Genomic DNA, 112,873 nt, shown 5'->3' with positions numbered 1-112,873 from the left:
GGTCACAAAGACCGACCGGCCAAGCAGCGGCAAAAGCCCCTCGGTTACCCGCCGGGATTTGGGGAAATCGGCAGGCCGTTCATCCAGCACCCGCCGCACCAGCGCCGGGTCGTTGCACAGATAGCTGCGAAAGAACGGCGTCCGGAACTCGGCCATCCACGCGCGATAAAGCCGCGCCGGCTGCGCCGACAGGATGTCCCGCCGAAACAGCCGCAGATAGGCCAGCAACGACACCCGGTCTGCCCGGGGCTCGGGCTTGGGCGGGGTCATGCCACGCCCCGATGCGGGTTGACCGCAACGGTGATCCGGCTGGCTGACGGTTGCCGCCCCCGAAACCGCCGGGCCAGTGTCATCGGACCCGCAGTGATGCGGAAATAGTCATAATCGGCTTCCCGCCCGGGCAGGTTGTCAAAGGCGCAGAGATACTGAAAGTGCAGCCGGAAGAACCGCCAGCGCAGCGCCTTCCAGCGTTCAGGTGTCAACGTCTGGGAAAACGCGGCCGAGATGACCAGCGGCCAAAGCTGCCCCTCAGGCGCTACACCGCTGACCGCCACCGGATCGCACAGCGCAAAGCTGCAGCCATCGCCAGGTGCGGTCACATCGACCCAGGTCAGTTCCGGCCGCGCGGAAAGATAGGCCAGATCGCCCCGCAACCGCCCCGCCCCCGGCAGGAAGGATGCCATCGGCACCACCTGCCCCAGCGACAGGAACCCCAGCGCCGGGCGACTCTGCGGCACCCCCTCGCGGATCAGATCAGCCAGCACCGTGACGGCCAGATGCACGCCCGAGGAATGGCCGACCACCAGCACCTCATCCACCCCGCTGTCCAGCGCGGCCCGGACACGGCCCCGAAACGCGGCCAGACGCGCCTCAAGCGCAGCCGGATAGGCCCCGCCTTCGCTGGCGGTATAGGCATAGTCATGCATCAGGTAGTAGACGAACAGCCGACGATCCAGACGCCGAAACACCAGCAGCGCCCCCCAGACTGTGGCGAAGGCCAAAAGCCATTTCAGCCCCAAGGGCAACGCCGCCGCCAACCACAGCGCCAGCAGCCCAAGGCCAAGCGCCACCAGCCCCTGCGCCACCAGCAGAACCGCCGGATACAGCGCCGCAATCATCGGCCCCTTGCGCAGACGGATCAGCCGCCCAAGCGCGCCAGATGCGCCATAAAGCCAAGCCGTCCGGGCCAAAAGCCAATAGGTCCCGACAATGCCCTGCGTCATCGACTGCCGCACCAGATCGGACCAGACCAGAACCTCAACCTCGGCCTCTGTGGGCTGGTTCATCAAGGACACGACGCTCCAGCCATAAGGGCCAGCCTTGCCCTTGGGATTGGGGCGCAGCGTCAGGTCATAGCCGCTGATCGCCGCCTGCGACGCCCCTTCGCTCCGGTAAAGCTCGCGGTAGCGGCGGGGGGGAAAGGGGTCATATCCCGGGATATACAGGACCTTGCGCCGGAACACCGCTGCCGGACCTGCGCTTGCCGCCAGGACGGTTTCCGTGGTGTCGGTCATGTCGGTCTTGGCCACGCGCATCCTGCAAGTCTGACCGCCTCAGCTTAGCGACTGGTGTGGCGGAAGAAAGGCTTTGGCCAATCAGCCCGGCAGTGGCAACCCCAACACCTCGTAGGTTTCCAGCATCCAATAGCTGAAATCGGTAAACGCCCCGGTCACCAACGCAAGGCCAACAACCAGAAGAAGCGCGCCCATCACCTTTTCGATCACCCGCATGTGCCGCTTCAGCCGAGTCATCAGCGTCATCGACCGTTCCACAAAGATCGCAGCCAGCAGGAACGGCAGGCCAAGCCCCAGCGCATAGACGCCCAGCAGCAACGTCCCGCGCTGGGTGCTGCCCTCCTGCGCCGCAAGGCTCAGGATCGCGCCCAGCTGCGGGCCGATGCAGGGCGTCCACCCAAAGGCGAAAGCCAGCCCCAGCACATAGGCCCCCATCGCCGACCCACCCCGGTCGCCCGCATCCATCCGCATTTCCCGGTCCAGAATGCCGATGCGGAAGACACCCACAAAATGCAGCCCGAAGATGATGATGATGATCCCGGAAATCCGCGCCAGTAGCAGTTGGTTCTGCAAGACGAAACTTCCGAAGGCCGAGGCGGTAAAGCCCAGAAGCAGGAAGATCGTCGAAAGCCCCATGACAAAGAACAGCGCCGGCAGGATCACCCGACGCCGCGCCTGACCACCGGCCGTCATCTCACCCATCGAAATCCCGCCCATATAGGCCAGATAGGGCGGCACGATCGGCAAAACGCAAGGTGAAAGGAACGACAGGACACCCGCCAGCAGCGAGACAGCCATCGCGGGCAGCAAGGCAGCGTCGATGATCTCGATTCCGAACATGCGGGGCCCCCTTCAGCCTCAGATAGCGGCTTTCCATCCCCGCGTCACCCAGACAGCCCGTCACATCACCGTGGCCAGCCTGTAACCTTGCCCGCAACCGCCCATGCCGCTACATGGCCCCTATGGCCGACTGGGATGACATGGTGGATTGCGAGGGGCTCCTGTGCCCCCTGCCGGTGCTACGCGCGCGCAAACGCCTGCTGTCGCTGGCACCCGGGACGGTGCTGTGCATCCGGGCCACCGATGCGATGGCGCTGATCGACCTACCGCATTTCTGCGCCGAGGCGGGCCATGCCTACCTCGGCGCGCGGGCAGAGGGTGCCGTCACCCTCCACCTGATCCGCAGGGCTTAGCGCCCCAGCGACCACCAGCCCTTGCGCTTGGGCTTGGCCGGATCATCAGCGACCGCCGCCCCTTCGGCAGGATCGGCCACGACGGTCTCGACCGTCGGCTCCATCCCCGGATCGGGGGCAAGGGCCGGGGCGGGTTCAACAACCGCTTCAGCCACTGGCTCCGCGACCGCCTTGGCAGGCGCCTTCTCGGCCGCCTTGGCCCGTGGCGCCCGGCTACGCGCAGGCTTGGCCGGAGCGGCCTCAGGGGCAGGAGCCTCCGCGACAGGTTCGGCCACAGCTTCCGCAACCGGTTCAGGTGCAGCTTCAGTAACAGCAGCCTTCCCACGAGGCGCACGCTTGCGCGCCGCAGGCTTTGCCGGAGCAGCCTCAACCGCCGCCGCCTCAGCCGGCGCAGACTCCGCCTCCGCCACCGTTTCCACCACACCCTCAGGCGCCGCTTCAACCACGCGCGCAGCATCACCCTTCCGGGCACGCGGCTTGCGGGTCCGCTTGCGTGGCCCAGCCTTGTCCTCACCCTCAGCGACCGGCTCGGCCGTCACGACAGCCTCGTCACCGTCGCCATCGCCTTCGCCGTCCTCGTCGCCGTCATCCTCGCCCGCGGCACCGTTCGCCACGGCCTCGCCATCCCGCGCGCCGCCGCGCCGACGCCGACGCCGACGGCGCTTTTTCTTCCCGGGGGCACCATTGTCGCCCTCAGCCGCCGCAGCCCGTGCCACCGGCTCGGCTGCTTCGACACCCTCGGCCGCTTCCTCTTCGATCAGGTCATCGACCAGATCTTCATCCTCATCCTCGTCCACCGCCGCGCCCATCAGCCCGGCATGGCCGGAAATGACCGGAGTCTCCGGCACAACGCGCAGCGCCGTTTTGAACTTCTCAATGCTGTAATCGGGGCTGACCAGCATCGGGTCCGCCTCGATCCGCACGCTCATCCCATAGCGCGCCTCGATCAGCGCGATATGTTCGCGCTTGCCGTTGATCAGATAGTTCACGATGCCAATCGGCGCCTTCAGCAGCACCTCTTTCGACCGCTTCCGCGTGCCTTCTTCCTCCAGCGCGCGCAGGACCTGCAGCGCCATGCTGTCGTCAGACCGGATCAACCCCGTGCCATGGCAATGCGGGCAAGGCTGCGTGGTGCTTTCCAGCATCCCCGGACGCAAACGCTGACGGCTCATCTCCATCAGGCCAAAGCCGGAAATCCGGCCGACCTGAATCCGCGCGCGGTCGGTTTTCAGCTTGTCTTTCAACCGCTTCTCGACCGCAGCGTTGTTCTTGCGCTCTTCCATGTCGATAAAGTCGATGACGATCAGCCCGGCAAGGTCGCGCAAGCGCAACTGCCGTGCCACCTCATCCGACGCCTCAAGGTTGGTCTTGAGAGCGGTTTCCTCAATCGACCCTTCCTTCGTGGCCCGGCCAGAGTTCACGTCGATCGCCACCAGCGCCTCGGTCACGCCAATCACGATGTAACCACCGGATTTCAGCTGGACGACCGGGTTGAACATCCCGCCCAGATAGCTTTCGACCTGATACTTCGCGAACAACGGCACCGGGTCGGCATGACGCACCACCTGCTTGGCGTGGCTTGGCATGATCATCCGCATGAAGTCCTTGGCGGTGCGATAGCCGCCCTCGCCTTCGACGATCACCTCGTCAATCTCGCGGCTGTAAAGATCGCGGATCGACCGTTTGATCAGGTCGCCTTCCTCATAGATCTTGGCGGGCGCGATGGATTTCAGCGTCAACTCGCGGATCTGTTCCCAAAGGCGCATCAGATATTCATAGTCGCGCTTGATCTCGGGCTTGGTCCGCTTGGCACCCGCCGTACGGATGATCAGCCCGGCACCTTCCGGCACCTCGATCTCTTGCGCGATCTCTTTCAGCTTCTTCCGGTCAGCCGCCTGCGTGATCTTGCGGGAAATCCCGCCGCCCCGCGCGGTGTTCGGCATCAGAACGCAGTAGCGACCGGCAAGCGACAGATAGGTGGTCAGCGCAGCGCCCTTGTTGCCGCGTTCTTCCTTGACGACCTGCACCAGCATGATCTGCCGGACCTTGACGACTTCCTGAATCTTGTAGCGCCGGGCGCGCGGTGTGCGGCGCGGTGCGGCGATTTCTTCGGACACGTCCTCTTCGGCGATGGATTCGATCTCGTCATCCGTCTCGCTGGCGTGGTCCATAGCGCGATAGGGACGCTCGCCCTCGCTTGCTTCTTCAGAAGGTGCGGCGTTGCGGTCCTGGTCATGATCGTGCGCATGATCGTGATCATGGTCATGGCTCGGCGCGGCTTCGGGCGCGGCGGCGGCAGCGACAACGGGCACATCGCCCTCGTCATCGTCCAGATCGACCACGTCCATGCCCGTCGGGCCTTCTGTGACGGCATCCGAGGTCTTGACCTTTTCGGCCCGCTCTTGCGACCGCGCGGGGCGGCGACGGGTCCGACGGTTGTCTTCTTCCTCTTCGGCGCGCGCCAGCTGGCGCTCTTCCTCGATCAGCGCCTTACGGTCGGCGACCGGGATCTGGTAATAATCGGGGTGAATTTCGGCAAAGGCCAGAAATCCGTGCCGGTTGCCGCCATATTCGACAAAGGCCGCCTGAAGCGAAGGCTCCACCCGGGTTACTTTGGCAAGGTATATGTTTCCGGCAAGTTGGCGTTTGTTGACGGTCTCGAAGTCGAACTCTTCAACCTTGTTTCCATCCACCACCACAACCCGAGTTTCCTCGGCATGGGTGGCGTCGATCAGCATCTTTTTGGCCATGATGTTCCAATGCGCCCGGCCTGCCAAAAGCTCCGCCCGGGGATGGCCCGGGCGGCGGATTGACAGGGAAAAGGCGGCTTGTTCGGGCGAACCTGCGCAACTCAAAGCGGCGGGCCGTGCCCGGTGGGCACCCCTCGCCAGTCTTTGCCAATGTCGCACACGTCATCGCGTTTCACTTCGGACAGCCCTTCGGCCATCCACCTGTTAAATCCCGCATCGTCAATGACTTAGCGGGAAATGCCACAGCCTTGCGGCCGATCCGATTGCCCTGTCGGCGGCACGCATCGGGTGCCAGTCCTGCACGGCAAAGAATTCCTGCGCGAAAGCACAGCCCCCGCGTACCGTGACCCTAACGGGAAAGCGGACGAAATGACAATGGCCTTTCGTCGGGCAGCGCCCGGCACCGGGTCCGGTATCTCGCACCGCGGTCAGACCCGGCCCCTGCGCCCGCTCCCGCGACGGGCAAGGTCAGGCTCGCCCGGCCTGCCCGCCTGCTGGGGCAAAAGTTAACGAATGGTTGATTCGAGCCTGTAAGCTCTTGATTTTCTTGGGCGGGCCAGCTGTCCCTGCCCGGGACAGCCCCTGTCAGACATAGTCCCCCGGGTCAGCCCATACTTGGCCATCTTCTCGTTCAGGGTCCGGCGCGGCAGGCAAAGCTCTTCCATCACCGCCACGATCGACCCCTTGTGCCGCCGCATCGTATTGTCGATCAGCATCCGCTCGAAGGCTTCGACATAGTCCTTGAGCGGCTTGCCCTCGGTCGTCAGCGCCGGCCCCGCCGCCTCGTTGTCGGCCATGAGGAGCGAGGCAATCGACCCCGACCCCCGCCGGTTCTGCAACACCGCCCGCTCCGCGATGTTGACCAGCTGCCGCACGTTCCCCGGCCACGGCGCCTGCAGCAGCTGTGCAGCTTCCTGCGCCGTCACCTGCGGGGCATCGCAGCCGTATTCCTCGGCGAACTGTTCCGACAGGCGGGTGAACAGCTGCAGGATATCCTCTCCCCGCGTCCGCAAGGGCGGCAACAGGATCGTCATCGCCCCCAGCCGGTAGAACAGATCCGGCCGCAGCACCGCCTCAAGCGTGGTGTCGGGCGCATGCTGGTTGCAGATCGCGATGATCCGGGTTTCCGGAGGGGTACCCTGATCGTTGATGACCGTCAGCAGCCGCGACTGAAGCGGGTGGCTCAGCGCCTCGATATCCTCAAGGCACAAGGTGCCGCCCCGGGCTTCCTCGATCAGCGGCGGCGCCCCGTCTTCGGCCGGGCCGAACAGCCGCGCGGCAAGCTGGTCCTCGCCCCAAGCGGCGCAGGAGATGGCGACGAACTTCTTCGACGCCCGCGGCCCCACGGCATGCAGCGCATGGGCGACAAGGGTCTTGCCGGTCCCCGTCTCACCGTCGATCAGGACGTGGCTGTCGGCCTGCCCCAGATCAAGGATATCCTCGCGCAGCCGGTCCATCGCGGGGGAGGACCCGATCAGCTTCTTGATGATCGTGGACCCGTCCGACAGCTCCTTGCGCAGGGCCCGGTTGTCCAGCGTCATCCGCCGCGACTGGGTGGCGCGCTTGGCGAGTTCGGTCATCCGGTCCGGGTTGAAGGGCTTTTCCAGAAAATCGAACGCGCCCACCCGCATCGCCTCGACCGCCATGGGCACGTCGCCGTGGCCGGTGATCATGATCACGGGCAGGCCGCTGTCCTGCCCCATCAGCCGCTTGAGGAACGCCATTCCGTCCATCCCGGGCATCTTGATGTCGCTGACCACGACCCCCTGGAAATCCGGGCCGATGACCTTCAGCGCCTCTTCGGCGCTGGCGTAGGTTTCGGTGTCAAAGCCGGACAGGGCCAGCCACTGGCTGATCGACTGCCGCATGTCGGCCTCGTCATCGACGATCGCCACTTTCATTGCGCGGGCCATTGGGACCTCATCATTCTGCTGCTTCCTGTTTGTTGCCGAGGATCGGCAATTGCATCTCGAACACCGCCCCGCCGCCATCGCCGTTCCGCGCGGTCAGTCTGCCACCCAGATCGGTGACGATGCCCGAGGAGATGGCGAGGCCGAGCCCCACCCCTTCGCCGGGTTTCTTGGTGGTGTAGAAGGGTTCGAATAGGTTCTCGAGATCGGTGATCCCGTGGCCATTGTCCCGCACGCTGAGCGTCGCGGTTTCACCTGCCGACAGCAGGATATCGATCTGCGGCGTGCGGGTGTCCTTGGTCGCATCCAAAGCGTTGCGGAGGAGGTTGATGATCACCTGTTCCAGCCGGATACGGTCAGCCAATACCATCACCGGCTGGCGCGGCAGGCCCCGGCTGATCTTGACGACGCGGGCCTTCAACTGGGGTTCCATCATCGAAAGCGCCGATGACACGCAGGCGCGCAGGTCCACCTCTTCAAAGGCTTCGCCACCCTTGCGGGCGTAAGATTTCAGCTGCCGGGTAATCGCCCCCATGCGTTCGATCAGGTCGTCGATCCGCTGGAAGGAGGACAGCGCCTCTTCCGGTCGCTTGCGCTGCAGCAGCAGACGCGCGCCGGCAAGGTAGGTTTTCATCGCCGCAAGGGGCTGGTTCAGCTCGTGGCTGACGGCGGCAGACATCTCGCCCAGGGCGGCCAGTTTTGACGACTGCGCCAAGGTCAGTTCTGCAACCTCAAGGTCTTTCTGGACCTTTTCGCGTTCCGCAATCTCGCGCTGGAGGCGGACGTTCAGGGCGCGCAGTTCTGCAGATTCCCGCTGGAAAGACAGCGATCTTGACCAGGCCCGCCGCGACAGGATGTAGAAGGTGATGGCCATCAGGATGGCGAACCCCATGATCTGCAGCGCCAGAATCCCGTTCACCTGTTCGCGTACCGACCCGTAGGCGGTGAAGGTCTGGATCCGCCACCCCCGGAAAGGCACCCGCGCCTCGGTGCGCATCACGGCTTCGCCGCGCACATAGGCATCGGGCGGGTCTTGCGCCCAGTCGGCCGTGGCACGCAGCGCACGGGCAATGGCCGAGGGCGCATCGCGCAGCGCCAGCGCCTCATCAACCAGAAGGCCGCGCCAGCGTGATTCCGTGGCAAGGATCACCGTGCCCGAACTGTCGGTCACCAGAACCGCATCCTGCAGGCCGGACCACGCGCGTTCGTATTTCATCAGATCGACGGACACGACGATCACACCCAAAGTGCGGGCATCGGCCTGGACCGACCGCGAATAGACGAAATCGAACCCGCCCGAATCACGCTTTACGGCGGTGAAGATCGTTTCGTTCGTGCGTTGGGCATCGACGAAATAGGTGTCGTTGCGGTTGTTGGTGCCCAGAATGTTGCGGTTGGTCGCCCCGACCACACGCCCGTCATTGGCCAGAAGCCGGATCGAAGCGACGCCGATCTGCCCCTGCAGGGCGATCAGCTTTGCCGAGGTGGACGAAAAATTCCCGTCGCGCAGGGCCATCACCAGTTCCGGGTCGCGCGAGAGCAGCAGCGGCACGACCGATGTCCGCTGCAGTTCCGACATCAGGTTGCCGGTGTAGAGCGCCAGCCGCAGCTCGGCCCGGTTGCGGGTGTCGGCGGTGTAGCGGTCGGTCAGCAGGCGGTTCGACACCAGCACAACCACGACGGCCAGAATCACCAGCAGGCCAACGGCAAGCTTGACGCGCCAGGGCAGACCCTGGGCCGTGGTTGGAGACATGGATTGGTCAGCGCTGGACATGGCCGGCAGAGTAGGGCCGGGCTGATCGCGTCTCAAGCGGGGGGGCGTCAGGCCAGCGCCATCCCGCCCATCAGCGCAGCAAAGAGCGCGCGCCCGTCATCGCCGCCCAAAGTCGCCTCGGTGGCGCGTTCGGGATGGGGCATCATCCCCAGCACGCGGCGGTTCTCGGACAGGACCCCGGCGATGTCGGCCATGCTGCCATTCGGGTTGTCGCAATAGGTGAAGGCGATGCGGTCATCGCCTTGCAGACGGTCAAGCCCATCGGCGTCGATCGTGTAGTTTCCGTCATGATGCGCGATCGGAACCTGAATCTTCTGGCCCAGCACATAGGCCGAGGTATAGGCCGTGTCGGTGCTGGCCACCCGCAGCGTGACGGTCTTGCAGACGAACTTGAGGCCCGCGTTGCGCATCAGGGCACCGGGCAGCAGGCCCATTTCGGTCAGGACCTGAAAACCGTTGCAGATGCCAAGGACATAGCCCCCCGCCTCGGCATGGGCGCGGATGGCGGTGCTGATCGGCGATTGCGCGGCGATGGCGCCGCAGCGCAGGTAATCCCCGAAGGAAAACCCGCCCGGAACGCCGACCACATCGACGCCGCGCGGCAGGTCGGTGTCCTTGTGCCAGACGCGGGTGACGTCGAAGCCCGCGCCCTCAAAGGCGGTGGCAAGGTCACGGTCGCAGTTGGACCCCGGGAAGGTGATGACGGCGGCTTTCATGGGCGACTCCCCCGGTGGGTGCGAATGTCCGCCTCTTAGCGCAAGGCAGTGCAAAGGGCCACCCCTTGGCGCTGCGGTGCAGGCAGGCTAGGGTCGGCCCATGCTGACCGATCCCGCCCTTGCCGAATTGCGCGCCGTTTTTGCGGGGCGGCTGTCGGTTTCGCCGGCGGTGCTGGCAGAGCATGGGCAAAGCGAAAGCCTTGTGGCCGCTGGGGTGCCCGATGCCGTGATCTTCCCCGCATCGACCGCTGAGGTCGCAGCGCTGGCGGTCTGGTCGTCGCGCCACCTTGTCCCGCTGATCGGCTGGGGGGCGGGGACGTCACTGGAAGGCCACGCGCTTGCCATTGCCGGGGGGGTGGCGGTGGATTTCCGCGACATGGCGGCGGTGCTGGAGGTCCGGCCCGATGACCGGCTGGTCCGCGTCCAGCCCGGCATCACGCGTGAGGCGCTGAACCGCGAATTGCGCGCCACGGGGCTGATGTTTCCGGTCGATCCCGGGGCGAATGCCAGCCTTGGCGGGATGGCGGCGACACGCGCCTCGGGCACGACGGCAGTGCGCTATGGCACGATGCGCGACAATGTCCGGGGGCTGGAGGTGGTGCTGGCCGATGGCCGGGTGATCCGCACCGGGACCGGCGCGCCGAAAACGGCGGCGGGATATGATCTGACGGCGCTGATGGTCGGGTCCGAGGGGACCCTGGGCCTGATCACCGAACTGACCCTGCGCCTGCATGGCCAGCCCGAGACGGTGATGACGGCCGTCGCGGCCTTTCCGGGCGTGGGTCAAGCCGTGGATTGCGTGATGGCAACCATGCAGATGGGGTTGGTGCCGGCGCGGATCGAGTTTCTGGATGTGGAAACGGTGCTGGCCTGCAATGCGTTTTCCGGCCTGAGCCTGCCCCCAGCCCCGCAGCTGCTGGTCGAATTCCACGGACACCCGGAAGGCGTGGCCGAAGACACCCGCCGCTTCCGTGACATCGCCGAAGGCTTTGGGGCCGAAGGCCTGCAATGGGCCGAACGTCAGGAGGACCGCAGCCGCCTGTGGGCCGCGCGGCACAGCGCCTATCGCGCGATCCTTGCCTCGCGCCCCGGGGCGAAGGCGGTGGTGACGGATGTCTGTGTGCCGATCTCGCGCCTGTCGCAGGCGGTTGGGGAGACGCGGGCGGACATCGCCACCTCGGGCATCCCCGGACCGATCCTTGGCCATGTCGGCGATGGCAATTTCCACGCGATCCTGATGGTCAACCCCGCCGACCCGGGTGAAGTTGCCATCGCCAAGGCCCTTGCCGCCCGGATGGCCGACCGCGCCTTGCGGCTGGGTGGCACGATCACCGGTGAACATGGGATCGGTTTTGGCAAGCTGGGCCACATGGCCGCCGAACATGGCGAGGCTTGGGCCGTCATGGGCGCGCTGAAGCAGGCGCTGGACCCCTTGGGTATGATGAACCCCGGCAAGGTTGTGCCGGGTTAGCCCTGCTTAGAGGTCAAAGCTCGACCGGCGGAACAGGCCGTTGTCCACTTCGCGCTGGCGGCGTTCCAGATCAATGCGCGAGACCGAGGCGTTCAGATAGTCCCGCTCCAGTTCGGCAAGCGACGGGAAGTTGCGCAGGGACTTCAGTGATTTGAAGATATTGAGCATGGCAGTCATCCTTTGTTCTTGGACAAAACATAGGACGCCGCACTGCAGCATTACAGGCCGAAGTTGGGAAAGCCGTCATGCACAAGGCGCATAGCTATGTGCAATTGTGCCGCAACTGGCGGCAAAGTGCCTAACCTTGCAGCAACGCGCGGGCAGCGGCACGCGCGGCCTCGGTCACCGTATCGCCCGCGAGCATCCGGGCAATCTCTTCGATCCGTTCCGCGTCACTCAAGGCGGTGACCGTGGACAGCGTCTGATCCGCGACCACCCGCTTTTCCACCCGCCAATGCCGCGCCCCGAAGGCCGCGACCTGCGGCGAATGCGTGACGACCAGCACCTGCGCGCCACGGGCAAGGGCCTGCAGGCGGCGGCCCACGGCATCAGCGGTGGCCCCACCCACGCCACGGTCAATCTCGTCAAAGATCAGGGTCTGGCCGGGGGTATCGCCCGTAAGGCAGACCTTCAACGCCAGCAGAAACCGGCTCAGCTCGCCCCCGGACGCTATACGGTTCAAGGGCCCGGAGGGTGCGCCGGGGTTCGTCGCGACCGTGAAGGTCACGGCATCCACACCTTCGGGCCCGGGTTCACCAGCTGCAAACTCGGTGACGAAGACCGCGCGTTCCATCTTGAGCGGGGCGAGTTCGGCGGCCATGGCCGTGTCCAGCCTCGCCGCCGCCCCCTGTCTTGCCGCCGTGACCCGGCCCGCTTCGGCAGCATAGGACGCTTCCGCCGAAGCCACGGCTGTCTGCAACCGGGCGATTCCAGCTGCCCCGCCGTCAATTGCCGCAAGACGCGCGCGCAGGCCTTCGGCGAAACCGCCCAGATCGTCCGGCAACTGTCCATGTTTGCGGGCCAAAGCCCGGATTGCGAACAGCCGTTCCTCGGTCCGCTCCAATTCCCCCGGGTCGAAGTCCAGCGCATCAAGCGCCCCTTCGACGCCCGACTGCGCCTCGCCCAGTTCGATCAAGGCGCGGTTCAGGGCGGCAAGCGCGCCCTCCAGCCGGCCTTCGGCCTTGTCGGCAGCGCCTTCCAGCCAGCGCAGCGCATCGCGCATCCGCCCCTCGGCGCCGTCATCCGACAGGGCCGCCAAGGCCTTGGCCACATCTTCGCGGATCCGGGCGGCGCCCTGCATCAGGCGGCGGCGCGCATCCAACGTGGCATCCTCACCCGGTTCGGGGTTCAGCTTGTCCAGTTCGGCCACGGCATGGCGCAGGAATTCTTCCTCGGCCGCCGCGCGGGACAGGGTTGCCTCCGCCTCGGCCAGAGTGGCGCGGGCGGTGCGTTGCGCGGCCCAGGCGGCGCGCAGCGGGGCAAGGTCAAGACCGGCATAAGCATCCAGCAGCGCGCGGTGGCCACGCGGGTTCAGCAGGCCCCGGTCATCGTGCTGGCCGTGCAGTTCCACCAGATGATCCGACAGGTCGCGCAGCACATCGCCGGACACCCGACGGTCATTGACCCAGGCGGTCTTGCGGCCATCAGCGGTGTTGACGCGCCGCAGGATCAGCTCGCCGTCGGCCTCGATCCCGGCTTCGGCCAGCACGGCATGCGCGGCATGGCCGGGGGACAGGTCAAAGACCGCCGTCACCTCGCCCTGCGCGGCCCCTTGGCGGACCAGTTCCGCCCTGCCCCGCCAGCCCAGCACAAAGCCAAGCGCATCGAGCAGGATCGATTTGCCCGCCCCCGTTTCACCCGTCAGCACGTTCAGGCCCGGACCAAGGTCAAGGCTAAGCCGATCGATGATCAGGACATCGCGGATTTCAAGCGATAGCAGCATCACGGGCCCGCAGGATGGGCGATGCGCCCATCCGGGTCACAACCACTCGCCCCGGACCATCTGCCGATAGACCGACCGCAACCAGCTGTCCCCCTTGGCTTCCGGCGACAGGCCCCGGCCCTTCAGCAGGCGGAAACTGTCGTCATAGAAGGGCGAGGCCTGATAGTTGAAGCCCAGGATGGCGGCGGCCGTCTGCGCTTCTGCCTCAAGACCAAGGGCAAGATAGCTTTCCACCAACCGGTGCAGCGCTTCGGCGGTGTGGCTTGTGGTCTGGAAATCCTGCACCACGATGCGGAACCGGTTGATCGCGGCAGTGTAGTGCCCCCGCTTGAGGTAGTAGCGGCCAACCTCCATCTCTTTCGCGGCCAACTGGTCGAAGGCGAGGTCGAACTTCAGGATGGCAGAGCGGGCATATTCGCTGTCGGGGTAGGTTTCGATCACGTCGCGCATGCCGCGCAGGGCCTGGAACGTGATGCCCTGGTCGCGACCGACATCGTCGATCTGGTCATAGTAAGACAGCGCCATGAGGTAGAGCGCATAGGGCGCATCTTCGTCACCCGGGTAGAAATCAAGGAACCGCTGCGCGGCGTCGCGGGCTTCGGGGTATTTCTTGGCCTTGTGCAGAGTGAAGGCCTGCATGATCAGGGCGCGCTTGGCAAATTCGGTATAGGGATACAGCCGTTCGACTTCCTGGAAGTAGACGAGCGCGTCTTCGGGGTTGCGCGCCGTCTCAAGCTCCAGCTCGCCGCGCTTGTATATCTGTTCGGCGGTGAAAGTATCCAATGCGGGTCCGCGCGACCCGCCAGCACAGCCGGCAAGCACCGCCACCAGAAGCGCCGTCTTTAGAATCCCTGCGCCGGGCCTGTTGCCTGACATGTTCCGCCTATCCAAACCTGCTGCCCCCGTTCGGTGCTCGTATCTGGAGCCCCTGTCGGGACCTGTCGCCCGGGCGATTTGCCCAAACTTTGCCTCGTCCTAGCACAGAAAAATCCGGGGCGCAAAACGCCTTTCGTGACTTTCGCGCAAAGGAAATTTCTCAGATGCGTGAGGGCAGGTCGCCGACATGCACGCCAACACCGGGCAGCTTGCCCAGCGTCTGGGGCCCGCAGTCCACAAGGCGGTAGGCATCCGCATCCGCAAACAGCGCGCGCAGCAAGCGGTTTGTCAGCGCATGACCCGCCCGTTCGCCGGTATAGCGGCCCAGGATCGGGCCCCCGGCCAAAGCAAGATCGCCAACCGCGTCCAGCATCTTGTGGCGCACAGGTTCATCAGCGTAGCGCAGCCCGCCGGGCGAAAGCACCCGCGCGCCTTCAAAGACCACAGCGTTTTCCAGCGTGCCGCCAAGCGCAAGCCCCGCTTCGCGCATCGCATCGACATCCGACTGGCGGCAGAACGTCCGGCTGTCGGACAGTTCGCGCACGAAGGCCCCGTTGGCCATGTTCAGCCGCCGGGTCTGGGTGCCAATCGCGGCATCCTGGAACGAGATGCGGAAGTCGATCTCAAGCATGTCGGCGGGGTCAAGCCGGGCGATCGCATCACCGTCGCGGACTTCGACGGGCTTCAGCACCCGCACGGCGCGGACCGGGGCGTCCAGTTCGTCAAGACCAGCCGCAAGGAAGCCCTTCACGAAAGGCACGGCTGACCCGTCAAGAATCGGAACTTCGGGACCATCGATGTCAATCAGGGCATTGTGGATGCCGCTGCCAGCCAGGGCTGCCATCACATGTTCGATGGTGGAGACCGACACACCGTCCGCGTTTTCCACGACGGTACACAGACGCGACGGAGTCACGACATCCCAGCGGGCGGGAACCATGGAGTCGCGGCCGACCACGTCCGTGCGGCGGAACCAGACCCCGTGATCTGCAGCCGCCGGGCGCACGACCATCCGCACCGGCGCACCGGAGTGAAGGCCGAACCCGGTGAAGGTGGCTGGGGATATCAGACTATTCTGCACGTCTTGTTCGCCTCATGTGGCACGGGGCTTAGGGCCCGCGTCCGGTTAACCTTAGCTAGTCGCGCGGATGATGAAGCTCAACTCACTCTTTATGTCGGTTTGTGACAGGAAGATTTCAACGGCAACTCATTGATTCAAATAGAAAAGGCCCGGAACCCCGGGCCTTTTCCTGCAAAGATCTGCTGCCGTGTTTCAGTTCGCCTGACGGCGCAGGAAGGCCGGAATCTCGATCCGGTCCTGATCGGTTCCCATGTCGTGATCGTCTTCATAGGCCGTGACCGGCGGCTGTGCCCGGCCCGAGGCGGGGATGGGGCGCTCGCTTGCGGCTTCCAGATGACCGGCCATCCGGTTGATCAGCGACCCGATGCCAAAGCGCGGCTTGCCCGCGGCAGGGGCTGCGGCTGCGGGGGCTGGCTGCGCTGCAGGCACTGGTGCCGGACGGCCCGCAAACTTGGGTGCCCCACCAGCGGCAGGGCGCGCCACGGCGGCTTGCAGGCGGGCAAGCGCCTCGGGCGAGGGTTGACCGGCAGCGCGTGGACGGGGTGCCACGAAGACCGAGGGATCCTCCTCGATCGCGGCGGGGGCAGACCGGATCATCGACGGCTGCGGCGCGGCCTGCGGACGATAGACGGGCGGAGGCAGATCATCGGCAGGCATAGCCTCTGCCTCGATCTCGGCTTCGGTGGCCGCCGGATCGAAAAGCCCGGCTACGGTGGTTTCGACATCGTCTTCCATCGGCTGCCGCGCCACGGAAGCAGCCATCGCCGCAACCGGCTGCGGCATCGGGCGGGCCGCTTCGGGCTGATGGGCTGGGGTCAGCGTCAAGGGTGCGGCCATCGACCGGCGCGCGACAGGAACCTCAAGCTTGGCAGCCGAGGCGTCGATGCCCGTGGCCACGACCGACACACGGATGCGGCCTTCCATCGACGTGTCCAGGGTCGAGCCAACGATGATGTTGGCGTCGGGGTCCACCTTTTCACGGATGATGTTCGCGGCCTCGTCCAGCTCGAACAGGGTCAGGTCATGGCCGCCGGTGATATTGATCAACACACCCTTGGCGCCATGCAGGCTGATTTCATCCAGAAGCGGGTTGGCAATTGCCTTTTCCGCCGCCTGCACCGCGCGGTCTTCACCGCTGGCTTCGCCGGTGCCCATCATCGCCTTGCCCATCTCGTCCATCACGGCGCGCACGTCGGCAAAGTCGAGGTTGATCAGGCCGGGGCGGACCATCAGGTCCGTCACACCCTTGACGCCCTGATAGAGCACGTCGTCAGCCATCGCGAAGGCTTCGGTAAAGGTCGTGCGTTCGTTGGCCAGCCGGAACAGGTTCTGGTTCGGGATGATGATCAGCGTATCCACGACCTTCTGCAGGGCTTCGATCCCGTCCTCGGCCTGCCGCATCCGCTTGTTGCCTTCGAACTGGAAGGGCTTGGTCACGACGCCAACGGTCAGCACGCCCAGCTCGCGCGCGGCTTGCGCGATGATCGGGGCCGCACCCGTGCCCGTGCCACCACCCATCCCGGCAGTGATGAAGCACATATGCGCGCCGGCAAGGTGATCGACGATTTCCTCGATGGTCTCTTCCGCGGCAGCTGCACCGACGGTCGGTCGCGCGCCTGCGCCCAGACCCTCGGTCACTTTGACACCCATCTGAATGCGCGCATGGGCCCGGCTTTGCTGCAAGGCCTGTGCGTCGGTGTTGGCCACGACAAACTCGACCCCCTCAAGGGCCTGGTCGATCATGTTGTTCACCGCGTTGCCGCCTGCCCCGCCCACACCGAAGACGGTGATGCGCGGCTTAAGCTCTTCCCTTTCGGGGGTCATCGTCAGATTGAGTGCCATGGGTTTGCCCGTCCGTTTCTTGTCTGCCGCCTGTTTCTTTTCCGGCCCTGACTGCACCTGTCCCGCGTGCATCTGACCGACTTATCCCCGAATCTATCCACAACCCGGTAAAAGGTCACGAAAAAAAGATTGGAATACCGCAAAATCTGGGGGATTGCCTCCAGAATTCAGCGGTATTTCGCCCGGAGAGCTGGATATAGTGGTCACCAGTTGTCCTTGAACCATTTGACCGCCCGCCGCAGCGACCGTGCCGGGTAGCGTTCGGCGGGGATTTCGAAATCCCACCATTCGTCCTGCGGATGCGCCGCGAACAGGCACAGGCCCACCGCGCTGGCAAACGGCGCCCCCGTGGCGGCCTGCGGCAGGCCCTGCACGCGCAAGGGTCGGCCCAGCCGCACACGCTGGCCAAGGATGCGGGTCGCAAGGCCATCCAGCCCCGGGATCTGGCTGCCTCCGCCGGTCAGCACGATCTGCTGGCTGGGCAGGCTGTCAAAGCCGGCGGCATCCAGCGTGCCGCGCACTTCCTCAAGGATTTCCTCGACGCGGGGCCGCATGATGCCGATCAGTTCCGTGCGGCTGATCTGGCGGCGGTCCTTTTCCCAGTCGCCACTGTCGCCGCCAATGTCGATCATCTCGCGGTCATCCATGCCGGTGGCGTAAAGACCGCCGTGGCGGGTCTTGATCCGCTCGGCCACCGCCATCGGGACTTGCAGACCCTTGGAGATGTCGGAGGTCACATGGTCGCCGCCCATCCGCACAGAATCGGCATAGATCATGTGCTTTTTCATGAAGATCGACAGGCCCGTCGCCCCGCCGCCCATGTCGATGCAGGCCGCACCCAGTTCCTGTTCATCCTCCACCAGCGAGGAAATCCCCGAGACATAGGCAGACGACGCCAGCCCGGCGAGTTCAAGGTCGCAGCGCTTGATGCAGTACAGCAGGTTCTGCACCACATCGCCGTCGACTGACAGAAGGTGCATGTCGCAGGCCAGCCGGTGCCCGATCTGCCCGCGCGGATCGCCTAGGCCGGACCGGTGGTCCAGCGCAAAGTTGACCGGCTGAGCATGCAGCACTTCGCGGCCCTGCCCTAGGTCGGGCACGTCACAGGCGGCCAGCACGCGGCTGACGTCCTGTTCGGTCACGACGCTGTCTTGCAGGTCCAGATCGCCCGCAAGGCCATAGCTGCGCGGTTCGGCACCGGAGAAGCAGGCGATGACGTGGTCGACCCGCACGTTCGCCATCTTCTGCGCTGCCTGCACGGCGGTGCGAATGGCGCGCTCGGTTTCATTCATCACGGCGATTTCGCCAAAGCGCACCCCGCGTGACCGCGTGGTGGCCGCCCCGATCACCCGGAACTGGCTTTGCCCGGCCATGGGCCTGACGCCATCCTGTTCGCGCAGCCGGTCGGGACCGTCAAAGCGCAGGATCAGGCAGGCGATTTTCGATGTGCCCACATCCAGAATGGCAATCACGCCGCGCTGCATGGCAGCTTTCCGCATGTTCCGCATGGCACGTTGCGAGGTATAGAGATCGGTCACAGTTCGTTCTCCACGGTTTCGATGCCTTGAGCACGGCGCATCTCGGCAAGGGCGTTGGGGGTAAGGCGAAGGGTGGGTCGGTGGTCTGACCGCAGATCGACGGTCAGGATGTCGCGGTTCATGATGTCCTGGACATGGTCCAGCGCCAGCAGACGCTCCAGCGCCTGCACGGGGTTCTTCTCGGGCAGCAGCACACGCTGTTCACGGTCCAGCACGATGTCCCAGCGCCGTTCGCCCATGCGGACAAGGCCACGGATGCGGGGGGACAGCGGCCCCGCGGCGGCGATCAGGTCCAGCGCTTCGGGCGTGGCAAGGTCGGCCCCGTCGCCTGCGATCAGCGGCAGGTCCGGGCGGTCGCTGCGCGCGACAAGGCCTGCGACGCGGTGGCCGGTGTCATCGACCAGCGTCAGCCCGGTTTCCGTGCGCCAGATGGCCACGGGCACGCGTTCGGTGATCATCACCTGCAGCACGCCCCCCGACCGCACGCGCAGATCGGCCCGGCTGACAGCATCCAGCGCCTCGATCCGGGCGCGGACTTCATCAAGGTTGATGTCAAAGGACGACATCGGCAAGGTCAGCCCCAGCCGCGCACGCACGGCCTCGGCCAGATCGTCCGACGCCCCTTCGACACGGGCAAGCGAGACGCGGAATTCCGGCCGCGCTTCGAAATCGGCGCGCAGGTCGGCAAGTGTGGTGACAACCGCTTGCCTGCGGGTTTCATCCGACAGCCAGATCGTCACGCCGCCAATCAGCACCAGCATCGGCAACCCGGTGCGCAGAAACATCCGCACATAGGGCGTCAGCAGCATCCGCTGCGCGCGGTAGGCCCATTTCGACGGGGCCGGGTCGCGACGGACCGGGCGGGCCCCGGTGGGGCCGGAAGGACGGCGGGCGATCAGCGGTTGCATGACGCGTCCTTCACCATCCAGTCGCAGAACTGGGCAAAGCTCATCCCCTGCATCGCCGCCTGTTCTGGGGCAAGCGAGGTGGGCGTCATCCCCGGCTGGGTGTTGGTCTCCAACAGGATCAGCCCGGCCAGACCGCGGCTTTCGTCCCAGCGAAAGTCGGTGCGGCTGACGCCCCGGCATCTCAACGCCCGATGCGCGCGCAGGGCATAGTCAAGGCAGGCATCGGCAATGTCCTTGGGCACATTCGCGGGGCATTCATGGCGGCTGCCGCCGGGCTTGTATTTCGCGTCATAGTCATACCAGCCGTCGGTGATGATATCCGTCACCCCCAGCGCCCGGTCGCCCATCACGGTTGTGGTCAGTTCGCGCCCCGGCGCGTAGGTTTCCACCATCACCTGCGCGGGCATCGTCGACGCAAGCCGGGGCGCGTTCGACCCCGGATGCACGATATAGACCCCGACGGAGGACCCTTCGTTGTTCGGCTTCACCACATAGGGCGGCGGCAGGACATGGCCCGCCTCAACCGCCTCTTTCGTGGCGAGCACGCTGTTGACCACCGGAAGACCGGCCGCCGCGTAAACCTCTTTGGTCTTGGCCTTGTCCATCGCAAGCGCCGAGGCCAGCACGCCAGAGTGGGTATAGGGGATCGCCATCCATTCCAGCAGGCCCTGCACACAGCCATCTTCACCCCAGCGACCATGCAAGGCGTTGAAACAGACGTCAGGTTTGATGTCAGACAGGCGCAAGGCGAGGTCGGGGCCGCAATCGACCTCAACCACGTCATATCCAGCCTCCCGGAGGGCCACGGCGCATTCGCGCCCTGAAACGAGAGAGACCTCCCGCTCAGCGGAAAGCCCACCCATCAAAACCGCCACTCTGGGGGACATCCTGCTCGATGCGCCCGCCATTTACTGCCTCATCCGGGTCTTATGTGACCCGTGATATTGTTAGTCCTGCAGGAATTCTCCGACCCGCATGATTTCCCACTCTAACGTGATACCGCTTGATAGGAAAACCTTTTTTCGCACGTCCTCGCCCAGATTTTCCAGATCGGCGGCAGTTGCGCCACCGGCGTTGATCAGGAAGTTGGAATGCATGGGCGACATCTGCGCCCCGCCCAGCCTTGCGCCGCGCATCCCGGCGTCGTCGATGACTTTCCAGGCCTTCAGCTCATGCGTGTCATCGGCGGTCCCGGTGCTGCTGCGACCCAAGGGGTTGCGGAAGGTGCTGCCAGCGGACCTATCCTTGGTAGGCTGGCTGGCATCCCGCTTGGCAATCTGGTCGGCCATCCGCGCCTCAAGTTCCGCGGGGTCGCCCGGGGCTGCGCGGAAGGTGGCCGACAGAACCACCGCGCCTTCGGGCAGGTCACTTTGGCGATACCGCAGGTTCAGGGCGGCTGCGGGCACGGTCTGAACCTCACCAATCCGGGTGACTAGGCGGATTTCGACCAAGGCATCCGAGACATAGCTGCCATAGCAGCCCGCATTCATCCGCACCGCCCCGCCGATGGACCCGGGGATGGTGCGCAGGAAGGTCAGGTCCAGCCCGGCCTCAGCCGCGCGCTTTGCGACATGCGCATCCAGCGCCGCTGCCCCCGCAGTGACAAGGTCACCCTCGACCACGATCCCGTTGAACCCCCGCCCCAGCCGGATCACCACAGCCCGGATGCCGCCATCGCGCACGATCAGGTTCGACCCGACACCGATGGGAAAGACCGGAACGGCAGGGTCCAGCGCGGCAAGGAACGTGGCAAGGTCCGCCTCATCCGCTGGCTGGAACAGCCAGTCTGCAGGCCCGCCGACCCGAAGCCAGGTCAGATCGGAGAGCGGGCGGTTTGGCGTCAGGGCGCCGCGCGGGGTGGGAAGCGGTGTCATGCTGCGGGGATAGCCGGGTTGGCTGGTCGGCTGCAAGGGAAAGCCTGCCAAAGGCGGGGTCTAGCGCCCACGACGGCTGGCAAGCACGATGCCCAGCAATGCTCCAACCAGCGTCGGTGCCGCAAAGACAACCGCCGCTGCGACCAGACCAAGTCCGTCGTGAAAGTTCATCGACCGTGAACGCCACAGGATCATGGCCAGCGCGATCACGGCAAGCAGCGGCACCACCAGCGCCCGCTGCCAGCCATAGCGCCGGGCCATCCCCCAGCCGATCAGCCCTGCCACCAGTGCCGCGCCAAGACCCATGGCTACCAGATGCAAGTACATCGCGCGTCAGCCCAGTTGTCGGCGCAGCCAGCGCCAGAAATAGACCACCGGCCAGCGCAGGATCGACACCCCGGCGGCCAAGACCAGCATCCCCACGATCGGCCCGCCCTCATAGGTGATCCAGCCCAGCAGCGGCACGCCAATGGCGATCAGCACATAGGCCGCGCGCCAGTGATAATCGCGCGACGGAAACATCGCGATCACATTCGCCGCAATCAGCCAGATCAGGCACATCGCCAGGGGCAGGATCATTTCTCCAACTCCTTCGGCAGGGGCGCAGGCAGACCAAGCGCGCGGCGCAGGAAATACCGCAGCGGGTTGCGGAACATCGACAGGAAGGCAAAAAGCCCGACCGCCAGCCAGACCCAGCCATGCACCCAGCCGATCCAGACCAAAAGGACCGGCGCCGCGATCAGAAGCGCCACGCCCGGCACCATCTGCTGCCGCATCGGCAGCATGGCCACGATGGCCGAGGCAAGGACCCAAAGGCAGCCAAGGATCAGCGGCACGCTCATGCAGTTGGAACCGGTTGGGGAAGGGGACCAAAGGCCTTCGGCGGAACGGACAGGACCACGGGACCGGTCGCGCCCGTCATGCCGCGGCACCCATCAGCTTTGCCGGCAAGGCGTTGGCCCAGGCGCTGATCGTGCCTGCGCCAAGGCAGACCACCATGTCACCCGGCCGCGCCTGTTCGCGGACCAGCCGGGCAAGATCAGCCTCATCCAGCAGCGCGCGGGCGTGGCGGTGACCATGGGCGATCAGCCCCGCCACCAGATCATCCCGCGAGGCGCCGGGGATCGGGTCTTCCCCCGCCGCATAGACATCGGCAATGGCGACCACATCGGCATCGTTGAAGCAGGTGCAGAAATCGTCAAACAGGCTGGACAGGCGGGTAAAGCGGTGCGGCTGGTGGACCGCGATGATCCGGCCCTTTGTCGCCTGCCGCGCGGCCTTCAGCACAGCGGCGATTTCCACCGGGTGGTGGCCATAGTCGTCGATGATCGTGACACCATTCACCTCGGCCACCTTGGTGAACCGGCGGTTCACCCCGGCAAAGCCGGCCAGAGCCTCACGGATCTCGTCCTTCTTCATCCCCAGATGCCGGGCCACGGCCACGGCTGACAGGGCGTTGGAGACGTTGTGATCCCCCGGCATCGGCAGGGTGCAGCCCTCGATCACAATCCCCTCGGCCTGCAGAGCAATATCGAAATGCGCCACGCCATTTTCATAGGTCAGGTTCTGCGCCCGCACGTCGGCCTGGGCGTTGAATCCGAAGGTCACCACGCGGCGGTCGGTCACCTTGCCGACCAAAGCCTGCACTTCCGGATGGTCGGTGCAGCACACCGCAAGGCCATAGAACGGGATGTTCGACACGAAATCGAGGAACCCCTTGCGCAACGCGTCGAAGGTCCCCCAATGCTCCATGTGCTCCGGGTCGATATTGGTCACGATGGCAATCGTCGCGGGCAGGCGGTTGAAGCTACCGTCGCTTTCGTCGGCCTCCACCACCATCCATTCGCCAGCGCCAGCGCGGGCGTTCGACCCATAGGCGTGGATCACGCCCCCGTTGATGACCGTCGGATCAAAGCCGCCCTTGTCCAGCAGCGTCGCCACCATCGTCGTCGTCGTCGTCTTGCCATGCGTCCCGGCGATGGCGATGTTCGACCGCATCCGCATCAGTTCCGCCAGCATTTCCGCCCGGCGCACGACGGGAAGTTTGCGCCGCCGCGCCTCTTCCAGTTCGGGATTGCCCTTCTTGATCGCGCTCGAGATGACGACAACCGCCGCTTCGCCGATGTTCTCGGCCCGCTGGCCCTCATGGAACACGGCCCCCAGCTTGACCAGCCGGTCGGTGATCTTGGACGCCTTGGCATCCGACCCCTGCACCCGGTAGCCCAGCGTCATCAGCACCTCGGCGATGCCGGACATGCCGATGCCGCCGATGCCCACGAAATGGATCGGGCCAAGTTCCAGCGGCAGCTTGGTTGCGGCTGCGTTCATGATGCATCTCCTGCCAGGTCTTCGACCAGTGCCACCAGACGGGCAGTGGCGTCGGGCTTGCCCTCGCCCAGGGCACTCCGCGCCATGGCCTCGGCCGTGGCGGGGTCTTCCAAGATCGCGGCGATGTGGCCTGCAAGCATTGCCGCGTCAAGCGCCTTTTCCTGAATCACGACCGCTGCCTTCGCGTCAACCAGCCCGCGCGCGTTGGCCGTCTGGTGGTCGCCCGTCGCCGCCGCATAGGGGATCAGGATCGCAGGCCGCCCGATCACGCTGACATCGGCAACCGAGGATGCACCCGACCGCGAGATGACCAGCTGCGCCTCGGACAGGCGGCGCGGGATGTCGTCGAAGAAGGGGGCAATCTCGGCCCGCACACCTGCCGCCTCATAGGCTTCGGCGGCGCGGGTCGCATCCTCGTCGCGGGCCTGATGCGCCACGCGCAGGTTGGCGCGCAGGCTTTCCGGCAGCAGCGCCACAGCGGCAGGCACGACGTCCGACAAGACCCGCGCCCCCTGGCTGCCGCCGATCACGACCAGTGCCATCGGATAGTCCCCCGGCGCGATATAGGGCGCCGCCGCCCGGTCCAGCACGGCCTGACGCACCGGATTGCCGGTGGGCTCTCCACTCACGCCGGCAGGCAGATCGGTCGGCCAAGTCCCGCAGGCCACCTTGTCGACCCGCCGCGCGAATACCTGATTGACGCGCCCCAGCACCCCGTTCTGCTCATGAATCATCCGCGGCCGCCGCAAGACCCATGCCGCCGTCAGCGCCGGGATCGACGGATAGCCGCCGAACCCCACCACGACGGTCGGACGGTCGCGCAGTTGCGACCAGATCGCCCCCAGCACCCCGCCCGCAATCCGCAGCGGCGCCATAAGCTTGGCCGCCACCCCGCCCCGGGCAAAGGTGGCCGACGCGACCCGCTCCACCACCACATCAGCCGGAAAGCCGCCCGCATAGCGCGCGCCCCGGTCATCGGTGGACAGCTTTACCCGCCAGCCGCGCGCCAGCATCGCCTCGGCCAAGGCTTGGGCGGGGAACATGTGGCCCCCCGTGCCTCCGGCGGCGATGAGAAGCAGCTTGGCCATCAGCGCCCCCGCCGGAAGACATCGCTCATCTGCCCACGCGGCCGGGCGCGGGTCAGGGCCAGAAGCATTCCCATCGTGATCCCCGCCGCAATGACCGACGACCCGCCATAGCTGACGAATGGCAAGGTCATCCCCTTGGCGGGCAGCAGGCGCACCGCGACGCCCATGTTGATCATCGCCTGCACGCCGAAGATGCAGGCCAGACCCGCGCCCGCCAGCCGGGCAAAGGGGTCACGCTCATGCAGCAGGCGGCTCAGCGACCGGACCACGATGACGCCGTACAGCGCCAGAATGATCAGCACCAGGATCAGCCCGTATTCTTCCGCCGCCACCGCGATGATGAAATCGGTATGCGCGTCGGGCAGCGACCATTTCACCTGCCCCTCGCCCACGCCCACGCCGAAGAACCCGCCTTCCTGAATGGCGTTCGCCGCATAGCCAAGCTGCGTGCGCGGGTCCACGTCCGGCGACAGGAACCCGTCGATCCGGCGGGCGAAGTGTTCGCTCGATTCGTAGAACACCAGCCCGGTCAGCCCCACGATCCCGCCCACGACCACGATCAGCGTCATCGGAGCCCCGCCGACAAAGTAGATCACGCCCCAGGCGAAGATGATCAGCGCCGACTGGCCAAAGTCCGGCTGCATGGCAAGAAAGGCGACAACGACCAGCGTCAGCGCGAAGGATATCGTCTTGCCCGGCGGCCCGGCCAGATCCTGCGCCGAAGCGATCAGCCAGGCCACGACGATCACAAAGCCGGGTTTCAGGAACTCGGACGGCTGGACCGACGCGAAACCCAGCGAAAACCACCGGACCGCGCCTTTGCCGAAATCGGTGCCGAACAGCGGCAACAGCATCAGCGCGACCATCGACACCGCAAAGCCCAGGACGCCGATCCGCCGCACCATCGCAGGCGACATCATGGAAATGGCGATCATCACGACCAGCGCCACGCCGCCAAAGAAGGCCTGTCGCTGGACATAGTAGAACGGCTCCAGCCCGTTGCGCGTGGCAAGGGGGACCGAGGCGGCAAGCCCCAGCAACAACCCGATGCCAAACAGGACAAAGACCGAGGTCAGCGTCCATTTGTCGATCGTGCGCCACCAGCGTGGCAACACCGGTTCCGTGACCCTAATGGGATTGGAACCATAGACCATCTCAGTCATGGGAAAACCGCCCGAATACGCCTGCTCTGCCTTCACGCCCGGATGTGTCCCCCGGGTCTGCGGGAAAGAGTAGCGAAGATCACCCCTTCTGACCAGTCAGAAAGAGGGCTCGCCGCTGCCGAAGCCGCAGACAAGTCCCATTTTCCACCCGTGCCACGATCGTCAGGGCAGCATTGTTGCTTGCCGGGTCCGTTGATCGCTGCCGTCCGCCTTGGGACAGGCAAGCGCTGCCCCTTTCCTCGCCGGCTTGTCCACTTTTTGCGCAGGACCAGCAATCTTGCCTTTCTTACCGAATCGTTATATAAGGGTTTAGTTATTAATTGGAGTGCAGACATGCCCCGTCGCCCGGCAAAACCAACTACGCCGCGCCACCTCCCCAGCTCTGGGCACGGTCGCCCCGCGATTGACCGCCGCAGCGCGACCGTCGACCCGCAGGCCCTGCCGGATGGCTGGCGCATCCCCCAACCGCAGATCCGGGCACCCGAATGACCCAGCTTGACGCCGCTTTCGCCGCCCTGTCCGACCCCACCCGTCGCGCCATCCTTGCCCGTCTGGCGCAGGGTGAGGCGACGGTGCAGGACCTTGCCCGCCCCTTCCCGATCAGCCAGCCCGCCATCTCGCGCCATCTGAAGGTGCTGGAGGATGCCGGCCTGATCGAAACCCGCATTGACGGCACCTCTCGCCCCCGCCGCCTGAACCCCGAGGCGGTTGCCCAGCTTTGGGACTGGCTGGGCCAGTACCGCGCCCTGTGGGAAGCCCGCTATGCCCGGCTGGACGATGTGCTGGCCGACCTTCAGCAAAAGGACCAGCCATGACCGCCCCCCAGACATCCCCCCCGCTCAAACTCGTCACCGATGGCGACACGCGCATCATCGTCACCCGCCACCTCGCCGCCCCGCCAGCGCTGGTCTTCCGTGCCCATACCGAAGCTGACCTGATCCGGCGGTGGATGCTGGGCCCGGATGGCTGGACGATGCCCGTCTGCCACTCTGACCCCCGCCCGGGGGGCACGTTCCGCTTTGAATGGTCGAACGGCGCAGGGCACAGCTTTCATGCAACCGGCGAATATCTTGAGGTCACACCAACCCGCATCGTCCATGTCGAGCGGATGTTCCTGCCGGACCCCACCCCCGACAACCACGTCGAAACCCGCTTTGACCCTGCGGCAGGCGGCACCCTGCTGACGATGACGATGACCCTGCAATCCGCCGAAGACCGCGCCGCGATCCTCGCCTCTGGCATGTCTGATGGGTTGGAGGTCAGCTACGCCCGCCTTGAAACCATTCTGGAAGGGGCCTGACATGTCCGCCACCCTGCAACTGTCCATGGTGGGCGAAACGGACCTTGTCCTGACAAGGACCTTCAACGCCTCACCCGCCCTTTTGTGGCGCGCGCTGACCGATCCGGCGATCCTGCCCCGCTGGCAATGGGCGCAGGACTGGCCCATGGTCCAATGCGACATGGACCTACGCGAAGGCGGCGCGTTCCGCTGGGTCTGGCGCACCGCACCTGACCGCCTGATGAAGGTCCAAGGTCGTTTCCTGACCGTCAAGGCGCCACTCCGGCTGGTCCATACCGAGGTGTTTGACGACGATTGGACCGGCGGGGAAACCACCGTCACCCAGACCCTGACCGAAATCGCCCCCCAGACAACACGCCTGTCGATGACCGTCCGCTACCCCAAGCCCGAAGCCCGCGCGGCGGCAGCGGCTGGCGGCATGATCCCCGGCATGGAAGAGGCCTATGCCAAGCTTGATGCGCTGTTCCCCCGGCTGCTGGGGGAACTTCGCGGTACCGACTTCCGCCTTGTCGCCACGGGTGACCGCCAGATCACCGTCACCCGCAGCTTCGCCGCCCGAAAGGCCGCCGTCCTGCGCGCCCATACCGACCCCGCCCTTCTGCGGCGCTGGATGGGCAGCCCCGACATGCCGCTTGCGGTCTGTGAGATGGACGCCCGACCCGGCGGCGGCTTTCGCTATGTCTGGGTGATGCAGGATGGCACTCGCATTGCCCTGACGGGCACCATCCTCACCCTGACTGACAGCAGCATCACCCATACCGAGGTGTTTGATCCCGACTGGACCGGGGGCCCGACCACCGTAGTCACCACCTTCACCGAACAGGCTGGCCGAACCGCCGTGCGGGTGGACATCACCTATGCCACCACCCCGGCGCGCGATCAGGTCCTTGCCTCGGGCATGGGCGAAGGCATGGCCGGGTCCTACGATCTGCTGGAAGGCCTGCTGGCAGCCGGATCATCGGCCCAGGACTGACAGCCCTTGCCGTTCCGCCCCTGTTGCCGCAGCCTTCCTGCAGGACAACAACAGGAGCACCCCATGAAGGTCGGCATCATCGGCTCCGGCATGGTTGGCAGTTCGGCGGGCTTTGCGCTTGCCCTTGGTGGCGGGGCCAGCGAGATCGTCCTGATCGACCAGAACCCCGCCCGCGCCATGGCGGAGGCCGAGGATATCTCGCATGCCGTTCCGTTCGGGCGGCCTGTCTCCGTGCGGGCCGGCGACTATGCCGACCTTGCGGAGGCAGGCGTGGTCATCCTTGCAGCCGGGGTCAGCCAGAAACCCGGCGAAACCCGGCTTCAACTGCTGGAGCGTAATGCCGAGGTGTTTCGCACCGTCATCGGCGCCGTCACCCGGGCCGCACCTGATGCGATCCTGCTGGTGGCAACCAACCCGGTGGACGTGATGACCCATGTCGCCACCCGCCTGTCCGGCCTGCCCCCGGCCCGAGTCATCGGGTCGGGCACGATCCTTGACACCGCCCGGTTCCGCAGCCTGCTTGGACGCCACCTTGGCATCGCGTCGCAGTCGGTGCATGCCTATGTGCTTGGCGAACATGGCGACAGCGAGGTGTTGGGCTGGTCCGCCGCCCGCGCTGGGTCAGTCCCCATTGCCTCCTTCGCCGCGCAGGTCGGGGCTGCGATCACCGTCGCGGTCCGGGCCGAGATTGACCAAGGCGTCCGCCGCGCCGCCTACCGGATCATCGAAGGCAAGGGGGCCACCTGGCACGGCATCGGCGCAGGGCTTACCCGCATCGTCCGCGCGATAGCGGCCGATGAGGGCGCGGTGCTGTCCATTTCCACCCGCACCCTCGACATCGGCGGGGTGCCAAGTGTCACCCTGTCGCTGCCACGTGTCATCACCCGTAGCGGCATCACCGCCGAACTGCGGCCCGAACTCGATGCGGTGGAAACCAAGGCCCTCGCCGCATCGGCCTCCCTGCTGGCCGAAACCGAGGCGACGCTTGCCCTCTGACCGCTAGACCCCGTAGACCCGCCGCGCCGTCCCCTGAAAGATCGCAGACTGTTCATCCGCCGACAGGTCGGCCAACATCTGGCGTGTCATGTCGATCCAGCCCGGCAACCCGGCCCCAAGGTCCACCACCGGCCAATCGCCGCCCCAAAGCATCCGGCCCGGCCCGAACGCCGTGAGCAGGTAGTCGACATAAGGCCGAACCACTACCGCAGATGCCGTCCCCGGCGCGCAATAAGCCGTGATGCCCGACAGCTTCACCGCCACGTTCTGGAACGGGGCAATCGCATCGATGCCGGCTTTCCAGACCTCCCAATCTCCCGCCGCCACATCCGGCACGCCGCAGTGGTCCAGCACGAACGGCTGGTCCGGGCAGGCCCGCAACAGATCGACCCCGACCGGGATCAGTTGGCGCGACAGGAAGTTCAGATCGAACGGAACCCCCGCCCGCCCGATCTTGCGCAGGTTCCGCCGAAAGGTGGCTGTCTGCGACACCTCATCCGGCACCACATGCAGGATGCGACGAAAGCCCACCACGCCCAGCCCCCGCGCCTCGTCCAGCCAGGCGTCAAACCCTGCCTCCACCTCGGGCCGGATGCTGGCGATCTGCCCCAGCATCGCCACCCCGCCGACCGAGGTGCCGACCATCCCCGCCACCAGCCGGGCCTCGGTCTGGTAGTCGGCGTCATCCACCCCGGTTTCCATGAAAATCGTGGCCGCCACTCCCTTGCCAGCGACCAGCCCGGCATAATCCTCGCGCGTGAAGTCCCCCGCAAGCGCGGGCATCCCTTCGGTCCAGGCATAGCCGATCCGGTCGCGCAGGATCAGGTGCTGGTGCGTATCGATCAGGTCCATCACTCCCCCCTCAGCCATTCGCCAGCCGCACGTCAGGCGCGACAGAGCCATCCCGCACCAGTCGCCCGTTCGGCAGGTCGTTCTCTTCCAGCTTGGTCGCAATCTCGGCCTCGGTCAGGCCAAGGCCCTCCCACCGGCCCCGCAACCGTGCCCGGAGGACCGATTCCGGCACCTCGACCATCACCGTCAGGTCGAACACCGGGCGCAGCCGGTCCCAGGGTGACTGGTCCAAAAGCAGCCAATTCCCTTCGACAAGGATCACCGGCACCGAGGCTGGGATCAACCGCGCCCCGGCGCGGGCAATCTCGATCTGGCGGTCAAAGACCGGAACCGCCACCTCGGCCTCATCCCGGGCCCGCAGCCGGGCCAGCGTGTGGTAAAGCCCGCCCACATCAAAGGTATGCGGCGCACCTTTGCGGGCGCGCAGACCGGCGGGCACCAGATAGAGGTCGTCGTAGTGAAAGCCGTCCATCGGCAGCACCATGGCCTGACCGCTGGCCTGTTGATTAAGCCGCCCAGCCAGATCCTCCACCAGTGTCGATTTTCCCGATCCCGGTGCCCCCGCGATGGCGACGATCACCCGGCCCTGCCCTGCGCGCGCAGCCAGACCTGCCACCTGTTCCGCCAGCCGTGCCAGATCGGCCCCGTTGTCTGCCATTGCCAGCCACTCCCGCGTTTCCTGCGGGCAAGATGGCCGAAGCCACTGCCCGCGCGCAAGCCCGCTGGACGCGGCCGCCCGCATGCCCCACCTTGCGCCAGACCCGACACAGGACCCGCCCCATGACCGACCGTCCCGATCTGCCAACCCGCGCCACCCGCGCCGCGACCGAGATTGCCGAGGCCGCCGCCGCCATCGACCCCGCCGCCTTTGACCGCCTTGTCGAAGCCCTTGCCACCGCGCGCCGGATCGCCATCACCGGCGCGGGGCGTGAGGGGCTGATGATGCGGGCCCTTGCCATGCGGCTTTACCACCTTGGCCTTGACGTGCATGTGGTGGGCGACATGACCTGCCCGCCGCTTGGGCCGGACGACCTGCTGTTCGTCAGCGCCGGGCCGGGGGACTTGTCCACCATCACCGCCCTTGTCACCACAGCCCGCGCCGCGGGGGCCAAGACGCTGTGCCTGACGGCCCAGCCGGACGGCCCCACCGCCCGCGCTGCCACACAAATCGTCCACCTGCCCGCCCAGACCATGGCCAGCGATCAGGGTGCCTCCCCGTCGATCCTTCCCATGGGATCGGTCTTCGAAGGGGCGATGTTCCTGATCTTCGAACTTGTCGTCCTTGCCCTGTGCGACCGGCTTGGCACCACCCCCGCCGGGATGCGCGCGCGGCATACCAATCTGGAATGACCGCCCTCCATCCCGCCACCAGCAGCATCGACAGCCCGCCCCGCCAGCGCTAGGGTCACGACCGACCGCCCGGTCCAGCACTTTGCCGCTGGCCAAGCCGGGCCCCATTGATCCGGCAGATTTCAGCGCATGACGCCCGCCTTTCCAACCGCCCTTTCCCCCGCCTTTTCGATGGCCGCCTTTCTGGCCGAAACCGGCCCCCTCGCCCCCACCAAGGCCGAACGCGCCCTGCTTCAAGCCACCGCCGAAGGCAGCCTGTGCCGTCTGTCCGACAGCCTGCCAGACCCCGAAGACCCAACGGCCCCCCGCATCCGGGCTGCCCTGCTGCAGCACCTTGTCACCGGCGGCTGTGACCTTGCCCCCGTTGCCCCCGCCGGGGTCCGCGTGCTTGGCGCGGTGATTGTCGGGCCGCTGACCCTGAACTTCGCCACCGCACGGGGCGAGACCGACCTGCGCGCCTGCGCCTTCACCGACCCGATCAACGCGCGCCGCGCGCAACTGGTGCAACTGGTCCTGTCCGGCAGCCGCTTTCCCGCCCTTCTGGCCGAAGGCCTTGCCGTCGAGGGGTCCGTCTTCCTGATCGGTGTCACCTGCCCCGGGCGGATCTCGCTTGCCACAGCCAGCATCGGCGGCCAGCTTGCGCTGCACGGCGCGACCATCGGCCCCCTGACGGCCCAAGGCGCAAGGATCGGCGCTTCGGTCCATCTGCGGGCAGCAGATGGCCAGCCCTTCACCGCAACGGGCGAGGTGTCGCTCGCCAGTGCCGAGATTGGCGGGCAACTCGCCTGCGATGGCGCGCGGATCACCAACCCGGGCAAGATCGCCCTGAACCTGCAGCGCGCCCGTATCGCGGGCGATGCCGTCTTTCGCGCGCAAGGCAATTTGCCGTTCCAGACCGAAGGTGAGGTTCACCTGTCCGGCGCCGACATTGCCGGTCAGCTGGATTTCGCCGGGGCGCATCTGTCAAACGCAGGGGGCCATGCGCTTTTCGCCCCAAGGATGCAGGTCGGGGCCGAATTCTTCTGGCAGGACGTCACCGTTGCCGCCGGCGATGTTCACATCCCCTCGGCCCATGTCGGCGATCTGGTCGATGATCTGGCCAGCTGGCCGGACGCGGGCCGCACCTACCTTGACGGCTTCACCTATGACCGGATCACCCGCAACGCCCCGGTGGATGCCGAAACGCGGCTGCAATGGCTTGCCCGTGCCACCCGACGCGATGGCAAGTTCCTGCCGCAGCCCTATACCCAGGCCGCAGCCACGCTGGCCCGCATGGGGCATGAGGCCGAGGCGCGCCAGATCATGGCCGAACAGGCCCGCCTGAAAGGCCATGCCCGCCGCGCCACCCGCCGCGCGCGGGGTGGGCCGCTGGCGCCACCCATCATCGCCTTCGACTGGCTCTGGGACCGCGCGGCCCTGCTGATCGTCGGCTACGGCTACCATCCGTTCCGGTCGCTGCTGTGGCTTCTGGCGCTGTCGCTTCTGTCTGCCTTCCTCGCCCTGATGGCGTGGGACGAAGGCAGCATGGCACCGAACAATGACCTGATTGCCGCATCAGACGGCTGGCAGGCAATTCTGGCGCAGGACTGCGTGCCAGACCCCACCCCCGGCTGCCTTGAAAACCCCGCCGACTTCTGGAATGGCGTCGATGGGCCGGGTCTTGACTGGGAAAGCTTTCACCCGCTTGCCTATGGCGTCGATGTCGTGGTCCCGGTGTTGGAGCTTGGCCAGACCCAAAGCTGGTCCCCGTCCAAGGATCGCGGGCCATGGGGGCACACCCTGTGGTGGGCGCGCTGGTTCCTGATGCTGGCCGGCTGGGTTGTCACCGCCCTTGGCGCCGCCGCCGCGACCGGGATCATCCAGCGCGGCACGCCGACCTGACCCGTCAGCCGATCAGCGCCCTGACCTGCGCGGTGAAATCCTCGCCCCGCTTTTCAAAGTTCGGGTACTGGTCGAAACTCGCCGCCGCCGGGGCCAGCAGGACCACATCACCCGCCACAGCCTCAGCCGCCGCGCGGGCAACCGCACGCTCCATCGTCTCGCAGATTTCATGCGGGGTGTCGCCAAGCTGCAGCGCGAAATCGCGGGCGGAATGGCCAATCAGATAGGCCTTCACGACCGAACCAAGATGCGGCTTCAGCCCGGCAATCCCGCCATCCTTGCCTAGCCCCCCGGCGATCCAGCGGATCTTCGGAAAGGCTTGCAGCGCCTTCGCCGCGCTATCCACATTGGTGGCCTTGCTGTCATTCACGAACCGGACCCCGCCCTTTTCGCCCACCAGCTGGCTGCGGTGCGGCAATCCGGCAAAGCTGTGCAGCGCGCCCTCGATCAGCTTGGGTGCCAGCCCAAGCGACCGGCAGGCCGCATAGGCCGCGCAAGCGTTCTGGTGGTTGTGCGCCCCGGGCAGACCCTTCACCTCGCGCAGGTCGACGCTGGCCACCTGCCGCCCCTTGCGCCATTCGGCCAGAAACCCCTTGCGGACGAAGACCGACCAGCCGAACCCCTCCAGCTTCTGCCCCGAGGAGATGCGGATCACCCGGTCATCCATCGGCCCCTGCGCCATCTGCCCGGCCAGAAACCACCCCTCGGCCTCATCCACGCCGATGACGGCCCGGTCCGGCCCGCCTTGGGTGAACAGCCGCGCCTTGGCCGCGAAATAGCCGCCCATGCCGCCATGGCGGTCCAGATGATCCGGGGACAGGTTGGTGAACACTGCCACATCCGGCGTCAGCGCGCGGGCCAGTTCGGTCTGGTAGCTGGACAGCTCCAGCACCACCACCTCACCGTCCAGCGGCGGGTCGATGGACAGCACGCCTTTCCCGATATTGCCCGCCATCTGGGTGGGGCGGCCCGCGACCTCAAGGATATGATGGATCAGGGCGGTCGTGGTGGACTTGCCGTTCGATCCCGTCACGGCCACCACTTTCGGCGGCGTCTCCATCTCGGCCCATTCCGACGAGGCGGCGCTTTGGAAGAACAGGCCGATGTCATTGTCGACCGGCACCCCCGCGGCAAAGGCGCGGGCAATCACCGGATGGGGCGCCGGATAAAGATGCGGGATCCCGGGCGAGGTGATCAGCGCCGCCACGCCGTCCAACGCACCGTGGCGGGTCAGGTCGGTCAGGGTGAAGCCGTCCGCCTCGGCCTTCAGACGGGCCTCGGGGCTGTCATCCCAAAGCAGGGGCTCTGCCCCCCCGGCCTGCAAGGCCACCGCCGTGGCAAGGCCCGACCGGCCAAGGCCAAGCACAGCGACCTGTTGGCCTGAGTAACCCTTGACCGGGATCATGGCACGCGCCCCCTTGTTGCCCCCCGGCAGGGATAGGGGAGGATGGGCGAAAGGGAAAGGGGCAGCAATGCCCCCTGTCGCGCTTGGCCAAAAGGTCAGGTCGTCGCGGTGTTTTAGCCGACCGTACCGGTAGAGGCAGGGTCGCTACCGGACCTTCAGCGTTGCCAGACCGATCACGGCCAGAATCAGGCTGATGATCCAGAAGCGGATGACGATCTGCGGCTCGGCCCAGCCCTTCTTTTCGAAATGGTGGTGGATCGGTGCCATCAGGAAGATCCGCTTCTTGGTGCGCTTGTAGTACAGCACCTGAATGATCACGCTCAGCGCTTCGACGACGAACAGCCCGCCGACGATGGCCAGCACGATCTCGTGTTTGGTGCAGACGGCAATCGCCCCCAGCGCGCCGCCCAATGCCAGTGACCCGGTATCCCCCATGAACACCGCCGCCGGGGGGGCATTGTACCACAGAAAGCCAAGCCCCGCGCCGAAGAGGCCCGCGGTAAAGATCAAAAGCTCGGCCGTGCCGGGGACCGCGTGGACGCCAAGGTCAGTCGCAATCGCGCTTGACCCGACGACATAGGCGATGATGCCCAGCGTCACGCCTGCGATCATCACCGGCATGATGGCCAGCCCATCCAGCCCGTCGGTCAGGTTCACCGCATTCGCCGCCCCCACGATCACGATCATGCCGAAGGGGATGAAGAACAGGCTCAGGTTCAGAAGCAGGTCCTTGAACAAGGGGAAGGCCAGCTGGTTTGCAAGGGCCTCCGGGTGGAACATCGACGCGGCATAGGTGGCCAGCGCCGCGATCAACAGGCCAAGGCCCATCCGGACCTTGCCCGAGACGCCCTTGGTGTTCTGCTTGGACACCTTGGCATAGTCGTCGGCAAAGCCGATCAGTCCGAAGGCAAGGGTAACCAGCAGGACGATCCAGACATAGGGGTTGTCCAGCCGCGCCCAAAACAGCGTGGAAAACAGCAGCGACGACAGGATCAGAAGCCCGCCCATCGTGGGCGTGCCCGCCTTGGACAGGTGCGATTGCGGCCCGTCATCGCGGATCGGCTGGCCCTTGCCCTGCTTGCGGCGCAACAGGTCGATCAGCGGCTGACCGAACAGGAACCCGAAGATCAGCGCGGTGACAAAGGCCCCACCGGCGCGAAAGGTGATATACGCGAAGAGGTTGAAGAAGCCCCCGCCGTCAGAAAACTCGGTCAGCCAGAAAAACATTTAGGGGGTTCCTTCTATCGGCGCAGTCCCCTGCCCCATTTTCCGCAGCGCGTCAACGATCAGGCTGACCTTCGAACCCTTCGAGCCCTTGACCAGAAGGATGTCGCCCGCGTCGATCAACACCCGGGCGCGCGGCAAAAGGTCGGCAGCCGTTGGCACCCATTCGCCACGCTGGGCGCGCGGCAGGGCCTGATGCAACGCCTTCATCCGGGGGCCGACGCAATGGATGACATGGATCGCCGACAGACCGGGATGGCGGGCAATCTCGGCATGCAGGGCAGCCTCGGTCGGGCCAAGCTCCAGCATGTCGCCAAGGATGGCGATGCGGCGGCCGCCACCGACCCGGCCGATGCCGTCGGTGGGCCGGGCGGCAATCAGCACGTCAAGGGCTGCCGCCAGCGAGGCAGGGTTGGCGTTGAAGGCGTCGTCGATCAGGTCGAAAAACGTCTCTTCCACCAGATCTAGGATGACGCGCTCACGCTGACCGCGCCCGGGCGGTGGCTGCCAAAGCCCAAGGTCACAGGCAGAGATCGTCGGATCGGCACCCAGCGCCTCGGCAGCGGCAAGGGCGGCAAGGGCGTTCAGCGCGAAATGGCGCCCAGGGCTGGCGACCTTGAACAAGAGCGCCTCGCCCCGACATGTGGCCCGGGCAACGGTGGTGTCTTCGTTCAGGCGCGTGTCAAGCAGCCGCCAGTCCGCGTCCGGACCCGCGCCGAAAGACAGCGTCCGGGCACCAAGACCTTGAGCCTTCTGCCGCAGGATCGGGGTGGTGGCGATGTCGGCGTTGAAGATCGCGGTGCCGCCGGGGATCAGCCCGTCAAAGATCGACGCCTTTTCGTGGGCGATGCCTTCAATGCTGTCAAACGCCTCCAGATGCGCGGGGGCGACAGTGGTGACCAACGCCACGTCCAGCTTTGCCAACCGGGCCAGCGGCGCGATCTCTCCGGGGTGGTTCATCCCGATCTCGATCACGGCAAACTGGGTGTCGGCGGGCATTCTGGCCAAGGTCAGCGGCACGCCCCAATGGTTGTTGTAGCTCGCCTCGGCGGCATGGGTCCGACCCTGGCCTGACAAGATCGCGCGCAGCATTTCCTTGGTCGAGGTCTTGCCGACCGATCCGGTGATGCCCACCACGCGGGCGTCGGTCCGGGCCCGGGCGGCGCGGCCCAAAGCCTCCAGCGCCTTCAGGACATCGGGCACGATCAACAGCGGGGCGGTCGGGCTGACGCCTTCGGGAACATGACTGACAAGCGCTGCGGCAGCCCCCTTTTCCAGCGCTGTGGCCACGAAATCATGGCCATCCCGGTCGGCCTTCAGGGCGACGAACAGATCGCCCGCCTGCAAAGTCCGCGTGTCGATCGACACGCCATTCGCCTGCCAATCGGCAGTGCTTTGCCCCCCCGTGGCGGCAGCGGCGTCGGTGGAGGTCCAGAGCGCCATCAGATCACCCCGTCCAGTGCGGCGACAGCAACGCTGGCCTGTTCGACATCGTCGAAGGGATAAACGTCCGTCCCGATGATCTGGCCGCTTTCATGCCCCTTGCCCGCAATCAGCAGGGCATCGCCCGGCAACAGCGCATCCACCGCGCGCAGGATCGCCTCGGCCCGGTCGCCCACCTCATTCGCCTCGGGACAGGCGGCCATGACGGCAGCGCGGATCGCGGCAGGGTCTTCGGTGCGGGGGTTGTCGTCGGTGACATAAAGCACATCGGCATGTTTGCGGGCCGCCTCGCCCATCAGGGGCCGCTTGCTGCGGTCGCGGTCGCCCCCGGCGCCAAAGACAATGATGATGCGGCCCATCACATGCGGGCGCAGCGCCCTCAGCGCGGTTTCAACCGCATCCGGCGTATGGGCGTAATCGACATAGACCGCCGCCCCGTTGCGCCGCGTGGCGGCCAGTTGCATCCGCCCCCGCACCCCCGTCAGGCGCGGAAGCGTCGCCAGCACCGCCTCGGGTGCATCACCTGCCGCGATGGCAAGGCCGGCGGCCACGGCGACATTCTCGGCCTGAAAGGCGCCGATCAGGGCCAGCCGGGTCTGAAACGCGCGGCCCTGCCACAGATAGCGCACCTCTTGCCCGGTGGCATCGGGGCGGGTTGCAGCGATCTGCAGGTCTGCCCCCTGCCCCTTGCCCACGGTCAGCACGCGCAAGCCCCGGGCCAAGGCCAGTTCGGCCATGTCCGACCCCTTCGCCCCGTCAAGGTTCACCACGGCAATGCCGTCTTCCGGCAAAAGCCGGGTGAACAGCCGGGCCTTGGCCGCGAGATAGGCCGCCATTGTGCCATGATAATCCAGATGGTCCTGCGTCAGGTTGGTGAAACCCGCCACCTTCAGCCGGACACCATCCAGACGGCGCTGGTCAAGCCCGTGGGACGACGCCTCCATCGCGGCATGGGTGATGCCCCCTTCCGCTGCGGCGGCCAGCAGCTTCTGCAGCGTGATCGCATCCGGGGTGGTGTGGCTTGACGGCGCGGACCACGCGCCTTCGATCCCGGTGGTGCCGATGTTGATCGCCGCATGGCCGAGGGCCGACCAGATCTGGCGGGTAAAGGTTGCCACGCTGGTCTTGCCGTTGGTGCCGGTCACGGCCACCATCGTTTCGGGTTGTGAGCCGAACCACAGGGCGGCCGCACAGGCCAGCGCCGCGCGCGGGTCTTCGGCCACGACAATCGCGGTGTCCGTGTCCGCCAGCAGGTCCGCCGCCATGCGCAGACCTTCGGCATCCGTCAGGATGGCGGTCGCGCCCTGCTCCAGCGCCGTGCCGATGAAATGCGCGCCATGGGTGGCCGTGCCGGGCAGCGCCGCGAACAGCATCCCCGCCCGTACCGCCCGGCTGTCGGCGGTCAACCCGGACAGCGCCGGGTCGCGTCCGGCGCGGGCCGTCAGCCCGAGGTCCGATAGCCGTGTCGCGCGCGCTGTCATGCCCTTACCCCGTCAGTTGCTGGCGGCTGTTACCGCATCGAGTGCGGCGGCTTCAAGAGCAGGGGGGTCAAGCTTGGGGCGCAGCCCCATCAGCGGTGCGACGCGGCGGATGATCTCGGCCGCGACGGGAACAGCCGTCCAACCCGCAGTGCGGCGGGGTTCCGATCCAGCCGTATCCAAGGGTTCGTCCAGCGTCACGATCAGCACATATTGCGGGTTCGACGCCGGAAAGACCGAGGCGAAAGTGTTGATCACCTTGTCGTCATAATAGCCACCCGACTTCTTCGGCTTGTCTGCGGTGCCGGTCTTGCCCGCAACCTCATACCCCGGAACCTCACCCAGCGACGCCGTGCCCTCGGTGACCACGCGGCGCAGCATCCTGACGGCTTCCAGCGCGGTCTTCTCGCTCATCACGCGGATGCCGCTGGTGGGGCCCTCGCGTTTCAAAAGCGTGGGCTTGATCATCACCCCGCCATTGGCAATCGCGGCATAGGCGGCGGCAAGGTGCATCGGGCTGGCCGACATGCCATGGCCGTATGAGGTGGTGATGGTCACGATCTCGGGCCATTTCTTCGGGATCAGCGGGCGCGCTCCGGGGGCTTCGATCAGCTCCAGCGGAGTCGGCTCGAAAAAGCCAAGCGCCTTCAGAAAGGCCTGCTGGCGCAGGGGCCCGATCATCAGCGCGATATGCGCAGTGCCGACGTTCGATGATTTGGCAATGACATCGCTGACCGACAGCAGCGGACCATAGTTCTTGCCCTCGAACTCCTTGATCCGGTGGCGGCCCCAGGTCATCGGCGCATTGGCATCAACCATGCTGTCCGGGGTAACCAGCCCAAGCTCCATCGCCTGCGCGGCAGCGAAGATCTTGAAGGTCGACCCAAGCTCATAAACCCCCTGCACCGCGCGGTTGAACAGCGGGCTGTCACCGGGTTCGGCATTCTTGTCCACAATCGGCGCGGGCCGGTCATTCGGATCGAACGTCGGTAGCGAGGCGAGCGAGATGATCTCCCCCGTGCGCACATCCATCAGGATCGCAGCCGCGCCCTTCGCGTTCAGCATGGTCATGCCGGCATAAAGGACCTCTTCGACCGTGGACTGGATCGTCAGGTCCAGCGACAGGGTCAGGGGCTTTCCGCCCTGCGCCGGGTCACGCAGACGCGCATCCAGCGCCTTTTCGACCCCGGCGGTGCCGATGACTTCGGCCGAATGCACACCTTCCGCCCCAAAGGACGTGCCGCCAAGCACATGCGCGGCCAGCATCCCGTTGGGGTAAAGCCGCATCTCGCGCGGGCCGAACAACAGGCCAGGGTCGCCGATTTCATGCACCAGCTGCATCTGTTCCGGCGACAGGACCTTGCGGATCCAGACAAAGCTGCGCCCGTCAGTAAAGCGGCGCTCCAGCGCGGCGGCGTCAAGGTCGGGGAAAATCTCGGCCAGTTTCACTGCCACTCCCTTAGGGTCCACCATCACCTTGGGGTGCGCATAAAGCGCGTGGGTGGTCATGTTGGTGGCAAGGATGCGGCCATTGCGGTCGGTGATATCGGCCCGCTGGGCGATGATCTCGGCCCCCGGGGCGCTGACGCGCGGCTCCATCGGTACCGCCGCCGCCATCAGGCCCATGCGGGTTCCGATCGCGCCGAAAGCCAGCACAAAGCTGGCACACAGGATCAACAGGCGGAACTCGGCCCGGCCCCGCGCCTTTTCGCGCATCGCCTCATGCCGCAGCCGCAGGTTTTCCTTTTCGATGCTGTCGGGGTTCAGCCCGTCTTCGCGTGCCTGCAGGATGCGGGCCAAAGGTCGCAAGGGGGTGCGCATCGTCAGAGACCCTCCTCAAGCGGCAAATCGCCCTGAATGTCGATGGGCATATCGATTTCGGGGAAAGCGCTGCGGGGATAGGCGATCTGGTTCGGGGTGCCGAACTGGCCCGGTTCCATCGGCAACAGGCCCAGCCGGTCGAAGTTGGCGGTGGCAAGCTCACGCAGCCGGTCGGGGCGGTTCAGATAAGCCCATTCGGCCCGTTGCAGCGCCAGCGCCTCCCGCAGGCCAACGATCTGGCGTTGCAGGGTTTCCACCTCTTTCAACGCGGCTTGCGTCGTATAGTTCTCGCGGTAGGCCCAAAAGCCAAGCGCGATAAGGGCAAGGAAGCTAAGGACATACAGCACAGGGCGCATCAGCGACGGCCTTTCTTCACGATCTGCGGCACACCAAGGTCGGCCGGGTCAAGCGGCAGCGCCGGGGCCTCCGTCCGCCGCGCCACGCGCAGCTTGGCGGAACGCGACCGGGGGTTGGCCGCGAGTTCGGCATCATCCGGCCCGACAGCGCGGCGGGTCACAAGGTCGAACCGCGCGGTGGTGTCGGTCTTCGCGGGGGCATAGCGGTTCGCATTCGCCTCATGCCCCGAGGCCAGCTGCAGGAACCGCTTCACGATCCGGTCCTCAAGGCTATGGAACGTGACCACCGCCAGCAACCCGCCGGGCTTCAGCGCGCGTTCGGCGGCGGCAAGGCCTTCGGCAAGTTCGGTGAATTCGGTGTTCACCGCGATGCGAATGGCCTGAAAACTGCGGGTGGCCGGGTGGCTTTGCCCCGGCTTCGGGCGCGGCAGGCATTTGGCCACGATCTCGGCCAGCCTCGCGGTGGTGGTGATCGGCTCCGCCGTGCGGGCCGCCACGATCGCCCGCGCAATCCGGCGCGAGGCGCGTTCTTCGCCATAGTGATACAGGATGTCGGCCAGGGTGGTTTCCTCGGCCGAATTGACCAGATCGGCGGCGCTATCGCCAGACTGGCTCATCCGCATGTCCAAGGGGCCGTCCTTCATGAAGGAAAACCCGCGTTCGGCCTGATCCAGCTGCATCGAGGACACGCCAAGATCCAGCACCACCCCGTCAAGCGGTTCACCGGCAAGCGTATCAAGCGCCGAAAACGTGCCCTCCACCAGCCGCACCCGGTCCCCATAGGGCGCCGCCCAGTCATCGGCCATCTGCAGCGCAAGCGGATCACGGTCGATCCCGATGACACAATCCGCGCCCGCCTCCAGCAAGCCGCGCGTATAGCCGCCCGCACCCAGCGTGCCATCAAGCCAAAGGCCCCGAACCGGGGCCACGGCGGCAAGCAGCGGTTGCAGAAGAACCGGAATGTGGGGATCGCGCGCGGCCATGTCGTCCCGGGGCAGCACATCGCGGGGGTGCATCACATTCCCCGCTCCTTCTTCGCCCGGCCAAGCAGGGCCAGCGCATCGACACCGGCATTCGGGCGCTGCGCCACGGCGCTGTCATAGGTGTCGCGGCGATAGAGACGGAACCGGTTGTTGCGCCCCTGAAACGCGGCCTCGTCCCCGGCGAAATCGGCCCCCGTCAGCCCCACCTTCTCGCGCACGCGCGGCGGCAAGACGATACGGCCATCAGGCTCAACCTCAACCATGACCGAACAGGCCAGCAGGTCAAACTCCACCTGTTCGCGCTCGTCCGAACCTTCGTCCATCATGCTGATGTCATCGGCCAGCGCGTCAGCGCCCGCCTTGGTGTAGCATTCCACGAAATTCCGGTTGGCCCCACCATAGATCATGTAGACGCGAGCACGGGGAAACTCGGTGCTTGGCGGATCGTCGGCTTCCAGAATGCGGCGAAAGGCAGCGGGGATCGACACCCGGCCCTTGGCATCTACCTTCTGGTAGAACTCGCCTCTGAACGCCTCTGCCATCGCCTGCGCGGCCTTATCAAGTTTCTGTCCCAAACCCATGCGATGAAATGAAAAAGGCGGATCGGGTTGCTGCCACTACCCGATCCGCCGCTGTCCCATCGCTGGGCGTCCAGCTACGCGCGCCACCTGGGGGAGATGTCTGCTCGCTCGCGCGCCGGATCTCTGTTCGCCGATGAAATGGAGCTGCCTGTATGAAGCTGCCTATCGCCTGTGTTCGGGGTCTTGAGGCCGCCCCTGCCTATCACTGCCCATCGCATCGTCGTGAGGAAAGGAATGACTGGGATCATATGGGAAATCAAGGGAAATATTGGGACCAGCTACCCGACATCTTGTTCGGGGTGGGTCTCAAACCCAGCATCTTGTGGCCAAACGCCTCCAATGTATTCAAGCTATAGGCAAGGGAACTTCCGTTTACGCTAGATGTTGTGTTAACCGGGAAACCAATCCGTGATCCAAACTGGTCAGAAAAACTTTCCCCTGCCGGGCATGCGATGGGATTGAATGGCAGGCTTGGCCCGTTTCCCATGCAATCCCAGCGCCGGAATGCCCTGTGATTGCCCGGGAATCAAGCAAAACCCATGGTTTCCCATGCCAAATGATTCGAATCAGGTGGTTTCAGACCGATTGACGGGGCTGCCGTCCACGGGCCGCGCGAACAGCAGCCGCAGGTAGCGCTCCAGATGGTCGAACGCCTCACGCGCTTGGGCGGGGTCATTGCCGGCTTTGGCCAGAATGATCCCACCTTGGGTTGCCACCTGGAACTGCCTTGCAAGGCTTTCCGCCGTCACCCCGTCAATCGGATGGGCGGCCAGCGCCTCGGCCAGATGCGGGCGGATGTGTTCTGCCCCCGACCTGACGCTGCGCCCGGCGGCGTCACGGATCGGCGGGGCGGTTTCGTACACCTCTTGCACCGTCGTTCCGGCAACACAGCTGAAGTCTGGCAACGGCTGGTCCAGCAGGCTGCGGCGCAGGTCAAGATAGGCAAAGACCCGGTCCAAGGGATCGGGCAGGCTGTTGTAGGGGTGGGCGGCGAACATCGCCCCGGTCGTTTCGGTCCAGTCATCGACCAGCGCCACGCCCAGCGCCTCTTTCGACGGGAAATGGTGGAAGAACGCCCCCTTGGTCACCCCGGCAGCCGCGCAAAGATCATCCACGCTTGTGGCGCCAAAGCCCTTGTGCCGGACCAGCGACCGTGCGGCCTCGATCAGCCGCGCGCGCGCTTCGCCCCGGGGCACGCGCACAGCGGAGCCGGTGGTTCTTGTCACGATTGCCTTGCCCCTACCCTGCGCCCCGGGGCGCGCACCTTCACATCAGGCATCCCATATCACGCACCCTTGTCCCAAAGAGCGGGATCAGGTGTCAACACGGCCCATCTCAGGCCAAAGGGATCAGCCAGCAGACCCCAGGTGTCGCCCCAGAACTGGCGCTCGAACGGGGCAATGATGGTGCAGCCTGCGGCCACGGCCCGATCCCACCAGACCTGCCCGTCCGGAACGACCAGCTGCAGATGGCCGTGCGGGATTGGGGATTCGCCGGGTTGGACGCTGGACATCGTATGGTCGGTCAGCATGAAGGCCCCGCCGTTGATTTCCAGTTGCAGGTGCATGTACTTGCCAGGGCGGTCCTCCATCGGCATCCGACCGATGTCCTTGGCCCCGAAGGCCTTGGCGTAGAACTCCGCCGCTGCGCCGCTTTTCCCGGCAAGACAGATGTAGGGGATCACGCCGTGCATCACCCGGTCATCCGGGCAATAGCGTTGGTCGGCAGGTATGTCGTTTGCCATGGTCGTCCTCCGTGTTGGTGGTGTTTGCCTTTGGGTCAGGCCGCCGCCGCTTCGACAGTGGCCAGATCGATCTTTCCCATCTGCATCACGGCAGCCAGCGCCCGCGCCGCCTTGGCCCGGTCAGGGCTGGTCATCAGCCGCAAGGCAGCCTCTGGCACCACTTGCCATGACAGGCCGAAGCGGTCCTTTAGCCAGCCGCAAGGCCCATGACTGCCGCCCCCTTCGATCAGGGCGTCCCACAACCGGTCCGTTTCGGCCTGATCGGGTGTCTCGATCATGACGGACACACATTCCGACAGGGGAAACATCGGTCCGGCGTCCAGAATCTCATACGGCACGCCGTTCAGGGTAAAGTCGATCACCTCGAAATGCGTGGTGCCGTCAGGGCCATCCGGGTTGTCGGCGCCATAGGCGCTGGTGACGGCGCTGTTCGGGATCAGACCGCAGTAGAAATCAGCCGCCTCACGACCCCGGCCGTTGAACCAAAGCACTGTGCGAATCGCATGGGTCATGCTGATCCTCCCGTTTTCAATTGGCTTTCCATGGCTTACCCCTCCCGCGCCCAGCGCGCCCGGCGGTCAAGTTCTGCCGCGCTTGGCGGTTCCTCGGCGAAGGCGCGCGCCTCGACCTCCCCCGCAGGCTCATAGACCGCGACGATCACGCCACTGGCCGACGCCTCCTGCGCGACCAGCCGCAAGCCCTTTGCAGGCATGCCGTCTCCAAACAGACGCCGCCCCCGGCCCAGCGTGATCGGGAAGGTCATCAGGGTGAAACGGTCGATCAGCCCCGCCGCCAGAAGCTGCGGATAAAGACTGCCCGAGCCCTGGATCAACAGATCCGGCCCCTTGCCCGCCTTCAGCGCCCGGATCGCGTCGATATCCGCCAGCCGATGGCTGTTGGCCCAACCCAGCGGCGTAGAGCGGTGGGTCAGCACATGCTTTGCCGTCTGGTTGAAGGCCGCGCCAATCGGGTTGTCGGCGGGGGCATAGGGCCAATAGGCCGCAAATATCTCATAGGTGCGATAGCCCAGCAGGAGCTCGTACGGGGCTGCAAACAGCGCGCCAAGGTGTTTTTCCAGCGTGGCGTCCCAATGCGGCGCGACCCAACCGCCATAGGCAAACCCGCCCGTCTCATCCTCATGCGGACCGCCGGGGGCCTGGATCACCCCGTCGACCGACATGAAAGCACTGCCAATGATCCTGCGCATGGGCCCCCTCACCTGGTGCGACTCATCTGGGTCAAATTAACATACCAACCAGTTGGTATGTTTTCAATCCCAAAATCCCCGCCCCCCGGCAAGGGGGTCAAAGTTTGCCGGATCTCAGAAGAGGGTCAGGCCATCCCGCCCGCAATCAGCCGCTGCGCCAGGGCGATGTAGGGCGCGGCCAGCGGGCTGTCGGTTGCGGCGATGGGGGTGCCGCTGTCGCCAGCCACCCGCACGTCCAGCGCCAGGGGAAGCTCGCCCAGGAACGGCAGGTCCAGCTTGGCCGCCTCCCGCGCGACACCGCCATGGCCGAAGATCGGGGTCACATGCCCGCAGTTCGGGCAGCAGAAGGTCGACATGTTCTCGATCAGCCCCAGCACCGGCGTCTTCAGCTTCTGGAACATGTCCAGCGCCTTGCGCGCATCCAACAGCGCCACATCCTGCGGCGTGCTGACCACCAAGGCCCCCGTCAGATGCGTCCGCTGGCACAGCGTCAGCTGGATATCCCCCGTCCCCGGCGGCAGGTCGATGATCAGGATGTCCAGCTTGCCCCAGGCCACCTGCCCCAGCAACTGCTGCAGCGCGCCCATGATCATCGGCCCGCGCCAGACCACCGCCTCGTCTTCCTTCAGCATCAACCCGATCGACATCATGGTCACCCCATGCGCGACCAAGGGCTCGATGATCTTGCCATCCGGGCTGGCCGGGCGCTTTGACACGCCCATCATCTTCGGCTGGCTTGGCCCGTAGATATCCGCATCAAGCAACCCGACCCGCCGCCCCTGCCGCGCCAGCGCCACCGCTAGGTTTGACGCGACGGTGGATTTCCCCACCCCGCCCTTGCCACTGGCAATCGCGATGATCCGGTCGATGCCGGAAATCCGCTGCGGCCCGCCCTGCTGCGGCGTCGGGTGCTGACCGATCTTCAGGCTGGGCGGGGCCGCCTTGGCCGCAGGCCCATGCGCCGTCATCACCACCTGCACGGCTTCGACCCCCGGAAGGGCCTTCAGCCGCGCCTCGACCAATGCCTGAGCGGGGGCCAGGGCGCGGGCGTCTTCCGGCGTCGCAGCCTCGATCACCAGGCGCACAGTGCCCCCGTCAACCGCAAGGGCGCGAATCAGGTCGCGGCTGACCAGATCCCCCCGCCAGGGTGCGAAACCCCGGCCAGAACCCGCATCACACCATCCCGGTCGACCGTCATCGTTTCCTCCGCCGCATAAGATTTGCACTAAGGTCGCGATCTTTGCGCATAAGGGCAAGGGCTGTTGACCAAACGCTCAAAATTCCAGCGAAGGCGCTGAGAAATCATGACAATTTCGTGACCACAGCCATGCGGATGCTGCATGGCAGCATTGCAGACGGACGCTATTGTGCAGGTGCAGCAACTGGCCCATGTTACCCCTAACAGCGAGACAACAGCGCTGACTTTATTCGAGAGGCTAGAGAGATATGGCTTACGTCAACACGACCCGCGTTGCCCGCAAGGGCCTTCTGGACCGGCTTCTGGTTCTGAAAGACGCCGCCGTGGTCGCGATCCAGCAACGCCGCGTCTTTTCCACGACCGTGGCCGAACTGAACGCCCTGACCGACCGCGAACTGTCAGACCTTGGCATTGCCCGCGCGTCGATCCGTTCGATCGCGCATGAGGCTGCCTACGGCCGCTAAGATCGGCCGACGAGTTTTCGTGAGGTCCCTACCTCCTCCCGGGGGCCTTTGCGATCAGCGGCGGTGCCAATCCTCCTCCCTGGCACCGCCGCATCTTTACACCGGGGCAAAACGCCCCAGCTTTTCGGGTGACCCTCTCCTCCTCCCTTGGGTCGTCTGATACTGCGGCGGTACCAACCTCCTCCCTGGTACCGCCGCCACAGTTTCCGGGCCGAACGGCCCAACGACATTGGGCGCCCTCTCCTCCTCCCTGGGTGTCTGATACTGCGGCGGTGCCAACCTCCTCCCTGGCACTGCCGCCTCAGTTTCCGGGCCGAAGGGCCCAACCACATTGGGCACCCTCTCCTCCTCCCTGGGTGTCTGATACTGCGGCGGTGCCAACCTCCTCCCTGGCACTGCCGCACAATCCTTCCGGGCCGAACGGTCCAACGACATTGGGCGCCCTCTCCTCCTCCCTGGGTGTCTGATACCGCGGCGGTGCCTCTCCTCCTCCCTGGCACCGCCGCCCCTCCTCCCCCTTGAACATCCGCCGCGCCCCGCCAATAGTCCCGCACCCGTGGAGTGTCGGCGCATGCGTATCTCGATGATTTCGGCGGCCCTTGTGGCTTCGCTTGTCGGCTTCGGGTCAACCGTCGCGCTGGTCCTCTCTGCCGCTGCGGCCCTTGGGGCGACGCCGGCGCAGACGGCAAGCTGGCTTTTGGCCGTGTCGCTGGCCAAGGCGCTTGGGTCGGCGCTGCTGTCTTACGGCACCCGCGTTCCGGTGGTGCTGGCCTGGTCCACCCCTGGTGCCGCGCTGCTCGCCGCGACCAGCGGCACCAGCATGGCACAGGCCGTTGCGGCCTTTGCGCTGGCCGGGGTGCTGGTCATCCTGACGGGCGCGATCAAGCCGCTGGGCCGCCTTGTCGCCATGATCCCCGACGGGGTGGCGGCGGCGATGCTGGCCGGGGTCCTCCTGCCCTTCTGCCTCAAGGCCGCGCTGACAGCACCAGCCGCACCGGCGCTGATCCTGCCGATGGTCGCGGTCTTCCTGCTGGTGCGGCTGGCCAATCCGGCTTTGGCCGTGCTGGCTGCGCTGGGGCTGGGCTTGGCGCTGACCTTCGGGACCGGGGCGGCAAGCCTGCCGGACCTGACCTTGCCCCTGCCCGCCTTAACCTTCATCGCACCCGAGGTTGACCTTGCGGTTCTCCTTGGCCTTGGCGTGCCGATCTACCTTGTGACCATGGCCTCACAGAACCTGCCCGGCTTCGCGGTCCTGCGCGCGGCGGGGTATGAGCCACCCGTTCGCCCGGCCCTTCTGGTCACCGGGGCGCTGTCGGCGGTGACGGCCTTTGTCGGCGCGCATATGGTAAACATGGCGGCAATCACGGCGGCGATCTGTCTAGGCGATGACGTTCATCCCGACCGCACCCAGCGCTGGAAGGTCGGGCTGGCCTATGCCGGGTTCTGGGTGCTTCTGGGCCTTCTGGCGCCGCTGATCATCACGCTTCTGGCCGCCCTGCCGCCCGAGGTGATGGTGGCGCTGGTGGGTCTGGCCTTGCTCTCCCCCCTGATGGGCGCCTTGGCCGGGGCCTTCGCAGTGGCCGAGCAACGCTTTGCCGCCACAGTGACCCTTGGTGTCAGCGCATCCGGCGTGGCGGCCTTCGGTATTGGCGCGGCCTTCTGGGGTCTGGCGGCAGGGCTGGCCGTCCATGGGCTGGAGCGGCTGCGGCCTTTGGTTAAGAAAGCCTGAACGGGATTCCGCAACCCATTGTTTTTTCAGATTTGGGGCATCTGTCCCTGCCCGGGACACCCCTTAGAATGGGACGTCATCCACCTGATCCGCCGGGACCACCCAGCGCGCGACGACCTTTTTGGCCCCGGCATGGTCAAACTCGATATCCAGCTTGTCGCCTTCGATGGCCATGATCTCACCATAGCCGAACTTCTGGTGGAACACCCGGTCGCCAAGGACGTAAGGCGACACCGCCTCGGCATCGATCACCATATGCCGCGCCTCCCGCGGCTGGGCCATCGGCCGGTGCGACGCCTGCTCCTGCATCCGCCGCCAGCCGGGGGAGTTGTAGACGTCAGCCTTCGACACCCGCTCTTCCAGGTTCGACCCAAACCCCACCGACGCCGCCGCCCCATAACCCCCGCCGTAAAGACCGGGGGCGGTCAGCACCTCGACATGGTCAGCCGGAAGCTCATCAATAAAGCGGCTGGGCAGCTGGCTTTGCCACTGCCCATACACCCGGCGGTTGGAGGCGAAGCTGATCGTGCAAAGCTCCTCCGCCCGGGTGATCCCGACATAAGCCAGCCGCCGCTCCTCCTCCAGCCCCTTCAGGCCAGATTCGTCCATGCTGCGCTGGCTGGGGAACAGCCCATCCTCCCACCCCGGCAGGAAGATCACCGGAAACTCCAGCCCCTTGGCGGCGTGAAGGGTCATGATCGTGACCTTCTCCTCCGCCCCCTCAGTCTCATTGTCCATGATCAGCGAGACGTGTTCGAGAAACCCCTGCAGGTTGTCGAACTGCTCCAGCGCCTTCACGAGTTCCTTGAGGTTATCAAGACGGCCCGGAGCCTCGGGCGTCTTGTCGTTCTGCCACATCTCGGTGTAGCCGGATTCCTCAAGGATCGTTTCGGCAAGGCGGATGTGGTCGTATTCGGGGTGAAGCGTGGCGAGGTGCCACCGATCCACGCCTTCAACAAACGCCCGCAACTGCGCGCCGCCCTTGCCGCCGAATGTGGACTTCGCCACCGCCTCCCGCGCGCCGTCGAGGAGGGAGACCCCTGCCCCCCGCGCCAGCCGCTGGATATCGGCCTGCGCCTTGTCGCCAAGGCCGCGCTTGGGCAGGTTGATGACCCGCTCAAATGCCAGATCATCGTCGGGGGAAACGGCCAACCGGAAGTAGGCCATGGCGTCGCGGATTTCCTGGCGTTCGTAGAACCGGGGGCCGCCGATCACGCGATACGGCAGGCCGATGGTCAAGAAGCGGTCTTCGAACGCGCGCATCTGGTGGGAGGCGCGGACGAGGATTGCCTGACGGTTCAGGTCGATCGGGTCCATGCCCCGGGTGCCGCGCTGGATCGCCTCGACTTCCTCGCCAATCCAGCGGGCCTCTTCCTCGCCGTCCCAATGGCCGATGAGGCGGACCTTTTCGCCCGGCTCTCCGGCTGTCCAGAGGGTCTTGCCAAGGCGGCCCTTGTTGGCGGCGATGATCCCGCTGGCAGCCGCAAGGATATGGGCGGTGGAACGGTAGTTCTGTTCCAGCCGGATCACCTGCGCGCCGGGGAAATCCTTTTCAAACCGCAGGATGTTCCCCACCTCGGCCCCGCGCCAGCCGTAGATCGACTGGTCATCATCGCCCACGCAACAGATGTTCTTGTGGGCTTGGGCCAGCAGCCGCAGCCAGAGGTATTGGCAGACGTTGGTGTCCTGATATTCGTCCACAAGAATGTACCGGAACCAGCGTTGATACTGGGCCAGCACGTCCTCGTGCTTCTGAAAGATCGTCACGCAATGGAGGAGGAGGTCGCCGAAATCCACCGCGTTCAGGGTTTTCAGGCGGTCCTGATAGGCCTCATACAGTTCCGTTCCCCGGTTGTTGTAGGCGGAGGCGTCGGATGACGGCACCCGGTCCGGCGTCAGCGCGCGGTTTTTCCAGCCGTCGATCAGGCTGGCCAAAAGCCGCGCGGGCCAGCGCTTTTCGTCGATGTTCGCGGCGGAAATCAGCTGTTTCAGCAGCCGCAGCTGGTCATCTGTATCAAGGATTGTGAAGTTGGGCTTCAGCCCCACCAGTTCCGCATGCCGCCGCAGGATCTTCACCGAAAGCGAGTGGAAAGTGCCCATCCAGGGCATCCCCTCAGCCACCTCACCCAACAGGCGGCCAACGCGCATTTTCATCTCGCGCGCGGCCTTGTTGGTGAAGGTCACGGCCAGAATCTCGTTCGGGCGGGCCTTGGAGAGGTTCAGCAGGTGCACGATCCGTGAGGTCAGCGCCTTGGTCTTGCCCGTCCCCGCCCCGGCCAGCATCAGGACCGGGCCATCCAGCGCCTCGACCGCGGCCCGTTGCGCGGGGTTCAGGTCGTCCAGATAGGGCGCCCCCCGCCCCGCAAGCGCGCGCTGCGACAGCGGCACCGGGGCGGCAGCCGCCGCAAACGCCTCATCTTCGTCCCATCCGTTCATGGCACATAGTATATATGGATCAGCCCGCAGGGAAAGTCCCCGCGTTCGCGGATTGTTCGGGCGAACCGCCTGCGGCTGTTTGCGCTAACGGCTTCCGCGGCACCCTGTCGCATTTCTATGCACAAACGGCGGCAATCCCTCTTGCGCTGCAATGCAGCACCCCTAAGGTGACTGGGTCCAGCCTGGGGAGGCCCGCCGATGCCCGAGTTCAAGAAGATCCTGATCGCCAACCGCGGCGAGATCGCCATCCGCGTGATGCGTGCCGCGAACGAGATGGGCAAGAAGACCGTCGCCGTCTATGCCGAGGAGGACAAGCTGGGCCTGCACCGCTTCAAGGCGGATGAGGCCTACCGGATCGGCGAGGGGCTTTCCCCGGTGGGTGCTTACCTTTCGATCCCCGAGATCATCCGGGTGGCAAAGATGGCCGGGGCGGATGCGATCCATCCGGGCTATGGCCTGTTGTCGGAAAACCCCGATTTCGTCGATGCCTGCGATCAGGCCGGGATCACCTTCATCGGCCCGCAGGCTGACACGATGCGCGCCCTTGGCGACAAAGCCTCGGCCCGGCGCGTGGCGATTGAGGCTGGTGTCCCCGTGATCCCCGCGACCGAGGTCTTGGGCGAGGATATGGCGCTGATCAAGAAGCAGGCGGCGGAGGTTGGTTATCCCTTGATGCTCAAGGCCTCATGGGGTGGCGGCGGGCGGGGCATGCGGCCGATCCTGAACGAGGAGGAGCTTGAGGCCAAGGTCCGCGAAGGCCGGCGCGAGGCGGAAGCGGCCTTTGGCAATGGCGAGGGGTATCTGGAAAAGATGATCCAGCGCGCCCGGCATGTGGAGGTGCAGATCCTTGGCGACAAGCAGGGCAACTGCTGGCACCTGTGGGAACGCGACTGCACGGTGCAGCGGCGGAACCAGAAGGTGGTGGAACGCGCCCCCGCGCCCTACCTGACGCCCGAACAGCGCGCCGAAGTCTGCGAGATGGCCAAGCGCATCTGTGCCCATGTGGCCTATGAATGCGCGGGTACAGTCGAATTCCTGATGGATATGGACACCGAGAAGTTCTACTTCATCGAGGTGAACCCCCGTGTGCAGGTCGAACATACCGTCACTGAAGAAGTGACCGGGATCGACATCGTGCAGGCGCAGATCCTGATCGAGGAAGGCAAGTCACTGGCCGAGGCGACCGGTATCGCCCGTCAGGAAGACGTGCCGCTGATCGGCCATGCGTTGCAGTGCCGGGTGACCACGGAAGACCCGCTGAACAACTTCATCCCCGACTATGGCCGTCTGACCGCCTACCGGTCGGCCACCGGCAACGGCATCCGGCTGGACGGCGGGACTGCCTATGCCGGTGGGGTGATCACGCGGTATTATGACTCGCTGCTGGTCAAGGTGACGGCCCATGCCCAGACGCCGGAGAAGGCGATTTCCCGGATGGATCGGGCCCTGCGCGAGTTTCGGATCCGGGGGGTGGCGACGAACATCGAATTCGTGATCAACCTTCTGAAGCACCCGACCTTCCTGAACGACACCTACACGACCAAGTTCATCGACACGACGCCCGAGCTGTTCAACTTCAAGCGCCGCAAGGACCGGGCGACGAAGATCCTGACCTATATCGCCGACATCACGGTGAATGGTCATCCCGAAACGGCTGGCCGCCCGAAACCTCCGGCCGAGGCGAAGGCACCAAAGCCGCCTGCGCTCAAAGCCGATCCGGCGATGGGGACGCGGAACCTTCTGGAACAGAAGGGTCCGCAGGCCGTTGCTGACTGGATGAAGGCGCAGACCAAGGTGCTGATCACTGACACCACGATGCGCGACGGGCACCAGTCGCTGCTGGCGACACGGATGCGGTCGATCGACATGATCCGCGTGGCGCCGACCTATGCCGCGAACCTGCCCGGCCTGTTCAGCGTCGAATGTTGGGGGGGCGCGACCTTTGATGTCGCCTACCGCTTCTTGCAGGAATGCCCTTGGCAGCGGTTGCGCGACCTGCGCGCGGCGATGCCGAACCTGATGACGCAGATGCTTTTGCGGGCGTCGAACGGGGTGGGCTATACCAACTATCCCGACAACGTGGTGCAGGCTTTCGTCAAGCAAGCGGCAGACAGCGGCGTGGACGTGTTCCGCGTGTTCGACAGCCTGAACTGGGTGGAAAACATGCGCGTCGCGATGGACGCGGTGGTTGAGGCCGGGAAGGTCTGTGAGGGCACGATCTGCTATACCGGCGACCTGCTGGACCCCGCCCGCCCGAAGTATGACCTGAAATACTATGTCGCGATGGGGCTGGAGCTGAAGGCCGCCGGGGCGCATGTCCTAGGCCTGAAAGACATGGCGGGCCTTCTGAAACCCGCCGCTGCCCGGGTGCTGGTCAAGGCCCTGAAGCAGGAGGTCGGCTTGCCGATCCATTTCCACACCCACGACACCTCAGGCGCGGGCGCGGCCACGATCCTTGCCGCCTGCGATGCGGGCGTTGATGCAGTGGATGCCGCGATGGACGCGTTTTCAGGCGGCACGTCGCAGCCCTGCCTTGGGTCCATCGTCGAGGCGCTGAAGAACACCGACCGTGACACGGGCCTTGATATCGGCGCGATCCGCGAGATTTCGAACTATTGGGAAAAGGTCCGCGCGCAATACGCGGCGTTCGAATCCGGCATCCCCGCCCCTGCCTCCGAGGTTTACCTGCATGAAATGCCGGGGGGGCAGTTCACCAACCTCAAGGCGCAGGCGCGGTCCTTGGGGCTTGAGGATCGCTGGCATGAGGTCGCCCAGACCTATGCCGATGTGAACCAGATGTTCGGCGATATCGTGAAGGTCACGCCCTCGTCCAAGGTCGTTGGCGACATGGCGCTGATGATGGTGGCGCAGAACCTGACCCGCGCGCAGGTGGAAGATCCCGCCATCGACGTGGCCTTCCCTGAAAGCGTCGGCGACATGCTGAAGGGCAATCTTGGCCAACCCCCCGGTGGCTGGCCTGCGGGCATCCTGAAAAAAGTGCTCAAGGGCGAAAAGCCGATGACGGACCGCCCGGGCCTGCGTCTTCCCCCGGTCGATCTGGAAGCGACCCGCGCGAAACTTGCCGAAGACCTTCGCCTTGGCGCCGAAGAGGCCGAGGGCGAGACGGTGGATGATGAAGACCTGAACGGCTACCTCATGTATCCCAAGGTCTTCATGGACTATCGCACCCGGCACCGGATGTACGGCCCTGTCCGCGTGCTGCCGACCAAGGCCTTTTTCTACGGCATGGAACCCGGCGAAGAGGTCACGGCCGAAATCGACCCCGGCAAGACCCTGGAAATCCGCCTGCAGGCTGTGGGCGAGACCACCGATGACGGCGAGGTCAAGGTGTTCTTCGAACTCAACGGCCAGCCGCGCGTCATCCGCGTGCCGAACCGCGCGGTCAAGGCCAAGACGGCGGCCCGCCCCAAGGCGGCAGAAGGGAACACGTCGCATGTGGGCGCACCCATGCCCGGATCAATCGCGTCGGTCGGGGTGACGGTGGGCCAGAAAGTGCGCGCGGGTGATCTTTTGCTGACCATCGAAGCGATGAAGATGGAAACCGGCCTGCATGCCGACCGCGAAGCCACGGTCAAAGCCGTGCACGTCCAGCCCGGGGCGCAGATCGACGCCAAGGACTTGCTGGTCGAGTTGGAATAGCAAAAGGCCCCGACTTGCGGGGCCTTTTGCTGACCTGTCAGTCCTTAGAAGACGTCGAACAGGTACAGCAGAATGATGATTGGAATCGGCAGGCCGATGGCCCAGGCGAGAATGCCTTTCATAGCGAAGTCTCCTCAAGATCGGGCGGCCCCGTTGGCCACCTCCGCCGCACCAACGCCTCAGACCGGGGATCGTTCCCGTGTTTTCACGCGCCTTTGTTCAGTGGGGCCGGCAAATGTTCGGCTGTTCGTTGGCGGGGTGATTTTTCCCCTTGCAGCCGCGCCCAGCCTTTATTAGATGACGTCCACCGAAACGGAGTGCGGGCGTAGCTCAGGGGTAGAGCATAACCTTGCCAAGGTTAGGGTCGTGAGTTCGAATCTCATCGCCCGCTCCAATCGGATCGCTTGAAAGGCCGCCCCTCGGGCGGCCTTTGGCATTTCCGGGCCCCGGTTGTCATGAAAACTTCACTGGACGTGGGCGCATATTTCCTGATTTCTGGAAATATGGATATGAACCGCACCAGTCTTGCCTTCGCAACCCTTGGCCACCCCGGACGGCTGGCGGTCTTTCGTCTCTTGATGCGCTTTGCCCCCCAGGGGGTGCGGCCAACCGAAATCGCCGTCGCCCTTGGGCTGAAGCAGAACACCCTGTCGCACCACCTTGCCGATCTGTCCGCCGCTGGCCTTGTGCTGGTCCGGCGCGACGGGCGGTCGCTGTTCTATGCCGCTGATCTGGCCATGACCGAGGCGCTGATCGGCCACCTCGCGCTTGATATCGGTCGGGCGCGGCCTGACCTTCTGTCCCCCCTCGTCCCTGCCATCAAGGACCCTGCCATGCGTGACACCGATTTCGACGTGCTGTTCCTGTGCTCGGGCAACTCTGCCCGCTCGATCTTTGCCGAGGCTTTGCTGCGTGACCTAGGCCAAGGCAAATTCCAGGCCTTTTCCGCTGGCACCCGGCCCGGCACCGCGCTGAACCCCTTCGCGCTGGAGGTGTTGCAGCGCAACGGCCATGACATTACCGGCCTGCGGTCCAAACACATTTCCGAATTCCAGCAGCCCGGCACCCCGGTGATGGATTTCGTCTTCACCGTCTGCGACACGGCGGCGGCCGAGGAATGCCCCCCCTGGCCCGGCCAGCCGATCACCGGCCACTGGGGCCTGCCGGACCCGGTCAAGGCCACCGGCACCGACGCCGAACGCGCGCTGGTCTTTGGCCAGACCTACGCAGCGCTCCGCCGCCGGATCGCAGCCTTTGTGGAACTGCCTTTCGCCACGCTCAGCCGCCTGTCGCTGCAAGCCCGCGTCGATGCAATCGGCGGCGATGCACATGCCGGGGAGAAGGCCTGATGACCAAGCCCCGTATTGCCCTCAACGGCCTTGGCCGCATTGGAAAGCTGGCCCTGCGCAACCTGATCGACCAGGGCGCCGGGGGCGAGATTGTCCTGCTGAACGACCCGGCAGGGGATGCCGAACAGCATGCCTTGCTGATGGAGTTCGATTCCGTCCATGGTCGCTGGCCGACCAAGGTTGCCACGGATGCCAAGGGATTGGTCCTGAACGGGCAGAGCATCCGCCTGACGCACGAAAAGTCGATTGACGCGCTGCCGCTTGCTGAACTGGGCGTCGATCTGGTGATCGACTGTGCAGGTGTCTTCAAGACAGCCGCCAAAGTCGCGCCCTACTACGCCAATGGCGTGAAGAAGGTCGTCGTCAGCGCCCCGGTCAAGGACGGCGGTGCGCTCAATCTGGTGTACGGGGTGAATCACCACCTCTACGACGGCTCGCAACCCCTGGTCACCGCCGCCTCCTGCACGACGAACTGCCTCGCCCCAGTGGTGAAGGTGATCCACGAAGGGATCGGCATCCGGCATGGGTCGATCACCACGATCCACGATGTGACCAACACACAGACCATCGTCGACCGTCCCGCCAAGGACATGCGTCGTGCAAGGTCCGCCCTGTTGAACCTGATCCCCACCACCACCGGCAGCGCCACGGCGATCACGCTGATCTACCCGGAACTGAAGGGCCGTCTGAACGGCCACGCTGTCCGGGTGCCGCTGTTGAACGCCTCGCTCACCGATTGCGTGTTCGAGGTCGAACGTCCGACCACGGTCGAGGCGGTGAACGCCCTGTTCCAGACCGCCGCCGAAGGGGCCCTGAAAGGCATCCTCGGGTATGAAACCCGCGCGCTCGTGTCATCGGATTTCACCAACGACCCCCGCTCGGCAATCATAGACGCGCAATCGACCATGGTGGTGAACGGCACGCAGGTGAAGGTCTACGCCTGGTATGACAACGAATGGGGCTATGCCTGCCGTCTGGCCGACATCGCCCGCATGGTGGCAGGCAGCCTCTGATGTGCCATTTTCTGTCCCCAAATATCCCAGGTGGGTCCGGGAGGGCAGCGCCCTCCCGGGGGCAGGCACAAACGAGCCGGGCCGAAGCATGACCGCCAACCCCTTGCGCGCCTACGCCGCCGTCACCGCCGCCTATTGGGCCTTCATGGCCACCGATGGCGCGCTCAGGATGCTGGTGCTCCTGCATTTCAACAGCCTTGGCTTCACCCCGATCCAGCTGGCCTGGCTGTTCCTGCTGTACGAGGTTGCAGGGATTGTCACCAACCTTGCCGCAGGCTGGCTGGCCGCGCGCTTTGGCCTTGCCGCCACGCTTTACGCGGGCCTCGCGCTGCAGGTCTCGGCCTTGGTGGCACTGGCGCAGCTTGATCCGGGCTGGGGTGTCGCCGCCTCGGTTGCGTTCGTGATGGCGGTGCAGGGAGTGTCGGGTGTGGCCAAGGACCTGGCCAAGATGTCGTCGAAATCCGCCGTCAAGCTGCTTGCGCCGACCGAGGGGGGCGGCCTGTTCCGCTGGGTCGCCCGCCTGACCGGGTCAAAGAACGCGGTCAAGGGCCTTGGGTTCTTTCTGGGCGCGGCAATGCTGGCCTTGGTCGGGTTCAAGGCCGCCGTCTGGGGCATGGCCGCCGCATTGGCGCTGATCCTGCTGGCGGTCGTGCTGTTCCTGCCCGCGGGCCTGCCCGGGCGGATGAAAGCGGACGAAGCTTGGGGCGGCTGGTGTTCCCCCGACCGCCAGGTGAACCGGCTGTCGCTCGCCCGGCTGTTCCTGTTTGGCGCGCGGGATGTCTGGTTCGTGGTCGGCGTCCCGATCTACTTCCAGATGGTGCTGTCCGACGGCACGCCCGAAGGCCGACGCGAGGCCTTCTTTCTGATCGGCGGCTTCCTTGCCCTCTGGATCATCGCCTATGGCGCGGTTCAGGCCATGGCCCCCCACATCCTTGGCGGCAAGGATCAGCCCGTGGCCGCCACCGTGGCCAAGGCGATCCGCTGGTCGGGGCTGCTGGCACCAATCCCCTTCGTCCTCGCGGCTGCCGCGCTTTGGGCCGGAGCGCCGTCCCCCGCCCTCAGCCTGACACTGGTGGCGGGGCTCCTCCTCTTCGGCTTTGTCTTTGCGGTGAATTCCTCGGTCCATTCCTACCTGATCCTCGCCTTCGGTCAGGCCGACCGCATCACCCGCGACGTGGGGTTCTACTACATGGCCAATGCCGCCGGCCGCCTGATCGGCACGCTGTTGTCCGGCCTCAGCTATCAACTCGGCGGCCTGCCGCTCTGTCTGGCCACTGCCGGGATCATGGCCACGGCCAGCTGGCTGGCCGCGCGACGGCTGCGAACCCCCTGAACCGCCTTCCCATCCCGCCCCCCGCGCCCTATAAGGCCCGCGTCAGCAAGGGGAACCGCGATGCGCCGTGCCGAGGTCAGCCGCCAAACCGCCGAGACCGAGATTTCGGTCACCGTCACTCTGGACGGCACCGGCAGCCATGACTGCCAGACCGGCGTCGGGTTCTTTGACCACATGCTGGACCAGCTGGCCCGCCACAGCCTGATCGACCTGACCGTCCGTGCCAAGGGCGACCTGCACATCGACGATCATCACACGGTCGAAGATGTCGGCATCGCACTGGGTCAGGCCCTTGCCAAAGCACTGGGCGACAAGCGCGGCATCCGCCGCTACGGTCATTTCCGCCTTGCGATGGACGACGCGCAGGTCGCCTGCGCGCTGGACCTGTCGGCGCGGCCCTACCTGGTGTGGAACCTGCCCTTCCCCACGCCGAAGATCGGCAGCTTTGACACCGAACTGGTGCGCGAATTCTTTCAGGCCCTTGCCACGCACGGCGGCATCACGCTGCATGTCGACCTGATCCATGGCTTCAACAGCCACCACATCGCCGAGGCTGCCTTCAAAGCCGTCGCCCGTGCCCTGCGCGAGGCGGTCGAGCCCGATCCCCGCGGCCAAGGCATCCCGTCCACCAAGGGCACCCTCTAAGCCCTTTCATTCTGGCGGAAATATCCCCGCCGGAGGCTTCTGCCCTTTCCGCCAACCCGCCGGTCACCGCTCATGCTCACCGTCCTTGTCGACTACGATTCCGGCAACCTTCACTCCGCCGAGAAAGCCTTTCAGCGCATGGCAGCCGAGGGGGACGGGGGCGAAATCCTCGTCTCCTCCCGGCCCGAAGATGTGGCCCGCGCCGACCGGATCGTTCTGCCCGGCGACGGGGCCTTCCCCGCCTGCCGGACGGCACTTGGCAGCTATGGCGGCCTGTTCGAGGCGATTGAGGACGCAGTCACCCACAAGGCCCGCCCGTTTCTGGGCATCTGCGTCGGCATGCAGATGCTGGCCAGCCGGGGGCACGAATACCGCCTGACCGAAGGCTTCGACTGGATCGCCGGGGATGTGGAGCGGATCAAGCCCGCCGACCCAAGCCTGAAAGTCCCGCATATGGGCTGGAACGATCTGGTGATCGACCACCCCCACCCCGTGCTGGACGGGCTGAAGACCGGCGACCACGCCTATTTCGTCCACTCCTACCACTTCCGCGTCACCAATCCGGCGCATCGGCTGGCCTTCTGCGACTATGGCGGCCCCATCACGGCCATCGTTGGCCGCGACACCATCATCGGCACCCAGTTCCACCCCGAGAAGTCACAGGCGGCAGGTCTGCGGCTGATCGCAAACTTCCTGCGCTGGCGGCCCTGATCCCGCCAAAGCCCTAGTCCTGCCAAAGCCTAGGCTCGGCGAATTCCACTGAATTGCCCGCCGGATCGCGGATATAAAGCGACCGGGCACCGTTCGGCCAGTCAAACTCGGTCTCAATCGGCACGCCCGCGCGGGTCAGATGGTCGCGCCATGCGTCGATCTCGGCGCGTGAGGCGGCAAAGCACACATGCCCGGCCCCCCGCGCACCATGCACGGGCACCGGTAGCATGGCATCGGGCGCACGGATCTCGGTCGCGGCGGGATCGAAGACCAGCAAGACGCCCTCTCCCACCCGAAAGAACAGATGTCGTTCGGGCACCTTGGCAATCAAGGGCAGGGCCAGAATTCGGCCGTAGAAATCCTCGGCGGCAACAAGGTCGCCGGCATAGATCGCGGTTTCCAGAATGGCTGCGGGCTGCATGGGCCAAGGCTGCGCCGCTTTGCCAAAGGCGTCAAGCAGGTCGGGCGGCCCGGGCCCTGTCGATCAGCGCCAGCCCGCCAAGGATCAGCGCCAGCCCCAAAAGATGGCGCGGTTCCAGCCGCTCACCCAGCACCAGCCAGCCCAAACCGGCAGCGCTGAGCGGCACAAGGAAGGTGACAAGGGAAATCGCGGTCGCCCCGGCCCGTGCCAGGATGCGGAAGTAGATCAGATAGGCCAGCGCGGTGGACAGCACCGCCAGCGCCAGCACGGCCATCACCGGCACTGCCCCCGGGGCCTGCATCGCCCAGGGCCGGTCCACCCACAGCCAGATCGGCGCCAGAAGGACCGTGCTTGCCACCACCTGTCCGAAGGCCGTGGCCATCGGGGCCAGCCCCGCCTGCCGGAACCTGCGGCCCCAGACGCTTGCAAATCCATAAGACAGCGCCGCCGCCAGACAGGCGGCCATCGCCGGCACCGCGCCCTCCAGCCGCCCCGCGGCCATCATCACCACGACCCCGGCAAAGCCCAAGCCCACCCCGGCAAGCTTGGCCGGGCTCAGCCGTTCATCCCGTGTCGCCAGATGGGCGACGATCACTGTGAAGATCGGCGTTGTGGCATTGAGAACCGAGGCCAACGCCCCGGTGATCGCGGTCTGCGCCACCACGATCAGCACGAAAGGGATCGCATTGTTCAAAAGCCCCATGACCAGAAGCCCCGGCCACAGCCCGCGCGGGGGCATGCCCTGCCCGGTCAGCCGCAGCGCCAACCCAAGGATCAGCGCCGCCAGCGCCACCCGCGCCCAGACGATGGTCAGGGGTGTCAGCGCCTCAAGCGCCAGTTCCACAAACAGAAAGGACCCGCCCCAAAGCAGGGACAGCGTCCAAAGCAAAAGCCAATCGGTGCCGCGCATCGTCCGTCCTCCTGCCGCCCTTCGTGGCAGAGGCCGGGTGCCCGCGCGACCCGGTCCTTGCGCTTTACTTCACCCGCTTCCAGGTCCCGCCATCGCGGCAGATGCCCATGACGCAACCGCGCACGGACAGATTGTTCCCCGCCAAGGTCATGTCGCCGTTGTATTCCTTGTCACGATCCGGCGAGTAAATCCGGCCGTCATCATAAAGCCCGTCGGCATAGGGCACCATATCCCAAACGATCTGGCGGCCGATGTTGTCACTGGCGATCTCCGCGCCCGAGCCGTCAAAGGCCTTGACCAGCGTGCCACAAAAGGCCGGGCCGCAGGGCTTGATCTCGACATGGCCAAAGTTGCCATTGTCATCTGTCTTGGTTTGCCAGATGCCCTCGACCGGATCGGCGAAGGCAGCGCTGCCAAGAACTGCGAATGCGGCGGCGGCAAGATAGATATTCATGGGGTTCCTCCTCCCAAAGGTGTCCATATGCATTGCGCCGCCCGGTTCACCGATCAAGCGTGACGTCGGGTCGCGCGGCGGACCTTTTCATTCATGCCCGCGCATGCCAAAGACGCCGCGACCAAAAGGGGGCGCTCCGATGATCCTGTATCCCGCCATCGACCTGAAAGACGGCCAATGCGTCCGCCTCTTGCGCGGCGAAATGGCGGCGGCGACCGTGTTTGGCGATGACCCGGCGGCTCAGGCGCTGAAGTTTCAGGCGGCGGGCTGCGCATGGCTGCATCTGGTGGACCTGAACGGCGCCTTTGCCGGCCAACCCGTGAACGCGGCGGCGGTGGAGGCGATCCTGGCCGCCGTGAACGTCCCCGCCCAACTCGGCGGCGGTATCCGCGACATGGCGACCATCGCCATGTGGCTGGAAAAGGGCCTTGCCCGCGTGATCCTTGGCACCGTGGCCGTGGAAAACCCGGGCCTCGTGCGTCAGGCCGCGAAGGCCTTTCCCGGAAAGGTCGCTGTCGGCATCGACGCCCGCAAGGGCCGGGTCGCCACCAAGGGCTGGGCCACCGAAACCGAAGTCATCGCCACCGACCTTGCCCGCAGCTTTGAAGACGCCGGCGTCGCCGCACTCATCTACACCGACATCGACCGCGACGGCGCGATGCAGGGCCCGAACATCGAAGCGACCGAGGCGCTCGCCCGCGCCGTGACGATCCCGGTCATCGCCAGCGGCGGCGTGTCGCGGATGGAGGATCTCATCGCCCTGCGCGACACCGGTGTCATCGCAGGGGCGATCTCGGGCCGCGCGCTTTACGATGGCGCGATTGATCTGGGCGCCGCGCTGAAAGCCCTCCAACGCTGAGCCCTTTCTCTTCTCCAAATATCCCGGGGGGGAAAGCTGCGGCACGCAGCTTTGGGGGGCTGGCCCCCCTTTCGCCGCCCCGACCCAGACGCTAGGGTGCACCCATGCTGAAAACCCGCATCATCCCCTGCCTTGACGTGGCCAACGGCCGCGTCGTCAAGGGCGTCAACTTCGTCGATCTGGTCGACGCGGGCGATCCGGTCGAGGCGGCCAAGGCCTATGACGCCGCCGGCGCGGATGAGCTTTGCTTTCTTGACATCATGGCCACCGAAGACAACCGCGCCACGATGTATGACCTTGTGACCCGCACCGCCGAACAGTGCTTCATGCCGCTGACTGTCGGCGGCGGGGTGCGCACGCCCGAGGATGTGCGCAAACTTCTCCTCGCCGGGGCGGACAAGGTCAGCTTCAACTCGGCCGCCGTGGCCCGCCCGGATGTGGTGGCCGAAGCGGCGGACCGGTTCGGGTCGCAATGCATCGTGGTGGCCATCGACGCCAAGACCGTCGCCCCCGGCAAATGGGAGATCTTTACCCACGGGGGCCGCCGGGCGACCGGCATCGACGCGGTGGACTTCGCCCGCACGGTGGCGGCCAAGGGCGCGGGCGAGATCCTTCTGACCAGCATGGACCGCGATGGAACCAAGCAGGGGTTCAACCTCCCCCTGACCCGGACCATCGCCGATGCGGTGGACATACCGGTCATCGCCAGTGGCGGGGTCGGGACGCTGGACCATCTGGTCGAAGGGATCACGGAAGGCCACGCCAGCGCCGTGCTTGCCGCGTCGATCTTTCATTTCGGCACCTACACCATCGGTCAAGCCAAAGCGCATATGGCCGCTGCCGGCATCCCTGTGAGGCTGACATGACACTGGAAAAGCTTGCCGCCACAATCGCAGCCCGCAAGGGGGCCGACCCCGAAACCTCATGGACGGCAAAGCTGCTGGCCAAAGGGCCCGAGAAATGCGCCGAGAAGTTTGGCGAAGAAGCCATCGAGGCGATCATCGAAGCCGTCAAGGGCGACCGCGCCCGTCTGACGGCGGAGGCGGCGGATGTCCTCTACCACCTGCTGGTGATGCTTGCGGCGCGGGATGTCTCACTGGCCGAAGTCTTGGCCGAGCTGGATCGCCGCGACGGCACGTCGGGCATCGCCGAAAAAGCCGGACGCTAAGGCCGATTTCTTCCAAGAAATCGGACCGGAGCCTTCAAAGGCTCCGAGCCGGAATTTTCGAAAATTCCGGTATGCCTACAGCCCCAAACGCGGAATTTCGATGGCTGGGCAGCGGTCCATCACCACCCGCAGCCCCGCGGCCCGCGCCCGTGCGGCAGCAGCTTCGTCGATCACGCCAAGCTGCATCCAGACCACCTTGGCGCCCACCGCAATCGCTTCGTCAACGACAGCGCCCGCCTCTTCGCTGCGGCGAAAGATGTCGACCATGTCCACTGGCCCCACTTCGGCCAGCGACGCCTTGACCACCTCGCCCAGCGCCTCCTGCCCGGCTTGACCCGGGTTGACCGGGATTACCCGGTACCCCCGCGCCGCCAGAAAGGCAGCGACCCGATGGCTTGGCCGGTCGGGCTTTGGCGACCAGCCCACAAGGGCAATCGTCTTTACCGTGGTCAGGATATCGCGGAGTTCGGCATCGGTCGGCATGGCATCACCTGAATAAAAAGGCGCCCACAGGGCAAGCCCGGGGCGCCAAGTGCGGAACGAGGGACAGTGAAGTCAAGGACGGGGTTCCGGCCCGTGCCTCCACTTTGTCATTTAGGGACCCGCAGCGCCCACAAAAGACCCTTCGCGGATTCGTGATCACGGGTTCACCTGGCGGTGACGGCCTGCGTGGCCGCGTAGAGGGATACCGCCGCCGCATTCGACACGTTCAGGCTGCCGAAGGCACCGGCAAAGGGGATGCGGGCCAGCACATCGCAGGTCTCACGGGTCTTTTCCCGCAGGCCCGGCCCTTCCGCCCCCAGCACAAGCCCAATCGCGCGGCCACCCGCAGCGCCTACAGCCGCATCAAGGGTAACCTCGGCCTCGCCATCCAGTCCGATCAGCGTAAAGCCCATATCCTTCAGCGCTTCCATTGCCTCGGACAGGTTGGTGACCCGCAGATAGGGCTGGCGTTCCAATGCGCCGCTGGCCGTCTTTGCCAGTGCCCCGGTTTCCGGCGCGGAATGGTGGCGGGGCGCGATCACGGCGCGGGCCCCGAACACCTCAGCCGAGCGCAGGATGGCGCCCACGTTATGCGGGTCTGTCACCCGGTCCAGCAGCACGACAAGCGGCAGGCCCTGCCCCGAGATGCAGACATCTTCCAGCCGACCCCAGTCCAGGCTGCGCACTTCCAGCGCCGCGCCCTGATGCACCGACCCTTCGTCGATCGGCGCGTCAAACCGGCGCGGGTCCACGATCTGCGGCTCCATGCCAGAGGCCGCGACCGCTGCTTCCAGCTTGTCGAAGGCGTTCTTGGTCAGGACCAGCTGCAGCTTTTCGCGCTGCGGGTTTTCCAGCGCGTCCCGAACCGCGTGCAGCCCGAACAGCCACAGGGTTTCCCGCGCCTCGCGTTTTTGGCCGCGTTCCTTGTCCACCACCCAAGCAGGCTTTTTCGCACCCGTCTTCATTCGCCCACCCCCTGAAATCCGGCCCGGACTCTGTGTCAGGACCGCCCGGCGATGCAAGCCGAAAACGTCACCTTCGGCCCTTGACGCCCCCCGCCCCCTTGAGTAGACCCACCCCCGGCGGGCGACGAGCTGCAAGGTGCGGCAGGGGACTGTAACTCCCCCGGGGCGACCCACGCCTGGTTCGATTCCAGGGTCGCCCACCATGCTTTGCATGGTGCCTACCGCCAAGACCCCCTTTGGATATGCGACGGTACCGCCGGGTCACGCCCCTGCGGCCTGCTAGAATTAAGCTCGCGAAGGAATCAATCGCCAAACAGCCCGCTTCGTGTAATGTTAAGGGTATTAACACACGTTGATGGGGAAGTCGGATGCACCGTCGCGCCTTTACCGTTGGCCTTGCCGCCGGGCTGGCCTGCCCGCTGCCTGCCTTGGCACAGACCGTCGGGAATCCGACGGCCCCGACCAAGGCAGGCACCACCTACCGTGGACCGAATGTCATCCTTGTCCGCTTTGGCGGCGGGGTGCGGCGGGCCGAGACCATTGACGCCGCCGCAACCTGGGCCCCTTACCTGCGCCATAGCCTTGCCCCGCGCGGCACTTTCATTCCCGACCTGCGCATCGACCGGCTTGAGGGGGTAAGCACCTCACACGCCGAAGGCACGCTGAACCTTCTGACCGGGCGCTACCGCGCCTATCGTCCTGCGGCAGAGGTCCTGAGCGACCGCCTGGAACCCACCGAGCCAACGCTTTTCGAATACCTGCGCCGGGCCTTCGACATCCCCTCGCATGAGGTGCTTCTGGTCAACGGCGAGGATCGGCCACAAGAGGAATACTTCACCTTCGGCGCGGGTGACCATTTCGGCATCGACTATCGGTCCGAGATGCTGTCCCTGCACCGCTTCAAGCTGTACCGCACCCGCATGCAGCTTGCCGAAAGCGGCCTGACCGACGCCGCACGCCTTGCACTTGCGGAAGAGCGCGCGCGACTGCTTGCCATCGACCCGCGGGGTGCCACACCCGAGCCTTCGCCTGAGGTCGAACGCTTCTGGGCGCGCTGGCGGCAGGGTTTTGGCGATGACGGCATGCGCAACCCGCGCGGTGACCGGCTGCTGACCGAACTGGCGACCCGGGCGATGACCGAACTCAAGCCGCGCTTCATGATGGTGAACTATCAGGACCCGGACTATGTGCACTGGGGCAACCCCAGCCACTACACCCGCGCCATCGCGGTGATCGACGAAGGCCTCCAGCGTCTGGTGTCGCTGGCGGATGCCGACCCGTTCTACCGCGACAACACCATCTTCGTGATCACCCCCGATTGCGGCCGCGATGCCAACCCGCTGGCCGAAGTGCCGTTCCAGCACCACTTCAACTCCCGCTCCGCGCATGAGGTCTGGGCGGTGATCTTCGGGCCCGGCATTGCCAAGGGGGTGGTCGACAGACCCGTCGACCAATCCGCCATCGCCCCCACAATCGCGGCGGCCATGGGCTTCACCGTCACCCGCGCCGAAGGCGATGCGATCGAGGGGGCATTCCTGTGACCGCCCTGCCCCGCCCTGCCTACGGCCCCGGTCGCCTTGCGCGGCTGGGGCGGGTGCTCGCCAATGGTGCGATCGGCTCGCTGCTCTGCATGGGCCCGGTGACTGCCGTCATCGCCCTGGGCTGGTTGGTCCGCCGGTCCGGCCACCATGCCCGCAGCCGGTTCGCCACGGTCGAGGAGATGCCGGGATGGCTGTCAGGCCCGCGCGAATGGCAGGGGCGCCCGACCAGCCGGATCACCCGGGCGCTTGGCGGCCTTGGGGCCAACATCCGCGTCGGGCTGATGGCGCTGGCCGCCCTTCTGGTCTGGACGCTGCCCTTCACCGCGCTGTGGCTTGGGGCGTGGTGGGCCGGATGGGAAAACTCGTTCAACAAGGGCTACGAACAGGCCGTCGTCGGCCCCACGGTCTTTCTGCTGGGCGTGCTTGTGGCGACGCTGGTCGTGCCGGCTCTGCCCCTGATGGTCGCGCATCTGGCGGCAGAAGACCGCCTGTCTGCCGCGTTTGAGCTGCGCCGCCTCCGGTCAGCCGTGGCGCAGGCGGGCTGGCGCGTTCCGGCGCTGGCCTTGCTTGCGGTGGTCTTCGCCCTGCCCTTCGCTGCAGCGCGGGGGCTGATCACCACCGCAACCGACTGGGCGCCGCAGCTTGAAACGCTGCCACCCGACCAGATCGCCCGGATCCAAGGCTGGATCACCCTTGGCCTCGCCGCCGCCGCCTTCCTGTCGGCCTGGATCACCCGCACCCTTGCCGCCCGCGTCTATGCCCGCGCCGCCGCCCGTGCCGCGGGCCTGAAGCCCGGCCTGTGGGACGGGGCCGAGGCGGCTGAGGGCGCGATGCCCGCCACCCCGCCCAGCCGCACGCTGGCGGTCCTGTGGTATGCCGCCGCCATGGTCCTGACACTTGCCTTCGCCTTCCTGATCCTTGCCGGGCAATTCCTTGACCATGCATGGTGGCGCTGGGTCTTTCACCCGGGCCTGACCCTGCCTTGGGCAGGCTGAGACCCTTGCGAAAGCGACCCCGGGGTGCGACTAAGGCGCAAACTCCGGGGGCTGCCCAATGTCATTTTCCACCCATTTCTCCCATGCCATCACCCGCCGACCGGCGCCCTCGATCATTGCGGGGCTTCGCGCCGTGGATACCGGGAGTCCGGACCTTGCCCTGATGCAGGCCCACCACGCCGCCTATGTCGCGACGCTGCAGGAAACCGGCGCGACGGTGGTCGAGCTTCCTGCGCTGGACGCCTATCCCGACAGTGTCTTTGTCGAAGACACCGCCCTTTGCCTGCCGGAAGGCGCTGTCATCATGCGCCCCGGCGCACCGTCACGGCTGGGCGAGGCGGCCGAGATGGCCCCCCATCTGCGCGCGCTTTACGGGCAAGTCGTGGAAATCACCGGCAAGGACAGCTTCATCGAAGGCGGCGACATTCTGGTTACCGAACGTGAGGTTCTGGTCGGCCGCTCTGCCCGCACCAATGCAGCGGGCGTTGCCGAACTGGCACGCCTTGTCGGCCCCTGGGGCCACAAGCTGCGCGAAGTCCACACCCCGCCGGGGGTGCTGCATTTCAAGACCGACTGCTCGCTTCTGGATGTTGACACGGTGCTCTCCACCACCCGCCTGTCCGCCTCGGGCTGTTTTGAGGGCTACCGCGTGATCCCGGTGGCAGATGGCGAAGAAGCCGCCGCCAACACCATCCGCTTCAACGATCTGGTGCTGATGCCGGCAGGCTTTCCCAAGACCCGTGACACGATCCTTGCCGCGGGTTTCAACGTGCGGGAGATCGGCAATTCGGAATGCGCCAAGCTGGATGGTGGGATGTCCTGCCTCTCGCTCCGCTTCACTCCGAAGCCATGACCTTCAACATCCTTGCCGTCGGCCAGTCCGGTCGGCTGGAGTTTGAAGCGATCCTGCTTGCCGCATCCCTGCGGCAGTCCGATCCGGGTTTTTCCGGCCAGCTCTATATCGCCGAACCGCAGCCCGGGCCGCTTTGGCCCGGCGACCCAAGGATGGCCGACCGCAGCAAGGCGCTGCTGCAAGACCTTGGCGCGCAGATCCTGCCCTTCGACAGCCGCGCCTTCGGCAACGCCTATCCCAACGGCAACAAGATTGAGGCGCTGGCCGTCCTGCCCGAAGCACCCTTCCTGTTTCTGGATACCGATACGCTGATCACTGGCCCTGTTTCCGCCATTCCGTTTGATTTCACCCGCCCCTCCGCCTCGATGAAGCGCGAAGGGACCTGGCCGCAGATCGAACTTTACGGGCCGGGTTACGTCCAGACGTGGAAAGCGCTCTATGATCGGTTCGGCCTCGATTACGCATCCTCGCTGGACCTGACCCACCCCGAGGAATACTGGCAGCGCCACCTTTATTTCAACGCGGGCTGGTTCTTCCATTCCAGCCCAAAGGCCTTTGGCAGCCGCTTTCTGGCCTGGTCAAAATCCATCTGCGACGATCCACCGGAAGAGCTTGTCTGTCAGGAGCTGTTCCCCTGGCTGGACCAGATCACCCTGCCGCTGGTCGTCCATTCCCTTGGCGGCGGTCGCCCGGGGCCAGAGCTTGCCGCGCTGGACGGCAGCGCCACCTGCCATTATCGCACCCTGCCCCTGCTTTACGCCCGCGAAAGCGACCATGCCGTTGCCGTGCTGGAAGAGGTTGCCCGCGACAAGACCATCCGCCCCACCCTGCGCGACTGGGAGGCGATGAAGGCCATGGTCTACCAGAACAAAGGCCGCAAGGCCCGCGCTCTCTTTGACCAGAACCAGCTTCCCCACCGCGAACAGGTGATCCGCAACACGCTGAAACGCGAAGGCTATTGGCTCAGGTAACGGCTGCACGGCTAAGGCTGTGTTGCGTCAAAGCTCCATCGTCACCACAGGCCACAGCGACAGGACCAGCAGCACCGCCATGGTCCAGTTAAACACCCGCAGCCGCCCCGGCCCCTCCAGCCAGCGCCGCACGGCCTGACCGGCCCCGGCCCAGATCGCAACCGACGGCAGGTTCACCGAAGCAAAGACCAGCGCAACGGTCAGATACGCCCCGACCGAAGGCACCGGCACATAGGCCGCCACCGCCCCCAGCGCCATGGCCCAGGCTTTGGGGTTCACCCACTGGAACGCCGCCGCCTGCAGGAACGTCATCGGTCGCGCCGCGGCCTTCCCGGCACCCGGCGCGCCGGCATGGGCAATCTTCCATGCCAGCCACAGCATATAGGCCACCGACACCAGCTTCAGCACCGTCAGCGCCGGGGGCCAGGCCTTGAAGACCCCCGCCAGCCCAAGCCCGACCAGAAACACCATCACCGCATGGCCAAGGCTGATCCCCAGCATATGCGGCACCGTCCGCCGCACGCCGAAATTCACGCCGCTGGCCAGCAGCATCATGTTGTTCGGCCCCGGCGTGACCGAGGTGACGAAGGCGAAGCCCAGAAGGGCAAGGAAAAGCTCGTATGTCATGGCCGCAATCCTGCACCACCTGCTGCGGCACAGGATTGCAAAGATGCGGTCTATCCGTCTAGTCTTGCAACAAATGACCCAACTTGATGAAATCGACCGCCGGATATTGCGCGAGCTGCAGCGCGATGGGCGGCTGTCCAACCTTGCCCTTGCCGACCGCGTGGGCCTGTCATCGTCGGCCTGCCTCCGCCGGGTCCAGGCGCTGGAGCGGGACGGGCTGATCCGCGGCTACCGCGCGGTGCTTGACCCCGCCCGCCTTGGGATCGGCTTCGTGGCCTATGTCACCGTCGGGCTTGGCACCCACACCAAATCCGCGCAGGAGGCGTTCGAAAGGGCGGTGGCCCGCGCGTCGGAGGTGCGGGAGTGTCACAACATCACCGGGACGGTGGAGTACCTCCTTCGGGTCGAGGCGGCGGATCTGGCGACCTACAAGCACTGGCATACTGAGGTGCTGGGGGTGCTGCCGCAGGTCCGATCGATCACGACCTTCGTGGTGATGGGCAGCCCGAAGGATGAACGGGCCTGAGGGGCCCATCGGAGTGTCCCGGGCAGGGCGGGATTTCCGGGTCAGGGATTTCAAGGGCTTGTGCGGGCCTATTCATGATCTGTCAAGGTTTGGGCGATGGGTCGGGCCGGGAAAGTGGGGGTTTTGCACCCCCACACCCCCACAGGATATTTGGGGAGGGAAGGCTGGGGAGGGGTTGGTGCCCATCCGCGCTTGCGATGTGCGCCGACGCCCGGGCACGCTCACCCCGGCCTTGAGGCGGGGGCTTTGGGTGTCAGGCGGGGCCTCGGGTCAGGCCCGGGGCGGGTTAGGTCGGGTTGCCCCCCACCCCCATCCCCTCCCCACGAGAGGGAGGGGAGGTGACTTGCGACGGTGGGGGGAGTTGGCGAAGGGCACACGTCCCGGCCTGGAGGCGGGGTCTTTGGGTGTCTAGCGAGGCCCTCGGGTCAGGCCCGGGATGGGGTTTCTTGCGACGCCGGGGGGAGTTGATGGGGAACGCCCGGGCGCAGTTGCGCGGGGCGGGGGAGTCGGGCTGAAGCCCGACCTACAGGGCGCATCGCACCCTGGGCTTGGGGCGGGAACTTTGGGTGTCGGGCGAGGCCCCGGGTCGGGCACGGGGCGGGTGAGGTTGGGTTGCCCCCCACCCCCATCCCCTCCCAACGAGGGGGAGGGGAGGTGACTTGCGACGGTGGGGGGAGTTGGCGAAGGGCACACGCCCCGGCCTTGAGGCGGGGTCTTTGGGTGTGCAGCGAGGCCCCGGGTCAGGCCCGGGGCGGGGGTGAGAGCGGTGCCGGGGGGAGTTGATGGGGAACGCCCGGGTGCAGTTGCGAGGGGCGGGGGAGTCGGGCTGAAGCCCGACCTACAGGGCGCATCCCACCCCGGCCTTGAGGCGGGGTCTCGGGGTGTCAGGCGAGGCCCCGGGTCAGGCCCGGGGCGGGGTTTCTTGCGACGCCGGGGGGAGTTGATGGGGAACGCCGGGGCGCGATTGCGAGGGGCTGGGGAGTCGGGCTGAAGCCCGACCTACACGGCGCATCGCACCCCGGGCTTGAGGCGGGGGCTTTGGGTGTCAGGCGGGGCCTCGGGTCAGGCCCGGAGCGGGTTAGGTTGGGTTGCCCCCCACCCCCATCCCCTCCCCTCCCCACGAGGGGGAGGGAGGTGAATTGGGACGGTGGGGGGAGTTGGCGAAGGGCACACACCCCGGCCTTGAGCCGGGGTCTCGGGCTGTCAGACGAGGCCCCGGGTCGGGCCCGGGGTGGGGTTTCTTGCGGTGCCGGGGGGAGTTGATGGGGAACGCGCGGGTGCGCTTGCGCGGGGCGGCGGAGTCGGGCTGAAGCCCGACCTACACGGAGCATTCCACCCCGGCCTTGAGGCGGGGTCTCGGGCTGTCAGACGAGGCCCCGGGTCAGGCCCGGGGCGGGGTCTTTTGGGCAACGCAGGGGTGCAAATCTGACCGCGACCGGCACGCGGGGGTGGGGGCGATATATCGCGCCCGCCCCCGGGGGGGCGGGTCGGGCGCGGTCAGATTTGTTTTGGGCAAATCTGACAGGGTAGCTCACATGCGAGGCACTAACGCCCATACCCCTTCGCTCGCACCAGCACTTCCCCTACTTCGATTTCCTTTGCTCTTCTTCGGCAATCCACTCCGGTATTCGAGGGTGTCCGCCTAGTGGATACAAGCGCGAGAGGAAACCCCATCGAATGCCAAAAGAGTCCTTTCGCATTGGGATTGGGATGCGAAAAAGAATGGCAAATCCAATTGCAATTGATGTGGCGACTAGCGCGAGAAGCGCTGTGAAGCCTTCCAAGAAGCTTCTGGGCGAAACAAAAGCCAATTCATACTGCCACGAAAGAAGAAAGCCGGCATAGCCAGCCAAAGGCATTGCGAGTATGAGAATTATGAAGATGGTTGCGAATTCCATCACGGACAAGATTCTAAAGCGATCGTTCAAGAAATTGGTGGCGACGATGGGAATCACTAAGGCCATTTCATCTTGGCCTTTGTAAAGGCCGTAGGCTTGAGCCGAAAATCGCGATAGCTTTATCCTATTTCCTTCCTTTGATCGTATGAAGATAATCGACAAAGTGGAGTTCAGGTATAGCAACAGAAAATGGTAGTTGATTGCGAGAAGCGCGACAAGATACGCAAGGGGAACACTGGCAGTATAGCCAAACAGAGTGATCGAAGCCAATCCATCCTTAGCTAAGGATGTAAGGATGAGAAATCCGACTACTAGTGGACTTCCTGTCTTTGCTATCGATCCAAGAAGCGATTTCTCGATCTCTCCAAGGCGCAAATAAATCTCTGACCAAGTGAGTCCGGTTGATTTGAGATGCCTGAGTGTACAACGAAACTCGTGCTCCTTAAGGCTGCCGAGTGATACCCAGATGTTCTTACTCAAACATCCAACTCCTCCACAAACCGGGCGTTCTCCTGAATATACTGGAACCGCAGTTCCGGCTTCTTGCCCATCAGGCGCTCCACCAGATCGCCGGTCATCCCCGGTTCGTCCTCGTCAATCGACACCCGGATCAGCTTCCGCGTCAGGGGGTTCATCGTGGTGTCTTTCAGGTCCTTGGCGTCCATCTCGCCCAGGCCCTTGAAGCGCTGGACGTCGATCTTGCCTTTGCCTCCCAACCCCTTGGCGAGCCAGATCTCCTTTTCGGCATCGTCGGCCACATACATCCGGCGCGCGCCTTGGGTCAGGCGGTAGAGGGGGGGGCAGGCGAGATACAGGTGGCCCTTGTCGATCAGGGGGCGCATCTGGGTGAAGAAGAAGGTCATCAACAGGCTCGCGATATGCGCGCCGTCGACGTCGGCGTCGGTCATGATGATGATTTTCTCGTAGCGCAGGTCGTCCAGCTTGAAGCGGGTGCCCATGCCGGTGCCCAGCGCCTCACAGATATCGCGGATTTCGGAGTTGTCGTTCAGCTTGGCGGAAGCGGCGCCGAGGACGTTCAGGATCTTGCCCTTGAGGGGGAGGAGGGCCTGAGTCTCACGGCTGCGGGCGCCTTTGGCGGAGCCGCCGGCAGAGTCGCCTTCGACGATGAAAAGTTCGGTGCCTTCGCGGGTCTTGGAGGAGCAGTCGGTCAGCTTGCCGGGGAGGCGCAGCTTCTTGGTGGCGGTCTTGCGCTGGGTTTCCTTTTCCTCACGCCGCCGCAGGCGTTCTTCGGCGCGCAGGACGAGGAAATCGAGGATCGCACCGGCGGATTTCGGGTCGGCGGCAAGCCAGGTGTCGAAATGGTCGCGGACGGCGTTTTCGACCCATTTGGCGGCTTCCTCGGTCGAGAGGCGGTCCTTGGTCTGGCCGACGAAGCTGGGTTCGCGGATGAAGACGGAGAGGAGCGCGCAGCCGCCGGTCAGAAGGTCATCGCGGGTGATGAGGTCGGCCTTGCGGTTCTTCACCCGCTCACCATAGGCCTTGATGCCCTTGAGGGTGGCGGCCCAGAAGCCGGATTCATGGGTGCCGCCCTCGGGCGTGGGGACGGTGTTGCAGTAGGAGTGGAGGAAGCCATCCTGCGCGGGCGTCCAGTTGATCGCCCATTCGACGGAGCCGGGGATCTGGTATTTCTCCTGAAACGAGACGCGCCCGGCGAAGGGGCGTTCGGCGTAGGTGGTGGTCTTGGAGAGCGTGTCGGTCAGGTACTGGGCCAGGCCGCCGGGGAAGTGGAAGGTGGCCTCTTGCGGGGTCTCGCCGTCCGCCACGGCCGATTTCCAGCGGATTTCGACGCCGGAGAAGAGGTAGGCCTTGGACCGGGCGAGTTTGTAGAGGCGGGCGGGTTTCAGGGTCTGGTGGCCGAAAATCTCCGGGTCCGGGTGGAAGGTGACGGTGGTGCCGCGGCGGTTCTGGATGGGGCCGAGTTTTGCGATCGGGCCGCGGGGGATGCCGCGGGAGAAGGATTGTTCGTAAAGCTCCTTGTTGAGCGCGACCTGCACGGTCATCAGGTCGGAGAGCGCGTTGACGACCGAGGAGCCGACGCCGTTCAGGCCGCCGGAGGTGGAATAGGCCTTGTTGGAGAACTTGCCCCCGGCGTGGAGGGTGCAAAGGATCACCTCCAGCGCGGATTTGCCGGGGAACTTGGGGTGCGGGTCGACGGGGATGCCGCGGCCGTTGTCACGCACGGTGACGGAGTTGTCATCGTGCAGTTCCAGCTCGATCCGGTTGGCGTGGCCCGCCACCGCCTCATCCATCGCGTTATCCAGGATTTCGGCGACCATGTGGTGCAGCGCGCGTTCGTCGGTGCCGCCGATATACATGCCGGGGCGTTTGCGGACGGGTTCCAACCCCTCAAGCACCTCGATCGACGAGGCGTCGTAGGTCTGCGACGTGGAGAGGAGGTCGTTCATGGGGATACCCTTCTTGTTGCAGGCATTAGATCATCCGAGGGGGGTGGGGCGCAAGATGTAGGGGGTGGTCGGGCGAGGGGGTGTGGCCTAGGTATGGAGCGAGCAATGGAGGATTTGGCGATGCGGGTGCTGTTCACGGGCGGATCGGGCAAGGCGGGGAAGCATGTGGTGCCGTATCTGGTGGCGCAGGGGCATAAGGTGCTGAACTTTGACCGGGTGCCCCTGGGGCTTCCGGGGGTGCATGACCTGACGGGCGATATCTGCGACGCAGGGCAGGTCTATTCGGCGATGCGGACCCATGCGGGCTATGAGGAGATGGAGGACGGGGCGGCGAAGCTGTTTGACGCCGTGGTGCATTTCGCGGCGGTGCCAAGGTACGGGATGGTGCCGGATACCGAGACCTACCGGGTGAACACGGTAGGGACCTACAACGTGCTGGAAGCGGCGCTGAAGATGGGGATCCGGAAGGTGATCATCGCCTCAAGCGAGACGACCTATGGGGTGTGTTTCAGCGACGGGGTGGTAGACCCGAAGCTCCTGCCGTTGGAGGAGGATTATGACATCGACCCGATGGACAGCTACGGCATGTCGAAGAAGGTGAACGAGGTCACGGCGCGCAGCTTCCAGCGGCGGTTCGGGGCGGATGTCTATGCCTTGCGGATCGGGAATGTGGTGGAGCCTCATGAATATGCGACTCTCTTCCCACCCTTGGCTGAGGATCCGGGGCTGCGGCGGCGGATCACCTTCAGCTATATCGACGCGCGGGATCTGGGGCAGATCGTAGACCTCTGCCTGCAGAAGGACGGGCTGGGCTTCCAGGTGTTCAACGCGGTGAATGATGAGAACGCGGTGCCGCAGCCGAATTCGGAACTTCTGGCGCGGTTCTTTCCGAACGTGCCGCTGTCGCGGCCGGTGGGAGAGCGGGAGGGGCTTTTGTCGAACCGGAAGATCCGGGAGGTTCTGGGGTTCAAAGAGGCGCATCCTTGGCAAAAACAGGTGCCCTGAGCCAAGGTCGCCGGGGGTTTCACACCCCCGAACCCCCGTGGGATATTTGTTGAAGAGAAAGCCTTCTTGAAGAGGCGCGTTAACGTTAATCGCGTGTTTACTCGAATCGTCGCAGGTTGGTCGGGCGGTACAGGCGGGGACGCCGATGACCGCGAAGGGAAAGACACCCCGCGGCTTGGCCTGGCCTTCCGCGGGGTGTTGACACATCCCGGTTGCAGCACGACGTCACCTCTGTGATTTTGGGCTGGTGGCGCGTGTCGCCGGATTTGGCAAAGGCAATCCCATGCGCAGGATCGGCGCCTTGATTTTCCCGGGGTTCGAGTTGCTGGATGTTTTCGGCCCGTTGGAGATGTTTGGCCTGCTTGACGACGCGTATTCTCTTACACTTGTGGCCGAGACTGCCGGGCCGGTGCGCAGCGGACAGGGGCCGTCGGCTTGCGCGGACGCGACCATCGGGGATGGTCCTGCCTACGACATCTTGTTCGTGCCGGGGGGTGCCGGAACCCGGCGTGAGGTTGGCAATACCCGGCTGCTCGATTGGATCGCGGGCGCCTCCGAATGCAGCGAGTTCTGTCTGAGCGTTTGCACTGGCAGCGCGCTTCTGGCGAAGGCGGGCGTGCTGGACGGACGTCGTGCCACGACCAACAAGATGGCCTTCGCATGGGTCGCGGATCAAGGGCCGAAGGTTCACTGGGTTCGACAAGCACGCTGGGTCGAGGATGGAAAATTCATCACCTCATCTGGCGTATCGGCTGGAATGGACATGGCGCTGGGCGCGATCGCCGTGATGCACGGACCTGAAACGGCCGAGAAAGTGGCTGGCTGGGCCGAGTATTCTTGGCAGAAGGATCGGGATCTGGACAGCTTCGCCAAGATGCACGGGTTGGCGTGATGCCGGGCAGCAAAAGCAGGGACAGTTTGAATTCGCAGATGCGCGCTTGAACAAGCACGTCCTATGCGCTTTCTCTTCCCCAAATATCCCACGGGGGTGCGGGGGTGTGAAACCCCCGCTCCTGCCGGTGCTATACGGGCTCGGCCAGTCTTGCAGCCCACATCTTCTTGAACGCCGGGCGGGCCTGGCACGCCTCCAGCCATGTCTTCACGGCCGGGAACTCGTTGAACAGCGTGGGGTGGCTTTGCGCGTAACGCAGGCACTCAGCCAGGTTGATGTCGGCGACGGTGAAGCGCTCTCCCACCAGGTGGCTATGGGTGGCAAAGTGTGTTTCCAGCCGCTTCAGGGGACGGCGGAGTCTCTCGGCCAGTATGCCGATGGCGGCCTGGCCTTCGACGGTCTTGTCGCCCCCGTCGTTGGTGATCTTCATGATTTCCAGCCCCGGACCCTCGGCCGCGGTGACGGCGAACAAGGTCCATTGATCCATCAGGGCGGCTTCGGCTGCCGTTTGCGGACCAAGGGCACCGCCGCGCGTGCGGGCGATGTGGTTGGTGATGGCCAGCGACTCGGTCAGGACCAGATCATCCTCGACATAGGCCGGGATCTGGCCCAGCGGGTTGACCTTCAGGAAGGCAGGCGAGGTGGTGTTGAGCGGGGCATCGGGCGCGCTGGCCTGTGCCAGGCGATAGCCCTGAATGACATTCACATGCGTGAACGGAAGGTCCAGTTCGTAAAGCAGCCAGATCGGGCGCGATGCGCGGGACCGGAAAGCGCCGTAAAGGGTGATCATCCGAAACCTCCTGTCGGTGTGGGCCAAGCGTAAAGCCTGAACCGGCAAAGAAAAAGGGGGGTCCGTGGGGCAGTGGTCCCTTGATGTGGCGCGCATAGTGGCTCAGGTTTCGGGCATGACAGAAACCAGACCGCCCACCAGACCGCAGACCAGCGCCGCTTTCACCAATCGCGACCACCGGGCCGAGATTGTTGAGCGGTTGTACGATGTCGCGGTCGATCCGATCCGGCTGGAGGAATTGCTTGAGGTCTGGGAAGGCCGGGCAGCGGCGCTGCGGGTCGGCCCGGTCGAAAGCGCGATCCAGCTTGAGGATCCCGAGATCGAGGCGCATCTGGAGCGGGCGACGGTCTTTCTGGACCGGTTCGATGCCAGCCAGCAGGCGCAGGGCAGCCGGACGGTGCTTGCCGATATCACCCGCTCGGCCGCGTTTCTGAGCGATGGCGGCACAAGGCTGGCCGGGTGCAACCGGGCGGCCGTGCTGGCGTTCGGGGTGGCAGAGGGTGGCGCTTTCGCGGATCTGCCGTTTGACGCGGAAGATCGCGTGCTGCTGTCCGACGCAATCCGCCGGGTGGCGGCGCGGAAGGCGGAAAAGGTCGTGACGCTGCGGATCAGGTCGATGACCACGGGCAGCCCGGTGATCCTGCGGGTCAGTCCGGTGGAAGGGTCCAGCGCGCGGCCCTTGGCCTTGGTCGTGTCGACGGAACTGGTCTGGCCGGAGGGGTTCGAGGTCACGGTGCAAGAGGCGTTCGGGCTGACCGCCGCCGAGGTCGAGATCGTGCGCGGAGTGACGCTGGGCCTGCCGCTGCGCGACATCGCCGAAGCGCGGGGCCGGTCGGTCGAGACGGTGCGGACACAAGTGCGGTCGGTGCTGGCCAAGACCGAAACGCACAGCCAGTCGGAACTGGTGCGCGTTGTGCTGGGGCTGATGGACGTGGCGCTGATCCCGGTGCAGGCGGACCCTGCCCTGCCACCGCGCGGCGCTCTGGAGCGGCGTGCCCTGCGCGAGATACGGGGGACGGATGGGCGGCGGCTGACCTGGATTGAATTCGGCGATCCGCGCGGCCGGCCGGTCTTGTACATGCACCTTGATTTCGGGCTGATCCGCTGGCCCGCGACGGCGGAGCGTGCGGCGGCGGCCCGGGGGTTGCGAATCATCGTGCCGGTCCGGGCGGGCTATGGCCGGACCGACCCGCTTCCTCGGGAGGTTGACCATCTGGCAGGTGTCACGCGCGACTATGCGGCGGTGCTGGATCATCTGGGCCTCAAGGGCGCGGTGGCCGTTCCGCTGGGGGCTGACTTGCGCTTTGCCATGAACCTGTCGATCCAGCGCCCGGACCTTGTCCGCGCGATCGTCGGCGCGGCCTGCCAGCTGCCGCTGCGCAGTGCGGCCCAGTATGACCGGATGGACAAGTGGCAGCGCTTCATTCTGGCCAATGCCCGCTATGCGCCGAAGGTGCTGCCGTTCCTTGTGCAGGCAGGCTTCAGTCTGGCCCGCCGCTTGGGCAAGGAGGCGTTCTTCCGTCAGGTCAACGGCGGCAGTGCTGCCGACATGGAAACCTTTGACCGGCCCGAGGTGCGGGCCGCGGTGCTGGAAGGGTCGGACATCTGCATGACGGCGAAATGGTCGGCTCATGCGGCCTTTACGGCGGAATGCATCGGGTCCGAGAAGGACTGGTCCGACGTCGTGCGTGCGGTCCGGGTGCCGGTCCTGCTCCTGCAGGGCGATCAGGACCCGCAGTCGCCCGTCGCGACGATCCGCGAACTGGCGGCAGAGTATCCGCAGCTTGAGGTTCGGTTTCTGCCCGGGACCGGACAGCTTCTGTTCATGGCGGAATGGCCGCAGGTGCTGGACGCCGTTGAACACATGGCGCGCAGCGACGTTGCCTGACGAAGACCTCGCCGCCTACCGCAGTTGGGGTATGCGCCATCCGGCGGGATTTGGTAGCCATGGGTTGTCGCGCGATATTGGCGACAAAGGCTTTGCGACAGACCTTCTTCATACAGGGGCGGTGGGTACTGGAACCCTGCCGCCCCGCTTGGTTTTTCGGGGCCGACTGCAGACACCGTCACATTTGACCCCGATCAAAGCGAAAATCTGCATTCTGTGCCAATATGCACCCCGGACAGGTCACGGGAGGGGCAATTGGAAGACACCAGTGCAGAGATTACCGTCGCGCAGACGGACACCGCGGCGGCCAGCGGGCCGAAACACTTCCCCGAAGTTGGCACCGCACCCTTGCGGCAAGCCTTTGAATCCGGTCGGTACCCCTACGCCCGCCTGATGGGCCGGGCAACCTATGAGGCGGAAAAGGCCCGCCTGCAGGCCGAGCTTCTGAAGGTCCAGATCTGGGCGCAGGAGACCGGGCAGAAGTTCGTCATCCTGATGGAAGGCCGCGATGCTGCCGGCAAGGGCGGCACGATCAAGCGGTTCATGGAACATCTGAACCCGCGCTATGCCCGGGTCTGCGCGCTGTCCAAACCGTCGGACGTGGAAAAGGGCCAGTGGTTCTTTCAACGCTATATCGCGCATCTGCCCACGGCGGGGGAAATGGTGTTCTACGACCGCAGCTGGTACAACCGCGCGGGGGTCGAGCGGGTGATGGGCTTCTGCACCCCGTCCGAATACCTTGAATTCATGCGCCAGGCACCCGAGCTGGAGCGAATGCTGGTCCGATCCGGCATCAGGCTGCACAAATACTGGTTCAGCGTCACCCGCGAAGAGCAGCGCACCCGCTTTGTCGCCCGCGAGACCGACCCGTTGAAAATGTGGAAGCTTTCCCCCATCGACAAGGCATCGCTTGACCGCTGGGACGACTATACCGAGGCGAAAGAGGCGATGTTCTTCTACACCGACACCGCCGATGCGCCCTGGGTGATCGTCAAGTCGAATGACAAGAAACGCGCGCGGCTGAACTGCATGAAGCATTTCCTGTCGACGGTCGATTACCCCAACAAGGATCACGCGGCGATCGGCGTGCCGGACCCGCTGATCGTGGGGCGTGCGGCGCAAGTGCTGGGCGCGGTGCCCGACATCTATGAAGCGGCGACCCACCCGGCAATGCAGCGCGGTTGACCCCGGCTCAGGCGGGGGCTTGCCACCGTGACACGGACGCCCCTTGGCGCGGGCGCCGGGGAACATTAGGTTCGCACGCATGAAGCGATGGGTCCTGATCGGCGGCATGATGGTGGCGGGCGCAGGCCCTGCCCTGTCCCATCCGCATGTGTTCATCGACACCAAGGTCGAGGTGCTGATCAACGCCGACAATGCCGCCACCGGGGTGCGGATCAGCTGGACCTACGATGATCTCTATTCGCTCTACATCGTTGGCGACATGGGTCTGGACCCCGATTGGGATGGCAAGCTGACACCCGAGGAACAGGCGCAATTGTCCGGGTTCGACATGAACTGGATTCCGGGCTTTGCGGGCGATACCTATGTGTTGATGAAGGACGCCGAACTCGCGCTGTCCGGGCCGCAGGACTGGACCGCAGGTTACGATGCGGGGCGCATCACGTCTTCGCATGTGCGGGTCTTCGATGCTCCGGTCCCGTTGGGTGACGCGCCGCTGATCGTGCAAGTCTATGATCCGGGCTATTACACCGCCTACACCATCGCGCATGACCCGGTTCTGACGGGCGGCGCGGGCTGTGTGGCCGAGACTTTCGTTCCCGATCTGGATGCTGCGGATGAGGCGCTCTTGGCCGCGTTGCAGGAATTCACCCCCGATGCGGACGTTGAGATGAGCTATCCTGCCGTCGGCAAGAACTATGCCGAAGAGGTCCGCGTGACATGCGCCGCGCAGTAGGCTTTGGCGGGCTGGCGCTCGTGGTGGTTATCGCCGTCCTGTGGCTGACTGGGGGGCTTGATGGCCTGGCCGGCTGGCTGCGGGGTGCGCAGGAAGCCGCGCAGAACCGGTTGGCCGGCGCGATCCGTGCCCTGCGCGGGGGCGAGCCGGGGGCGCTGGCGGCATTCTGGGCGGTATGTTTCGGCTATGGCGTGCTGCATGCGGCGGGGCCGGGGCATGGCAAGCTGCTGATCGGCGGCTATGGCGTGGCGCGGCGGGTGCCGATGGGGCCGCTGGCCGGTCTGGCGCTCGCCTCAAGCCTTGCGCAGGCGGCGGTGGCGGTGGGCCTCGTCTATGCAGCGGTAGCTGTGCTGGGCCTGACACGGCAAGCGGTCGAGGGGGCCGCCGACCGCTGGATGGCCCCGGCCAGCCACGCGATGATCGCGGGCTTGGGGCTGTGGCTGGTCTGGCGCGGGGTCAGGGGGCTGCGGGCGGCAGGTGGCGCGGCAGGCGCCGGGCATGGGCATTCGCATGACCACGGTCACCATGACCATGACCACCACGACCACCACGACCACGCTCACCACGACCACGGGCACCACGACCATGACGCCCATTGCGCCACCTGTGGCCACGCCCATGGCCCGACGCTGGAGCAAGTCAGCCGACTGACCGGTTGGCGCGATGCGCTGGCCTTGGTGGCGGGCATTGCGCTGCGGCCCTGCACGGGGGCGCTGTTCGTGCTGATCCTGACCTGGCAGTTGGGGATTGCTGCGGCCGGGATCGTCGGGGCCTTTGTCATGGGCCTTGGCACGGCGCTGGTCACTGTGACTGTCGCCGGCCTTGCCGTCTGGGCCCGCGAGGGCGCGCTGCAAGGGCTTGGCGGCGGCCGGATCGCCCGCGCCTTGCCGATCGTCGAGGTGACCTTTGGCGGGGTGATCGCGATCACCGCCCTGTGGCTGCTTGTTTTTTAGGCACCACGGGACACGCGCCGACTTGTGAACCGCCCGATGGCAGCGTAATCCGGCGCCATGACAACCCCCATGACCCCCTCGACCCACGCGCGCGAGACGCTGGCGCTGGGTCTGCCGCTGGCAGGCTCACACCTGGCGCAGATGGCGCTGCATGTCACCGACGTGGTGATGATGGGCCGCTATGGCGTCGTGCCTTTGGCCGCAGTGGTGCTGGGGGCGTCGTCGTTCTTCATCGTCTATGTGCTTGGGTCAGGCTTTGCCAAGGCAGTGATGCCAATGGTCGCCGCAGCGCTTGGCCGCGGGGACGAGGCACAGGTGCGCCGCGACACGCGCATGGGGATTTGGCTTTCGATTCTGTTCGGGGTTCTGGTCTTTCCGGTGTTCTGGTGGTCGGGACCGATCCTGCTGGCCCTTGGGCAGAATTCCGAGGTTGCCGCCATTGCCGAAAGCTATCTGCGGCTTGTGGGCCTTGGCCTTGTTCCGGCCTTGGTGGTGACCGTGCTGCAAAGCTATCTCTCGGCGCTGGGGCGGACGCAGATCGTGCTGTGGGTCACGCTGGTCGCCGTGGGGGTCAACGTCACGGTCAACTATGCGCTGATCTTCGGCAACTGGGGCCTTCCAGAACTCGGCGCGCAAGGGGCTGCGGTGGCGACCGTCACGGTTCAGGTCCTGTCCCTGCTGGCGCTGGGGCTTTACGCGGGCCTGTTGCCAAGCCTGCGGCGGTTCCACCTGTTTCAGCGTTTCTGGCGGCCGGACTGGCACGCGATGCGGCTGGTCTGGCGGCTGGGCGTCCCCATCGGGCTGACCGGGCTGGCGGAGGGCGGGCTGTTCCACGCCTCGGCGCTGATGATGGGCTGGATCGGCACGGTGGAACTGGCCGCGCATGGCATCGCGCTGGAGGTGGCGGCGCTGACCTTCATGCTGCATGTCGGGCTGTCGAGTGCGGCCACAATCCGCATCGCCCGCTTTGACGGGCGCGGTGACCGGGTGGCCCTGAAGGCGGCGGCGAAGATCGCGGTGGCGATCTCCACCGGGGTGGCCGTGGCGTCAGTCGTCCTGTTCGTGTCGCTGCCGGAACCGATTGTCTCGCTGTTTCTGGATCTGAAGAAACCGGAAAGCGCCGCAATTCTGGCCTATGGGTCGGTGCTCTTGATGCTGGCGGCCCTGTTCCAGCTGGCGGATGCGCTGCAGGTCATGGCGCTTGGCCTGCTGCGTGGCGTGCAGGATACAAGGGTGCCGATGTGGTTGGCGGCGGTCAGCTATTGGCTGATCGGCATCCCCTGCAGCTATGTGCTGGCCTTTCCCTTGGGCTTCGGCGGGGTGGGCCTGTGGCTTGGGCTGGTCGTGGGGCTGGTCTGCGCGGCGGTCAGCCTGATGTGGCGGTTCTGGCGGTTGGTGCGCTGACGCCCCAGACCAGACCGGCCCTAACGCCAAAGGTGGGCATAGCTGGCGAAAAGACCCTGAGCCTTTGCCACCAACCGGTTCAGCGCCCCGGGGGCCGGGATCGTGCCGCTGGACAGCCGGTCCAGCACAACCTCTGGTGGGCAGGGCTGGCGGCTGACCGGGTCCCAGTAGCGCGGATAGGCGATCAGGGTGGCATGGACCAGCGTGGCAAGGTCCGCCGTCCCGCGCCGGGCGGGCGTTGGAGCCTGATCCCGAGTCAAACCCCACCCGGCATAGAACGGTGCACCAAGGCAGGTGACGGGCACGCCCCGGATCAGCGCCTCGAACCCCAGAAGCGAGGTCATGGTCCAGACTTCGGCCACCTCAGCCAACAGCGCCACCGGGTCGGCCAGGGGCAGGACGGCATCCGCCAGCCCAGCCAACACCTCGGGCGGGATGGCCCCGGGTCGCAGGCCTGCCACGACATCCGGGTGCGGCTTGTAAATCACCACCGCCCCGGGGTTTGCCACGCGCACGGCTTGCAACAGGCCAAGGTTGGTCCGCACCGCGCCCGCCCCCTTGCGGATCGAGGCGTCGTCTTCCACCTGCCCCGGCACCAGAATCCGGTACCCTTCGGGCAGCGGCGGCAAAGGCGTTGCGGGCAGGTTGTATTTCGACACACCCGCGGCCCGCACCCGTTCCAAAAGCGCCATCGCCCTTTCCCTGCCGCCCATCGGCAGGGGGCACGCGATCAACGCCTCCAGTCGCGAGGGGCGGCTGGGATCGTAGTAAATCCCCAGATCATCAGTCACGACCGACAGGGGCGGAACCAAGTCCGCCCCCAGCCCGCGAGACCGCAGGAACCCATCCTCCACCCGCAGACAGGGGGCTTTGGGGTCAAACCCATAGGGTTCCTTCCCCGCCCAGATCAGCAGGTTGCGGCCTGTTGCCACCGCCAGCCTGTCCGCCGCAGCCGGATCATAGCGAAAGCGCAACGGCCGCTCAACGCCGAAAATGGCCTGCAGGCGGGACCGTTTCCATAGCCGCATTCCGGCGGCGACATGGCCGTGCCGATCCTCACGAAAGGCGCGCGTCTGCGCCTCAAGCTGGTCGATCGCGTCTTCCAGCGGGCAGAGACGGTCACGGCAGGGGTCATACCAGAGGGGCGCCAAAAGCATGGCCCCGGCGAACAGCTGTTCTGCGGTCAGGCGGCGATTGCGCCGCGTGATGGGCTGTTCGTCCCGTGTCAGGCCCCAGCCGGCATAGAAGGGCTGGCCAAAGACCCGGGGGCGGTGGCCGTGCAGGATCGCCTCAAACCCCAGTTGGGAGGAGACGGTATAGACCTCAGCCGCTGCCGCCAGCAGATGATGCGGCGAGACGGGCGCTGTCAGCAGCGTCACCCGGACCCCGGCATCCGCTGGACCGAAATGGCCGGGGCGCAACTGTGCGGCAGTTTCGGGATGGGTGCGGATGACGATGCGCGCTTCGGGATGGTCCCGCAGGGCACAGTCCAGCATGGCCCGAAACGTCACCTCACTTGCGCCGGAGTGACGGATGGAGGCGTCACCCTTGGTCTGATCGACGATCAGCACAAAGCCGGGGTCGGGGGTCGGGAGCGAAAGGTCAAAATTGTTGTATTTTGACAAATGGAGTTGCCGAATTCGCGCAACATTGGCTTCCGCGCGAGCCAAAAGGTTTGAATTCTGCAAGTCAGTCGCCTGCAGAATCTGCTCCATCCGGGATGGCGCGGCGCTGTCGAAGTGCACACCGACCGGATCGATCAGCAGGCCAAGGGGCGGTTCGCTTCTGGCGCGGCCGGGATGGACCGACCGCAGAAACGCATCCTCAACCCGGACCAGCGGGGCATGGCGGCGCGCGGCAATCGCCTCGCCCCGCCAGGCCGTCGGGCTGCGACCCCAGACCAGAACCCCGTCGCCAGCGGCGGGCAGACCGAACCGCAGCTCATGCCCGGCAAGGTCAAGCATCCGGTGCAGGCGGCGGTCGCGCAAAAGGGACAGGTTCTGGTGCCACAGCCGCCGGGGCACCCCCGGCAGCGTCTCTGGCCCGACCGCGCCCGACATGGCGCGATCAGTTGCCGGTATTGGCAGTATTGGCGATGTTGGAGGCCGCGCCCGTTGTGCCGGTGATGGCCGACAGCGTCTTTTGCCACTGCACGAAGGGCGCTTCGGTCACATAAAGCGTATCGCCGTCGCGGACCTGAAAGTCGCGCGCTTCGAACAGGCCGGTCGGCGTGGTCAGGTCAAGCACATAGATGATCCGCTGATCCCCGATCAGGTCGCTGCGGCCCAGCACGGCATTGGCAATCGCCTCATCCTCATCGCGCAGGATGAACACGCCCGTCGGATCGGCCGAGGCGGTGGACAGCCCGCCAACGGTGGCAATCGCCTCAAGCGCCGACATCGTCTCGGATTCAAAGGGCACCCGGCTTTGGCCGCCCGTCGCGCCAAGGGCGACGAAGCTGCGGCTGTCCTCCTCGACTACAATCTTGTCGCCGGGGCGCAGCGCGATGTCGAGGCCGGGCTTTTCGTAAAGGTCCGTCAACCAGATCTTGCCCGTATGCCGCCCGCGCGTGACGCGGACGATGGCCATGCCCGGGTCGATCGCCACGCCGCCCGATTTTGCCAGCATGGTGGCAAGCGTCCGGGTCGGCGCTTCGATCGGGTAGACGCCATTGCCGGCCGCCTGCCCGGAGATGGAGACCGTGGCACCGTCACCAGCAACGCGCGCCACCGTGACTTGCGGGTCGGGGGTCTGGTCTTCCAGCTGCCGCGTGATCGCCTGACGCAATCCTTCGGGGGTCTGACCAGCCGCCTTGATGCGCCCGGCATAGGGGATGAAGATGAACCCCTGCCCATCGATCTGCACATTGGCCAGGGCTGACACGCGCTGCCCGGTGTTGCCCAGCAGCGGATCATCCTTCACGTTTTCATAGACCGTGATGCTGAGCATGTCGCCCGAGGCCAATGTATCCGACCCGACCAGCCCAGCGTTCTGGAAGGCCGAACTGAAACCGAAGCTGGGCTGCACCGCCGTGGCCCGCGATACGGCTGGCGTAACGTTCACGATGTAGGCGTCGCCGTCCTGTTCGACCGACCCGGCAAGGAGTTCGCGTTTGCTAGGGCCGGATCTGGGCAATCCACAGGAGGCAACCATGGAAACCGCTGCCAGCAGCGCAACTGCCCTGGCCATCCTTGAACCCGTGAAGCGCACCAACTGAACCTCTGCCTGTTTCTTGCTTTTCTGGTCGAAAACTACCGAACCGCGGCCCTTATAGCCAGCACACGATTCGGAAATCACCGGACGAGTCGCAACTGTTGCCGCGGTGCCGCTGTGCCGGACTGCAGCGCCTGATAGGGATCATCCGGCGCAAGCATCATGTCCGCCACCTGCCGCAGCAGTGCCCGTCGCCCGCGCGACGAGTAGAAGCCCCCCACGACCTGCGACGTTTCCAGCAGGAAGTGCCGATAGTCGCGATAGGCGCGGGTATCGGGACGCTCTGGCGCGGCAAAGAACACGTCCAAGGGCTGGGAGGACACGAACTCGGGCTTGGCGTAGACCGCTGCCCCGAAACTGCGCAAGGGCAGCCCGCGCCACAGGGCCTGTTGCCCGGCGGTGGAGTTGACCGTGACGGCGGACCGGGCATCGTTCAGTAGCTCAGCCAGTTTGCCGCCGCGCACGAAATGCACCCGCCCCGCCAGCCCGTGCCGGGCGGCAAGGCGGCGGATGTCGCGGGCAAGGGGCACGCGCCCGTCTTCCAGGGGATGCGCCTTGAACACCAGATGGTGGTGCCGCGCTGCACCCTTGGCGAATCCCGCCATCACGACCTCCAGAAACTCGGCCATGGTGGCAAAGGGGGAATGGTCGCGAAAGCTGGCATCATGTTCCAGTTGCAGGATCACCAGATGATAGGGAAACCCGCTGCGCCGGATCCGGCGCGTGGCAAGCCGGCGTTCCAGCCGGTGGAGCGGCATCAAGAGGAACCGCTTGAGATACAGTTGGAATTCCTGCCCGACAGTCAGGGTCCGGTGCGGGCGGAAATTGGCGTAGGCCCGCAATCCCAGTGCCACGCAGCCATGGTAAAGCGCGCCCCAGAACATGTGCTGGCGCATGTCGCCCCAAGTGGCGGGGGTGTCGGGCAGGTCAAGATCCACCTGAGCCAGCGCATCCTGCATCTGCGGGACGGTCAGCTGCATCAACCGGGAATGCCCGTTCGCGCCGCCGCGTTCATAGGTCACCCAATAGGGGCGCAGATAGCCTTCCTCGAACACATGGACGGTGATGCCGCGCGCCCGGGCCAAAGCCACGGCCTGCGCGTGGATCGGCCTTGTATCGCCATAGACCACAAGGTCGGTGATCCGGTGCCGTGTCATCAGATCGGCGCAAGTGTCGGGCCATGCGTCCTGACGGCCCTTGAAGGCGATATAGCCTTGGCCGGGCCAGAACACCCGGTCGCCCAGATTGAACCCAACCCGCCAGACCTGTGCCCCCGCCCTGCGCAACAGGGCCGCAAGATTGTGGAACCATGGGCCATGCGGCCCTTGCAGGAACAGGAAATGGCGTTCGGTCTGTCTCACGGGCGATCCCAGGTCTGTGATCTTCTTGCACCTGCGTGGACCGGAACTACAGCGGAATTTTTGAGAAAGGATGAAGACTTCATGGCAGGCATGCTTGGCGCGCCCTTGCACGGTCGGGGATCGAGGGCTAGGTCCATGGAAACGCAAAGGGGGCTGCCATGTTCACCGGAATTGTCACCGACATCGGCCGGATCGTCGAAACCAAGGTAACCGGCGATCTGCGCGCGCGCATCGCCACGCGCTATGACACCGGCCGCATCGACATTGGCGCAAGCATTGCCTGTGACGGCGTCTGCCTGACCGTCGTGGCGCTGGGGTCGGATCCGGAAAACTGGTTCGACGTCGAAATCTCGGGCGAGACGGTGTCCAAGACCAACCTTGGCGGCTGGAACCCGGGCAAGCGGGTGAACCTGGAACGCGCGCTGAAGGTCGGGGATGAACTGGGCGGGCATATCGTGTCCGGCCACATCGATGGGCTGGCCGAGGTTGTGGGCGTGCGGCCCGAGGGCGGGTCAGTCCGGGTGACCTTCCGCGCGCCCGATGCCCTGGCGCGGTTCATTGCGCCGAAAGGGTCGGTGGCGTTGAACGGCACCTCGCTGACCGTGAACGAGGTTGCAGGGCGCGACTTCGGGGTGAACTTCATCCCCCATACGCAAAGCGCAACGACATGGGGCGAGGTGGCCGTGGGCGACCTCGTGAACTTGGAGGTTGATACGATGGCGCGCTATGTGGCGCGGTTGCGCGAATACGACTGACTTGCGCCTCTGGTCGGCCCCGGAGGATTTCACACCCTCCGAACCTCCCGTGGGATGTTTGTCCAGAAAGGAAGCTGGATTTGAATCACTTTGGTCATAATCGCGGCCCGTCGCTGGAACCTGGGGTCAGCTGGCGCAAGCAGTGCTGGACCGCCGCGCGACAGCAGTTGTTGCCGACCCTGCCGATCGAGGTTGTGCGGCTGCGGGTAAGGCGGGCGAAAGAGCTGGGGCTGGAGTATCGGACCTACGCCAGCGTGCGGGCGGCGACGGGGCATGATGTGGTGGCGTTTCTGTTTTCGTCGAACGCCCTGCGGGTTTCCGTGCTGCGCCCGGTGATGCCACCGGACCGGGCCGCAAAGCTTGCGACTGTGCAGTGTGGACGGTTGGCCCTGGCCGTGGCGCCCTTGACGCCAGGCATGCTGGAGGCCGCCAATCCCGACACGCTGGACGGGTCCCATCCGGCGCCGTTTGCCTTGGCCGGGTTTGGCGAGATGCGGGAAAAGCTGCGCGCCGCCTTGGGCAAGGTCCCGGGGGATCAGGTGATTCTGGTCGGCGACCTGGGGCTGGAACGGGAGTGGTGCGCGGCGGGGCGGCTGGCGGGCTATCTGCCGGCCGAGCGGTACTTCGGCTAAGGCGGGCAATGCACAACGCGGAATGAAAACGGCGGCCCCGAGAGACCGCCGTTTCTGCATTCCCGGTGCTGAAAGATCAGGCCGCGCGACCGACGAGGACGCTGTCGACCTGCTTGGCTGCACCTGCCTCATCCACACCCGACACAGCCGCGACTTCGCGGGTCAGGCGTTCCAGCGCGGCTTCGTACAGCTGACGCTCGGAATAGCTTTGTTCGCGCTGGTCATCGGCGCGGTGCAGGTCGCGGACCACCTCGGCGATCGACAACAGGTCGCCCGAGTTGATCTTCTGTTCATATTCCTGCGCGCGGCGCGACCACATGGCCCGCTTGACCTTGGCCTTGCCCTTCAGCGTGTCCAGAGCCTTGGTCACCACATCCGGCGCCGAAAGGGCACGCATGCCGATTTCCGTTGCCTTGTGGGTGGGAACCCGAAGCGTCATCTTGTCCTTTTCGAACGAGATAACGAAGAGCTCCAGCTGAATTCCGGCAATTTGCTGTTCTTCGATCGAGATGATCTTGCCCACGCCATGCGCGGGATACACAACGAAATCGTTCGGACGGAACTCAGGCTTCTTCAGTTTGGTCATTCAGCGCAATCCCCAGATGGGAAGCCGGTCTTCGGGACAAAGGTATCGCAGCCAAGACCCTTTGTCTTGGCGCGCAGATCCCAATTGTCACAAAAAAATAAGGCCCAGGCGCTTTGCGCTAAGCCGTATATCAGGCTTCCATGCTTGTTTGTGAACAAACCATAACACAAAATACCGCTGATTCCAACTGGTGCCTACGGGCAGGCTTTTGCGCCAAGGCGTTGAAACGAAAACAGTTTCGCCAGACTCACCGATTCGTGGCGCCTGTGGCTTGCGAATCGGACCTGCGTCAGCCGCCAGAACCCGCCGCTTCCGAGAAGTACTTCGCCAGCTTCCCAGTCTCGCCGTCGCGGTCTTCATAGCCGGGCAGCGGGTCCTTTTTGGTCACGATCACCGGCCATTGCACGGCATACTTGCGGTTGAAGGTCACCCATTGTTCCATATCCGGCTCGGTGTCCGGGCGGATCGCATCTGCGGGACATTCGGGTTCGCAAACACCGCAATCGATGCATTCATCCGGGTGGATGACCAGCATGTTCTCGCCTTCGTAGAAGCAGTCCACCGGGCATACCTCGACGCAGTCGGTGTATTTGCAGGCGATGCAGTTATCGATGACGATATAGGTCATGAGAAGGCCCTGAAGCGGATCGTTTGACAGCTAGCTAGAGCAGGCAGCCGGATCATTCAAGCGGGTCCGGCATGTCTGGTTGCGGTTCAAGGTCGACGTAAAGCGCCTGCGCCTCGGTCGACGGGCCGCGACGCTGGCCCAGCGCAAGGATGCGGATAACCCGGATTCGCGTGCCTTGCGGGAAGGTGAGCACGTCCCCCTGCGCCACATCGCGTCCGGGCCGGGTAACGCGGGTGCCGTTCACCCGAACCGACCCCGCGTCGATCATGTCAGAGGCAAGGGCGCGCGTCTTGAAGAAGCGCGCCTGCCACAGCCATTTGTCCAGCCGCAGGCGCGGGACAGCCCCAGGGTTCGGTTTGCCCGAAGGCCCAGCCAAACCTTAGACCTTGCCCTTCAGCGCCAGCAACGCGGCAAAGGGGTTGTCGGGGTCGATCGGCTTTTCGCTGCGCGGCGGGCGGGCCTCGAACGATTTCTGCCGCTCGTCGCGCTGCGGTTTGCCACCCTTCTGGTCGCCCTTGCGGTCGGGCCGCTGCCCGTCTTTCGGGCGGTCGCCGCGCGGACGGTCGCCTTTTGGCCGATCCCCCTGTGGGCGGTCGCCCTTCGGACGATCACCCTGTGGACGGTCGCCCTGCGGACGATCCCCTTGCGGGCGGTCGCTGCGGGGCGCGCGCGCCTCACCCTCGGCCTGTGGCTTGCGTTCGGGGCGTGGCGCACGTTCCGGCCGCTGGAAGCGCGGCTTTGGCGCCCAAGTGAAGGTGTAGAACGCCTCCATCTCGGGCGCGGCTTCGGTCGCAGCCTCATCCTGCGGCTCGACGGGTGCCGCCAGGATCGAAACTTCCTCCGGGATCGGCACGCCCGCCGCAATCGACGCAGCCGCCTCGGCCGAGATTTCCGGGGCCTTTGGTGCCTCGGTCGTCTTGACCTTCACCCGCTCGCCCTTTTCGCCCTTGTAGCCAAGGCCGGCCATCAGATCGGCAAACTGGTCCAGCGTCATGCCGGTGATCGACAGCATGTCCGGCGTCGCCTCGAATCCCGCACGACTGTCCTTCTGGCGCAGGATGTCGGCCAGACGTTCCAGCATGTCGATGCGGATCGCACGGGTGCCTGCGGGGTGGTAACCAGCCAGTGTGTAGTGCTGCTTTGGCACCTCGGCCATGTTGGGGATGGTCACAAGGCCGGGCGGCGGGCTTTCGGGGAATTCCTGCAAGCCGTTCCAAAGCGACCACAGCACCAACCGCAACCGGGTGGGCGCGGGCTTCAAAAGCGCGGGCAGAAAGACCGTGAACTGGCCAAAGCGCACACCATGCTTGCGCAGGGCGCCGCGCGCCTCTTGGTCCAGCTCTTTGACCTCGGACGCAACGGCATCGCGGGGAAGAACGCCCATCGCTTCGGACAGACGGAAGGCAAAGCCGCGGGCAAGGCCCGTCAGGCCCTCATCCCGGGCCATGGCGAGCAGGGGGTCGAACTGGGCGGCCACCTTGCGGTCGATGAAATGCTGCAACCGGCGGCGGACCTTTTCCACCACGTCAGGCCCGGCCTCTTCGTCGACAAAGGCCTCGACCGAAGGCTTGGCCGCTTCGGCACCCTTGACCAACTTGCCAACCGCATTGCTGCCCCACATCAGGCCGCCCTGTTCGGTGAAATCAAGCTCGGTGTCCGGGGCGTTGTAGAAGCGGTCGGCGCGAAGGTGGAATTCGGGCTTCAGGGCCTGAATCGCCGCCTGCGCCAATGTGCGCGCGGCATCGGGCGTGGCGCTGGCGTCCTGCTTGAAGCGGAAGCCTTCCAGCTTGCCGGCGAATTCGCCTTCGACCGTCACTTCGCCCTTGTCGTTCACTTCGGCCACGAGGACCTCCTTCTGCTTCAACCGGCGGAGGAGGACAGATGTCCGCCGGTCGACAAATCGTTGCGTCAGCGCCGCATGCAGGGCATCCGACAGGCGGTCTTCTACAGCGCGCGTTTCATCCCGCCAATGGCTTTCGTCTTCTACCCAGTTTTTCCGCTGGGTAACGTAGGTCCACGTCCGTATATACGCCAGTCTGCGCGATAATGTGTCGATATCGCCTTCAGTCTTGTCGATCCTTGCAATGGCCTTGGCCAGCCAGTCGGCAGGGATCCGCCCGCCCCCAAGGCCGCGCCCCACCAGAAACTCGAAGATGCGGGTCAAAAGCGTGGTGTGTTCCGCCCCGCCCGTGGACCGGAAGTCGGGAATCCGGCAGACGTCCCACAGAAGTTGCACCCGCTTGGGTTCGGTCAGGCGGTCCTGCACCTCGGGCAGGGCCGACAGCGCCTTCAGCGCCAGCACATCATCGGCATCGCGCGCACGGGTCAGCCATTCGTTCGACGTCGGATATTCCAGACTGCGGATCAGCCGGTCGGCAGTGCCGAAATCCATCTGCTCGTTGCGCCAGTGCAGTTTCTTGACCGGGGCGAAGCGGTGGTTCTCGATGGCCTCGACCAGATCCTCATCCAGGGGCCGCACGTCGCCCGTCACGCCAAAGGTGCCATCCTCGGTATGCCGCCCTGCCCGTCCGGCGATCTGGGCCAGTTCCTGCGGGTAAAGCGGGCGCATCCGGCGTCCGTCGAACTTGGCGGTGGCAGAGAAGGCCGCGTGCTTGATGTCAAGGTTCAGGCCCATGCCGATGGCATCAGTGGCTACCAGATAGTCCACATCGCCGTTCTGGTAGAGCGCGACCTGCGCATTGCGCGTCCGGGGGCTGAGCGCCCCCATGACGACCGCGCAGCCGCCCTTCTGCCGCCGGATCAGCTCAGCGATGGCATATACATTTTCAACCGAAAACCCGACAATTGCACTGCGCGGGGGCATCCGGCTTATCTTTTTCGAACCTGAGTAGGTCAGCGTCGACATCCGCTCACGCTTCAGGAACGTCACATGCGGCACCAGCCCGGCGATGGCCCCGCGCATGGTATCGGACCCCAGAAACAGCGTCTCATGCAGGCCGCGCGCGCGCAGCAGACGGTCGGTGAACACATGCCCCCGGTCGGCATCGGCGCAGAGCTGGATCTCGTCCACCGCGACGAAATCGGCACCGATCTCCAGCGGCATCGCTTCGACCGTACAGACCCAGTACTGCGTGCGTTCCGGGACGATCCGCTCCTCGCCCGTCACCAGCGCCACGACCGAGGGGCCCACCTTGGCGACGATCCGGTCATACACCTCACGCGCAAGCAGCCGCAGCGGCAGGCCGATCACGCCGGTCCGGTGGCTGAGCATCCGCTCGATCGCGTGGTGGGTCTTGCCGGTATTCGTCGGCCCAAGGACCGCCGTCACCCGCCGCGGGGCGTCCATGGATTAAAGCTCCTGGCCCTCGGCCTGGGTTTCAAGACGCGAGACGGCGTCGAGCACGCCCTGAAGGTGCGGATGCACGGCCAGCGCGGCCCGGTACACTTCAAGCGCCTGATCCGTTTTGCCGGTTTCCTCAAGAATCGCACCAAAGCCCGACAGCGCCCCGAAATGGCGTGGATTCAGCACCAGCACCTGCGCGATATCGGCCACCGAAGGCCCATAGTCGCCGCTGTTGTAATAGGCCGTGGCGCGGGCATTCCACGCCTCGGCAAACTCGGGCGAATGGTCGATGATGGCGGTGAAATGCTCAACGGCTGTCTTGTAGTCACCCAAGGACATCGCGTCGCGCCCCCGCTGCAGCAAGAGATCCATCGCCGGAGACCCGGATTTCGACCATTCGATCCAGATTTCCCGCTCGATCCGCGCCGCCTCATCCGCCCCGGCCGACTGCAGCCGGGTGAAAAGCCCGTCAAGCTTTTCAACATCCAGCGCCGAAGCCATGGCACAAGTCAGGAAAAGCGGCAAAAGTGCCGCTACGATACTGTTGAGAATGCGGGTACCAAGGCTCATATCCACAAAGTAGCCGATCCACGGCGAATTGCCAGAGCCCGCAGGGTCACGAAGGAGAGACTTATGAGCGACATGATAGATCACGCCGTCAAGGCCCTGAGCGCCAAACTTTCGGGCAGCTTCGATGGCGTGGCCAAGTTCGTCATCCCCGGCGAAGGGGCCATCATGATGGACGCCACCGGCGTGCGCGCCGGCGACGATGAGGCGGATGTGACCCTGACCGCCGATGCCGATGTGTTCCGGGCGATTCTGGACGGTGACATGAACCCGACCTCGGCCTTCATGACCGGCAAGCTGGCAGTCGATGGCAACATGGGCATGGCCCTGAAGCTGGGCTCGGTTCTGGGGTGACGGACGCCCCCTTCCATCACGATCTGGCCGACGCGCCCCCCGGCGTTGTCTGCCGCTGGCTGAAGCCAGGCGCGATGCGCATCCGCGTGGCGTGGTGGCACCAAGGGGAAAAGGGCACAGTGCTTCTGCTGCCCGGCCGGACGGAGTGTATCGAAAAATACGGCCGCGCGGCGGGTGATCTTGTGGCGCGCGGCTATTCGGTCATCACCATCGACTGGCGTGGTCAGGGCCTTGCCGACCGCGCCCTGCCCGACCGGATGGCAGGCCATGTCGGCACCTTCGCCGAATACCAGCAAGACCTTGATGCCATGCTGCAGGCTGCCGAAACGGCGGGCCTGCCGAAGCCTTGGTTCATGATGGCCCATTCGATGGGCGGCTGCATCGGCCTGCGCGCCCTGCAACGCGGGGTGCCGGTCAAGGCGGCGGTGTTTTCCGCGCCGATGTGGGGCATCTCGATGGCCGCATGGCTGCGCCCGGTGGCGCAGATGGTCACGGCCCTTGCCGCGCCCACCCGGCTTGCCCACCGCTATGCGCCCACCACCGGGCCGGACAACTATCTGCTGCAAGTGCCGTTCGAGGGCAACGTCCTGACCACCGACCGCGATATGTGGGCCTACATGCGCGATCAGGTCAGAGAGGTGCCAGCCCTTGGCCTTGGTGGGCCGTCGCTGGCCTGGTTGCGCGCCGCCTTGAAGGAATGTGCCGCCCTTGCCGCCCTGCCCGCCCCCGATATCCCAGCGATCTGCGCGCTGGGGACGGCGGAAAAGGTGGTCGACGTGGCCCCGGTTCATCTGCGCATGGCCGGCTGGTCCAACGGCCAGCTTGACCTGTACCCCGGTGCGGAACACGAGATCATGATGGAAAGCCCCTCTGTGCGAAAACGCTTCTTCGACCGGGCCGCAGCACTTTACGACGCGAACCGGGGCTAGGGCTTCCGGTCGATCTTCCGCTCGATCTCATCCAGCCGCGCCAGCACCTTGGCCTCGAAAACCTCGGTCACCGCGCGCTCATCCTCGCTGGCCGCTTCCTGCATCGAATTCACGATCAGACCGACGATCAAGTTCATCACCGCAAAGGTCGTCATCAGGATGAAGGGCACAAAGAAGGCCCAGGCGTAGGGATAAACGTCCATCACCGGTCGGACGATGCCCATCGACCAGCTTTCCAGCGTCATGATCTGGAACAGCGAATAGGCGCTGGCGCCAAGCGACCCGAACCATTCGGGAAAGCTGGAGGCGAACAGTTTCGTCGCGATCACGGCGGCGATGTAATAGATCAAAAGGATCAGCAGGAAGACCGACCCCATGCCCGGCAATGCGCGGCCCAGCCCGTCCACCACCCGGCGCAAGGACGGCGTGACCGACACCACCCGCAACACCCGCAGGATGCGCAAGGCGCGCAAGACCGAAAAGCCACCGGTCGCAGGCAGCAGAGAGATGCCGACGATCACGAAGTCAAAGATGTTCCAGCCCGACCGGAAGAACCGCAGCCCCAGCGCATAAAGCCGCGCCAAGAGTTCGGCCACAAAGATCGACAGGCAGATCCGGTCAATGGTCAGGATCAACCCGCCCGCCCGGTCCATCACGGCAGGAAACGTCTCCAACCCCAGTGTGACGGCGTTGAGCAGGATGACCGCGATCAGGAACCGCGCGACCTGCGGGCGGTCAAGAAAACTGGCAATGGCTGTACGGCTGAACATCATGATCCCATATCGGCTTCGCAGCCCATATGGAGTGTCAGGTGCCGTTGGTAAAGGCCCTGAAAGCAAGCATTTTCAGTTGTTTCAGCCGTCCGTCTTGCAGGTCTTGCAGACGGTCCGTTCGATGACAAATTCCATGCTGCGCCCCTCTGGTCCGGTCAGGACAAGGTTGCGCTCCCCGTCGGGCGCAATCGCCGTCATCGCGGCCAGCGCGTCAAAGAACACCTGCTCATCGGCAAGCCGGTCGCAGGCCATGCGCGTCGCGCGGATGGGGCTTAGCGTCAGGGTGGGCAGCGTGGCCGTGTTCATCGCAGACCAGCGGTTGCAGGGGGCGGCCCCGGACAGGGTGCCATCCTCCTCAACCCGCAGGGTGGCGGGGCCATCGGTCATCTGGCCGTCGATGGCCAGCAACTGCCAGTCTATGCCGGTGATCTTGGGGGCTTGATCTTGGGCGGACACGAGGGCGGGAACCAGCGAAAGGGCGAGTGCAAGGGACAGACGACGACGCATGGGCAACTCCTTTCAAGGGCAGATGACCATTGGACGCATCAGAACGCCTCGGGCTTGGCCTCACGCGCCATATGGTCAAGGACGGCGTTGACGAACTTGGGTTCCTTCCCATCCGGGAAGAAGGCCTTGGCCACATCGACATATTCGGTGATCGCCACCTTGGGCGGGGTCGCCGTGTCCACGATCTCGGCCCCCGCCGCGCGGAACAGGGCGCGCAGCACCGGGTCAATCCGGTCAATCGGCCAGGCGGCGACCAGCGCGCGGTCGGTCATCTGGTCGATCTTGGCCTGCCAGTTGACCGCGCCCCCGACTACGGCGCGGAAATGGTCCACGTCGCCTTCGGCAAACTCGCCTTCCTCATAGGTCGCGCCAAAGCGGTGGGTCTCGAACTCACGCGTCACGGCCTCGACCGTCTGGCCCGAGGTTTCCATCTGGAACAGCGCCTGCACCGCGTAAAGCCGGGCGGCGGATTTCATCTGGCGTTTCTGGTCACGTTTGGCGGTGGTCATGGACGAAAGCCGATCCCCTTGGTCTTCCCGGCCCATGTGCGCGAAAGCGCGATCAGGTGCAAGGCGGCCGCTGCGGCACCGCCACCTTTGTTCTGCCCGGCCGGGTCGGCCCGCACCTCGGCCTGAGCGCGGTTTTCCACCGTCAGGATGCCGTTGCCGATACAGGCGCCCTGCAGGCCCAAAAGGCTGATCGCCCGGCTCGAATCATTGCAGACCGTGTCGTAATGCGTGGTCTCGCCCCGGATCACGCAGCCAAGCGCGACATAGCCGTCATAATCGGCCAGCCGTTCGGCCAAAGCGATGGCCGACGGGATCTCCAAAGCGCCCGGCACTTCGACCAGATCAACCTCGGCCCCGCAGGCGGCCCCCACGGACCGTGCCCCGGCCACCAGATTGTCGGCGATGTCCTTGTAGTAGGGCGCCACCACGATCAGCAGTTTCACCGGCTTGTCGAAGGTCGGCAGCGGCAGGGTGTAATGGACTTCAGCGGTGGCCATGGATCACTCCTTGATCGGGCAGGTGCCCGCGATGGTCAGCCCATAGGCGTCCAGCCCCACGAACCGGGGGGCCTTGGAATTCGTCACCAGCGTGATCGATGACAACCCCAGCGACGACAGGATCTGCGCGCCCAACCCATACTGCCGCAAGGTCTGGGGCGAGTGTTCGCCGGGCGTCACCATCTTCATCGTGGTATCGCGAAGCAGCACAACCACCCCCCGCCCATCCGCCGCGATCAGGCGCATGGCGGCAGGCAACTCGCCCCCGCCGCCCACGCCCAGCACATCCTCAAGCGGGTTCAGCGCATGGACCCGCACCAGAACCGGCCCCGGTGCCGCAAGGTCGCCCTTGGACAGCACGATATGCTCGTCGCCATGGGTTTCATCCGCGAAAACCCGCATCAGCCAGTCACCGCCATGGGTGGAAGCCACGGATTTCACAGCCTTTTCGGTGATCAGATTGTCATGCCGGCGCCGATAGGCGATCAGGTCGGAAATCGTCCCGATCTTCAGCCCATGGCGCTGCGCAAAGCCGATCAGGTCCGGCAAACGCGCCATGCTGCCGTCATCATTCATGATCTCGCAGATCACGCCCGACGGGTTCAGCCCGGCCAGACGGCTGACGTCCACCGCCGCCTCGGTATGGCCCGCGCGCACCAGCACGCCGCCCTCACGCGCCCGCAGCGGGAAGATATGCCCCGGCGTCGCAATGTCCGCCGCGCCCTTCGTCGGGTCGATGGCGACCGAGACTGTCCGCGCCCGGTCCGCCGCCGAAATCCCCGTCGTCACCCCTTCGCGCGCCTCGATCGACAGGGTGAACGCCGTCTCATGGCGGCTGGAGTTCTTCGGGCTCATCAACGGCAGGCCCAGCGCGTCAATCCGCGACCCCGGCAGCGCAAGGCAGATCAGCCCCCGCCCATGCATCGCCATGAAGTTGATCGCCGACGGGGTGCACATCTGCGCGGGGATCACCAGATCCCCTTCGTTCTCCCGATCCTCATGATCGACAAGAATGAACATCCGCCCGTTGCGGGCGTCTTCGATGATTTCATCGGTCGAGGAGATGGCATCCGAAAAATCGGTCATGGCGCGGGTTCCCAAAGGCTTCGGCACAGCATTTATAGCGGCCCGCCCCCAAAGGCCAGAGGGCGGCGTTGTGCATCCGGGCAGGGTCAGGCTGCGTAGGCCGCCAGCACGGCCAGACAGGCGGCCTCGGCCAGCTGCTGCGTTGCCCCAAGGATATCGCCGGTCTGTCCGCCGATCCGGCGTTGCGCGGACCGGGCGAGCAATCCCACCGCCAGCGCGGCCAGCGCCAGCATCGGCAGCGCGACCCAACCTGCGAAAAGGAAGGCGATGATCAGCGCCACCCCTGCCCCGGCCAGCGCAATCGCGGCACTTGGCCGACCGGTCGCATGGCTCAGCCCGCCCCCGCGCGCATTGGGCAGCGCCGACATCACCAACCCCATCGGCGCCCGGCTAAGCGCACCGACCGCGATCAGCCCCCAAAGGCCGCCTGCCGCCAATACCGTGGTCAGCGCCGACCAGCGCGCCAGAGTAACCAGCACCAGCGCCAGCACGCCGTAGCTGCCCACCCGGCTGTCCTTCATGATCTCCAGCCGCCGTTCCTTCGTCCAGCCGCCAAACAGCCCGTCTGCCGTGTCAGACAGGCCATCCTCATGCAGCCCGCCGGTCATCAGCGCCGCAAGGCCCAGCACCCCTGCCGCCACGACCCCCGGCGTCAGCCCAAGCCACAGCGTCACACCGGCAAACCCTGCCGCCAACGCCCCAAGCACCGCCCCTACCACAGGCCAGGCCCAGGCCGATGCCGCGCCGCGCGGGCTATGATCCGGCACCGGCAGCCGCGTCAGCAGCGCGAAGGCCGACCACAGGTCTGGCAGCAACTGTGGTCCGATGTCGCGAAGGGTGGGCAAAGCGGCTGATCCCGGCTGGCGTTCAACAAGGCTCTGGGGTAGCCCCAACTGCGTCAAGGATCAACCGGGAGAGACCGCCATGCCGTTCCAGACCCTCGCCGAATTTCGCGACCTTCTGGGCCGGATGCCTGCCCCGGACGCCACGGCCATCGCGGCGGCAACGGCGCGGAACGGCCAGTTGACCAAACCCCCCGGCGCGCTTGGCCGGATGGAGGCTCTGGCCATCTGGATGGCAGGATGGCAGGGCACTGACAAACCCCGTGCCGACCAGCCGCAGATCGTGATCTTCGCCGGAAATCACGGCGTTACCGCGCGCGGCGTGTCGGCCTTCCCGGCCGAGGTGACGGTGCAGATGGTCGCCAACTTCGCCCATGGCGGGGCGGCGATCAATCAGCTGGCCAAGGCCTTTGGCGCCAAGCTGGACGTTCATGCGCTGGACCTTGACCGCCCCACCGCTGATTTCACCGAACAGCCCGCGATGTCCGAGGCCGAGGTTGTCGCCGTCCTGCGCAAAGGCTTTGAAGCCGTCGATCCCACGGCACATCTCTTCGTCGCCGGGGAAATGGGGATCGGCAACACCACCGTTGCAGCGGCGCTGGCTGCGGCGCTTTACGGCGGCACCGGCTGGGCCGGGCGCGGAACCGGCGTGGATGACGCTGGCCTTGCGCGCAAAGAGGCGGCAGTGGCCGCAGGCCTTGCGCGCCATGCGGCTGTGCTGTCAGACCCGCTGCAAGTCCTGCGCTGCCTTGGAGGGCGTGAAATCGCGGCCATGGCTGGGGCAATCCTTGGCGCGCGCATGGCCCGGGTGCCGGTGATCCTTGACGGCTTCATCGCATGCGCCGCCGCCGCCGTGCTCGAGGTTGCCACCCCCGGCGCGCTGGATCACTGCGTTGCAGGTCACCTCAGCGCCGAAGGCGCGCATGGTCGGCTGCTTGAAAGACTGGGGAAAGAGCCGCTCTTGTCGCTGGGCCTAAGGCTTGGCGAAGGCTCGGGTGCGGCGCTGGCGATCGGGGTGCTGCAAGGCGCGGTGGCCTGCCATTCCGGCATGGCCACCTTCGCCGAGGCCGGGGTGGCTGCAGGCGGTTGATGGTTAAGCGTTCCTGAACGCGTGGTCGCAAGCCCTTGCAAGCATTGAATTCTATGTGGTGTCCCTGCCCGGGACACCCTTCCACTCAGGCCTTCGGCATCTTCAGCGCAATCAGCTTGCCGCCCTTTTGATACCGCACTTCCGTTTCGGTGATAGCCTTGACGGTTCCGCCATCGATCCTGTCGCCAACCTTCACCTTCTTGTAGCGCCCGTTCGACTGCCGGACCAGCGCATAGCGCCGCGAATCGGTGCCATAGGTGCCGATCAGGTTAAGCTTCGACAGGTTGATCGCATTGGCAAAAGTCGCCTGCTTCGCCACGCTGGCGCGGGTCGGGATCGACGGCGCGGCGGTCGCGACCTCCGGCTCGTCAAGCTCGTCGATCTCTTCCGGCTTCAGGTCCGGCGGCGGTGCTGCGGCGACTTCGATCACCTCGGCTTCCGGTTCGGGTGCGCGGACTGCGGCGGCGACGGCAGCCTCGACCGCGCGGCTCAGATCATTGGGGCGGGCCGCCGGGCGCATCGAGATGGCGACGATCGAAGGGTTCTCGGCCTCAAGCGCGGCCGCAGCGGCAAGTTGCGCCTCGGCCTGGGCGGCAAGCGACGCACCCTGTGCACCAAGGTCAGCCGGGGCGAGCCCCGCCGTTTCCGCCGGGCGCGAGGCTGAGGCGGCTGCAAGCACACTCTCTGGCCGCGGCAGGGGGCGGACGGTTGCAACAGCCGTGGCCGCGTCGACGGCAAGGCTGGCGTCGTCTTCTGGCGCGGGGACAAGGCCTTCGGGGCGGGACCGCGGCCGGAAGCCGGCCATCGCGGGATCTGCAGGCGCAGGCTCTACCGCCGTTTCCTCAGCGACGACACCTTCTGGCGCGACTTCCCCCGCCGTTTCCCCCGCCGTCACGAGGGACGCATCTGCGGCGGATGCCGCGACACCCTCGGGCGCTGGTTCAGCGGATGGCTCGGCGGCTGGCGGGGCGGCAGCAAGCGCAGCAGCAGCGGCAGCTTCCGAACGGGCGGGCGGCACCAGCGGTGGCGGCCCGGCGATGAGCATCACACCGTCAGGCGACAGGATGCCATCGGGTGTCGGCATCAAGAGACCTTGGGCATCAAACTGGTAGACCGTCCCAAAGGCAGGCGGCGGCATCACAGCGTCGGGCACTGCATCGGCAACGGCGACAGGCACCGGCAAGGCAAGCGCATCCAGCGCCGGGGGCGGCGCATCCATCGAGGACAGGAAGATCTCGTCCTGATCTTCAACCGGGGGCGCTGAGACGGCGAGGTCGGTCGCGACCACCGTTCCGGGAGCTGGCTCAACAGGTGCGGCAACGGGTTCAGCCGCGGCTTCCGGGGCAACTGGCTCTGGTTCAACAGCCGCCAGATCAACAGCTTCCGGAGCTACGTCCGCCGTCACATCACTCTCGGCTTGCGCCTCTGCGGCAGCGACGGCGGCAAGGTCGACCGCAGTGTCCTCAAGCGTGCCTGCGGGCAGGTCGGTCGCCTCTTCCTCGGCCAGGTTGATCGCGGCGGGTTCCGCTTCGATGCTGGTCAGGTCCTGGCTTTCGGTAGCAAGAACACCGGCATCCCCGCCGGCCAAGGGTGCCCCCTCGGCTTCGGGAAGGGGGTCGGTCATCCCTTCCGGGTCCTGCATGTCGGCCAGCATCTCGTCATCAACGCCGGGCACGGCCTCCATCGCGACATTGGTCGTGACATCGGTGTCAGCGCTGTTGCGCGTCAGGTAGAAGGACGACCAGGCCGCGATCAGCGCAAGACACAGCAGCAGTAGCGCCACGAGGACCATGAACACCACGCCGGGCCGACTGCGAGACGGGGTAGCTGACCCGAAAGTCCCCCCCGGACGGGCGGGCGAGCGGGCAGTGGTCGGTGGTTGACCGGGCGCTCTGGTCCCATCGGAGATCGGCGGTTTGACCTTGGGCTTGGCGCGGGTCCCGGGGATCGACGGCGCGGTCACCAGACCGGCAAAGCCCTTGGCTGGCGGAACCCGGCTGGCCGGGGCGCCAAGCTTGGCGGAGCCTGCGGGTGCGCCGCCGGAAGTACCGGCAGAAAGTCCCGCCGAAAGCCCGGCTGGAAGGCCCGCCGCATCGGACCGTGACGGCCCATCCACGGGGCGCGGGATGCCGGATGCGGATGCCGCGCGACGGCTGGCGAAGGCGACCATCGCCGCTGACGGTGGGGCCGGGGGAATGTCGTCGTCACCGGCGTCAACCTTGGCACCCCGGGACGCGGTGGCAGGCAGGTCATCGTCGCCATCGGGGAAGGCAGCGGTATCCGTGACATGCGCAAAGGGCGCTTCTTCGACGTCCGGCGTGGTGGGCTGCGCCTTCGGTCCGTCCGATTCTGTCCTGTCCGAAGGATTTGTGGCCGCCTTGTCGGCAGCGCGCATATCGGTTGCAGTGGCATCGCCGGATGTATCCGCCAAGGCGGCAGTCAGGCTGGCTTCCAGATCTTCTGCGTCATCCTTGGCACCGATAGTGCCAGCAGGGTCTATGTCCTGTTGTGCGACGGGATCGGCCTTGTCTTCCGCCGCTGCCTCTGGCGCAGCTTCGATGCTGGGGGCCACAGGTTCGGTAACAGTCTCGGTGACGTCCTCGGCCACGTCGGCCTTCAGGGCGTCTTCCAGACCGGGAAGCGGATCGTCAGCGGGGAGTTCATCCGCCAACGCGCTTTCGGGCACAACACTGTCCGGCGCCACGCTGTCAGGACTTGCGGCTGCGTGAACGTCTTCCGCCGCAGGGGTCGGTGGCTCTGCCGGGGCCGGATCGGCAGGCGGGATTTCGCGCTGCAGGATCACCACAGCGTCGCGGTCACGCTCTACCGTCTCGCCCGAGGCCACGATTGTGGCGGCGGCGGCGGTCGGGCCGAACCAAGCCTCACCGACAAAGGTGCCCTCTTCCGGGATGGCAACAAAAGACACCGGGTTCAGCCGATGCGTGGTGGCGAAGCCCTCGGCCTCATCCAGAGTTTCACGCGCGACGACGGCGACCTTGACCTTGGCCCCCTTGCCGGACCAGTCGAACACCAGATCCTCGACCGCGTAGGGGGTGCGGCCTTCAAGTCCGGCGGCGATCTGGCGGCGCTTCTCCTCCCGGCTGGGGCCGGGGGCGTGCACTTCGGTGTAAAGAATCTGGCTGGCCGGCAGGATGATCTTGGTCGCCATCCCCATCGGAGACAGGCCAAGCGCCGTCTTGCGCAGGTAATCCAGCGCCTCATCCAGATCGGGCGCATCGAAAGCGACTTCGCCGATCGACAGCCAGCCTTTCGGCGTGCGGTGCAGAAGGGCGATCGTGTCGCGGGTCAGGTCAAGTGCGAATGTCGGTTTCATGACGCGGGTCTAGCACGAATTGTGAAAGCGCGGGAACGTGCCCCGGACAGTTGCCGCAGGTCTATAGCAGCTTTTCGCCGAAAGAAAGAAAAACGGCCCACCCCGACCCAAGGACAGGCTTGCATGGCGCGTCGTAAAGACCGAACAGTCACGCCAAATCAAGGAGACCTCCCATGCGTGCCATCACAGCCCTGCTGCTGACCGCCAGCCTTGCCCTGCCCCTGCCCGCCCTTGCGGACGACGCCCTGCCGCCGATGATCACCGTCACCGGCACCGGCACGGTCGAGGCGGCCCCCGATATCGCCACCCTGTCCATCGGCGTGACGACCCAAGGCGAAACCGCCGCCGAGGCGCTGAGCGCGAACTCCGCCGCGCTTGACGCGGTGATGGCCCGTCTGACGGCTGCCGGGATCGCGGCACCCGACATGCAGACGTCGAACCTGTCGCTGAACCCCAACTGGACAGGCTACGAAAGCTCCTCCGTCAGCGGGCCGACCATTTCGGGCTATGTGGCGTCAAACATCCTGACGATCCGCCTGCGTCAGCTTGACGGGCTGGGCGCGGTCCTTGATGCCGCCGTGGCGGATGGGGCGAATACCCTGAACGGGCTGACCTTCGGGCTGGCCGACCCCAAGCCCGCGCTGGACGAGGCGCGGAAAGAGGCGGTCGCCGATGCCCGCGCCCGGGCCGAGCTTCTGGCCGCGGCAGCGGGGGTGAAGCTGGGTCGCGTCATCTCGATCAGCGAGGGGGTCGTCCCGACGGACCCCGCGCCGATGTTCCGCGCCGAAGCCTCGGCCGCGCCGGTTCCGGTCGCCGGGGGTGAGGTTGGGCTGTCCGCCAGCGTGACAATCTTCTATCAGATCGTCGAATAACCTGCTGAAATTTGGCGCAAACCTTAACTGTTCCGCCGTTTCGGCCTGATTTTGCCCCAGTTGTGAATCAGACAGTCGGCCACGGTTCAACAAACGGGAGCGATCTGGAATGATGCGCGGTCTGATCAACGTCGTGATCATCGGCATCTTCCTGTTCGGGGGGATCGCTGTGGCGGTCCTCCGACCCACCGCGCTGGAAGGGGTGTTGCCGACAGCGGCGGTTGATTTTCTGAAAACCCTGAACGCGGGATCAGGCCTTGGCGCTGAACCGTCGCGCAAGGGCGACACGCCTGCCGATTTCCTGGACGATTCGCCAAGCGGGCTGCTGGCGATGGGTCCCATCGCCGCACATTCCGGCAATCTTCCCGTGTTCATCGCGGACGCAATCACCGGCTACAAGACCCAGGTCTCGGCCGACATCCCGGCTGAGATCACCACGATCCGGCCGATCCTTGGCTGCATCCCGACCCCGCCGCAGCCCGGCACGGTCGTCGGGCATGCCACTTCGGGGGCAAGTGACTTGCGGCTGGCCATGTCCACCTACAACGACACGCATCTGGCCTCGGCCGTGCAGGCCTTTGTTGACGCCTACCGCGCCGACGGCGAAGCCGCGACCGTCGAAGGCAGCGGCCCCGCTTATGAGGCTTATGACGTCGCAATCACCGAAACCGGCGCTCCGGTCTACCTTGTGCTGGAAAATCGTACCGGCAACCGGATCTGGAACCTGCATCTGGCGCCGGGTGCCCGGATCGAACGGGTCGTCCTCTTGGGCGGCGATCAGGCCGGGGTGGCGAACCTTGATCCGGTCGTCCCGGTCGAGGTCATCCTGAACGACGGTCTGGCCACCTGCGGCCTCCAGCCCGCCTATGCGCTGAATTCTGGCAATGAGGTTTTTCAAACCATGCAGAATGGCTCCGTGTCGGGCGACGAAGCTGAAATCCAGCTTGCCGAACTTCGCGCGGCGGTCGATGCCTATGACATCTGGTTCCGTGACAGTTTTGGCGTGATGGCCGGGCAAAGCCGGGTCGGTTTTGACAAGGGCACAGTGTCGGTGATCGGCCCCCTGCCGGATGCGACCAACCCGATGGCCGCCTATGCGCCCATCGCGGGGGCCCGGATTCGCACCACTCAGGACCAGTTCTTCGAGATCAGGGGTCAGGTGGCCGAAGGTCAGGACTTTGCCGCGCGCGTCCGGGCGATTGCCACAGGCTTTGCCTTCGGCGATCTTGCCGGACTGCGTCAGGGAGTGGACTTCTGATGTTGCGGCTTTTGATTGGCACCGGTCTGTTGCTGATGGCCTTGGGCTTTGGTGCCGCAGGCTGGCAATACTGGCAGGGCCTTCCCGCCGAAACGGCCACGCAGGAAGCAGACCCCGCCGCCGTGCCCGTAGCCGCACCCCAGCAAACATGGCTGGTCACTGCAACGGGCGGGCTTGTCCCACGCGAAACGGTCCTCGCCTATGTCACGCAAGACCGGTTTGTGCCCGGTCGGATTGCCACGATCGTGCGCACCGCCCCCCTGACCGACCTTCTGACCGAAGGTGAGACTTTGCCCGCCGCGCCCTACCTGCAGGTTTTCGCAGACATCCGCGCCCCCGCCTTGGCCGAAGACCTGTGCCCCGTCCTGCGGTCGCTGCTGGCTGAGGATTGCGCAGTCCATTCGGCGCGGGTCGTCGATGGCAGCGTTGACGCTGTCCGTGGCACGGCCCGGTTCCAGGTCGAACTTGCCTACACGCTGAAGCCCGACGTGGCCGACCTGCCCGATCCTGCGGCGCATGTGTTCGTAACCCGGACGATTGACCTTGGCGGCCCTGCCGTTACCGACGAGGCGGCGACCGAAGAGCAGGATGCCGCAACTGAAGAGCCTGCTCCAGCGGCCCCCATCCCCGACACCCCAGCGGCGGCCCTGACCACCTTGGTCGACGCTGCGCTGGCGGCTTGTGCAGACCCAGAGGCCGGACAGGCCTGCCGGGTGCTTGGCCTGTCGCTGGACTGGGAACCGGGCAGCCCTGCCCGCGGTCAGGCCCGGGTCAGCTGGCTTTCGCCCTTGCCCGAAGGCATGTTCCCCGCCCCGTCCTTGGACCCCGCGCCCGAGGGCTGATGCCCGAAGGCAGGCGCGGGATCGTTGAGTTCAGGCCGTGGCCTTGGCCAATGCCTGATCAAGGTCGGCGATGATATCCTCGACATTCTCGATCCCGATCGACACCCGCACCACATCCGGCGCGGCCCCGGCCTTGATCTGGGCCTCTTCCGACAGCTGCCGATGCGTGGTCGATGCGGAATGGATGATCAGGCTGCGCGTGTCACCCAGGTTTGCCACATGCGAGAACAGCTTCACGTTGTCGATCAGCTTGACGCAAGCCTCGTACCCGCCCTTGACGCTGAAGGTAAACAGCGCGCCGGGGCCCTTGGGCGTGATCTTCTGCGCAAGGTGATGGTAGGCCGAGGATTTGAGGCCGGGATAGGTCACCTTGCCAATCCGAGGGTCCTGCTCCAGCCATTCGGCGACGATCTGCGCATTCTCGACATGGCGCTGCATCCGCAGGGCCAGCGTTTCGATCCCCATCAGGGTGTAATGCGCGCCTTGCGGGTTCATCGTCATGCCAAGGTCACGCAGGCCAATGGCGATGGAGTGGAAGGTGAAGGCCATGTTCCCAAGCGTCGGGTGGAAGACAAGACCGTGGTAGGCAGGCTCGGGCTGGGACAGTGAGGGGAACTTGTCGGAGGCCGACCAGTTGAACTTGCCCGAATCCACCACGATCCCGCCGGTGACGGTGCCGTTGCCGGTCAGGTACTTGGTCGCCGAGTGGACGACCAGCGTCGCGCCGTGTTCGATCGGGCGGCAGAGGTAGGGGCTGGCGGTGGTGTTGTCGACGATCAGCGGGATGCCGGCCATGTCGGCGACACGGGCGATGGCATCAAGGTCCGAGATCGCACCGCCGGGGTTGCAGATCGTTTCGCAGAACAGGGCGCGGGTGTCGCCGTCGATGGCAGCCTCGATCGCTTTTGGGTCGTCGAAATCGACGAACTTGGCCGACCAGCCGAACTTGCGGATCGTGTTCGAAAACTGCTGGATCGTCCCGCCGTAGAGCCGGGTTGAGGCGACCACGTTGCGCCCCGGCGCCATGATCGGGAACAGCGCCATGATCTGCGCCGCGTGGCCCGAGGAGCAGGCGATCCCGCCCGCCCCGCCTTCCAGCGCCACAACCCGGTTCGCGAGGGCCGAGACGGTGGGGTTGGTCAGGCGCGAGTAGATATAGCCCACCTCTTGCAGGTTGAAGAGCTTGGCAGCGTGGTCGGCGTCGCGGAAGACGTAGGCGGTGGTCTGGTAGATCGGCACCTGCCGGGCCCCGGTGGCGGGGTCGGGGGCGGTGGCGGCGTGGATGCAAAGGGTATCGAAGCCCATTGGTCTGTCGGTCATGTGAACCTCCCTGATTTCGGGGGCGAGGTTAGGGGAGGATTGGGCCTGAGGCAACGGGGAGTGTCCCAGGCAGGGACGCGCGGTCAGAGATAAGGAAATCAATGGCTTGTACAGGACGATTCATAGAAATTTAATCTCCGCCCGCCCCCGGACGTGGGATGATCGTTGCCGCGGGCCCCGGCCTTGTGCATTGCTGTGCCAACCCCGCCCGCAAGGAGCCGCGCCGATGCTGACCCCGTTTCACCTGGCCTATCACGTCACCGACCTTGACGCCGCCCGCGCCTTTTATGGCGAGGTCCTTGGCTGCACCGAGGGGCGGAGCACCGAAACCTGGGTCGATTTCAACTTCTTCGGCCATCAGCTGAGCCTGCATCTGGGCGAGCCGTTCCAGACGACGAACACCGGCAAGGTCGGCGATCATATGGTTCCGATGCCGCACCTTGGTCTGGTGCTGCACTTGCCGGACTGGCAGGCGCTGGCAGACCGGCTGGTGCAGGCCGGGCTGGCCTTCGTGCTGCCCCCGTCCGTCCGCTTTGAAGGCCAGCCGGGCGAGCAATGGACGATGTTTTTCCGCGACCCCAGCGGCAACCCGATTGAGGTGAAGGGCTTTCGTGACCTTGGGGCGGTGTTCGCCGCCTAGACCATCCGGTCGAGCAAGCTGACCTCATAATGGCTGAAGGCGGCGGCCTTGACGCTGGACAGCGCAAGATAGGCGGGGCTTTCGAACACCTCGCGCACCGCAGCCTCGGACGGGTAGGAGACCAGCGAGACGTAGCGCGCCGGACCGTCGCCTGCCAGCACCCGCGCTACGGCATGGCGGCTGACCAGACGCGCGCCGGCAGATTCCATCAAGGGGCCGACCACGTCGAGATAGGTTTGCAGCGCGGCATCGCCGCCGGGGTGAAGGGTGGTCAGGGCAAGGACGGTCACGGCCATGGTCTTTCCTTTCAGCACAGCGCCCGGTTGTGCCGGTGCCCAAGCCGCGCGGCAAGGGCGGGTATTCCTGACGCGATGACCGGGACCGACAGAAGGTCAGATGATCGCGCCTTCCACCACGGCCTCACCGGAGGTGATGCGGTCATAATGGAAGGGCGACAGGTCAAGGGTCTGATAGCGACCGTGGACGATCCATTCAGCCGTGCCGCGCCCCATGGCGGGGGATTGTTGCAGGCCGTGGCCGGAAAAGCCGTTCAGGAACAGGAAGTTCTGCACGTCTGGATGCGGGCCGGTCACGGCGTTCTGGTCCAGCGTGTTGTAGTCGTAATGCCCGGTCCATTCGCTGATGATCTTCACCGCTTCGAACGCGGGGATGCGGGTGGCGATGGCGGGCCAGATCTTGTCTTCCCAGATACTCGAGTCCATCGCGAAGTCGTCGAAATCGGCTGCGGGATCGTGGTCGGCATGACCGCCGATCATGTAGGTGCCGCCCCCAACTTCACGCATGTGGACACCCGACGGGTCGATGGTCAGGGGCAAGGGCCGGTCAAGCGGCGTGGCGGCCTGGATGACCCAGGTAAAGCGCTTGCGGGGTTCGATGGGCAGGTCGATCCCGGCCATGGCAGCCGTACGCGCCCCGCGCGGGCCAGAGGCGTTGACGACCGTGCCGCAGGCGATCTGGCGACCGGAGGCGAGGGTGACGGTGGTCACCTTGCCGTCTGCAAGCGTCATGGCCTTGGCCTCATCCACCACATATTCCACCCCCGCTTCACGCGCCTTTCGGCGGAACCAGTCGAACATGGTGGAGCCGTCGAAATAGCCTTCGTCGCGGGTGTTGATCGAGCCAAGGGTCAGATCGTCGACGGCGTAGAAGGGGTATTCGGCCTTGATCTGATCCGGGGTCAGCAGGCGGGTTTCTGCGCCAAGGGCAATCTGCAAATGCTGGTTGGCGCGCAGCACGGCTGCAAAACCCGGGCTGTCGGCCAGATACATGTAGCCGAAGTTCTGGATCTTCAGCGGCGGGATCCGGTCATCGTCGCCCATATGGCGGCGCAGGTTCTGCACGAACTCGGCCCCAAACTGCGAGATGCGGATGTTGAGCTCGGTGGAAAACTGCTGGCGGATGCAGGAATTGGTGTGGGTGGTCCCGGCCTGCGCATAGGTCGGGTCGCGTTCCAGCACGAGGATGCGGCCGGTGAAGCCAAGGCGGGTCAGCCACCAGGCGGTGGAAGACCCCATGATCGCGCCGCCGATGATGACAACGTCATAGCTGTCGTGCTTCGGTTCCGCCTGAAAGCCTTGCATTCACTGCCCCCACCCATCGCATGGCAAGGGGTGTAGCCGAGTGCGTGGCGGCCTTCAATCAGCCGACGCGGTGACCTGCCACCCAGACCCCGCGCAGGGCGGCGGCGCGCCCGACGCGGGCGACGCGGATCACGTCGGCGCGCAGGCCCGGGCGCAAGGCACCCCGGTCGTCAAGCCCGGTGGCAGCGGCGGGCGCGGTGGTGACGGTGGCCACGCCGCGCGCGACGTCGCCCCAGAGATCGCCGAGGAACAGCGCGCCGGAAAGCAGGGAGGACGGGACGTAATCCGACGACAGGATGTCGAGGAGGCCCGCCTCGGCCAGTTCCTTGGCCGCGACGTTGCCGGAATGGCTGCCGCCGCGGATCAGGTTCGGGCCGCCCATCATCACCTTGATGCCGTGGGTGCGGCAGGCGGCGGCGGCCTCGGTCGTGGTGGGGAATTCGGCGAAGTGGACGCCGTGCTGGGCGCTGGTGGCGACCTGTTCGGCGGTCGTGTCGTCATGGCTGGCAAGGACGGCGCCATAACGGCGCGCCTCAACCACCACGGCGGCTTCGTGGGCGTCGCCCAGCCGGTCGCGCAGGGATTTCTGGGTGGTGACATGGTCGGCCCAGTCGGCCTCGGACAGGCCGTACTTGCCGGTGTAGTAGTCCTTGAGCTTGGAGATGTCGCGGAACTGGCGCTGGCCGGGGGTGTGGTCCATCAGGCTGACGATGCCGATCTGATCCTCGGGGCCGAATTTGGCCAGTTCTTCGACCAGCGTTTCGCTGCAAACCTCGGCCCGGAGGTGGAGGAAGTGGCTGATCTTCAGCGCGCCCTCGCGGCGGAGGTCAAGAATTTCGTCGGCCAGCGCACGGGCATATTCGCCGTAGTTGGTCTTGTTCGAGCTGACGATGGAGCCCACCCGAAGGGCGTCAAACACGGTGGTAATGCCGGTGCTGGCAAGCTCGGCGTCATGGGCGACGATGGCGGATTGGTGGGGCCAGGCGACCTTGGGGCGCGGCTCGATATGGCGTTCGAGGTTGTCGGTGTGGAGTTCGACAAGGCCGGGCATCACGAGGTCACCGTTGCAGTCCACCGCGCCGGCCGGGATGGTGCCGCCTTCGGTGATGTCGGCGATGCGGCCTTCGGCCAGGCGGAGGCTGCCGCGCAGGACTTCGCCTTCGAGGACCAGTGTGGCGTTGGCGAGGATGGTTTCCGTCATGGTGTTTCCTGTCTTGAAGTCGGGCTTGAGTTCCAGCCTTGGGCGGGGCTGACTGCCACAGACCTGTCACATGCGTGTGACACTGGGTCGTTACGCCGCGAGGCATGGAAATGAAACGCTACGCT

At 65.6% G+C, this 112,873-nt stretch carries 105 protein-coding genes, 2 tRNA genes and 2 pseudogenes (2 of these 109 running past the window's edge); 43 read left to right on the top strand and 66 right to left on the bottom strand.

Annotated elements, in window-relative coordinates; genetic code table 11:
* The 3 genes from EI545_RS16970 to EI545_RS16960 form a co-directional block, all read right to left on the bottom strand.
* On the bottom strand, positions 1-270 hold the beginning of the coding sequence (locus EI545_RS16970; protein WP_125326557.1) for a cytochrome P450. Its footprint begins 1,065 nt before the window's first position; the window shows 270 of its 1,335 coding nt (coding positions 1-270); it begins with the start codon at positions 268-270; its stop codon lies beyond the left edge, outside the window.
* Positions 267-1,514: a hypothetical protein gene (locus tag EI545_RS16965; RefSeq protein WP_125326556.1), complete on the bottom strand. Its 1,248-nt coding sequence runs from the start codon at positions 1,512-1,514 to the stop codon at positions 267-269. The genes EI545_RS16970 and EI545_RS16965 overlap by 4 nt, the downstream gene beginning before the upstream one ends.
* An 81-nt stretch (positions 1,515-1,595) precedes the next feature.
* Positions 1,596-2,354 carry a cytochrome c biogenesis CcdA family protein gene (locus tag EI545_RS16960; protein WP_125326555.1) on the bottom strand — a complete coding sequence of 253 codons (759 nt, stop codon included), beginning with the start codon at positions 2,352-2,354 and terminating at the stop codon, positions 1,596-1,598.
* Between the two features lie 122 nt (positions 2,355-2,476).
* Between EI545_RS16960 and EI545_RS16955 the strand changes: the two genes are divergently transcribed.
* Positions 2,477-2,707, top strand: coding sequence for a sulfurtransferase TusA family protein (locus EI545_RS16955; protein ID WP_125326554.1), 231 nt, complete (start codon positions 2,477-2,479; stop codon positions 2,705-2,707).
* Here EI545_RS16955 and EI545_RS16950 read toward each other — a convergent pair.
* The 4 genes and pseudogenes from EI545_RS16950 to purQ form a co-directional block, all read right to left on the bottom strand.
* A complete protein-coding gene (locus EI545_RS16950; RefSeq protein WP_125326553.1) occupies positions 2,704-5,457 on the bottom strand; it encodes an Rne/Rng family ribonuclease in 2,754 nt (917 codons plus the stop codon). The two genes, EI545_RS16955 and EI545_RS16950, sit on opposite strands and share 4 nt — an antisense overlap.
* Positions 5,458-6,056: 599 nt before the next feature.
* Positions 6,057-7,370: pseudogene (locus tag EI545_RS16945) on the bottom strand (sigma-54-dependent transcriptional regulator); the annotation flags it as partial.
* A 10-nt stretch (positions 7,371-7,380) separates the two neighbouring features.
* Positions 7,381-9,141, bottom strand: a complete 1,761-nt coding sequence (locus EI545_RS16940; protein WP_125326552.1) for a sensor histidine kinase — start codon at positions 9,139-9,141, stop codon at positions 7,381-7,383.
* Between the two features lie 47 nt (positions 9,142-9,188).
* Positions 9,189-9,857: a phosphoribosylformylglycinamidine synthase subunit PurQ gene (gene purQ / locus EI545_RS16935; protein WP_125326551.1), complete on the bottom strand. Its 669-nt coding sequence runs from the start codon at positions 9,855-9,857 to the stop codon at positions 9,189-9,191.
* A 100-nt stretch (positions 9,858-9,957) separates the two neighbouring features.
* On the opposite strand from purQ, the gene EI545_RS16930 reads away from it, so the two are divergent.
* A complete protein-coding gene (locus EI545_RS16930; RefSeq protein WP_125326550.1) occupies positions 9,958-11,328 on the top strand; it encodes an FAD-binding oxidoreductase in 1,371 nt (456 codons plus the stop codon).
* 6 nt (positions 11,329-11,334) lie between these two features.
* On the opposite strand, the gene EI545_RS16925 is transcribed toward EI545_RS16930, so the two are convergent.
* The 15 genes from EI545_RS16925 to EI545_RS16855 all read right to left on the bottom strand — a co-directional run bounded on the left by EI545_RS16925 (position 11,335) and on the right by EI545_RS16855 (position 25,968).
* Positions 11,335-11,496 (bottom strand): DUF3563 domain-containing protein, encoded by a 162-nt coding sequence (locus EI545_RS16925; RefSeq protein ID WP_164517330.1) that lies wholly within the window; start codon positions 11,494-11,496, stop codon positions 11,335-11,337.
* Between the two features lie 130 nt (positions 11,497-11,626).
* Positions 11,627-13,270, bottom strand: coding sequence for a DNA repair protein RecN (gene recN / locus EI545_RS16920; RefSeq protein WP_125326549.1), 1,644 nt, complete (start codon positions 13,268-13,270; stop codon positions 11,627-11,629).
* A gap of 36 nt (positions 13,271-13,306) precedes the next feature.
* Positions 13,307-14,146, bottom strand: a complete 840-nt coding sequence (locus tag EI545_RS16915; RefSeq protein WP_125326548.1) for an outer membrane protein assembly factor BamD — start codon at positions 14,144-14,146, stop codon at positions 13,307-13,309.
* A 160-nt stretch (positions 14,147-14,306) separates the two neighbouring features.
* Entirely contained in the window at positions 14,307-15,227 is a 921-nt protein-coding gene (lpxC, locus tag EI545_RS16910) for a UDP-3-O-acyl-N-acetylglucosamine deacetylase (protein WP_125326547.1), read from the bottom strand.
* Between the two features lie 192 nt (positions 15,228-15,419).
* Complete coding sequence (gene ftsZ, locus EI545_RS16905; protein ID WP_125326546.1) at positions 15,420-17,069, bottom strand: cell division protein FtsZ; 1,650 nt, start codon at positions 17,067-17,069, stop codon at positions 15,420-15,422.
* Between the two features lie 203 nt (positions 17,070-17,272).
* Complete coding sequence (gene ftsA, locus EI545_RS16900) at positions 17,273-18,607, bottom strand: cell division protein FtsA (protein WP_125326545.1); 1,335 nt, start codon at positions 18,605-18,607, stop codon at positions 17,273-17,275.
* Positions 18,604-19,515, bottom strand: a complete 912-nt coding sequence (locus EI545_RS16895) for a cell division protein FtsQ/DivIB (protein WP_125326544.1) — start codon at positions 19,513-19,515, stop codon at positions 18,604-18,606. Before EI545_RS16895 ends, ftsA begins: the two co-directional genes overlap by 4 nt.
* Positions 19,503-20,423: a D-alanine--D-alanine ligase gene (locus EI545_RS16890; RefSeq protein ID WP_174258181.1), complete on the bottom strand. Its 921-nt coding sequence runs from the start codon at positions 20,421-20,423 to the stop codon at positions 19,503-19,505. The genes EI545_RS16895 and EI545_RS16890 overlap by 13 nt, the downstream gene beginning before the upstream one ends.
* A 39-nt stretch (positions 20,424-20,462) precedes the next feature.
* Positions 20,463-21,389 (bottom strand): UDP-N-acetylmuramate dehydrogenase, encoded by a 927-nt coding sequence (gene murB, locus EI545_RS16885; protein WP_125326542.1) that lies wholly within the window; start codon positions 21,387-21,389, stop codon positions 20,463-20,465.
* Positions 21,390-21,449: 60 nt separating this feature from the next.
* The gene (locus EI545_RS16880) at positions 21,450-21,716 is read right to left on the bottom strand and encodes a hypothetical protein (RefSeq protein WP_125326541.1); all 267 of its coding nucleotides are present in this window, start codon (positions 21,714-21,716) and stop codon (positions 21,450-21,452) included.
* Between the two features lie 6 nt (positions 21,717-21,722).
* A complete protein-coding gene (locus EI545_RS16875) occupies positions 21,723-21,968 on the bottom strand; it encodes a DUF2484 family protein (protein WP_125326540.1) in 246 nt (81 codons plus the stop codon).
* A complete protein-coding gene (locus EI545_RS16870) occupies positions 21,965-22,231 on the bottom strand; it encodes a DUF2484 family protein (RefSeq protein ID WP_174258180.1) in 267 nt (88 codons plus the stop codon). Before EI545_RS16870 ends, EI545_RS16875 begins: the two co-directional genes overlap by 4 nt.
* Before the next feature lie 76 nt (positions 22,232-22,307).
* Complete coding sequence (gene murC, locus EI545_RS16865; protein WP_125326539.1) at positions 22,308-23,717, bottom strand: UDP-N-acetylmuramate--L-alanine ligase; 1,410 nt, start codon at positions 23,715-23,717, stop codon at positions 22,308-22,310.
* Complete coding sequence (locus tag EI545_RS16860; protein WP_425471587.1) at positions 23,714-24,805, bottom strand: UDP-N-acetylglucosamine--N-acetylmuramyl-(pentapeptide) pyrophosphoryl-undecaprenol N-acetylglucosamine transferase; 1,092 nt, start codon at positions 24,803-24,805, stop codon at positions 23,714-23,716. The genes murC and EI545_RS16860 overlap by 4 nt, the downstream gene beginning before the upstream one ends.
* Entirely contained in the window at positions 24,805-25,968 is a 1,164-nt protein-coding gene (locus EI545_RS16855; protein ID WP_125326537.1) for a peptidoglycan glycosyltransferase FtsW, read from the bottom strand. Before EI545_RS16855 ends, EI545_RS16860 begins: the two co-directional genes overlap by 1 nt.
* Before the next feature lie 485 nt (positions 25,969-26,453).
* Between EI545_RS16855 and EI545_RS16850 the strand changes: the two genes are divergently transcribed.
* From EI545_RS16850 to EI545_RS16835, 4 genes are all read left to right on the top strand, one after another.
* Positions 26,454-26,783, top strand: coding sequence for an ArsR/SmtB family transcription factor (locus EI545_RS16850; RefSeq protein WP_125326536.1), 330 nt, complete (start codon positions 26,454-26,456; stop codon positions 26,781-26,783).
* Positions 26,780-27,268 carry an SRPBCC domain-containing protein gene (locus EI545_RS16845; RefSeq protein WP_125326535.1) on the top strand — a complete coding sequence of 163 codons (489 nt, stop codon included), beginning with the start codon at positions 26,780-26,782 and terminating at the stop codon, positions 27,266-27,268. Before EI545_RS16850 ends, EI545_RS16845 begins: the two co-directional genes overlap by 4 nt.
* Before the next feature lies 1 nt (position 27,269).
* Positions 27,270-28,241, top strand: coding sequence for an SRPBCC domain-containing protein (locus EI545_RS16840; RefSeq protein WP_164517329.1), 972 nt, complete (start codon positions 27,270-27,272; stop codon positions 28,239-28,241).
* 63 nt (positions 28,242-28,304) lie between these two features.
* The gene (locus EI545_RS16835) at positions 28,305-29,237 is read left to right on the top strand and encodes an L-lactate dehydrogenase (protein ID WP_125326533.1); all 933 of its coding nucleotides are present in this window, start codon (positions 28,305-28,307) and stop codon (positions 29,235-29,237) included.
* Positions 29,238-29,240: 3 nt separating this feature from the next.
* On the opposite strand, the gene EI545_RS16830 is transcribed toward EI545_RS16835, so the two are convergent.
* Both EI545_RS16830 and EI545_RS16825 read right to left on the bottom strand, forming a co-directional pair.
* On the bottom strand, positions 29,241-30,089 hold the full coding sequence (locus EI545_RS16830) for an amidohydrolase family protein (RefSeq protein ID WP_125326532.1): 849 nt from the start codon (positions 30,087-30,089) through the stop codon (positions 29,241-29,243).
* A gap of 10 nt (positions 30,090-30,099) precedes the next feature.
* Positions 30,100-30,747, bottom strand: a complete 648-nt coding sequence (locus tag EI545_RS16825) for a nucleoside/nucleotide kinase family protein (RefSeq protein ID WP_125326531.1) — start codon at positions 30,745-30,747, stop codon at positions 30,100-30,102.
* Between the two features lie 122 nt (positions 30,748-30,869).
* Between EI545_RS16825 and hxlB the strand changes: the two genes are divergently transcribed.
* Both hxlB and EI545_RS16815 read left to right on the top strand, forming a co-directional pair.
* A complete protein-coding gene (hxlB, locus tag EI545_RS16820) occupies positions 30,870-31,439 on the top strand; it encodes a 6-phospho-3-hexuloisomerase (protein WP_125326530.1) in 570 nt (189 codons plus the stop codon).
* 129 nt (positions 31,440-31,568) lie between these two features.
* Positions 31,569-33,320: a hypothetical protein gene (locus tag EI545_RS16815; protein ID WP_125326529.1), complete on the top strand. Its 1,752-nt coding sequence runs from the start codon at positions 31,569-31,571 to the stop codon at positions 33,318-33,320.
* Between the two features lie 4 nt (positions 33,321-33,324).
* Here EI545_RS16815 and murD read toward each other — a convergent pair whose 3' ends face one another.
* The 13 genes and pseudogenes from murD to EI545_RS16750 all read right to left on the bottom strand — a co-directional run bounded on the left by murD (position 33,325) and on the right by EI545_RS16750 (position 46,760).
* Positions 33,325-34,725 (bottom strand): UDP-N-acetylmuramoyl-L-alanine--D-glutamate ligase, encoded by a 1,401-nt coding sequence (gene murD / locus EI545_RS16810; RefSeq protein WP_125326528.1) that lies wholly within the window; start codon positions 34,723-34,725, stop codon positions 33,325-33,327.
* Between the two features lie 144 nt (positions 34,726-34,869).
* On the bottom strand, positions 34,870-35,952 hold the full coding sequence (gene mraY, locus EI545_RS16805) for a phospho-N-acetylmuramoyl-pentapeptide-transferase (protein ID WP_125326527.1): 1,083 nt from the start codon (positions 35,950-35,952) through the stop codon (positions 34,870-34,872).
* Entirely contained in the window at positions 35,953-37,395 is a 1,443-nt protein-coding gene (locus EI545_RS16800; protein ID WP_125326526.1) for a UDP-N-acetylmuramoyl-tripeptide--D-alanyl-D-alanine ligase, read from the bottom strand. It lies immediately after the preceding gene.
* Complete coding sequence (locus EI545_RS16795) at positions 37,392-38,873, bottom strand: UDP-N-acetylmuramoyl-L-alanyl-D-glutamate--2,6-diaminopimelate ligase (protein ID WP_125326525.1); 1,482 nt, start codon at positions 38,871-38,873, stop codon at positions 37,392-37,394. Before EI545_RS16795 ends, EI545_RS16800 begins: the two co-directional genes overlap by 4 nt.
* Positions 38,874-38,885: 12 nt before the next feature.
* The gene (locus tag EI545_RS16790) at positions 38,886-40,691 is read right to left on the bottom strand and encodes a peptidoglycan D,D-transpeptidase FtsI family protein (protein ID WP_125326524.1); all 1,806 of its coding nucleotides are present in this window, start codon (positions 40,689-40,691) and stop codon (positions 38,886-38,888) included.
* A 2-nt stretch (positions 40,692-40,693) separates the two neighbouring features.
* Complete coding sequence (ftsL, locus tag EI545_RS16785) at positions 40,694-41,047, bottom strand: cell division protein FtsL (protein WP_125326523.1); 354 nt, start codon at positions 41,045-41,047, stop codon at positions 40,694-40,696.
* On the bottom strand, positions 41,047-42,030 hold the full coding sequence (gene rsmH / locus EI545_RS16780; RefSeq protein WP_125327645.1) for a 16S rRNA (cytosine(1402)-N(4))-methyltransferase RsmH: 984 nt from the start codon (positions 42,028-42,030) through the stop codon (positions 41,047-41,049). Before rsmH ends, ftsL begins: the two co-directional genes overlap by 1 nt.
* Before the next feature lie 32 nt (positions 42,031-42,062).
* Positions 42,063-42,611, bottom strand: a complete 549-nt coding sequence (locus tag EI545_RS16775) for a division/cell wall cluster transcriptional repressor MraZ (RefSeq protein ID WP_125326522.1) — start codon at positions 42,609-42,611, stop codon at positions 42,063-42,065.
* 566 nt (positions 42,612-43,177) lie between these two features.
* Positions 43,178-43,837, bottom strand: a complete 660-nt coding sequence (locus tag EI545_RS16770; RefSeq protein WP_245990145.1) for a TetR/AcrR family transcriptional regulator — start codon at positions 43,835-43,837, stop codon at positions 43,178-43,180.
* A gap of 59 nt (positions 43,838-43,896) precedes the next feature.
* Positions 43,897-44,355, bottom strand: coding sequence for a VOC family protein (locus EI545_RS16765; protein ID WP_125326521.1), 459 nt, complete (start codon positions 44,353-44,355; stop codon positions 43,897-43,899).
* Between the two features lie 35 nt (positions 44,356-44,390).
* Positions 44,391-44,867, bottom strand: a complete 477-nt coding sequence (locus tag EI545_RS16760) for a VOC family protein (protein ID WP_125326520.1) — start codon at positions 44,865-44,867, stop codon at positions 44,391-44,393.
* 35 nt (positions 44,868-44,902) lie between these two features.
* Entirely contained in the window at positions 44,903-45,562 is a 660-nt protein-coding gene (locus tag EI545_RS16755; RefSeq protein WP_125326519.1) for a dihydrofolate reductase family protein, read from the bottom strand.
* Positions 45,563-45,687: 125 nt separating this feature from the next.
* A pseudogene (locus EI545_RS16750) lies at positions 45,688-46,760 on the bottom strand (Mrp/NBP35 family ATP-binding protein).
* A 248-nt stretch (positions 46,761-47,008) separates the two neighbouring features.
* Here EI545_RS16750 and EI545_RS16745 point away from each other — a divergent pair.
* Positions 47,009-47,224 carry a DUF1127 domain-containing protein gene (locus tag EI545_RS16745; RefSeq protein ID WP_125326518.1) on the top strand — a complete coding sequence of 72 codons (216 nt, stop codon included), beginning with the start codon at positions 47,009-47,011 and terminating at the stop codon, positions 47,222-47,224.
* 571 nt (positions 47,225-47,795) lie between these two features.
* Positions 47,796-48,953 (top strand): benzoate/H(+) symporter BenE family transporter, encoded by a 1,158-nt coding sequence (locus EI545_RS16740; RefSeq protein WP_125326517.1) that lies wholly within the window; start codon positions 47,796-47,798, stop codon positions 48,951-48,953.
* Positions 48,954-49,016: 63 nt separating this feature from the next.
* On the opposite strand, the gene EI545_RS16735 is transcribed toward EI545_RS16740, so the two are convergent.
* Positions 49,017-51,389 (bottom strand): ATP-dependent helicase, encoded by a 2,373-nt coding sequence (locus EI545_RS16735; protein ID WP_125326516.1) that lies wholly within the window; start codon positions 51,387-51,389, stop codon positions 49,017-49,019.
* Positions 51,390-51,587: 198 nt separating this feature from the next.
* Here EI545_RS16735 and pyc point away from each other — a divergent pair, with 198 nt between their 5' ends.
* From pyc to hisH, 7 genes are all read left to right on the top strand, one after another.
* Positions 51,588-55,049, top strand: a complete 3,462-nt coding sequence (gene pyc, locus EI545_RS16730) for a pyruvate carboxylase (protein WP_125326515.1) — start codon at positions 51,588-51,590, stop codon at positions 55,047-55,049.
* Positions 55,050-55,368: 319 nt separating this feature from the next.
* Positions 55,369-55,443, top strand: a tRNA-Gly gene (locus EI545_RS16725).
* Between the two features lie 109 nt (positions 55,444-55,552).
* Positions 55,553-56,398 carry a metalloregulator ArsR/SmtB family transcription factor gene (locus EI545_RS16720; RefSeq protein ID WP_125326514.1) on the top strand — a complete coding sequence of 282 codons (846 nt, stop codon included), beginning with the start codon at positions 55,553-55,555 and terminating at the stop codon, positions 56,396-56,398.
* Complete coding sequence (locus tag EI545_RS16715; protein WP_125326513.1) at positions 56,398-57,411, top strand: ArsJ-associated glyceraldehyde-3-phosphate dehydrogenase; 1,014 nt, start codon at positions 56,398-56,400, stop codon at positions 57,409-57,411. The genes EI545_RS16720 and EI545_RS16715 overlap by 1 nt, the downstream gene beginning before the upstream one ends.
* Before the next feature lie 88 nt (positions 57,412-57,499).
* On the top strand, positions 57,500-58,744 hold the full coding sequence (arsJ, locus tag EI545_RS16710; RefSeq protein WP_125326512.1) for an organoarsenical effux MFS transporter ArsJ: 1,245 nt from the start codon (positions 57,500-57,502) through the stop codon (positions 58,742-58,744).
* A gap of 60 nt (positions 58,745-58,804) precedes the next feature.
* Positions 58,805-59,389, top strand: coding sequence for an imidazoleglycerol-phosphate dehydratase HisB (gene hisB, locus EI545_RS16705; RefSeq protein WP_125326511.1), 585 nt, complete (start codon positions 58,805-58,807; stop codon positions 59,387-59,389).
* Between the two features lie 72 nt (positions 59,390-59,461).
* The gene (gene hisH / locus EI545_RS16700; protein ID WP_125326510.1) at positions 59,462-60,100 is read left to right on the top strand and encodes an imidazole glycerol phosphate synthase subunit HisH; all 639 of its coding nucleotides are present in this window, start codon (positions 59,462-59,464) and stop codon (positions 60,098-60,100) included.
* Positions 60,101-60,113: 13 nt separating this feature from the next.
* Here hisH and EI545_RS16695 read toward each other — a convergent pair whose 3' ends face one another.
* The 3 genes from EI545_RS16695 to EI545_RS16685 form a co-directional block, all read right to left on the bottom strand.
* Positions 60,114-60,521 carry a VOC family protein gene (locus EI545_RS16695; RefSeq protein ID WP_125326509.1) on the bottom strand — a complete coding sequence of 136 codons (408 nt, stop codon included), beginning with the start codon at positions 60,519-60,521 and terminating at the stop codon, positions 60,114-60,116.
* A gap of 31 nt (positions 60,522-60,552) precedes the next feature.
* The gene (locus EI545_RS16690) at positions 60,553-61,431 is read right to left on the bottom strand and encodes a DMT family transporter (RefSeq protein WP_125326508.1); all 879 of its coding nucleotides are present in this window, start codon (positions 61,429-61,431) and stop codon (positions 60,553-60,555) included.
* Positions 61,432-61,495: 64 nt separating this feature from the next.
* Positions 61,496-61,885 (bottom strand): DUF2147 domain-containing protein, encoded by a 390-nt coding sequence (locus EI545_RS16685; protein ID WP_125326507.1) that lies wholly within the window; start codon positions 61,883-61,885, stop codon positions 61,496-61,498.
* 139 nt (positions 61,886-62,024) lie between these two features.
* Here EI545_RS16685 and hisA point away from each other — a divergent pair, with 139 nt between their 5' ends.
* The 3 genes from hisA to EI545_RS16670 all read left to right on the top strand — a co-directional run bounded on the left by hisA (position 62,025) and on the right by EI545_RS16670 (position 63,912).
* A complete protein-coding gene (gene hisA, locus EI545_RS16680; protein WP_125326506.1) occupies positions 62,025-62,744 on the top strand; it encodes a 1-(5-phosphoribosyl)-5-[(5-phosphoribosylamino)methylideneamino]imidazole-4-carboxamide isomerase in 720 nt (239 codons plus the stop codon).
* A gap of 104 nt (positions 62,745-62,848) precedes the next feature.
* Complete coding sequence (gene hisF / locus EI545_RS16675; protein WP_125326505.1) at positions 62,849-63,610, top strand: imidazole glycerol phosphate synthase subunit HisF; 762 nt, start codon at positions 62,849-62,851, stop codon at positions 63,608-63,610.
* The gene (locus tag EI545_RS16670) at positions 63,607-63,912 is read left to right on the top strand and encodes a phosphoribosyl-ATP diphosphatase (protein ID WP_125326504.1); all 306 of its coding nucleotides are present in this window, start codon (positions 63,607-63,609) and stop codon (positions 63,910-63,912) included. Before hisF ends, EI545_RS16670 begins: the two co-directional genes overlap by 4 nt.
* Before the next feature lie 75 nt (positions 63,913-63,987).
* Here the strand turns inward: EI545_RS16670 and EI545_RS16665 are convergent, their stop codons facing one another.
* The gene (locus EI545_RS16665; protein WP_125326503.1) at positions 63,988-64,395 is read right to left on the bottom strand and encodes a CoA-binding protein; all 408 of its coding nucleotides are present in this window, start codon (positions 64,393-64,395) and stop codon (positions 63,988-63,990) included.
* A 164-nt stretch (positions 64,396-64,559) separates the two neighbouring features.
* On the bottom strand, positions 64,560-65,360 hold the full coding sequence (gene rlmB / locus EI545_RS16660) for a 23S rRNA (guanosine(2251)-2'-O)-methyltransferase RlmB (RefSeq protein ID WP_125326502.1): 801 nt from the start codon (positions 65,358-65,360) through the stop codon (positions 64,560-64,562).
* 119 nt (positions 65,361-65,479) lie between these two features.
* On the opposite strand from rlmB, the gene EI545_RS21415 reads away from it, so the two are divergent.
* The 5 genes from EI545_RS21415 to EI545_RS16640 all read left to right on the top strand — a co-directional run bounded on the left by EI545_RS21415 (position 65,480) and on the right by EI545_RS16640 (position 69,720).
* Positions 65,480-65,563, top strand: a tRNA-Tyr gene (locus EI545_RS21415).
* A gap of 165 nt (positions 65,564-65,728) precedes the next feature.
* Entirely contained in the window at positions 65,729-66,901 is a 1,173-nt protein-coding gene (locus EI545_RS16655) for a hypothetical protein (protein ID WP_125326501.1), read from the top strand.
* Positions 66,898-67,896 (top strand): DUF4013 domain-containing protein, encoded by a 999-nt coding sequence (locus EI545_RS16650; protein WP_125326500.1) that lies wholly within the window; start codon positions 66,898-66,900, stop codon positions 67,894-67,896. Before EI545_RS16655 ends, EI545_RS16650 begins: the two co-directional genes overlap by 4 nt.
* Positions 67,897-67,954: 58 nt before the next feature.
* Positions 67,955-68,749, top strand: coding sequence for a dimethylarginine dimethylaminohydrolase family protein (locus EI545_RS16645; RefSeq protein ID WP_125326499.1), 795 nt, complete (start codon positions 67,955-67,957; stop codon positions 68,747-68,749).
* A complete protein-coding gene (locus EI545_RS16640) occupies positions 68,746-69,720 on the top strand; it encodes a hypothetical protein (RefSeq protein ID WP_125326498.1) in 975 nt (324 codons plus the stop codon). The genes EI545_RS16645 and EI545_RS16640 overlap by 4 nt, the downstream gene beginning before the upstream one ends.
* Positions 69,721-69,747: 27 nt before the next feature.
* Here the strand turns inward: EI545_RS16640 and EI545_RS16635 are convergent, their stop codons facing one another.
* Positions 69,748-70,347 (bottom strand): LysE family translocator, encoded by a 600-nt coding sequence (locus EI545_RS16635; RefSeq protein WP_125326497.1) that lies wholly within the window; start codon positions 70,345-70,347, stop codon positions 69,748-69,750.
* Positions 70,348-70,420: 73 nt separating this feature from the next.
* On the opposite strand from EI545_RS16635, the gene EI545_RS16630 reads away from it, so the two are divergent.
* Complete coding sequence (locus EI545_RS16630) at positions 70,421-70,873, top strand: Lrp/AsnC family transcriptional regulator (RefSeq protein WP_125326496.1); 453 nt, start codon at positions 70,421-70,423, stop codon at positions 70,871-70,873.
* A gap of 1,583 nt (positions 70,874-72,456) precedes the next feature.
* Here the strand turns inward: EI545_RS16630 and EI545_RS16625 are convergent.
* Both EI545_RS16625 and parE read right to left on the bottom strand, forming a co-directional pair.
* Positions 72,457-73,251, bottom strand: a complete 795-nt coding sequence (locus tag EI545_RS16625) for a hypothetical protein (protein WP_125326495.1) — start codon at positions 73,249-73,251, stop codon at positions 72,457-72,459.
* Positions 73,248-75,197: a DNA topoisomerase IV subunit B gene (parE, locus tag EI545_RS16620; protein WP_125326494.1), complete on the bottom strand. Its 1,950-nt coding sequence runs from the start codon at positions 75,195-75,197 to the stop codon at positions 73,248-73,250. The genes EI545_RS16625 and parE overlap by 4 nt, the downstream gene beginning before the upstream one ends.
* Positions 75,198-75,317: 120 nt before the next feature.
* Between parE and EI545_RS16615 the strand changes: the two genes are divergently transcribed.
* Both EI545_RS16615 and EI545_RS16610 read left to right on the top strand, forming a co-directional pair.
* Positions 75,318-76,202, top strand: coding sequence for an NAD-dependent epimerase/dehydratase family protein (locus tag EI545_RS16615; protein ID WP_125327641.1), 885 nt, complete (start codon positions 75,318-75,320; stop codon positions 76,200-76,202).
* Between the two features lie 283 nt (positions 76,203-76,485).
* Positions 76,486-77,094 (top strand): DJ-1/PfpI family protein, encoded by a 609-nt coding sequence (locus EI545_RS16610; RefSeq protein WP_125326493.1) that lies wholly within the window; start codon positions 76,486-76,488, stop codon positions 77,092-77,094.
* Between the two features lie 130 nt (positions 77,095-77,224).
* On the opposite strand, the gene EI545_RS16605 is transcribed toward EI545_RS16610, so the two are convergent.
* On the bottom strand, positions 77,225-77,884 hold the full coding sequence (locus tag EI545_RS16605; RefSeq protein WP_125326492.1) for a glutathione S-transferase family protein: 660 nt from the start codon (positions 77,882-77,884) through the stop codon (positions 77,225-77,227).
* A gap of 115 nt (positions 77,885-77,999) precedes the next feature.
* Between EI545_RS16605 and EI545_RS16600 the strand changes: the two genes are divergently transcribed.
* From EI545_RS16600 to EI545_RS16580, 5 genes are all read left to right on the top strand, one after another.
* Positions 78,000-79,772: a bifunctional helix-turn-helix transcriptional regulator/alpha/beta hydrolase gene (locus EI545_RS16600; RefSeq protein ID WP_125326491.1), complete on the top strand. Its 1,773-nt coding sequence runs from the start codon at positions 78,000-78,002 to the stop codon at positions 79,770-79,772.
* Between the two features lie 255 nt (positions 79,773-80,027).
* Positions 80,028-80,957: a polyphosphate kinase 2 gene (gene ppk2 / locus EI545_RS16595; protein ID WP_245990143.1), complete on the top strand. Its 930-nt coding sequence runs from the start codon at positions 80,028-80,030 to the stop codon at positions 80,955-80,957.
* Between the two features lie 79 nt (positions 80,958-81,036).
* Positions 81,037-81,690, top strand: coding sequence for a DUF1007 family protein (locus EI545_RS16590; protein WP_125326489.1), 654 nt, complete (start codon positions 81,037-81,039; stop codon positions 81,688-81,690).
* Complete coding sequence (locus tag EI545_RS16585) at positions 81,675-82,643, top strand: nickel/cobalt transporter (RefSeq protein WP_125326488.1); 969 nt, start codon at positions 81,675-81,677, stop codon at positions 82,641-82,643. Before EI545_RS16590 ends, EI545_RS16585 begins: the two co-directional genes overlap by 16 nt.
* 57 nt (positions 82,644-82,700) lie before the next feature.
* Complete coding sequence (locus EI545_RS16580; RefSeq protein ID WP_245990141.1) at positions 82,701-84,047, top strand: MATE family efflux transporter; 1,347 nt, start codon at positions 82,701-82,703, stop codon at positions 84,045-84,047.
* A 20-nt stretch (positions 84,048-84,067) separates the two neighbouring features.
* On the opposite strand, the gene EI545_RS16575 is transcribed toward EI545_RS16580, so the two are convergent.
* The 3 genes from EI545_RS16575 to EI545_RS16565 all read right to left on the bottom strand — a co-directional run bounded on the left by EI545_RS16575 (position 84,068) and on the right by EI545_RS16565 (position 88,621).
* Positions 84,068-86,107 (bottom strand): capsular polysaccharide biosynthesis protein, encoded by a 2,040-nt coding sequence (locus EI545_RS16575; protein WP_125326487.1) that lies wholly within the window; start codon positions 86,105-86,107, stop codon positions 84,068-84,070.
* 7 nt (positions 86,108-86,114) lie between these two features.
* Positions 86,115-87,257, bottom strand: coding sequence for a polysaccharide biosynthesis/export family protein (locus tag EI545_RS16570; RefSeq protein WP_125326486.1), 1,143 nt, complete (start codon positions 87,255-87,257; stop codon positions 86,115-86,117).
* 83 nt (positions 87,258-87,340) lie between these two features.
* Complete coding sequence (locus EI545_RS16565) at positions 87,341-88,621, bottom strand: capsule biosynthesis protein (RefSeq protein ID WP_125326485.1); 1,281 nt, start codon at positions 88,619-88,621, stop codon at positions 87,341-87,343.
* Positions 88,622-88,779: 158 nt separating this feature from the next.
* Here EI545_RS16565 and EI545_RS16560 point away from each other — a divergent pair, with 158 nt between their 5' ends.
* Both EI545_RS16560 and EI545_RS16555 read left to right on the top strand, forming a co-directional pair.
* Positions 88,780-89,376: a riboflavin synthase gene (locus tag EI545_RS16560; RefSeq protein ID WP_125326484.1), complete on the top strand. Its 597-nt coding sequence runs from the start codon at positions 88,780-88,782 to the stop codon at positions 89,374-89,376.
* Positions 89,377-89,456: 80 nt separating this feature from the next.
* Positions 89,457-90,008 carry a hypothetical protein gene (locus EI545_RS16555; protein ID WP_125326483.1) on the top strand — a complete coding sequence of 184 codons (552 nt, stop codon included), beginning with the start codon at positions 89,457-89,459 and terminating at the stop codon, positions 90,006-90,008.
* A 76-nt stretch (positions 90,009-90,084) separates the two neighbouring features.
* On the opposite strand, the gene EI545_RS16550 is transcribed toward EI545_RS16555, so the two are convergent.
* The 5 genes from EI545_RS16550 to EI545_RS16530 form a co-directional block, all read right to left on the bottom strand.
* Entirely contained in the window at positions 90,085-90,594 is a 510-nt protein-coding gene (locus EI545_RS16550) for a CarD family transcriptional regulator (RefSeq protein ID WP_125326482.1), read from the bottom strand.
* Between the two features lie 289 nt (positions 90,595-90,883).
* A complete protein-coding gene (gene fdxA, locus EI545_RS16545) occupies positions 90,884-91,222 on the bottom strand; it encodes a ferredoxin FdxA (RefSeq protein WP_125326481.1) in 339 nt (112 codons plus the stop codon).
* A 52-nt stretch (positions 91,223-91,274) separates the two neighbouring features.
* Positions 91,275-91,598 carry an RNA-binding S4 domain-containing protein gene (locus EI545_RS16540; RefSeq protein ID WP_125326480.1) on the bottom strand — a complete coding sequence of 108 codons (324 nt, stop codon included), beginning with the start codon at positions 91,596-91,598 and terminating at the stop codon, positions 91,275-91,277.
* A 3-nt stretch (positions 91,599-91,601) separates the two neighbouring features.
* Positions 91,602-94,529 carry a helicase-related protein gene (locus EI545_RS16535; protein ID WP_125326479.1) on the bottom strand — a complete coding sequence of 976 codons (2,928 nt, stop codon included), beginning with the start codon at positions 94,527-94,529 and terminating at the stop codon, positions 91,602-91,604.
* 3 nt (positions 94,530-94,532) lie between these two features.
* Positions 94,533-95,096 carry a tetratricopeptide repeat protein gene (locus EI545_RS16530; RefSeq protein ID WP_125326478.1) on the bottom strand — a complete coding sequence of 188 codons (564 nt, stop codon included), beginning with the start codon at positions 95,094-95,096 and terminating at the stop codon, positions 94,533-94,535.
* 63 nt (positions 95,097-95,159) lie between these two features.
* Here EI545_RS16530 and EI545_RS16525 point away from each other — a divergent pair, with 63 nt between their 5' ends.
* Both EI545_RS16525 and EI545_RS16520 read left to right on the top strand, forming a co-directional pair.
* A complete protein-coding gene (locus EI545_RS16525; protein WP_125326477.1) occupies positions 95,160-95,447 on the top strand; it encodes an SCP2 sterol-binding domain-containing protein in 288 nt (95 codons plus the stop codon).
* Positions 95,444-96,376 (top strand): alpha/beta fold hydrolase, encoded by a 933-nt coding sequence (locus EI545_RS16520; RefSeq protein ID WP_245990137.1) that lies wholly within the window; start codon positions 95,444-95,446, stop codon positions 96,374-96,376. The genes EI545_RS16525 and EI545_RS16520 overlap by 4 nt, the downstream gene beginning before the upstream one ends.
* Here EI545_RS16520 and EI545_RS16515 read toward each other — a convergent pair.
* From EI545_RS16515 to cobS, 6 genes are all read right to left on the bottom strand, one after another.
* Positions 96,373-97,146: an ion transporter gene (locus EI545_RS16515; protein ID WP_125327635.1), complete on the bottom strand. Its 774-nt coding sequence runs from the start codon at positions 97,144-97,146 to the stop codon at positions 96,373-96,375. The genes EI545_RS16520 and EI545_RS16515 overlap by 4 nt on opposite strands.
* A gap of 84 nt (positions 97,147-97,230) precedes the next feature.
* A complete protein-coding gene (locus EI545_RS16510; RefSeq protein WP_125326476.1) occupies positions 97,231-97,656 on the bottom strand; it encodes an META domain-containing protein in 426 nt (141 codons plus the stop codon).
* Between the two features lie 38 nt (positions 97,657-97,694).
* Positions 97,695-98,165, bottom strand: a complete 471-nt coding sequence (gene nusB / locus EI545_RS16505) for a transcription antitermination factor NusB (RefSeq protein WP_245990135.1) — start codon at positions 98,163-98,165, stop codon at positions 97,695-97,697.
* The gene (locus tag EI545_RS16500; protein WP_125326475.1) at positions 98,162-98,662 is read right to left on the bottom strand and encodes a 6,7-dimethyl-8-ribityllumazine synthase; all 501 of its coding nucleotides are present in this window, start codon (positions 98,660-98,662) and stop codon (positions 98,162-98,164) included. Before EI545_RS16500 ends, nusB begins: the two co-directional genes overlap by 4 nt.
* Before the next feature lie 3 nt (positions 98,663-98,665).
* Positions 98,666-99,748 carry a 3,4-dihydroxy-2-butanone-4-phosphate synthase gene (ribB, locus tag EI545_RS16495; protein ID WP_125326474.1) on the bottom strand — a complete coding sequence of 361 codons (1,083 nt, stop codon included), beginning with the start codon at positions 99,746-99,748 and terminating at the stop codon, positions 98,666-98,668.
* An 86-nt stretch (positions 99,749-99,834) separates the two neighbouring features.
* On the bottom strand, positions 99,835-100,593 hold the full coding sequence (cobS, locus tag EI545_RS16490) for an adenosylcobinamide-GDP ribazoletransferase (protein ID WP_245990134.1): 759 nt from the start codon (positions 100,591-100,593) through the stop codon (positions 99,835-99,837).
* A gap of 79 nt (positions 100,594-100,672) precedes the next feature.
* Between cobS and cobT the strand changes: the two genes are divergently transcribed.
* Entirely contained in the window at positions 100,673-101,680 is a 1,008-nt protein-coding gene (gene cobT, locus EI545_RS16485; RefSeq protein WP_125326473.1) for a nicotinate-nucleotide--dimethylbenzimidazole phosphoribosyltransferase, read from the top strand.
* Positions 101,681-101,765: 85 nt separating this feature from the next.
* On the opposite strand, the gene EI545_RS16480 is transcribed toward cobT, so the two are convergent.
* Entirely contained in the window at positions 101,766-105,014 is a 3,249-nt protein-coding gene (locus tag EI545_RS16480; protein WP_125326472.1) for a hypothetical protein, read from the bottom strand.
* Positions 105,015-105,187: 173 nt separating this feature from the next.
* On the opposite strand from EI545_RS16480, the gene EI545_RS16475 reads away from it, so the two are divergent.
* From EI545_RS16475 to EI545_RS16465, 3 genes are all read left to right on the top strand, one after another.
* Positions 105,188-105,886 carry an SIMPL domain-containing protein gene (locus EI545_RS16475; RefSeq protein ID WP_125326471.1) on the top strand — a complete coding sequence of 233 codons (699 nt, stop codon included), beginning with the start codon at positions 105,188-105,190 and terminating at the stop codon, positions 105,884-105,886.
* Positions 105,887-105,995: 109 nt separating this feature from the next.
* The gene (locus EI545_RS16470; protein WP_125326470.1) at positions 105,996-107,144 is read left to right on the top strand and encodes a hypothetical protein; all 1,149 of its coding nucleotides are present in this window, start codon (positions 105,996-105,998) and stop codon (positions 107,142-107,144) included.
* A complete protein-coding gene (locus EI545_RS16465; RefSeq protein ID WP_125326469.1) occupies positions 107,144-107,986 on the top strand; it encodes a hypothetical protein in 843 nt (280 codons plus the stop codon). The genes EI545_RS16470 and EI545_RS16465 overlap by 1 nt, the downstream gene beginning before the upstream one ends.
* Before the next feature lie 30 nt (positions 107,987-108,016).
* Here EI545_RS16465 and EI545_RS16460 read toward each other — a convergent pair whose 3' ends face one another.
* Complete coding sequence (locus tag EI545_RS16460; RefSeq protein WP_125326468.1) at positions 108,017-109,306, bottom strand: O-acetylhomoserine aminocarboxypropyltransferase/cysteine synthase family protein; 1,290 nt, start codon at positions 109,304-109,306, stop codon at positions 108,017-108,019.
* A 226-nt stretch (positions 109,307-109,532) separates the two neighbouring features.
* Between EI545_RS16460 and EI545_RS16455 the strand changes: the two genes are divergently transcribed.
* Positions 109,533-109,946 carry a VOC family protein gene (locus tag EI545_RS16455; protein ID WP_125326467.1) on the top strand — a complete coding sequence of 138 codons (414 nt, stop codon included), beginning with the start codon at positions 109,533-109,535 and terminating at the stop codon, positions 109,944-109,946.
* Here EI545_RS16455 and EI545_RS16450 read toward each other — a convergent pair.
* From EI545_RS16450 to EI545_RS16440, 3 genes are all read right to left on the bottom strand, one after another.
* The gene (locus EI545_RS16450; protein WP_125326466.1) at positions 109,943-110,242 is read right to left on the bottom strand and encodes a DUF1330 domain-containing protein; all 300 of its coding nucleotides are present in this window, start codon (positions 110,240-110,242) and stop codon (positions 109,943-109,945) included. The genes EI545_RS16455 and EI545_RS16450 overlap by 4 nt on opposite strands.
* Before the next feature lie 96 nt (positions 110,243-110,338).
* Positions 110,339-111,547: an NAD(P)/FAD-dependent oxidoreductase gene (locus EI545_RS16445; RefSeq protein ID WP_125326465.1), complete on the bottom strand. Its 1,209-nt coding sequence runs from the start codon at positions 111,545-111,547 to the stop codon at positions 110,339-110,341.
* 58 nt (positions 111,548-111,605) lie between these two features.
* Entirely contained in the window at positions 111,606-112,748 is a 1,143-nt protein-coding gene (locus tag EI545_RS16440) for an alpha-D-ribose 1-methylphosphonate 5-triphosphate diphosphatase (protein WP_125326464.1), read from the bottom strand.
* A 110-nt stretch (positions 112,749-112,858) separates the two neighbouring features.
* Between EI545_RS16440 and EI545_RS16435 the strand changes: the two genes are divergently transcribed.
* Positions 112,859-112,873, top strand: partial view of a DUF1045 domain-containing protein gene (locus EI545_RS16435; protein WP_342776552.1) — the start only. 636 nt of this gene lie beyond the right edge of the window; the window shows 15 of its 651 coding nt (coding positions 1-15); its start codon is at positions 112,859-112,861; its stop codon lies beyond the right edge, outside the window.

The organism is Tabrizicola piscis (assembly GCF_003940805.1).
Classification (GTDB): domain Bacteria; phylum Pseudomonadota; class Alphaproteobacteria; order Rhodobacterales; family Rhodobacteraceae; genus Tabrizicola; species Tabrizicola piscis.
Note: the sequence above shows the minus strand (reverse complement) of the source record. Positions and strands in the feature narration are given on the sequence as shown.

Excerpts from the sequence above, each read along its gene's own strand:
- EI545_RS16915 (WP_125326548.1), bottom strand. The coding sequence starts at position 14,146 with ATGTCAGGCAACAGGCCCGGCGCAGGGATTCTAAAGACGGCGCTTCTG.
- EI545_RS16720 (WP_125326514.1), top strand. The coding sequence starts at position 55,553 with ATGGATATGAACCGCACCAGTCTTGCCTTCGCAACCCTTGGCCACCCC.
- EI545_RS16640 (WP_125326498.1), top strand. The coding sequence starts at position 68,746 with ATGACCTTCAACATCCTTGCCGTCGGCCAGTCCGGTCGGCTGGAGTTT.
- cobT (WP_125326473.1), top strand. The coding sequence starts at position 100,673 with ATGCCGTTCCAGACCCTCGCCGAATTTCGCGACCTTCTGGGCCGGATG.
- EI545_RS16735 (WP_125326516.1), bottom strand. The coding sequence starts at position 51,389 with ATGAACGGATGGGACGAAGATGAGGCGTTTGCGGCGGCTGCCGCCCCG.
- EI545_RS16745 (WP_125326518.1), top strand. The coding sequence starts at position 47,009 with ATGGCTTACGTCAACACGACCCGCGTTGCCCGCAAGGGCCTTCTGGAC.
- EI545_RS16960 (WP_125326555.1), bottom strand. The coding sequence starts at position 2,354 with ATGTTCGGAATCGAGATCATCGACGCTGCCTTGCTGCCCGCGATGGCT.
- nusB (WP_245990135.1), bottom strand. The coding sequence starts at position 98,165 with ATGACCACCGCCAAACGTGACCAGAAACGCCAGATGAAATCCGCCGCC.
- hisF (WP_125326505.1), top strand. The coding sequence starts at position 62,849 with ATGCTGAAAACCCGCATCATCCCCTGCCTTGACGTGGCCAACGGCCGC.
- hisA (WP_125326506.1), top strand. The coding sequence starts at position 62,025 with ATGATCCTGTATCCCGCCATCGACCTGAAAGACGGCCAATGCGTCCGC.
- EI545_RS16560 (WP_125326484.1), top strand. The coding sequence starts at position 88,780 with ATGTTCACCGGAATTGTCACCGACATCGGCCGGATCGTCGAAACCAAG.
- EI545_RS16955 (WP_125326554.1), top strand. The coding sequence starts at position 2,477 with ATGGCCGACTGGGATGACATGGTGGATTGCGAGGGGCTCCTGTGCCCC.
- EI545_RS16610 (WP_125326493.1), top strand. The coding sequence starts at position 76,486 with ATGCGCAGGATCGGCGCCTTGATTTTCCCGGGGTTCGAGTTGCTGGAT.
- EI545_RS16790 (WP_125326524.1), bottom strand. The coding sequence starts at position 40,691 with ATGCGCACCCCCTTGCGACCTTTGGCCCGCATCCTGCAGGCACGCGAA.
- EI545_RS16460 (WP_125326468.1), bottom strand. The coding sequence starts at position 109,306 with ATGACCGACAGACCAATGGGCTTCGATACCCTTTGCATCCACGCCGCC.
- EI545_RS16525 (WP_125326477.1), top strand. The coding sequence starts at position 95,160 with ATGAGCGACATGATAGATCACGCCGTCAAGGCCCTGAGCGCCAAACTT.
- recN (WP_125326549.1), bottom strand. The coding sequence starts at position 13,270 with ATGCTGCTATCGCTTGAAATCCGCGATGTCCTGATCATCGATCGGCTT.
- pyc (WP_125326515.1), top strand. The coding sequence starts at position 51,588 with ATGCCCGAGTTCAAGAAGATCCTGATCGCCAACCGCGGCGAGATCGCC.
- EI545_RS16845 (WP_125326535.1), top strand. The coding sequence starts at position 26,780 with ATGACCGCCCCCCAGACATCCCCCCCGCTCAAACTCGTCACCGATGGC.
- EI545_RS16600 (WP_125326491.1), top strand. The coding sequence starts at position 78,000 with ATGACAGAAACCAGACCGCCCACCAGACCGCAGACCAGCGCCGCTTTC.
- EI545_RS16445 (WP_125326465.1), bottom strand. The coding sequence starts at position 111,547 with ATGCAAGGCTTTCAGGCGGAACCGAAGCACGACAGCTATGACGTTGTC.
- EI545_RS16440 (WP_125326464.1), bottom strand. The coding sequence starts at position 112,748 with ATGACGGAAACCATCCTCGCCAACGCCACACTGGTCCTCGAAGGCGAA.
- EI545_RS16850 (WP_125326536.1), top strand. The coding sequence starts at position 26,454 with ATGACCCAGCTTGACGCCGCTTTCGCCGCCCTGTCCGACCCCACCCGT.
- EI545_RS16830 (WP_125326532.1), bottom strand. The coding sequence starts at position 30,089 with ATGGACCTGATCGATACGCACCAGCACCTGATCCTGCGCGACCGGATC.
- EI545_RS16925 (WP_164517330.1), bottom strand. The coding sequence starts at position 11,496 with ATGCTCAATATCTTCAAATCACTGAAGTCCCTGCGCAACTTCCCGTCG.
- EI545_RS16840 (WP_164517329.1), top strand. The coding sequence starts at position 27,270 with ATGTCCGCCACCCTGCAACTGTCCATGGTGGGCGAAACGGACCTTGTC.
- EI545_RS16835 (WP_125326533.1), top strand. The coding sequence starts at position 28,305 with ATGAAGGTCGGCATCATCGGCTCCGGCATGGTTGGCAGTTCGGCGGGC.
- EI545_RS16605 (WP_125326492.1), bottom strand. The coding sequence starts at position 77,884 with ATGATCACCCTTTACGGCGCTTTCCGGTCCCGCGCATCGCGCCCGATC.
- EI545_RS16645 (WP_125326499.1), top strand. The coding sequence starts at position 67,955 with ATGTCATTTTCCACCCATTTCTCCCATGCCATCACCCGCCGACCGGCG.
- arsJ (WP_125326512.1), top strand. The coding sequence starts at position 57,500 with ATGACCGCCAACCCCTTGCGCGCCTACGCCGCCGTCACCGCCGCCTAT.
- EI545_RS16470 (WP_125326470.1), top strand. The coding sequence starts at position 105,996 with ATGATGCGCGGTCTGATCAACGTCGTGATCATCGGCATCTTCCTGTTC.
- parE (WP_125326494.1), bottom strand. The coding sequence starts at position 75,197 with ATGAACGACCTCCTCTCCACGTCGCAGACCTACGACGCCTCGTCGATC.
- EI545_RS16825 (WP_125326531.1), bottom strand. The coding sequence starts at position 30,747 with ATGGCAGACAACGGGGCCGATCTGGCACGGCTGGCGGAACAGGTGGCA.
- EI545_RS16940 (WP_125326552.1), bottom strand. The coding sequence starts at position 9,141 with ATGTCCAGCGCTGACCAATCCATGTCTCCAACCACGGCCCAGGGTCTG.
- hisB (WP_125326511.1), top strand. The coding sequence starts at position 58,805 with ATGCGCCGTGCCGAGGTCAGCCGCCAAACCGCCGAGACCGAGATTTCG.
- EI545_RS16585 (WP_125326488.1), top strand. The coding sequence starts at position 81,675 with ATGCGCCGCGCAGTAGGCTTTGGCGGGCTGGCGCTCGTGGTGGTTATC.
- EI545_RS16655 (WP_125326501.1), top strand. The coding sequence starts at position 65,729 with ATGCACCGTCGCGCCTTTACCGTTGGCCTTGCCGCCGGGCTGGCCTGC.
- hxlB (WP_125326530.1), top strand. The coding sequence starts at position 30,870 with ATGACCGACCGTCCCGATCTGCCAACCCGCGCCACCCGCGCCGCGACC.
- EI545_RS16760 (WP_125326520.1), bottom strand. The coding sequence starts at position 44,867 with ATGACCCATGCGATTCGCACAGTGCTTTGGTTCAACGGCCGGGGTCGT.
- EI545_RS16890 (WP_174258181.1), bottom strand. The coding sequence starts at position 20,423 with ATGGCGGGCGCATCGAGCAGGATGTCCCCCAGAGTGGCGGTTTTGATG.
- EI545_RS16475 (WP_125326471.1), top strand. The coding sequence starts at position 105,188 with ATGCGTGCCATCACAGCCCTGCTGCTGACCGCCAGCCTTGCCCTGCCC.
- EI545_RS16775 (WP_125326522.1), bottom strand. The coding sequence starts at position 42,611 with ATGGGTTTGGGACAGAAACTTGATAAGGCCGCGCAGGCGATGGCAGAG.
- EI545_RS16715 (WP_125326513.1), top strand. The coding sequence starts at position 56,398 with ATGACCAAGCCCCGTATTGCCCTCAACGGCCTTGGCCGCATTGGAAAG.
- fdxA (WP_125326481.1), bottom strand. The coding sequence starts at position 91,222 with ATGACCTATATCGTCATCGATAACTGCATCGCCTGCAAATACACCGAC.
- EI545_RS16765 (WP_125326521.1), bottom strand. The coding sequence starts at position 44,355 with ATGGCAAACGACATACCTGCCGACCAACGCTATTGCCCGGATGACCGG.
- EI545_RS16535 (WP_125326479.1), bottom strand. The coding sequence starts at position 94,529 with ATGGACGCCCCGCGGCGGGTGACGGCGGTCCTTGGGCCGACGAATACC.
- rlmB (WP_125326502.1), bottom strand. The coding sequence starts at position 65,360 with ATGAAGACGGGTGCGAAAAAGCCTGCTTGGGTGGTGGACAAGGAACGC.
- EI545_RS16665 (WP_125326503.1), bottom strand. The coding sequence starts at position 64,395 with ATGCCGACCGATGCCGAACTCCGCGATATCCTGACCACGGTAAAGACG.
- EI545_RS16815 (WP_125326529.1), top strand. The coding sequence starts at position 31,569 with ATGACGCCCGCCTTTCCAACCGCCCTTTCCCCCGCCTTTTCGATGGCC.
- EI545_RS16635 (WP_125326497.1), bottom strand. The coding sequence starts at position 70,347 with ATGACATACGAGCTTTTCCTTGCCCTTCTGGGCTTCGCCTTCGTCACC.
- EI545_RS16795 (WP_125326525.1), bottom strand. The coding sequence starts at position 38,873 with ATGACAGCGCGCGCGACACGGCTATCGGACCTCGGGCTGACGGCCCGC.
- murB (WP_125326542.1), bottom strand. The coding sequence starts at position 21,389 with ATGACACCGCTTCCCACCCCGCGCGGCGCCCTGACGCCAAACCGCCCG.
- EI545_RS16480 (WP_125326472.1), bottom strand. The coding sequence starts at position 105,014 with ATGAAACCGACATTCGCACTTGACCTGACCCGCGACACGATCGCCCTT.
- ribB (WP_125326474.1), bottom strand. The coding sequence starts at position 99,748 with ATGACCGATTTTTCGGATGCCATCTCCTCGACCGATGAAATCATCGAA.
- EI545_RS16615 (WP_125327641.1), top strand. The coding sequence starts at position 75,318 with ATGCGGGTGCTGTTCACGGGCGGATCGGGCAAGGCGGGGAAGCATGTG.
- EI545_RS16455 (WP_125326467.1), top strand. The coding sequence starts at position 109,533 with ATGCTGACCCCGTTTCACCTGGCCTATCACGTCACCGACCTTGACGCC.
- EI545_RS16575 (WP_125326487.1), bottom strand. The coding sequence starts at position 86,107 with ATGTCGGGCGCGGTCGGGCCAGAGACGCTGCCGGGGGTGCCCCGGCGG.
- EI545_RS16950 (WP_125326553.1), bottom strand. The coding sequence starts at position 5,457 with ATGGCCAAAAAGATGCTGATCGACGCCACCCATGCCGAGGAAACTCGG.
- EI545_RS16860 (WP_425471587.1), bottom strand. The coding sequence starts at position 24,805 with ATGGCCAAGCTGCTTCTCATCGCCGCCGGAGGCACGGGGGGCCACATG.
- EI545_RS16740 (WP_125326517.1), top strand. The coding sequence starts at position 47,796 with ATGCGTATCTCGATGATTTCGGCGGCCCTTGTGGCTTCGCTTGTCGGC.
- EI545_RS16550 (WP_125326482.1), bottom strand. The coding sequence starts at position 90,594 with ATGACCAAACTGAAGAAGCCTGAGTTCCGTCCGAACGATTTCGTTGTG.
- EI545_RS16500 (WP_125326475.1), bottom strand. The coding sequence starts at position 98,662 with ATGGCCACCGCTGAAGTCCATTACACCCTGCCGCTGCCGACCTTCGAC.
- EI545_RS16450 (WP_125326466.1), bottom strand. The coding sequence starts at position 110,242 with ATGGCCGTGACCGTCCTTGCCCTGACCACCCTTCACCCCGGCGGCGAT.
- EI545_RS16695 (WP_125326509.1), bottom strand. The coding sequence starts at position 60,521 with ATGCAGCCCGCAGCCATTCTGGAAACCGCGATCTATGCCGGCGACCTT.
- murD (WP_125326528.1), bottom strand. The coding sequence starts at position 34,725 with ATGATCCCGGTCAAGGGTTACTCAGGCCAACAGGTCGCTGTGCTTGGC.
- EI545_RS16515 (WP_125327635.1), bottom strand. The coding sequence starts at position 97,146 with ATGTTCAGCCGTACAGCCATTGCCAGTTTTCTTGACCGCCCGCAGGTC.
- EI545_RS16930 (WP_125326550.1), top strand. The coding sequence starts at position 9,958 with ATGCTGACCGATCCCGCCCTTGCCGAATTGCGCGCCGTTTTTGCGGGG.
- EI545_RS16685 (WP_125326507.1), bottom strand. The coding sequence starts at position 61,885 with ATGAATATCTATCTTGCCGCCGCCGCATTCGCAGTTCTTGGCAGCGCT.
- EI545_RS16855 (WP_125326537.1), bottom strand. The coding sequence starts at position 25,968 with ATGACTGAGATGGTCTATGGTTCCAATCCCATTAGGGTCACGGAACCG.
- ftsL (WP_125326523.1), bottom strand. The coding sequence starts at position 41,047 with ATGCGCCCTGTGCTGTATGTCCTTAGCTTCCTTGCCCTTATCGCGCTT.
- EI545_RS16580 (WP_245990141.1), top strand. The coding sequence starts at position 82,701 with ATGACAACCCCCATGACCCCCTCGACCCACGCGCGCGAGACGCTGGCG.
- EI545_RS16880 (WP_125326541.1), bottom strand. The coding sequence starts at position 21,716 with ATGTACTTGCATCTGGTAGCCATGGGTCTTGGCGCGGCACTGGTGGCA.
- EI545_RS16590 (WP_125326489.1), top strand. The coding sequence starts at position 81,037 with ATGAAGCGATGGGTCCTGATCGGCGGCATGATGGTGGCGGGCGCAGGC.
- EI545_RS16755 (WP_125326519.1), bottom strand. The coding sequence starts at position 45,562 with ATGCGCAGGATCATTGGCAGTGCTTTCATGTCGGTCGACGGGGTGATC.
- EI545_RS16530 (WP_125326478.1), bottom strand. The coding sequence starts at position 95,096 with ATGAGCCTTGGTACCCGCATTCTCAACAGTATCGTAGCGGCACTTTTG.
- murC (WP_125326539.1), bottom strand. The coding sequence starts at position 23,717 with ATGAACGCAGCCGCAACCAAGCTGCCGCTGGAACTTGGCCCGATCCAT.
- EI545_RS16670 (WP_125326504.1), top strand. The coding sequence starts at position 63,607 with ATGACACTGGAAAAGCTTGCCGCCACAATCGCAGCCCGCAAGGGGGCC.
- rsmH (WP_125327645.1), bottom strand. The coding sequence starts at position 42,030 with ATGGCCGCGCGCGATCCCCACATTCCGGTTCTTCTGCAACCGCTGCTT.
- EI545_RS16465 (WP_125326469.1), top strand. The coding sequence starts at position 107,144 with ATGTTGCGGCTTTTGATTGGCACCGGTCTGTTGCTGATGGCCTTGGGC.
- EI545_RS16690 (WP_125326508.1), bottom strand. The coding sequence starts at position 61,431 with ATGCGCGGCACCGATTGGCTTTTGCTTTGGACGCTGTCCCTGCTTTGG.
- purQ (WP_125326551.1), bottom strand. The coding sequence starts at position 9,857 with ATGAAAGCCGCCGTCATCACCTTCCCGGGGTCCAACTGCGACCGTGAC.
- EI545_RS16510 (WP_125326476.1), bottom strand. The coding sequence starts at position 97,656 with ATGCGTCGTCGTCTGTCCCTTGCACTCGCCCTTTCGCTGGTTCCCGCC.
- hisH (WP_125326510.1), top strand. The coding sequence starts at position 59,462 with ATGCTCACCGTCCTTGTCGACTACGATTCCGGCAACCTTCACTCCGCC.
- EI545_RS16870 (WP_174258180.1), bottom strand. The coding sequence starts at position 22,231 with ATGAGCGTGCCGCTGATCCTTGGCTGCCTTTGGGTCCTTGCCTCGGCC.
- EI545_RS16895 (WP_125326544.1), bottom strand. The coding sequence starts at position 19,515 with ATGCAACCGCTGATCGCCCGCCGTCCTTCCGGCCCCACCGGGGCCCGC.
- EI545_RS16875 (WP_125326540.1), bottom strand. The coding sequence starts at position 21,968 with ATGATCCTGCCCCTGGCGATGTGCCTGATCTGGCTGATTGCGGCGAAT.
- EI545_RS16630 (WP_125326496.1), top strand. The coding sequence starts at position 70,421 with ATGACCCAACTTGATGAAATCGACCGCCGGATATTGCGCGAGCTGCAG.
- ftsZ (WP_125326546.1), bottom strand. The coding sequence starts at position 17,069 with ATGGCACTCAATCTGACGATGACCCCCGAAAGGGAAGAGCTTAAGCCG.
- mraY (WP_125326527.1), bottom strand. The coding sequence starts at position 35,952 with ATGTTTTTCTGGCTGACCGAGTTTTCTGACGGCGGGGGCTTCTTCAAC.
- EI545_RS16965 (WP_125326556.1), bottom strand. The coding sequence starts at position 1,514 with ATGACCGACACCACGGAAACCGTCCTGGCGGCAAGCGCAGGTCCGGCA.